The organism is Longimicrobium sp. (genome assembly GCA_036377595.1).
Classification (GTDB): Bacteria; Gemmatimonadota; Gemmatimonadetes; order Longimicrobiales; family Longimicrobiaceae; genus Longimicrobium.
In genome coordinates this window covers 57672-173014 of sequence record DASUYB010000108.1, presented here as the reverse complement: position 1 = coordinate 173014, position 115343 = coordinate 57672, and the positions used below count along the sequence as shown (strand labels likewise).

Annotated in this window: 70 protein-coding genes (2 of these 70 cut by a window edge); 22 read left to right on the top strand and 48 right to left on the bottom strand. The window is 71.5% G+C overall.

The window, feature by feature from the left end; translation table 11 throughout:
* The 4 genes from VF092_19580 to VF092_19565 form a co-directional block, all read right to left on the bottom strand.
* Positions 1 to 694, bottom strand: the 5' portion of a protein-coding gene (locus tag VF092_19580) for an isocitrate/isopropylmalate family dehydrogenase (GenBank protein HEX6749507.1). The gene continues 323 nt to the left of window position 1, outside the view; the window shows 694 of its 1017 coding nt (coding positions 1-694); its start codon is at positions 692 to 694; its stop codon lies beyond the left edge, outside the window.
* Positions 695 to 1069: 375 nt separating this feature from the next.
* The gene (locus VF092_19575) at positions 1070 to 1726 is read right to left on the bottom strand and encodes a hypothetical protein (protein ID HEX6749506.1); all 657 of its coding nucleotides are present in this window, start codon (positions 1724 to 1726) and stop codon (positions 1070 to 1072) included.
* A 372-nt stretch (positions 1727 to 2098) separates the two neighbouring features.
* Complete coding sequence (locus VF092_19570; GenBank protein HEX6749505.1) at positions 2099 to 3019, bottom strand: 3-oxoacyl-ACP reductase family protein; 921 nt, start codon at positions 3017 to 3019, stop codon at positions 2099 to 2101.
* A 211-nt stretch (positions 3020 to 3230) separates the two neighbouring features.
* Positions 3231 to 5102, bottom strand: coding sequence for a DUF4209 domain-containing protein (locus tag VF092_19565; GenBank protein HEX6749504.1), 1872 nt, complete (start codon positions 5100 to 5102; stop codon positions 3231 to 3233).
* Positions 5103 to 5401: 299 nt separating this feature from the next.
* Here VF092_19565 and VF092_19560 point away from each other — a divergent pair, with 299 nt between their 5' ends.
* Both VF092_19560 and VF092_19555 read left to right on the top strand, forming a co-directional pair.
* On the top strand, positions 5402 to 6493 hold the full coding sequence (locus VF092_19560) for a sialidase family protein (protein HEX6749503.1): 1092 nt from the start codon (positions 5402 to 5404) through the stop codon (positions 6491 to 6493).
* A gap of 272 nt (positions 6494 to 6765) precedes the next feature.
* On the top strand, positions 6766 to 7638 hold the full coding sequence (locus tag VF092_19555; GenBank protein ID HEX6749502.1) for a murein L,D-transpeptidase catalytic domain family protein: 873 nt from the start codon (positions 6766 to 6768) through the stop codon (positions 7636 to 7638).
* A gap of 219 nt (positions 7639 to 7857) precedes the next feature.
* Here VF092_19555 and phoU read toward each other — a convergent pair whose 3' ends face one another.
* From phoU to pstS, 6 genes are all read right to left on the bottom strand, one after another.
* Positions 7858 to 8541 (bottom strand): phosphate signaling complex protein PhoU, encoded by a 684-nt coding sequence (gene phoU, locus VF092_19550; GenBank protein HEX6749501.1) that lies wholly within the window; start codon positions 8539 to 8541, stop codon positions 7858 to 7860.
* Positions 8538 to 9425: a phosphate ABC transporter ATP-binding protein PstB gene (gene pstB / locus VF092_19545; GenBank protein HEX6749500.1), complete on the bottom strand. Its 888-nt coding sequence runs from the start codon at positions 9423 to 9425 to the stop codon at positions 8538 to 8540. The genes phoU and pstB overlap by 4 nt, the downstream gene beginning before the upstream one ends.
* Before the next feature lie 8 nt (positions 9426 to 9433).
* Positions 9434 to 10288 carry a phosphate ABC transporter permease PstA gene (gene pstA / locus VF092_19540; GenBank protein HEX6749499.1) on the bottom strand — a complete coding sequence of 285 codons (855 nt, stop codon included), beginning with the start codon at positions 10286 to 10288 and terminating at the stop codon, positions 9434 to 9436.
* Positions 10289 to 10571: 283 nt separating this feature from the next.
* Positions 10572 to 11576, bottom strand: coding sequence for a phosphate ABC transporter permease subunit PstC (gene pstC / locus VF092_19535; protein ID HEX6749498.1), 1005 nt, complete (start codon positions 11574 to 11576; stop codon positions 10572 to 10574).
* 159 nt (positions 11577 to 11735) lie between these two features.
* Positions 11736 to 12938, bottom strand: coding sequence for a porin (locus VF092_19530; GenBank protein HEX6749497.1), 1203 nt, complete (start codon positions 12936 to 12938; stop codon positions 11736 to 11738).
* Positions 12939 to 13462: 524 nt separating this feature from the next.
* Positions 13463 to 14563 carry a phosphate ABC transporter substrate-binding protein PstS gene (gene pstS, locus VF092_19525; protein ID HEX6749496.1) on the bottom strand — a complete coding sequence of 367 codons (1101 nt, stop codon included), beginning with the start codon at positions 14561 to 14563 and terminating at the stop codon, positions 13463 to 13465.
* A 292-nt stretch (positions 14564 to 14855) separates the two neighbouring features.
* Here pstS and VF092_19520 point away from each other — a divergent pair, with 292 nt between their 5' ends.
* Entirely contained in the window at positions 14856 to 15467 is a 612-nt protein-coding gene (locus VF092_19520) for a DUF47 family protein (protein ID HEX6749495.1), read from the top strand.
* A gap of 9 nt (positions 15468 to 15476) precedes the next feature.
* On the top strand, positions 15477 to 16511 hold the full coding sequence (locus VF092_19515) for an inorganic phosphate transporter (protein HEX6749494.1): 1035 nt from the start codon (positions 15477 to 15479) through the stop codon (positions 16509 to 16511).
* A gap of 281 nt (positions 16512 to 16792) precedes the next feature.
* Here VF092_19515 and VF092_19510 read toward each other — a convergent pair whose 3' ends face one another.
* The 4 genes from VF092_19510 to VF092_19495 all read right to left on the bottom strand — a co-directional run bounded on the left by VF092_19510 (position 16793) and on the right by VF092_19495 (position 22723).
* Positions 16793 to 17158, bottom strand: a complete 366-nt coding sequence (locus VF092_19510) for a hypothetical protein (protein ID HEX6749493.1) — start codon at positions 17156 to 17158, stop codon at positions 16793 to 16795.
* 160 nt (positions 17159 to 17318) lie between these two features.
* On the bottom strand, positions 17319 to 17939 hold the full coding sequence (locus tag VF092_19505) for a hypothetical protein (protein HEX6749492.1): 621 nt from the start codon (positions 17937 to 17939) through the stop codon (positions 17319 to 17321).
* Between the two features lie 99 nt (positions 17940 to 18038).
* The gene (locus tag VF092_19500) at positions 18039 to 19703 is read right to left on the bottom strand and encodes a fibronectin type III domain-containing protein (protein HEX6749491.1); all 1665 of its coding nucleotides are present in this window, start codon (positions 19701 to 19703) and stop codon (positions 18039 to 18041) included.
* A gap of 248 nt (positions 19704 to 19951) precedes the next feature.
* Entirely contained in the window at positions 19952 to 22723 is a 2772-nt protein-coding gene (locus VF092_19495; protein ID HEX6749490.1) for a TonB-dependent receptor, read from the bottom strand.
* A 127-nt stretch (positions 22724 to 22850) separates the two neighbouring features.
* On the opposite strand from VF092_19495, the gene VF092_19490 reads away from it, so the two are divergent.
* Both VF092_19490 and VF092_19485 read left to right on the top strand, forming a co-directional pair.
* Entirely contained in the window at positions 22851 to 23156 is a 306-nt protein-coding gene (locus VF092_19490) for an ATP-binding protein (protein ID HEX6749489.1), read from the top strand.
* A 95-nt stretch (positions 23157 to 23251) separates the two neighbouring features.
* Positions 23252 to 23731 (top strand): hypothetical protein, encoded by a 480-nt coding sequence (locus tag VF092_19485; GenBank protein HEX6749488.1) that lies wholly within the window; start codon positions 23252 to 23254, stop codon positions 23729 to 23731.
* Between the two features lie 151 nt (positions 23732 to 23882).
* Here VF092_19485 and VF092_19480 read toward each other — a convergent pair whose 3' ends face one another.
* The 8 genes from VF092_19480 to VF092_19445 all read right to left on the bottom strand — a co-directional run bounded on the left by VF092_19480 (position 23883) and on the right by VF092_19445 (position 28914).
* A complete protein-coding gene (locus tag VF092_19480; protein HEX6749487.1) occupies positions 23883 to 24551 on the bottom strand; it encodes a tetratricopeptide repeat protein in 669 nt (222 codons plus the stop codon).
* An 81-nt stretch (positions 24552 to 24632) separates the two neighbouring features.
* Positions 24633 to 24932, bottom strand: coding sequence for a divalent-cation tolerance protein CutA (cutA, locus tag VF092_19475; GenBank protein ID HEX6749486.1), 300 nt, complete (start codon positions 24930 to 24932; stop codon positions 24633 to 24635).
* Between the two features lie 29 nt (positions 24933 to 24961).
* Positions 24962 to 25438: a tetratricopeptide repeat protein gene (locus VF092_19470; protein HEX6749485.1), complete on the bottom strand. Its 477-nt coding sequence runs from the start codon at positions 25436 to 25438 to the stop codon at positions 24962 to 24964.
* A 147-nt stretch (positions 25439 to 25585) separates the two neighbouring features.
* Positions 25586 to 26260, bottom strand: a complete 675-nt coding sequence (locus VF092_19465; protein HEX6749484.1) for a Trm112 family protein — start codon at positions 26258 to 26260, stop codon at positions 25586 to 25588.
* Positions 26261 to 26367: 107 nt separating this feature from the next.
* Complete coding sequence (gene queD / locus VF092_19460; protein HEX6749483.1) at positions 26368 to 26748, bottom strand: 6-carboxytetrahydropterin synthase QueD; 381 nt, start codon at positions 26746 to 26748, stop codon at positions 26368 to 26370.
* An 11-nt stretch (positions 26749 to 26759) separates the two neighbouring features.
* Entirely contained in the window at positions 26760 to 27539 is a 780-nt protein-coding gene (locus tag VF092_19455; protein HEX6749482.1) for an SDR family oxidoreductase, read from the bottom strand.
* 333 nt (positions 27540 to 27872) lie between these two features.
* On the bottom strand, positions 27873 to 28502 hold the full coding sequence (folE, locus tag VF092_19450; GenBank protein HEX6749481.1) for a GTP cyclohydrolase I FolE: 630 nt from the start codon (positions 28500 to 28502) through the stop codon (positions 27873 to 27875).
* Between the two features lies 1 nt (position 28503).
* Positions 28504 to 28914, bottom strand: a complete 411-nt coding sequence (locus VF092_19445) for a 6-carboxytetrahydropterin synthase (GenBank protein ID HEX6749480.1) — start codon at positions 28912 to 28914, stop codon at positions 28504 to 28506.
* A gap of 411 nt (positions 28915 to 29325) precedes the next feature.
* On the opposite strand from VF092_19445, the gene VF092_19440 reads away from it, so the two are divergent.
* A complete protein-coding gene (locus tag VF092_19440) occupies positions 29326 to 29742 on the top strand; it encodes a Fur family transcriptional regulator (protein ID HEX6749479.1) in 417 nt (138 codons plus the stop codon).
* A gap of 34 nt (positions 29743 to 29776) precedes the next feature.
* Here the strand turns inward: VF092_19440 and VF092_19435 are convergent, their stop codons facing one another.
* Positions 29777 to 30586 (bottom strand): energy transducer TonB, encoded by an 810-nt coding sequence (locus VF092_19435; GenBank protein HEX6749478.1) that lies wholly within the window; start codon positions 30584 to 30586, stop codon positions 29777 to 29779.
* 529 nt (positions 30587 to 31115) lie between these two features.
* Here VF092_19435 and VF092_19430 point away from each other — a divergent pair.
* The 3 genes from VF092_19430 to VF092_19420 are packed head-to-tail and all read left to right on the top strand — an operon-like array spanning position 31116 to position 34080.
* A complete protein-coding gene (locus VF092_19430) occupies positions 31116 to 31712 on the top strand; it encodes a hypothetical protein (protein HEX6749477.1) in 597 nt (198 codons plus the stop codon).
* Positions 31713 to 31726: 14 nt separating this feature from the next.
* Entirely contained in the window at positions 31727 to 33052 is a 1326-nt protein-coding gene (locus VF092_19425) for a hypothetical protein (protein ID HEX6749476.1), read from the top strand.
* Positions 33053 to 33066: 14 nt separating this feature from the next.
* A complete protein-coding gene (locus VF092_19420; protein HEX6749475.1) occupies positions 33067 to 34080 on the top strand; it encodes a hypothetical protein in 1014 nt (337 codons plus the stop codon).
* 374 nt (positions 34081 to 34454) lie between these two features.
* Here the strand turns inward: VF092_19420 and VF092_19415 are convergent, their stop codons facing one another.
* The 17 genes from VF092_19415 to mprF form a co-directional block, all read right to left on the bottom strand.
* On the bottom strand, positions 34455 to 34919 hold the full coding sequence (locus VF092_19415; GenBank protein ID HEX6749474.1) for a hypothetical protein: 465 nt from the start codon (positions 34917 to 34919) through the stop codon (positions 34455 to 34457).
* A gap of 66 nt (positions 34920 to 34985) precedes the next feature.
* The gene (locus tag VF092_19410; GenBank protein HEX6749473.1) at positions 34986 to 35813 is read right to left on the bottom strand and encodes a metal ABC transporter permease; all 828 of its coding nucleotides are present in this window, start codon (positions 35811 to 35813) and stop codon (positions 34986 to 34988) included.
* Positions 35806 to 36579, bottom strand: coding sequence for a metal ABC transporter ATP-binding protein (locus VF092_19405; protein HEX6749472.1), 774 nt, complete (start codon positions 36577 to 36579; stop codon positions 35806 to 35808). Before VF092_19405 ends, VF092_19410 begins: the two co-directional genes overlap by 8 nt.
* A complete protein-coding gene (locus VF092_19400) occupies positions 36576 to 37493 on the bottom strand; it encodes a metal ABC transporter substrate-binding protein (GenBank protein ID HEX6749471.1) in 918 nt (305 codons plus the stop codon). Before VF092_19400 ends, VF092_19405 begins: the two co-directional genes overlap by 4 nt.
* Positions 37494 to 37564: 71 nt before the next feature.
* Positions 37565 to 38842 (bottom strand): hypothetical protein, encoded by a 1278-nt coding sequence (locus VF092_19395; GenBank protein ID HEX6749470.1) that lies wholly within the window; start codon positions 38840 to 38842, stop codon positions 37565 to 37567.
* Between the two features lie 136 nt (positions 38843 to 38978).
* Entirely contained in the window at positions 38979 to 39329 is a 351-nt protein-coding gene (locus VF092_19390; GenBank protein HEX6749469.1) for a hypothetical protein, read from the bottom strand.
* A 584-nt stretch (positions 39330 to 39913) separates the two neighbouring features.
* The gene (locus tag VF092_19385; protein HEX6749468.1) at positions 39914 to 40564 is read right to left on the bottom strand and encodes a hypothetical protein; all 651 of its coding nucleotides are present in this window, start codon (positions 40562 to 40564) and stop codon (positions 39914 to 39916) included.
* Between the two features lie 72 nt (positions 40565 to 40636).
* Complete coding sequence (locus VF092_19380; GenBank protein ID HEX6749467.1) at positions 40637 to 42376, bottom strand: zinc dependent phospholipase C family protein; 1740 nt, start codon at positions 42374 to 42376, stop codon at positions 40637 to 40639.
* Positions 42377 to 43526: 1150 nt separating this feature from the next.
* Entirely contained in the window at positions 43527 to 44267 is a 741-nt protein-coding gene (locus VF092_19375; protein ID HEX6749466.1) for a phosphotransferase, read from the bottom strand.
* 32 nt (positions 44268 to 44299) lie between these two features.
* Positions 44300 to 44737: a VOC family protein gene (locus VF092_19370; protein ID HEX6749465.1), complete on the bottom strand. Its 438-nt coding sequence runs from the start codon at positions 44735 to 44737 to the stop codon at positions 44300 to 44302.
* Positions 44738 to 44919: 182 nt separating this feature from the next.
* Entirely contained in the window at positions 44920 to 45459 is a 540-nt protein-coding gene (locus tag VF092_19365; protein ID HEX6749464.1) for a DinB family protein, read from the bottom strand.
* 20 nt (positions 45460 to 45479) lie between these two features.
* Positions 45480 to 46928 carry an amidohydrolase family protein gene (locus VF092_19360; protein HEX6749463.1) on the bottom strand — a complete coding sequence of 483 codons (1449 nt, stop codon included), beginning with the start codon at positions 46926 to 46928 and terminating at the stop codon, positions 45480 to 45482.
* 43 nt (positions 46929 to 46971) lie between these two features.
* Positions 46972 to 47382 (bottom strand): VOC family protein, encoded by a 411-nt coding sequence (locus VF092_19355; GenBank protein ID HEX6749462.1) that lies wholly within the window; start codon positions 47380 to 47382, stop codon positions 46972 to 46974.
* A 275-nt stretch (positions 47383 to 47657) separates the two neighbouring features.
* Positions 47658 to 48851, bottom strand: coding sequence for a serine hydrolase domain-containing protein (locus tag VF092_19350; GenBank protein ID HEX6749461.1), 1194 nt, complete (start codon positions 48849 to 48851; stop codon positions 47658 to 47660).
* A gap of 1307 nt (positions 48852 to 50158) precedes the next feature.
* On the bottom strand, positions 50159 to 50632 hold the full coding sequence (locus VF092_19345) for a hypothetical protein (protein HEX6749460.1): 474 nt from the start codon (positions 50630 to 50632) through the stop codon (positions 50159 to 50161).
* Between the two features lie 349 nt (positions 50633 to 50981).
* Complete coding sequence (locus VF092_19340; protein ID HEX6749459.1) at positions 50982 to 51362, bottom strand: VOC family protein; 381 nt, start codon at positions 51360 to 51362, stop codon at positions 50982 to 50984.
* 160 nt (positions 51363 to 51522) lie between these two features.
* On the bottom strand, positions 51523 to 54072 hold the full coding sequence (mprF, locus tag VF092_19335) for a bifunctional lysylphosphatidylglycerol flippase/synthetase MprF (protein ID HEX6749458.1): 2550 nt from the start codon (positions 54070 to 54072) through the stop codon (positions 51523 to 51525).
* 465 nt (positions 54073 to 54537) lie between these two features.
* On the opposite strand from mprF, the gene aceK reads away from it, so the two are divergent.
* The gene (aceK, locus tag VF092_19330; GenBank protein ID HEX6749457.1) at positions 54538 to 56274 is read left to right on the top strand and encodes a bifunctional isocitrate dehydrogenase kinase/phosphatase; all 1737 of its coding nucleotides are present in this window, start codon (positions 54538 to 54540) and stop codon (positions 56272 to 56274) included.
* A gap of 110 nt (positions 56275 to 56384) precedes the next feature.
* Here aceK and VF092_19325 read toward each other — a convergent pair whose 3' ends face one another.
* Both VF092_19325 and VF092_19320 read right to left on the bottom strand, forming a co-directional pair.
* Complete coding sequence (locus VF092_19325; GenBank protein ID HEX6749456.1) at positions 56385 to 56849, bottom strand: redoxin family protein; 465 nt, start codon at positions 56847 to 56849, stop codon at positions 56385 to 56387.
* Positions 56846 to 57907, bottom strand: a complete 1062-nt coding sequence (locus VF092_19320) for an ArsO family NAD(P)H-dependent flavin-containing monooxygenase (protein ID HEX6749455.1) — start codon at positions 57905 to 57907, stop codon at positions 56846 to 56848. The genes VF092_19325 and VF092_19320 overlap by 4 nt, the downstream gene beginning before the upstream one ends.
* A gap of 267 nt (positions 57908 to 58174) precedes the next feature.
* Here VF092_19320 and VF092_19315 point away from each other — a divergent pair, with 267 nt between their 5' ends.
* The gene (locus VF092_19315) at positions 58175 to 58534 is read left to right on the top strand and encodes a CARDB domain-containing protein (GenBank protein HEX6749454.1); all 360 of its coding nucleotides are present in this window, start codon (positions 58175 to 58177) and stop codon (positions 58532 to 58534) included.
* A gap of 113 nt (positions 58535 to 58647) precedes the next feature.
* Positions 58648 to 59502, top strand: coding sequence for a CoA transferase (locus VF092_19310; protein HEX6749453.1), 855 nt, complete (start codon positions 58648 to 58650; stop codon positions 59500 to 59502).
* A gap of 75 nt (positions 59503 to 59577) precedes the next feature.
* On the opposite strand, the gene VF092_19305 is transcribed toward VF092_19310, so the two are convergent.
* Positions 59578 to 60828: a serine hydrolase gene (locus VF092_19305; protein ID HEX6749452.1), complete on the bottom strand. Its 1251-nt coding sequence runs from the start codon at positions 60826 to 60828 to the stop codon at positions 59578 to 59580.
* A gap of 480 nt (positions 60829 to 61308) precedes the next feature.
* Here VF092_19305 and VF092_19300 point away from each other — a divergent pair, with 480 nt between their 5' ends.
* Positions 61309 to 62262: a cobalamin-dependent protein gene (locus tag VF092_19300; GenBank protein ID HEX6749451.1), complete on the top strand. Its 954-nt coding sequence runs from the start codon at positions 61309 to 61311 to the stop codon at positions 62260 to 62262.
* A 95-nt stretch (positions 62263 to 62357) separates the two neighbouring features.
* Positions 62358 to 62723, top strand: a complete 366-nt coding sequence (locus VF092_19295; protein HEX6749450.1) for a hypothetical protein — start codon at positions 62358 to 62360, stop codon at positions 62721 to 62723.
* 90 nt (positions 62724 to 62813) lie between these two features.
* Here VF092_19295 and VF092_19290 read toward each other — a convergent pair whose 3' ends face one another.
* From VF092_19290 to VF092_19270, 5 genes are all read right to left on the bottom strand, one after another.
* Entirely contained in the window at positions 62814 to 63311 is a 498-nt protein-coding gene (locus VF092_19290) for a hypothetical protein (protein ID HEX6749449.1), read from the bottom strand.
* 47 nt (positions 63312 to 63358) lie between these two features.
* Positions 63359 to 63850: a hypothetical protein gene (locus VF092_19285; protein HEX6749448.1), complete on the bottom strand. Its 492-nt coding sequence runs from the start codon at positions 63848 to 63850 to the stop codon at positions 63359 to 63361.
* Positions 63851 to 64013: 163 nt separating this feature from the next.
* Positions 64014 to 64526 carry a hypothetical protein gene (locus VF092_19280; GenBank protein ID HEX6749447.1) on the bottom strand — a complete coding sequence of 171 codons (513 nt, stop codon included), beginning with the start codon at positions 64524 to 64526 and terminating at the stop codon, positions 64014 to 64016.
* Entirely contained in the window at positions 64511 to 65215 is a 705-nt protein-coding gene (locus VF092_19275) for a hypothetical protein (GenBank protein ID HEX6749446.1), read from the bottom strand. Before VF092_19275 ends, VF092_19280 begins: the two co-directional genes overlap by 16 nt.
* A 947-nt stretch (positions 65216 to 66162) precedes the next feature.
* Positions 66163 to 67971 carry an ABC transporter ATP-binding protein gene (locus VF092_19270; GenBank protein ID HEX6749445.1) on the bottom strand — a complete coding sequence of 603 codons (1809 nt, stop codon included), beginning with the start codon at positions 67969 to 67971 and terminating at the stop codon, positions 66163 to 66165.
* Between the two features lie 619 nt (positions 67972 to 68590).
* Between VF092_19270 and VF092_19265 the strand changes: the two genes are divergently transcribed.
* The 7 genes from VF092_19265 to VF092_19235 form a co-directional block, all read left to right on the top strand.
* Positions 68591 to 70606: a non-ribosomal peptide synthetase gene (locus VF092_19265; protein ID HEX6749444.1), complete on the top strand. Its 2016-nt coding sequence runs from the start codon at positions 68591 to 68593 to the stop codon at positions 70604 to 70606.
* Positions 70607 to 70619: 13 nt separating this feature from the next.
* On the top strand, positions 70620 to 77291 hold the full coding sequence (locus VF092_19260; protein ID HEX6749443.1) for an amino acid adenylation domain-containing protein: 6672 nt from the start codon (positions 70620 to 70622) through the stop codon (positions 77289 to 77291).
* Between the two features lie 299 nt (positions 77292 to 77590).
* The gene (locus VF092_19255; GenBank protein ID HEX6749442.1) at positions 77591 to 87478 is read left to right on the top strand and encodes an amino acid adenylation domain-containing protein; all 9888 of its coding nucleotides are present in this window, start codon (positions 77591 to 77593) and stop codon (positions 87476 to 87478) included.
* Between the two features lie 496 nt (positions 87479 to 87974).
* Positions 87975 to 92444: a beta-ketoacyl synthase N-terminal-like domain-containing protein gene (locus VF092_19250; GenBank protein ID HEX6749441.1), complete on the top strand. Its 4470-nt coding sequence runs from the start codon at positions 87975 to 87977 to the stop codon at positions 92442 to 92444.
* Between the two features lie 87 nt (positions 92445 to 92531).
* Entirely contained in the window at positions 92532 to 97268 is a 4737-nt protein-coding gene (locus VF092_19245; protein HEX6749440.1) for an amino acid adenylation domain-containing protein, read from the top strand.
* 5 nt (positions 97269 to 97273) lie between these two features.
* Positions 97274 to 100675: an amino acid adenylation domain-containing protein gene (locus VF092_19240; GenBank protein ID HEX6749439.1), complete on the top strand. Its 3402-nt coding sequence runs from the start codon at positions 97274 to 97276 to the stop codon at positions 100673 to 100675.
* Positions 100676 to 100832: 157 nt separating this feature from the next.
* Positions 100833 to 115343, top strand: the 5' portion of a protein-coding gene (locus tag VF092_19235) for a non-ribosomal peptide synthase/polyketide synthase (protein HEX6749438.1). The gene runs 12615 nt beyond the window's last position; 14511 of the gene's 27126 nt are visible here — the first part of the coding sequence; the start codon lies at positions 100833 to 100835; its stop codon lies beyond the right edge, outside the window.

Below are 115343 nucleotides of genomic sequence, written 5' to 3'. Positions count from 1 at the left end.
CGAACATGTTCTCGCAGACGATCACGTCGAAGCGGTAGGGGTCCATCACCAGCAGCATCGCCGTCGCGTCGATGATGCGGTCCTCGAACTCCACCTTCCCCTCGTACTCCTTCGCGATCTCCCGGCCCATGTCCAGGAAGAGGCCCTGCGTGTACTTGAGGATGTTGGCCTTGTGCGCGAGCGTCACCTTCTTCCGCCCCATCCGCACCGCGTATTCGAAGGCGTAGCGCAGGATGCGGTTGACGCCGAAGCGGGTGACCAGCATCACGCTCTCGGCGGCGGCGCGCGGGTCGCTGCCGATGCCGATGTAGTGCTCCACGCCGCTGTACAGCCCCTCGGTGTTCTCGCGGATCAGCACCAGGTCGATGTCCTCGTAGCGCCCGCCGGCCACCAGCGTGCGCGCGGGGCGGACGTTGGCGTACAGCTCGAACTCCTGGCGCAGCGCCACGTTGATGGAGCGGAAGCCGGTGCCGCTGGGCGTGGTCAGCGGGCCTTTCAGGGCGACGCAGTGCTTCTTGATGGAGTCGATGGTGGCCTTGGGAAGCGGGTCGCCGGCCTGCTTGAGCGCGGTCTCGCCGGCGATCTGCTCGTCCCACTGGAGCTCCGCGCCCGCGGCCTCGAGGATGCGCACCACCGACTCGGTGATCTCGGGGCCGATCCCGTCACCGGGGATGAGGGTGACTGTCTGCGCCATTCCGGTTCTCTAGTCGAAGCGCACCGCCGGGTCGCGGGCGGTGCTGGTCGTGTTCAGGGCGATGCAAACACCGCGCGAGGGGGAGTTGCGGGGCGAATGAATTCGCGGCAACAACGGCCCGAAGTCCGCCTTCGCGGACTCCCGCGGCCGCATCCACGCGGATGACACGCATCCGCTCGGCATCGGTGGGTTCGCGCGGGGCGCAACATACGCGGATGCGGAGAGAATGCAAAATCCCTCGCGCCGAAGCCGGGCGAGGGATTTGTTGCTGTTCTCCCCTCCCCCATCCCTCCCCACCTGTGGGGGAGGGGCCGGGGGTGGGGGGGGAACGCGCGCAGCGCCCCGCCGTCGAGATCGCCAGCGCCCGCGCCGGCGTCAGTTCGACGCCGCCACCAGCATCCGTCCGGCGAGCGCGGCGGCGGCGCCGGGGAGGGCGCTGGCATCGGCGGTGGGGCGCTGCGGGCCGTCGGCCTCGCCGTACCAGACGACGTTGCCGGTGCGGGTGTCGATCATCACCGCGGCCATGCGCACGTTGCCGCTGCCGTCGCCCGCCGCGGCGGGGAGCCAGGTGGCGCTCTGCGGGATCATCACCAGGCGCGCGTCCATCAGCGCGGAGTAGCGGCGCAGCAGGCCTCCCAGCGGCTCCACCACGTAGCGCTCGCGATGGTGGCGGAACGCGTCGGAGGGGAGGACGTCGGGGTCGTCCGCGTATCCCGGCGAGCGGCGGAGCGCGGAGCGGAGCTGGTCCGGCTCGATCCAGCGCACCCGCGCGTTGCGCTCGCCGAGCGCGAACAGCAGCTCGCGAGTGGCATCGGCGCGCGTCTGCGGCACGCCGGCGACCGTCTGCACCGGCAGCACCAGCACGCGCTGCCCGGCGATGTCCATCGGGCCGACGGTCTCGGCGAGCTTCGGCGTGGGTGCGGGGCCGCCCGGCGGCGTCCCACGGCCGCCGCACGCGGGCGCAATCGCGGCGAGCGCGAGGATCAGCGCGCGGATGGCGACGCGACGGCGCGACGGACGGAGATCGGACATCGGGTGATGGCGGTGCGGGTGCGGCACAGGCATTCGGGTGTGGCGTGTGGCTCGGGTGTGGGCGCCGTCGCTGAGTTCTCCCCCGCCCCTGCGAAGCGGGGGAAAGGGGTCGGGGGGAGGGGGCCGCCCGCGGCCGCGGAGACGCCCGCTGCCCGCCCCTCGAATCGCCCCCGCGCGTGAGGGATGCGCGCCCGGAGGGCCGGGACGGCGCCGCGCGTGCTCCGTCGCCCGGCGTCCGCGGGGATGGCCGGCGCGGCGGCGGCCCGGCGCCGTTGGCCACAGTAGTATCGTGGCCTACGGCGCGCGCAGCCCGCTTTGGCGTCTCAGCGCCAAACACGCCCAAAGCCCGCTCTTCATCAGCAGATGCCAGGATCAGAGCAGGTGGCCGCCGTCGACCGGGATCACGGCGCCGGTGATGTGGCGCGCGTACTCGCTGCAGAGGAACACCACCACGTTGGCCACGTCCTGCGGATCGCCCAGCCGCCCCAGCACGGCCCGCTCGCGCGCGCTGTCCAGGATCTCGGCCGGCACGCCGCTGGTGAGGCGCGTGGTGCGGATGTATCCCGGCGCCACCGCGTTCACGTTCACGTTGCTGGGGCCCAGCTCCAGCGCCGCCGACCGCGTGAGCCCGAGGAGCCCCGCCTTGCTGGCGCTGTAGTTGGCCAGCCCGAACTCGCTGCGGATCCCGTGCACGCTGCTGACGTTGACCACCTTGCCGTCGTGCTGCTTGCGGAAGATGGGGCTGACCGCGCGGATCATGTGGAAGGCGCCGGTCAGGTTGGTGTCGAGCACCGAGCGCCACTGCTCGTCGGTCAGCCGCCAGAGCGCCCGGTCGCGCGCGATGCCGGCGTTGTTCACCAGGATGTTGACGCCGCCCAGCTGCTCCACCGCCTCGGCCACGAAGCGGTCGACCGCGCGCGGGTCGCGCACGTCGCACTCGGCGTGGTGGACGCGCACCTCCATGTGCGTGATCTCGCGCGCCGTCTGCTGGGCCTCGTCGCGGATCTCGCCGCGCTGGTCGTACTGGTACCAGTTGAACGCCACGTGCACCCCGTGCCGCGCGAACTCCAGCGCGATGGCCTTGCCGATCCCCGTGGCCCCGCCCGTGACGATGGCGATGCGGCCGCGCATGTTGCTGCCGTAGGCCAGCGAGCGCGGCTCCGTCTCCTCGACCACCTCCTCGAGGAGCTGCTGCACGGGGTCGGCCACGTGCAGCCCCTCGAGCGGGAGGGGCTGATAGGCGGCCTCAGGGTGTCGGGAGTCGGGGTCGCGTCCGGGCTCGGATGAGGGCATCAGCGACCTGGTCGGGGTCCGTCAGGGACTGGGGGATCGGCCTGCATTGTAACTCGCCGCCGCGGCCCGCTGCAAGCAAGCGGTAGCCGGGCGGCGGTTTACGTCGCCCGCGAGAAAGGCAAGTTGCGGGCCGGGGGTAAGGATCGGGCGCAAACACAGCACGCAGGACGAAGTCAACGCAAATGGACACCCGTTCCCGTATCGTGGCCTATTAGCTTTCCTCCCGACCTGTGTCTCTGGTCTCCTCCACCTCCACTGAAGCTTCTGGGGATTCGTTGGAAGCTTCCACCTTTCCGCGAGTAATTGCATTCAAGGCAGGGATACAGACTAGTCGAAAACTTAGCCACCAGAGATATAAGGCAACGTAGCTGAAGTACTCTTCGTATGAAATCAACCCATGCGCAACGTCGTTGCGGATATTAGAGCCGAACTTTTCTACGAGAAGCCCCTGAAGAGCGAAGACTATGTCCTCTCCCAGCAACTCCTTGAGCTTGGGTTGAAAGAGTAGCCAATTCAGGCCACGCTCCGACTGGATACCTTCGTTGTCAATCGCAGTAACGATCACGCCAGCGCCAACAAGTAGTTCACGAATGGAATTCTCCAGCTGGAAGACGAGCAGCGGGATCGCTTTCGTCATGTCGCCGGCAAATCCAGCGTAGAACGCTTCGGCGAATAACATTTCTCGCCCTTGGGGAACCAGCGGGTTGTTGGACACGATCCAGAAGAAATCCTCGATTCGGAGACCATGCTCTTCCATGATGCGTCGCCGGGCTGGGTCAATCACCGCGCGACCAGAAACCTGATAATGGAGCGTCGCTGTTTGGAGCATGTCCTTGCGAAGCACGGCTTCGCGTTGCTCGGGATCAGAGACATGAAGTGGGCCCTGTCGATCAATCACTTTCCCTTCGCGGTTCAACTGTACGGATGGGAAAAACGATTTGAACAGATACCGCCTTGAACTCTCATCAGCATCTTCCAAAAGGTTGGAATATTTAGGAATATCTGCAAGCAAGGCAAACGAGAGAAGAGCTTCCTGAAGCGATTTATCCGTCACAGCTTCTTCAGCCTCAGCGACTACTCTTGTTATGTCGATCGAGGATGATACCGGCACCAACGATTCAGGGATCTTCCGTTGATACTCCATCATCTCAACATGGAGTTCATCCACTCGCTCGGAGAAACCACCCTCGCGACGAAGTGCTTCGATCGCATGCTCCAGGTATGTTGCTGCAGTGACATTCCCAATGTGGGGCTGTTTAGCGGCCTCGTGTGCCCGTCCGACGTAGCACTCCGCGAGTCGGCGAAAAGCTTCTCGTCGCTTTTCCTGTTCTCCCCGAGCGAGTTCAGTTGCCACTTGCCAGTACTGTTCAGCCTTGTGCCAACCACTTTGAGTTTCGGCTCGCGAAGCAATCATCACTGCAATGTCGTACAGCTCAGACGCATCACCAATACGGTGTTTGGCTGCCAAGGAAAGCAACTGCTTTGATAGGAAGCCGGTCTCTGTACCAACGCGCGCTCTTAACAAGTTTAGGATGAAAGTCGAGACGGTCTGATAGGGTTCACTATTTCTACTAAGCTGAAGCGCGATTTGTAATCCACGTTCCAGGTAGCGAATAGGTCCCGGCCAACTCGGATCTGTATCTTCTAACGGTTTGGCGAGTTCAAGGTACGCAGCTACAGCGATCTGAGCGGTCGGGTACCCACGACCGCGAACCCAGACGAAGTCGGCGATCCGCGCACGCAACGCAGCATCACTCACAAGAGGGGCAAGTTCACGCAGTACCTCAACGTGATCTTGGCTGATGGAATCAGGCGACGCGGAGCGGACGGTATCGGTCCAGAGCCAAGGACGGAATGGATTTTCGTAACTCTCCAACTCTAGTTTAAACGAACATAGATCGGCCAGTAGCCGAAAGGCAGCTTCCGAACGCGCATCACCGCGCGTAAACGCATCATTTGCACGGTCGTAGTACGGGTTCGCGTAATCGAGGACCCGCTCATCCTCATCAGTAGAAGGCACGTCTTGCCACTCCAGTCGGTCAAAGTCTTCTTTGGAAAGCGTAATTGGCTGTTCCACAGGCATCTTGTTTCCTCGCGCAGTCGGGATTTGTTAACAACGAGAAGGAAGACGACCCGCTCGCCGAAGCTGGCCCTGCTGGGCCGCCGCGGTCAAAGACGGGCGGAGGTGCACGATGGCCGACACGTAGACGAACCCCGCCCGCCACCTTCCAGATCCAAAAGCAGCGCAAGAGCCGGTACTGGGAGGTGCGCGACCCCAAAGGCGAGCTAGTGTGTCTGACTGTGTACCGGAAGGCCACGCCGAGCGCGGTTGACCCCCGGCGGCCTCCTGCTTAGGCTGGATGGAGCGACCGGGAGGTACCGATGCGAACGCTGCGCCTGACGTGGTTGGCCGCGATTCTCCTCCTCCTGCTGCCGGCGTGCCGCCGCCATCCCTCCGGCCCCGGCGGCGGCGGCAACAGCGGCGCGCAGTTCCAGCCCACCGAGCCCCGCCTCCTTTCCACCGGCAGCCCCACGAAGGACGAGGACCCGAGCGTCGTCCGCGCGCGCGACGGGCGGATGGTGGTGGCGTGGTTCTCGGACCGCGGCGGCAACGCGGACATCTACGTCGCGAGCACGCGCGACGGCACGACGTGGAGCGCGCCGGCGCGCGTCACCACCAGCCCCGACGGCGACTTCAACCCCAGCCTCATCCAGGACGATCAGGGGACGTTCCACCTGGTCTGGTTCCGCTGGAACGCGCTTTTCCGCGGCAACATCTGGTACAACAGCTCGCCCGACGGCGTGACGTGGAGCCCGGCCGCCGAGGTCCCGGTGACCACCGGGGCCGACGTGGACGACTGGGTGCCGACCCTGGCGCAGGCGCCGGACGGCACGCTCGTGGTCGTTTTCGTCAGCGACAAGCGCGACGCGAACCCGGCGAACGAGCTCTACCTCTCCACGCGGCGGCCGGGGCAGGCCGCCTGGGATCCGCCGGTGGCGCTCGTGGCGGTCAACAGTGCCGCCGAGCACGACCACCTCCCCTTCGCCGCCCGCACCGGCGACCACGTGACGCTGGTGTGGGTGCGGCACGACACGCGGCAGATCCTCCCCTGGCTGAACCCCAAGTCGGACCTCTTCTACTCGACCTCGTCCGACGGGCGCGCGTGGTCGCCCGCCGCGCGGCTGACGAGCGAGAGCGGCGACGTCGTCAACCTGTTCCCCGCGCTGTTCGAGAGCCACGCGGGCGAGTGGTCGTTCCTCTGGCTCTCGACGCGGCACGGAACGCCCCGCGCGTTCGAGGACCCGGTCGCGAACGCCGCCAAGTACCCGTCGGGGGTGACGGAAAGCACGCTCCCGCCCTCGGGGTATTCGTACAAGGTGGCGGCGACGCCCACGGCCGGCGTCTACCTGGGCGTGTGGGTCCAGGGGCCGGAAGGGTCGCAGGACATCTACTACCGCTTCTACAGGAGATAGATGACCTGTCGGCCGCCGCGCGGAAGAGACGAGCCCGAAGTGCATCCTCATCCCCCCGCATTGCCGCGATTTTTTAATGAAAATCGTGTTTGACACGGCGCTCTTCCGCCACTACAATCCGGTGACACACAACCACAGCCGTGGATTGCGCTTGACCCGTCGGCCATAGCAGGCCGATCCCCCCGGGGCCGCGCAACGAGATTCCAAACCAATCCAGCCCACCGGGCGCGGGCGGCCATGCCGTGCGTCCGAGCATGCCGAGAGTAGCAGCGATGCGAGCTCCCACACTGCTTGCGTTCGTCGCCGCGGCCATGGTGTTCGGCGGGGGCCGGACCGCGGCCGCCGCCACGCCCGCGCCGTCCGTCCGCGCCACGCCGCCGCACGCCCACGCCGACACCGCGCCACGACGAAACCGCTCGTCCACCCGCGGCCGATCCGAGCATCCGCGCGCCGAGGCGGTGCTGCGCACGTCGCGCGCGGTGATCTCGGCGGCGCGGCCGGAGATGGGGCCGCAGGCGCTGCGCGTGCAGCGGGCGCTGGCGCGATTGGGAAGCCGCATCGAAACCAGCGACCGCGACGCACTGCGGATGGCGTTCCGCGCGTACTACGCGTACAGGGCCGCGCACCCCGAGAACGTGCGCAAGCCGTACCTGTACTTCGTGGACTACGGCCTCGACGCCGAGACGCCGCGCGGCTACGTGTTCGACATGCGCGAGCTGAAGATCGTGGAGGGGCCGTTCCGCGTGGCGCACGGGCGTGGGAGCCGGGCGCGCGGCGGGGTGCCGCGGATCTTCAGCAACCGCCGGGGGAGCGAGGCCACGTCGCTGGGGCTGTTCCTGGCCCAGGAGACGTACCGCTTCAGCGGCCGCAGCGGCGGGCGCCGCTACACTTCCACGGGGCTGCGGCTGCGCGGGCTGTCGGGCCGCTTCAACGCGCGGGCCCGGGAGCGCGGCGTGGTGGTGCACGGCGCACCGTACGTGAACGGCGACCGCGCGGGCCGCAGCGAGGGGTGCCCCGCCGTGTCGCCTACCCGTGCGCGCACGCTGATCCCGCGCATCAAGAACGGCGGACTGGTCTTCCTCTACTCGCCGCACGCCACCACGTGGAAGCGCGAGGACCCGTGGGCGAACCGGGGACGGGGATGAGGGGAGTGCGGAGTGAGGGCCCGCGGTGAGGAACCGCGGGCCCGTTTTCGTTGCGAATCGGAGGCTGTCGTGCGGACGCGGTGATAGATCCTTCGGCCTGCAAGCGCTTGCGTACACGTCGGTTACGGCCTCAGGATGACGTCGGATGGAACGCGACGGCGCGGAGAACCGCGATGAGTTCTCCGCGCCTCCGCGTCTCCGCGTGAGAATCGACCGGCCTCAGTTCAGCTCGATGCGGGGGCCGTGCTTGATGTTGCGGCCTTCGACCAGGAAGACGACGTCCTCGGCGATGTTCGTGGCGAGGTCGGCGATGCGCTCCAGGTTGCGCGAGACGAGGAACAGGCTGAGCGACGGGCCGATGCGCCGCGGGTCCTCCATCATGTGCGTCAGCAGGATGCGGTAGAGCGAGTCCTGCATCTGGTCCACGCGGTCGTCGCGCTGGATGACCTCGAGCGCGCCGGGGGCGTCGGCACGCACGAAGCAGTCGAGCGCGTCGGAGAGCATCTCCCTGGCCATCCGCGCCATCTCCTCGATCTCCGGGAGGTCGGTGAACGTCGGCGCGTTCACCAGGTGCGGCACCCCCTCGGCGATGTTGACCGCGTGGTCGCCCACGCGCTCCAGGTCGTTGCTGATCTTCATCGCCATGGTGATCAGCCGGAGGTCGCGCGCCATGGGCTGCTGCGTGGCCAGGAGCTGGATGCAGAGGTCGTCCATCTCCGTCTCCAGCGCGTCCAGCTCGCTGTCGCGGGCCACCACCTCCAGCGCCTTCTCCTCGTCGCGCTCCTGCAGCGCGTCGACGGCGGCGCCCACCAGGTCCTCGGCCAGCGCGCTCATGTCCAGCAGCCGCGTCTTCAGCCGCGCCAGCTCCTCGTGGAAGTGGCGGACGCCGGGCATGGGGCTCATCCGAACCTCCCGGTGACGTAGGCCTCTGTGCGCTCCTCGCGCGGGTTGGTGAAGATCTGCTCCGTCTTCCCCACCTCGATGAGCCGGCCAAGGTAGAAGAAGGCGGTGATGTCGGAGACGCGCGCCGCCTGCTGCATGTTGTGGGTCACGATGACGATCGTGTACTCGTCCTTCAGCTCGTAGATCAGCTCCTCGATCTTCTGCGTGGCGACGGGGTCGAGGGCGGAGGCCGGCTCGTCCATCAGCAGCACCTCGGGGCGCACCGCCAGCGCCCGGGCGATGCAGAGCCGCTGCTGCTGCCCGCCCGAGAGCCCAAGCGCGCTCTTCTGCAGCCGGTCGCGCACCTCGTCCCAGAGCGCGGCACGGCGGAGCGAGCTCTCCACGATGTCGTCGAGATCGCGGCGCCGGCGCGCCAGCCCGTTCACCCGCACGCCGTACGCGACGTTGTCGTAGATCGACTTGGGGAACGGGTTGGACTTCTGGAACACCATCCCCACGCGCTTGCGGAGATGGACGACGTCCTCGCCGCGGTCGTACACGCTGCGGCCGCCCAGGCGGATGTCGCCCGCGTGGCGCACGCCGGGGATCAGGTCGTTCATGCGGTTGATGGAGCGCAGGAAGGTGCTCTTGCCGCACCCCGACGGCCCGATCAGCGCCGTCACCCTGCGCGCGGGGATCTCCAGGTCGATGTTGTGCAGCGCCTGCGCGGCGCCGTACCAGAAGGAGAAGTCGCGCGCCTCCACCGCCGGCGCGGCGGGTCCGGCCGGCGTCTCCGCCGCCTCCGCCGCCGCGGCGTGCGCCACCACGGGTCGCGGTGCGTGCCCGGATTCCGGCGCGGCGGCCAGCGGCCTCGAGTGCGCGGGCGAAGCATCCATGGTCTTCATCGTCTCGTTCATGCGGTCTTTTGCGCGCGCCCCAGCACGAACCGCGCGCCCAGGCTCAGGCCCAGCACCAGGAGGATCAGCACCAGCGCGCCGGCCCAGGCCTGCCGGTGCCAGTCTTCGTAGGGGCTGATGGCATAGCTGAAGATCTGCAGCGGGAGCGCGGCCGTGGGGTGGCGCGGGTCGAGCTGCCAGAACTGGTTCCCCAGCGCGGTGAACAGCAGCGGCGCCGTCTCGCCCGCGATGCGGGCCACGCCCACCAGCGCGCCGGTCAGGATCCCCCCGCGCGCGGCAGGGAGGACGATCCCCAGCATGGTGCGCCAGCGGGGGAGGCCGAGCGCCAGCCCGCCCTCGGTGAGCTCGCGGGGGACCAGGCGCACCATCTCCTCCGTGGTCCGCGTCACCATCGGCACCAGCATGGTGGCCAGGGCCACGGAGCCCGCGAGCGCGCTGAATCCCCCCGTCGGCACCACGATCAGCAGGTAGACGAAGATGCCGACGGCGATGGAGGGCACGCCGTTCAGCACGTCGGCGGTGAAGCGGACCATGGTCGCCAGGCGGCTCGCGCGCGCCTCGGCCAGGTAGACGCCCGCGAGCACGGCCACGGGAAGGCCGATCACCGCGGCTTGGCCGACCATCGTCAGGGTGCCGACGATCGCGTTCGCCATCCCCCCGCCCACCTCGCCGGTGGGCCGCGGCGTGTGGGTGAAGAAGTCGAGGTCGAGCGACGACGCGCCCTCGCGGATCAGGTAGCCGAAGATCAGCACGAGGGGGACGACCGTCAGCACGGCCGCCACGCCGGTGAGCGCGAGCATCACCGCGTTGGTCGTGCGCCGCCGCCGGTCGCGGAAGGTGAGGGTGCTCACGCGGGCCTCCGGCGGTGGGGCCGGGAGATCACCACCCTACCAGTCCGGCTGGGACGGGCGAATGAATTCGCGGCAACAACCACACGAAGTCCGCCTTCGCGGACTACCGGCGGCGGCGCGGACGAATCTTCGGTGCGCGCGAAAGGCTTCCCCGGGTTGTGCGACGAAGCTGGCTCCGCGCCCCCCGGCCTCGTGCGCACGAAAGCCTGTAGTCCCCGCAGGGGGACTTCGTGTGGTTGTTGCAGCGAATTCATTCGCCCCCTCACCTCGACGACGCTCGCCATCACGCGGCCCTCCTCGCGTTCACGCGCCAGACGAGGAGCCGCGCCAGCGCGTTCACCACCAGCGTCACGCCGAGCAGGAGCAGGGCGACCAGCATCAGCGCGGAGCGATGGACATCTCCACTCGCCTCGGCGAACTCGTTAGCGAGCACGCTGGCCATGGTGTACGCGGGGGCGAACAGCGAGTGGGGGATCTGCGGCGTGTTGCCGATCACCATCGTCACCGCCATGGTCTCGCCGATGGCGCGGCCAAGCCCCAGCATCACCGCGCCGATCAGCCCCGCGCGCGCGGCGGGGAGCACCACCTGCCAGGTCGACTCCCATCTCGTCGCCCCCAGCGCCAGCGCGGCCTCGCGCTGCGAGCGCGGCACGGCGGCGATCACCTCGCGGCTGACCGCGGAGATGAAGGGGACGATCATGATGGCCAGGATCACCCCGCCGGCCAGCAGGCTGGGCCCGTACGCCGGCCCCTCGAACAGGCCGATGTGGTCGCCGAGCCGCGTGGAGAGCGGCGTCTCGATTCGGTCGCGCAGGAAGGGGACGAGCACGAACACCGCCCACAGGCCGTAGACCACCGACGGGATGGCCGCCAGCAGCTCGGTGGCGAAGGCGATGGGCGCGGCCAGCCAGCGCGGCGCCAGCTCGGTGAGGAAGAGCGCCAGGCCGATGGAGAGCGGCACGGCGATGAGAACGGCGATCAGCGACGAGCCGACGGTGCCGAAGATGAACGGCAGCCCGCCGAACCGGTCGCTCACCGGGTTCCACTCGCTGCTCCCCACGAACCCGCCGCCGAAGTGGGAGATGGCGGGCATGGCGCCGTGCGTCAGCAGCAGCGCGATCCCCAGCAGCAGCAGGGGGATGCTGAGACCGAAGGCCACCAGCATCCCGCGCCACACCAGGTCCGACGCGCTGCTGCGGTGCCAGGCGAAGGCGAAGCGCCCCCGCGCCGGGAGCGCGGCTTCGGCGATCAGGCCGCCGGGCGGGGGAAGGTCGGAGGTAGACTGCATTCGGTCGGTATCGCTCGATTTCTCAGGTTCCTGCGCCGGCCGCGGCATCCGCGCCCTCTCCCTGGCGCTTCGCGCCGGTCCCTCCCCCAAAACCGACTGGGGGAGGGACGGGGGCTCGCTGCGCTCGCGGCTGCTTCGATCGCGACGGGCCGGTCGCGGTCAGAAGAAGACGCGCAGCATCGACTTGAACGAGTGCACGGCCTCGCCCGCGCCGCGGCCCAGGTCCAGCCGGTCACCGGGCATCACCACGTCGTAGTTGAACATCACCCAGGCGTTGCGGCCGAAGTACAGGTTCAGGCCGGGGGTGACGAAGGTCGACGATACGTCGTTCCCCGTATCCGGCGTGGTATGGTCGAAGCGGAAGACGGGGCCGACGCCCGTCAGCGCGCCGGTGTTCGCCAGCGGCACGCGGTACTCGCCGACCAGGTGCACCGTGCGGAAGCGCGGCGAGAAGTCCGCGCCCGGCGCCACGTCCCGCAGCCCCGCGAGCGTGGAGGTGAAGGCGCCCGCCCGCCCCTCCTTGCCGAACGACGCGTCGGCGATCACGTGCAGGCCGTCGGCGTTCGCGCTCCCCCACTCGGCGTCGAGCCCGAACGCGGTCGAGCGACCCGCGCTGTCGGCGGCGATCACCTTGGTCGTCCCCGTCGGCGTGGTCACGGAGACGCTGATCGGGTCGTCGTGCGACACGAACGACGCGCCCAGCGAGAGGCGGCGCATCGGCGCGATCTGGAAGCGCGCGCCGAAGGTCTTGGCGTTGTTGACCTCGGGGTTGTCCTTCCCCTGCCCCGTCCACACCCCCACGCGCAGCGACGCGGGGACGAAGACGCTGTCCGGCGTGTGCACCTCCAGCGAGGTGCCGACATCGTGGGCGGTGAACCCGGCGGCGACCAGGAAGTTGTTCTCCGACACCAGGTTCTGGTTGCGCATCCCGGCGATCTGCGCGCCCCGCTCCACCGTGGGATACAGGCTGCTGGAGATGAGCTCCTGGCGCTCGACCGGCTTCTTCTCCTGCCCGGCGCGCCAGGTGAGCCAGCGCCCCAGGCCCACGTCGACCCAGGCGTCCTCGAGGTTCACGGCGCGGCGGGTGGCGTTCAGCTCCAGCTTCACGCGGACGTTCCGCGCGACGTAGCCGTCCGCCTCGACGTAGAAGCGGCGGAGGAAGAACTCGTTGGAGACGACGGTGTTCACCGCCGCGGGCGATCCGTCGGTGCTGGTCGACTCGATGTCGGAGGTGCGGAACTCCGCCTGGAGGCGGCCCTTGAACTTCACGTTGGGATACGTCGGCTGCTGCTGGGCCCGGCTCACTCCCGGAAGGCTGGCCAGCAGCACTGCCGCGGCCAGACCGGCTACGCGTCGGGTCACGTTCATCCTCGTTCATGTTCGTGTCGTGGAGCGACGTTTGACAGCCGCTCCCGGTAACGTGCGTGCACCGAAGTTTCCACGATCTCCGCCGCACCGAAATCACCGTTCCGTCACGAACGCGTAACGAGGCCCTGCCCCGCGATCGCCGCCGCGCTGATGCGCGGCGAAGCGGCGGAGGCCGCAGGGGTCTCCGCCGCATGGTCTGCCACATCCGGCGAGCGCGAGATTCGAATTCCAGCGCCGGCGCCGGCATCGGCGCCCTCTCCCTGGCGCTTCGCGCCTGTCCCTCCCCCAACCCCGACTGGGGGAGGGACGGGGGCTCGCTGCGCTCGCGGCTGGTTCGTCGAACCTGGGCCGCAGGCGGCGCGGCAGACCAAATCCCGCCCCTCTCCCGTTATCGGGAGAGGGCGAGCGCTCTAAGGCGCGAGTGAGGGCTGCCCGCTGCCGCGCCTAAAGTCGAAAACGGGGCGAGGGATCGCTCCCCGCCCCGCTCCACATCACCGTCGCGATGATGGCTCAGCCAATCACGCCGCGGGCTTGACCGCCTGGTTGTTCGCGCCGCAGGTGACGGTGCCGAGCTTCTGCATCACCCCCGTGCGCACCTGGTCGGGGAGCGGCGCGTAGTCCAGCTGCCGCGCCGCGTCGCCGCCCTGGTTGAGCGCCCAGGCCACCAGGTCCACGAACGCCTGCGCCTTGCCGCAGTCCTGCCAGTGCGGGGGGACGAGCAGGTACGTCCAGGTGGAGATGGGATACGTCGTCGCCCCCGGTGCGTTCACCAGCGACACGCGGTAGTCGCCGCTGGCGACGCGATCCGCCACGCCCGCCGCGGCGGCGGCCGTCGCGTCCACCGAGGGGGCGACGAACTGGCCGGCCTGGTTCTTCAGCGACGCCATCGCCAGCTGGTTCTGCATCGCGTACGCGAGCTCGACGTAGCCGATGGAGCCGGCCGTCTGCTTCACCGCGCCGGCCACGCCCTCGTTCCCCTTGGCCCCCAGCCCCGTGGGCCAGTTCACCGACTTCCCGTTCCCCACCTGCGACTTCCACTCGGGGCTCACCTGCGCCAGGTAGTCGGTGAAGACGAAGGTCGTGCCGCTGCCGTCCGAGCGGTGGACGACGGCGATGTTCGTGGCCGGCAGCGCCACGCCGGGATTGTCGGCGGCGATGGCGGCGTCGTTCCACTTCGTCACCTTGCCCAGGAAGATCCCCGCCAGCACCGGGCCGGAGAGCTTGAGCGGCGCGGTGACCCCGGGGACGTTGTAGGTCACCGTCACCGCGCCCAGGACGGTGGGGAGCTGCAGGATGCCGGGGACCTTCCCTGCCTCGTCGGCCGTCATCGGCGCGTCGCTGGCGCCGAAGTCGACGGTGCCCGCGGTGACCTGCTGGATGCCGCCGCCGGAGCCGATGGACTGGTAGTTCACCTGCACCGGGTGCGCCTGGCCGTAGTCGCTGAACCACTTGCTGTAGATGGGGGCCGGGAAGGTGGCCCCGGCGCCGGTCAGCGTCACCTTGCCGCCGCCATTGCCCTGCTGCTGCGCCGTCTGCGCGTTCGGGGGCGGGTTGTCGCCGCCGCCGCACGCCGCCAGCACCACGGAAAGCGCCAGCGTACCGGGCAGAAGTCTCTTCATCGGTTCGTCTCGTCGGTTCGTCGTTCGGGTCGCGGTCTCGCTTCGGGACGACCTGAAGCTGCCGGCCCGCGGTCACGCACGAATCCGCGGCGTGTCACGGTTGCGTAACGAACCCTCGAAATCCGCGTCACCGGCCAAGGCGTGCTCTTTCCGGCGACACGCATCGAACGTAGGTTTGGCGCGCTTTGAAAGCGGCAACACGCTGTTACACGGCCCGGCGGATGCTTCGCGTGGCGCGGAGGCACCGGCGCGGCGCCGTTACAATGATGCACTCCACACGGAGGATGGGACCGTGCGCCTGATCCCGCGCGACGAGCAGTTCTTCCCCATGTTCGGGGAGCTCGCGCAGAAGCTCGCCTCGGCGACGGAGCTGCTCGAGCAGCTCTTCGCCGACCCGGGGCGTCTCCAGGAGATGGTCCAGAAGATCAAGGACCTGGAGCACGAGGCCGACGTGCTGACGCACGACCTGATCGTGCGCATCGACAAGAGCTTCGTCACGCCGATCGACCGCGAAGACATCCACCTGCTGGCCAGCCGCCTCGACGACGTGATCGACGTGGTCGACGGCGTGGCGCGGCGCGCGCAGATGTTCCGCCTGCGCGAGTTCCGCCCGCAGGCCGCGCAGCTGGCCAACGTGCTGCGCCGCGGCGCGCAGACCCTGGCCGACTCGGTGCAGAACCTCAAGAAGCCCAAGCTCATCCTGCAGCGCACCGGCGAGCTGAAGAAGCTCGAGGAGGAGGGCGACTCCATCTACCACGCCGCGGTGGGCTCGCTCTTCGACGACGGGGCCGACGCGCTGGAAGTGATCAAGTGGAAGGAGCTGTTCGACAAGCTCGAGGACGCGGTGGACCTGTGCGACGACGTGTGGAACGTGGTCGAGTCCATCGCGCTCAAGAACTCCTAGGGCCTGCCCGTGGTCACCTACATCGTCGTCATCATCGTGGTGGCGTTCCTGTTCGACTTCGTGAACGGGTTCCACGATTCGGCCAACTCCATCGCCACCGTCGTCGGCACGCGCGTGCTGTCGCCGTTCAAGGCGGTGCTGTGGGCGGCCACCTTCAACTTCGCCGCGCTGTTCGTGGTGGGCACCGCCGTCGCCAAGACGGTGGGCAAGGGGATGATCGACGTGGACGTCGTCACCCCCAGCGTGATCCTGGGCGGGCTGCTGGGCGCCATCGCCTGGAACCTGATCACCTGGTGGTTCGGGCTCCCCAGCAGCTCCTCGCACGCGCTGCTGGGCGGCTACGCGGGCGCGGCCGTGGCCAAGGCGGGGTGGGCCTCGATCCTGTGGAGCGGGTGGACGAAGACGATCCTCTTCATCTTCCTCTCCCCCATCATCGGGATGATCCTGGGGTTCTCGCTGATGGTGGCGGTGTACTGGATCTTCCAGCGCACCTCGCCGTCGCGCGTTGACCGCGTGTTCCGCGTGGCGCAGCTGGCCAGCTCGGCGCTCTTCTCGCTGTCGCACGGCGGCAACGACGCGCAGAAGACGATGGGGATCATCGTGGGCCTGCTGGTGGCCAGCCAGGAGGTGTTCAAGGCGCAGACGGGATGGCTGTCGCACCTCTACCTTCCCAACGCCGACCACGTGCCGCTGTGGGTGGAGCTGATCGCCTACACCATGATCGCGCTGGGCACGCTGTTCGGGGGATGGCGGATCGTGCACACCATGGGCAGCCGCATCACGCGCCTGCGCCCCGTGGGCGGCTTCTGCGCGGAGACGGGCGGCGCGCTGTCGATCCTGCTGGCCACGAAGTTCGGCATCCCCGTGTCGACGACGCACACCATCACCGGCTCGATCGTGGGCGTCGGCGCGACGCGGCGCTGGTCGGCGGTGCGCTGGGGCGTGGCCGGGCGGATCGTGTGGGCGTGGATCCTCACCATCCCCGCGGCGTTCGTGATGGCGTCGCTCTTCTACTTCGTGCTGGGGAATCTCGTGGCGCCGTAGACCGAAGTGCTGAGTGCGGAAAGACAGCCGCCGCGACCGATCCGGGCGCGGCGGCTTCGTTGTCGATCATCCCCCCTCGCCCCGGGTTGAAACCCGGGGCTGGAACTTCGAGAAGTCCGCCTTCGCGGACTGCATCACCGCCGACGAAGCATCCGCTCTTCACGCCATGACCCCGCCGACGTCATCCTGAGGCCGGCCAGACCGTAATCAGCGTCTGCGCAACAGCTTGCAGGCCGAAGGATCTATAGCCTCGTCCACACGATATTCCGCGAAGCGCACCCTCACCTCGGGCTCGGCGAGAAGCCCAGCTCGTCGCGGTCGGGGCAGGTGAAGATGGATTCGGGGCCCTGCGCCTCGTCGGCGAAGTAGGCGGCGAGCGCGTGGCGGGCCCAGCGGCGGCGCAGCGCGGCGGACGCGTGGGCGATGCGCACCTCGACGCCGGCGTCGCGCTTGGCGCGGAGGAGCGAGGCCAGCAGCGGCGCCGCGGTGGGATGGATCTCCCGCGCGCGCGACGCGTCGAGCACCAGCGGCCGCGTGCCGCCGGCCAGCATCCCCGCCAGCACCACCGCCGGCGTGTCCACCACCTCCGGCAGCGGCACCGCCGGGATCTCGTCGTCGTCCACCAGCATGTCGATCAGGTCGAGCATCGAGGCCTCCTCTCGTTCGTCGTAGATCATCCGACCGAAAGCTCGCCCCGCCGCTTCACGCCCAAACGCCGACCCTGTAACGGTTTAGTATCTCCCCTGCCGTTCGTGCTCCCCCTTCTCCCGCAGTTTGGGAGAAGGGGGTCGGGGGGATGAGGGGCCGTCAGTACTCGTTCTTGTACGACACGAACTTGAACCGGCCGTCGCGCTCGATGATGGTGCTGAACAGGCGCTCCGTCTTCGCCCCGTCCACGGTCCGCAGGGTGACGCGGCAGCGGTCCCACAGGCGGTTGCGGCCCTCGACGCGCGGGCGCGGATAGCAGCGCGAGGAGACGTAGCCCAGCCGCGTGCCGCCGCGCCGCTCGAACAGCCGCCCGATCCCCTTCTCGCTCTCCTGCATCGTCAGGAACCAGAGCAGGTCGGGCGACATCCGCCGCGGGAGACGGTCGTAGCCGGCCGACGGGTAGTACAGGTACGCGAACTCGGCGCGCGACAGGATCATCCGCCGCACCGCCGCCGTGTCCGCCCGCTCCACCGCGCGGACGAACGCGCGCACCAGCGCCTCGCGCGAGCGTTCGCCGCCCTCCAGCGCCGCTGGCTCGGGCAGGCCCTCGCGGAAGCGCCGCATCTCCTCCTCCGGCGGCAGGATGCTGTCCACGTGCGTCCCCGGCACCGGCGCGGCGGCGACGGGCGGCGTGGCGGCGTGCGCTTCACCATCATTCCCCCGGCATCCGACGAGCGGAAGGATGAGGAGAAGTGCTGGAATCACGGATCGTCTCGACATCGTCATCCCTGTTTTTCTCACGCAGAGCAGCAGAGGGAGCAGAGAACCAACCGCAGTTCCTCTGCTACCTCTGCTGCTCTGCGTGAGACCTTTCTGTTGTCAGTTGCGAGCGTAGGTCGTCCAGCCCTGCCACCACTTGGCGCCGGCAGGATCGACCGCGCCGCGGAAGGCAGTGCCCATCACCACCGTGCCCGCCTTCGTGGCGAGGCCGCCGGTGAACGTCGCGAGGCCGCCGGTGAGCGCCGGTGAGCCCGCGGCCGGCGTCCAGTCGAACGAGGCCACCGTGTGCGCCGCGGTCGGGGCCGGCAACGCGGTGAACAGGCTCGACGTCGTCGCCGCCGAGGTCTCGATGCCGTTGGCCGCCTGGTCCACCGAGTAGCGGTCGGCGCCGGCCTCGAAGAGCGTGGCGTTCTCGACGGAGAGGATGTTCTTCAGCTGCAGGTCGCCCGCGGTGAGGTGATCGTTCGTCGCCGCGTCGCGGATGGAGATGGCCACCGGCCAGCGGGCGACGATCCCGTTCACGTAGTAGCCGCCGGTGCCGCGCCGCAGCACCATCCCGCGCCCGCCCGCCGCCGGGATGCTGACCGGCGTGTTGCGCAGCCCCACCAGGGTGAAGTTGGCGAAGATCGGCACCGTGTACGGCTGCGAGGCGAAGCCGTTGACGCAGTTGGCGCCGTTGCAGCCGTCGTTCTCGATCCCCTGCGGGTCGCTCGACGTGTTCCCCGCCCCGTTGCGCGGTGGGATGATGGTGTCCTGGTAGGCGATCAGGAACTGGTTGCGCCCCGAGAAGCCCTCGCTCGCGTCGAAGTGGTCGTCGCCGCTCTCGTACGAGACGAGGTACTTCGCGTCGACCGCGCCGCCGAACCACTCGTAGCTGTCGTCCAGCCCGGCCATCGACTGCAGGAAGCTGAGCCGCGTCCCCGAACCGACCGCCGCGAAGGTGAACGAGTTCAGCTCCTGGTCGGGCGCCGGGCCAAAGCCCGCGAACTCCACGCGCACGTAGCGCAGCTCGCCGCTGTCATCAGCGTTGTTGCCGCCGCCCGAGTAGGTTACGGCGTAGTTGGTGCCGCCGGTGTTGGAGCCCTCGAGCAGGATGGGGTCGGCGCGGTTGATGACGCCGTTGCCCACGATGATCAGCCCGCCCCAGTCGCCCGGCTGGCGCTGGCCGGCGGGGCGGTTGGAGGTGAAGACGATCGGCTTCTGCGCGGTGCCGATGGCCAGGATCTTGGCCCCGCGGAGGATGAAGAGCGCCGAGTTGGGCAGCCCCTCGATGCGCGTCCCCTCCTCGATGGTGAGCGTCGCCCCGTTCGCGACGTGGACGAAGGCGCCCAGGACGTACACGCTGTCGCTGTCGAAGCGGCGGTTGCTGGTGATGTCGGTGGAGATGGTCACCACCGGGCGGTTCAGCAGCGTCACCTGCTGCGCGGCGGTGAAGTCGCTCTTCTCGCCCCCGCGGACGGCCGCGACGCGATAGCTGTAGGTGGACGACGGCTCCAGCCCGGTGTCGCTGAAGGGCGAGGTGGTTACGGTGCCAACGGTGGTGAAGTCGGTGGAGGTGCCGGCGGCGCGCTGCACCTCGTAGCCGGTGGCGCCGGGGACGGCGTTGAAGGTCACGGTGACGGAGGTCGAGCTGCTGGCGGTCACGGCCAGCCCGGTGGGCGCGAACAGGTCGTCGCTGCTGCCGGTGCCCGAGTCGCAGGCAGACAGGGCGGCGGCCGCCAGGGCCATGCACGCGCCGAACATCCTGCGGGAAAGCTGGATCATCGCTTCACCTGGAACAGGTTGGGAGATGGAGAAAACGGCGGCGCTCCGTGCGCCGCCGTATTCTCGTCCCTCCCTGTATCCGCGCCGCCCGATCCGTGTCGCGATTCGGTCACGTCTCTCCCATCCCTCCGTCACCTTCGCGGATACCGGCGATCCTGATTTCTCACGCAGAGGGCGCAGAGGACGCAGAGAACTGAATCGTGGTCCTCTGCGTCCTCTGCGCCCTCTGCGTGAGACCTTCAGTTACATCACTGGCGGACGGCGATGCCGAGGCCGAGCGAGCGGCCGGTGGTGTAGCGCTCGCGGACCACGCCGCCCTGGCGGATCTCGAAGGGCGAGTCCAGCAGGTTCTCGGCGTCCACCTTCAGGTCCATCGCGCGGCGCAGCGGCAGGCGCAGCGAGAAGTCCAGCACGCTCCGCGGCTGCTCGTAGCTGTCCGGCAGCGGGCGCTCGGCGGCGCTCACGATGCGGCGGCCGGCCACGTTGTACAGCAGCGTGGCGCTCGTCCCCCGGTCGCCGCCCGTCCACGTCAGCCCGGCGTTGACGACGTAAGGCGACTGGCCCACCATCGGCCGGCGCGAGTTGGTCTGGCTGGAGATGTCGGTGCCGATGTCGATCCGGCTCTTCATCACCGTCGCATTCGTGAAGAAGGTCATCCGCTCCAGCCACGGGGCGACGAAGCCCAGCTCGCGCCGCGCCTCCATCTCCACCCCGTAGTTCCTCGCACCGCGCGCGTTCACGAAAGTCACGATCGGCGTCCCCGAAGTGGCCAGGTACACGCGCTCGATCGGGTCGGTGAAGCGCTTGGCGAAGAGCGCCACCGACAGCACCTCGCCGCTCCCCGGGTACAGCTCCCAGCGCAGGTCGAAGTTGTCGATCAGCGTCCGCCGCAGCTCCTCGTTCCCGCGCACCTCCTCGTCGCCCAGCACGTTGCGGTACAGGATCGGCGCGATCTCGCGGTACTCGGGGCGGCTCAGCGTCCGCGAGTAGCTGAGGCGCAGGTTCGCCTCGTCCGTCAGCGCCCAGTTCAGGGCGACGGACGGGAGCACGTCGGTGTACCTCGGCTCCGAGCGCACCGGGTCGCCGAAGGTCGGCGTGGCGTTCACCGTCACCTCGCTTCGCTCCACCCGCGCCCCACCGACCAGGCGGACGGAGGGGGTGAGGAAGAGCTCCAGCATCCCGTAGCCCGCGCTCAGCCGGTCGCGCGCGTCGTACGAGCCGCCGGCGGAGAGCGAGGTGATGTTGAGGATCGACTGGCCCGGCGCCGTGAGGTGCCCGTCGAAGATCTCCTCCGGCGTTCCCTCGCGCGCCTCGCGCCCCAGCGTCCCCGGCGCGGAGATGCTGAAGCTGCGGTTGTCGGCGTCGCGGTCCGTCGCGCGGTACAGCCCGCCGAGCTTGATGCGGTGCGGGCGCGCGCCGCGGCCCAGCATCCACTGCCAGTCGCCCGACCACTCCCACGCCTTCTCGTGCAACTCGCCGAAGGTGCGCACGGCGGCCTCGTTGCTCCCGCCGTACCACGCCGGCGCCAGCTGCTCTCCCGTGGCCGGGTCGTCCTCGGCCGAGTAGACGATCTCCGAGCGGTCCGGCTCCACCCGGTCCACCGCGCTGTTGGAGACCGACCAGGAGAAGGTGCCGCGGCCGAAGAGGAGGTGCTCGCCGCGCAGCTGGTTGGAGCGCACCGCCCGCTCCACGAAGCGCAGCCGGTCGATCAGCAGGGGGATGCGCGCCAGGTTCTCGGTGCTCCCCACCTCGCTGCGCCCCTCGTTGTCGGCGCTGCGGTTGTACGAGTTGCTCAGGTCGATGCGCGAGCCGTTACCGAGGCGATACGTCAGGTTCGCGATCCCGCCCCAGAGCACGCTGGTCTGCGCGCTGCGCCCGGTGAAGCGCGACGCCTCCACCGCGTTCCCGTCCGCGTCGGGCTGCGCGGTCGCCCGCACCTCGCCCAGGTGCGCCTCGTACACGTGCGAGTAGGTGCCCGAGGCCACCAAGCCCAGCTCGCGCCCGAACACGTCGGTCGATCCGCCGAAGGAGAGCGACGCCGAGCCGTTCGGCTTCCCCGCCTCGTTCGTGGGGCTCCACGCGTTGCGCATCGACGAGATCAGGCGGTTCTTGTCGTCCGCCGTCAATCTCCCGCCCAGGTCCGTGTACTGGAGGATGGCGGGGAGACGGCGATCGGCGCCCGCGTACCCCAGCCACTCCTGCCCCACCGTCGGCGCGAACGGCAGCCGCTTCCCCGTCACCGCGCTGGAGAAGCCGGTGCTCAGCGACAGCGTGGCGAACGGGCGCTGCGGCGCCTCGCGGGTGCGGATGTTCACCTGCGCGCCGCTGAAGTCGCCCGGCTGGTCGGGGGTGAAGGTCTTGCTGGTGGTGATGGCGGAAAGGAGGCCGGAGGGGAACAGGTCCAGCGGCACCACCTTCCGCTCCGGCTCGGGGCTGGGGATGCGCGCGCCGTTCAGCGAGGTGGTGGTGTAGCGCTCGCCCAGGCCGCGGACGAACACGTACCGGCCGTCCTGCACCGTCACGCCGCTCACGCGCTGCACCGCCTGCGCCGCGTCGCCGTCGGGCGAGCGCGCGATCTGCTCGGCGGTGACGGAGTTCACCACGCCGGTGGCGGTCCGCTGCTCGTCGAGCGCGCGGTTCACGCTCCCGCGCTCGCGCGTGGCCGTGGCGGTGATCCCGCCCAGCCGGATCCCCTGCGCGGAGAGGGTGACGTCCACGCCGGCCGCGCCGCCGGCGGCGACGCGCACGCCGGTGACCGTCTTGGGCGCGTAGCCCAGCAGCGTCACCACGAGCGCCTGCTCGCCGGCGGGAACGCCGCGCAGCAGGTAGCGCCCGTCCACGCCGGTGGAGGCGGCCGCCTGCGTGCCCTGCACCGCCACGCGCGCGGCGGGAAGCGCGCGGCCGGTCTGTGCATCGAGAACCCGCCCGGCTACCTGCCCGGTGCCCTGGGCGGCCGCGGCGAGCGGGGTGAGCGCGAGGAGCAGCGCCGCGAGGGCGGACCTCCACGTTCGGGATGGCATCTTCGTCTGTACCTCGTCGGGGGTCGATATCGTCCATCGGACGCCCTGAGGTTAGACGGCCTTCGCATCGGCCGGGAAAAGGCGCCGTCACCGTCGCGTCACGAATCCCCCATCATCCCGAAACCGCTTGGCGGCGATCGCCGTCACCGTCGTGGAGGCCGGCGCTCCTGAGTCTCACGCAGAGTCAGCAGGGTCAGCAGTAAAACCGCAGTTCAAACTGCTGACTCTGGACGCCTTCCAGCAGGTGGAGCAGGCGCCCACGCGGCGGGTGGGCGGCACCGGGCTGGGGCTCTCCGTCACCCGCAACCTGGCCCGGCTGCTGGGCGGCGACGTGGAGGTGGCGAGCCGCTTCCCCGGCGGCAGCACCTTCACCGTGCGCATCCCGCCGCGCACCCGCCTTTCCGCCGCCGCCGACCTGCCGCGGGAGGGGTGACGAACGGGGGAGGACGACGCGTCACGATCCCCGCCGCTGAAACGTTTGACGCACGACCCCCGTCATCCCCACGTCTGATCCCCACCGAACACACGATGAAGACCCGCATCCTCGCCCTCGCCGCCGCCGTGCTGGCGCTGGCCGCCTGCGAGCAGAGCCTGACCGTGAGCGAGCAGGCGCTGCAGGGCACCTGGCGCGCCGACGAGCACTTCCACGACCCGGGCACGGGCCCGCAGGACGCCTGGGCGGAGCTCACCTTCGGCCCCGGCAGCCGCTACCAGGCCGACTACTACTCCTACGGCGGCTACGGGCGCGCGGCCGACGTGCTGACGTACCACTACCGCGCCGAGGGCGAGTACCGGCTGCGCGGCGACAGCCTGGACGTGCGTCTCTTCCGCGAGCTCAGCCAGGACGTACAGTTCCCCGAAACCAACTTCGTCCACACCCTGGACGGCGACTGGCAGCGCAACGGCACGGTGGCCGTCGACGGCGACCGGCTGACGCGCCGCTACCTCACCGCCCCCGCCGACGCCCCCGAGCTCACGATCGCCACCTACACGCGCGTGCAGGACTGATTATGAAACAGAATGTCTCACGCAGAGTCAGCAGAGTCAGCAGAGAACTGCAGTTCAACTGCTGACTCTGCTGACTCTGCGTGAGAAAACAAGATCGCCCGTCCCCGCGAGAATGCAGGGGACGGGCGATGATTTTCGGGGATGGGATAGATCAGCGGCTCGCGACCTCGCGGCTCAGCCGGTACATCTCGGCGGCGCGGTCGAAGTTGCCCTTGCGGTCGTAGGCGATGCCCATGGCGTAGTAGGCCTTGCTGCTCTCGGGCTGGATGCGCACCGCCGCCTCCAGCACCTCGATGGCCGCGTCGCTCTCGGCCATCTGGTTCAGCGCGTCGCCCAGCAGCAGGTAGGCCTGCCCGCCGTCGGGGTCCAGCTCCACCGCACGGCGGAGGGAAGCCGCGGCCGCGGGGTAGTTGCCGCGCTTGAGCAGCGCCGAGCCCAGCTGCAGGTGCACGGCCGCGTCGTCGGGCGCCAGCTTCTCGGCGCGCCGCAGCTCCTTCTCCGCCGCCTCGTACTTCCCCTGCGCGGCCAGCGCGGTGCCCGCCCCCAGCAGCGCGCGCACGCTGTCGGGACGCAGCGCCACCACCGCGGCGAACGCCTCGGCGGCGTCGGCGTGCATCCCGCTCTCGGCCAGCGCCTCGGCGCGCTCCAGCCGCTCGGCGACCGCCGGGTCGGCGCCCGCGTCGGCCGCGGCGGCGGCGCGCGTGCGCCGGGGCGCGCGCGCGGGCTTGCCGTTGCCGGCGTCGGGCGAGGACGCGTCGGCCGCCTGTGGGGCGGCGGCCTGCGCTTCGGGGTTCTCCGGCTCCTGCGTCTTGCGGGCCATCACACGCTCGGGTTTCGCGGGGGGGTCACGTCACGCCGTCCTGCCACCACCATCCATCCGACTCCAAAGCGGCGCCGCGGGTCACGCGCCGTCCGTCTCCTCCGCCACCCAGCGGCAGTACGCCGCGAGCCCGTCGTCCACCGGCAGCGCCAGCAGCTCGGGCACTTCGTAGGGGTGCAGCGCGGCCGCGCGCGCCAGCAGCCGCGGCACCAGCGCCGCACGCGTCTTCATCACCACCAGCACCTCGCCCGCCTCCTCCACCCGCCCTTCCCAGCGGTAGATCGACGTCACCCCGGGAACGAGGTTGGCGCAGGCGATGAGCCGCTCGTCCACCAGCGCGCGGGCCAGGGTCCGCGCGGCGGCCGCGTCCGGCGCGGTCATCAGCACCACGCGGACCGCGTCGATCTCGCTCAGAGGTCCAGCCGCAGGTCGGGCGACGAGGGGGCGGGCTCGTCGGCCTCGGCCTCGCCCTCGCCGGTGAGCTCCGCCAGCGTCTTGCGCGCGTGCGTCACGTGGCGCTGGGCGCCGGCGTGCTGCGGCGGGCGGGCCAGGAAGGTGCGCAGGTGCGCCACCGCCTCGTCGGTGTTCCCCTGCTGCAGCATCAGGAAGGCCAGCCCGTAGTGGGCGCCGCTGGCGTGCGGCTTCAGCTCCAGCACCCGGCGGTAGGTGCGCGTGGCCTCGTCGGTCATCCCGATGCGCGTGTACGTCACCGCGATCTGCTGCAGCACGTCGGTGTCGTTCGGGCTCTCGCGCAGCGCCAGCCGGAAGGAGGTCAGCGCCTCGTGGTACTTCTCCTCGCGGAGAAGGATGGTCCCTTCCTCATAGTAATCCGGGTCCTTCGCCGCTGGCCCGGAGCGGCCGTTGATCAGCTTGGTGAACCAGGACATTCGTCGCGTGTGCGAAATGCCGATGCGGACCGTCTCGGGAGTGCCGCCTGGGGAGCGCGCGGAAGGGCCCAACCTGGGGCCGGCCGGGCACGGCCCGTGGGATCCAACTTACCCGAATCCCCCCGCGTTACGCAACCGAAACAGTGGTCAGCGAAGGGCGTTCAGCCGCAACTGCACCGGCTCGCCCACGGCGCGCGCCACGACGGTGCCTTCCTGGTCCAGGATGACCTGCGCGCCCAGCGCCTCCAGCCGCTCCGCCGTCCCCTCCGCGGCGTGCTCCACGACCACGCGGGCGCCCGGCTGCAGCACCCGCAGCGCCTCCGCCAGCCGCGCCTCGTCCCCGCCGCCGGTGAGGGCCACGCCACGCAGCGTGCGGTCGCGGAAGGGAAACCGTCCCCCGCCCACGATCCGGCTCACCCCCGTGCGTTCCTCTCCATCGACAGGGAGATCGGGCGTGAAGGCGACGACCTCCACCTCCTCCACCAGCGCGGAGACGGCGTCGGCCAGCGCGGCGCCCGGCCCGGCGATCAGCACCGTCCCCCGCGCGTCGGCCAGGCCGAGGAGCGCCGCCAGCCGCACCGCCGCGGCCTCGTCGTCCCCCACCGCGTTTTCGGGAGATGGGGATTCCGCGCCGGCGGCCGCGTCCATCGACGTACGTACGTCCAGCACGCCGTGATGGATGGGATACTGCTCGCGGCAGTTCGGGCAGCCGAGCCGTCCCTCCATCACCCGCCGCTCGGCGATGCGGTCGGCCAGCAGCACCAGCCCGAACTCCGGCCCGCAGCGTGGGCACGCGAGGATGTCCGTCAGCAGGAGATACATCCGTCCATCTCCAGGTCTCCAATGATCTCACGCGGAGACGCGGAGTCGCGGAGAACTCAGTGCCGCCTTCGGTTCTCCGCGTCTCCGCGTCTCCGCGTGAGGCCCGATCACCAGGTCGGCTTGAGCGAATACTGGGCGTACTGGTTCGGCGTCTCCCACACGCGGACGTAGACGAGGTGTTCCGCGTGAGACCCGAGGAGCTCGCGCAGCTGCTCGAAGATCCAGCGCGCCTGGTTCTCGGCGCTCGGCTCGATCTCGGTGAACGGCGGCAGGTCGTTGATGTTCTCGTGGTCCAGGCGGTCGGCGACGGCGCGCAGGTGGCGCTTGGCCTCGCCGAAGTCGTAGGCCATGCCGCCCTCGCCCACGTCGTCGAACGCCAGCCCGGCCTCCACCTCGTAGCGGTGGCCGTGCAGCTTCTCGCACTTGCCGTGGTAGTTGCGCAGGAAGTGCGCGGCGTCGTAGTGCGCCCTCACGTTCAGCAGGAACATCCGGCCTGTATCTACCCCGCGGACTCGACCGCGATGGTGGGAATCTGCACGTGCCGCGGCTGCCCCGCGGCGAACAGCACCACGCGCGCCACGTCTTCGGCGCGCAGCATCGACTCGCGCGGCGGCAGCCCGGGCTTCGCCTGCATGTCGATGGCGTCCCACAGCGCCGTGTCCGTCGCCGCGGGCTCCACCAGGGTGGCGCGGACGCCGGTGCCGCGGATCTCCTGCAGCAGCACCTCGTGCATCCCGCGCAGCCCGAACTTCGACGCGGCGTACGCCCCGTTCTCGGGGAAGGCCACACGTCCGGCCACCGAGCCCAGGTGGATCAGGTGCCCCGAGCGGCGGCGCAGCATCAGCGGGAGGAAGGCGCGGATGAGCAGGAAGGGCCCGCGCAGGTTCACCGCGACCTGCCGCTCGAAGTCGGCCGGATCGGTCTCCGCCAGCGGGGCCAGCGAGAAGGCGCCCGCGCAGCTCACCAGCACGTCGGGCGCGTCGCCCAGCAGCTCGGTGACGTAGGTGGCCACGGCGTGGACGCCCGCCGGTTCGCCCACGTCGCCGGGGATGGCGTGGCCGCCGGCCTCGGCCGCCGCGCGCAGGAGCGTGTCGTGCCCCCGCGCCACCATCCCCACCCAGGCGCCGGCGCGCACCATCCCGCGCGCCACCTCCAGCCCGATCCCGCGCGAGGCGCCGGTGACCACCACCGTCTTCCCGGCCAGCTCGCCCGCCTGCGCCGCGGGGCCGCCCCCGTTCGGCGCGGGCTCGCCGCCGATCATCTCCTCGTGATCCGTCATCGCCCACCCCTGAACCGGACCGTCCGACCGCACCGCCATCTCCCGGCGGGGGCGCAAAAGATAGTCGCGCCGCACGGACGGCGCGACTGCGGGCCCCCTCCCCCGGCTCGCTGCGCTCGCCACCCCTTCCCCCAAAACCGACTGGGGGAGGGGGAACTGCGCACAGGCGCGGGGAGCCTCCCCGACGAATCACCCTCCCCCCAGTCGGTTTTGGGGGGAGGGTCGCGCGCAGCGCGGGGTGGGGGGCCTCCGCGCCGGCGGCCGCGCTGATGCCGGGCGACTACATCGATGGCGTCCCCGCCGTCTGTCCCCTATCCCCTGTCCCCTGTCCCCTCAGATTGCCACGCCGCCGGCATGGACCAGGCGCAGGAACTCGTCGCGGGTGCGCATGTCCTCCAGGAACACGCCCTTCATGGCGCTGGTGATGGTCTTGGAGTTCTGCTTCTCCACCCCGCGCATCATCATGCACAGGTGCACCGCCTCCACCACCACGCCCACGCCCGCGGGCTCCAGCACCTCCTGGATGGCGTGCGCGATCTGCTCGGTCATCCGCTCCTGCACCTGCAGCCGCCGCGCGAACACCTCCACCACCCGCGGCAGCTTGCTCAGCCCCACGATGTGGCCGTTGGGGATGTAGGCGATGTGGACCTTGCCGAAGAAGGGGAGGAGGTGGTGCTCGCACAGCGAGTACATCTCGATGTCCTTGACGATGACCATGTTGTGGTGGTTCTCGTCGAAGACGGCGCCGCGGATCACGTCGTCGACCGACATGTCGTAGCCGCGGGTGAGCCAGCGCATGGCCTTCTCCACCCGCTCGGGCGTGCGGCGCAGCCCGTCGCGGTCGGGGTCCTCGCCCAGCGCCAGCAGCTGGCGGCGCACCAGCTCGCGGTACTCGCGCGCGGCCTCGTCCTCGTCGTCGTAGTCGAGGCCGGCCAGCCGGTCGCGCAGCTTCAGCTCGCTCATCTCACTCTCCCTCGTACTCCGCCCAGTTGCGGGGCGTCTCGTACAGCACCAGCCGCGCCAGCCGCCCGCGCGGGATCCGCGGCGCCAGCTGCTGCCACAGCGCCACCACCAGGTTCTCGGTCGACGGGATGACGCCCTCGAGCCAGGGGACGTCGAGGTTCAGGTTCCGGTGATCGACATCGCGCAGCACCTCTTCCGCCACGTCGCGCACCTGTCCGAGGTCGACGAGATACCCCGTGCGCGGGTCGGGCTCGCCCTCGACGGTGATGTCGAGCTCGTAGTTGTGCCCGTGCCAGTTGGGGTGGTTGCACGGCCCGTAGATGCGGCGGTTCTCCTCGTCGCTCAGCGCAGGGTTGTGCAGGCGGTGCGCGGCGTTGAAGTGCATGCGCCGGGTCACGCGTACGGTCGGCAAGCGGCCCTCCGGTCATTCGTGAGAAAAGGCCGGCCCCGGTCTGAGCGGGGCCGGCCTGGCGCGGAAACGACGGGGAGGATTTTTGAAGCCTCGTGCGAACACGGGTGGGTGGCCCCTCCCCGGCTTCCGCCTTCCCGTGCAGGGCGTGGCGTGGGCCGAGAATGAAAGCCCCCGGCTTCAAAGGCGTTGGCTCAAAAATGGAGCTCCCCGCCCTTTCCGACGGCGACGAATCTACCCGGCGCTCCCGAAGCGGTCAAGCAACGCTCCCACCGCCCCGTTGATGCCACCGCAGTTGATGAACAGGGTAGACGTACGGCGAATCGCAATTATATTGTCTCTCTGTTGCCGTGCGTCGCTCGCCGTCTTGATCGCACCGCCCGAGTTGGGACCCTCCGCCACCGACTATTCCTCATGCGTTCGCTGAACGAGATCCTCGAGTGCATCGCCCGCCGCGGGCACCGCCTGACGCGCCCGCGCCGCGCCGTGATCGAATCGCTGGTAGCGGCCGAGGGGCCCGCCTGCGTGCGCGAGCTGCACGCCGCCGCGGGGGCGGTGGACCTCGTCACCGTCTACCGCGCCATGCACTGGCTTGTGGATCTGGGCCTCGCCCGGCAGGTGGACGGCGGCCCCGGCGGCGAGCGCTACGAGTTGCTGGACGGCGCGCACACCCATCACCTGCACTGCGACGCGTGCGGCCGGATGTTCACCGTCCCCGTCTGCGGCGTCCCCTCGTCGGTGTTCACGATCCTGGAACGACGGTACGGTTTCGTCGTCGCCGACCACCGCCTGGTCTTCCACGGCAGCTGCGTGGAATGTCGGCAAACGTGATCCGCACCTCTGGTCCGACCGTCGCGCGACGCGCTCAGCGGGCGCCTGGGAGCAGCCACACCAGCGGCAGGCTCACGCGCACCCGCACGCGCCGTCCGTCGAGCTCCGCGGGGCGGAAGCGCATCCGCCGCAGCCCGCGCATGGCCGCGGGGATGAAGTCGCGGTGGCTGGCGGAGAGCACCTGCACATGGTTCATCTCCGCGCGGCCGTCGACCCCGATGATGAACGCCACCACCACCTGCCCCTCGACCCCACGGTCCATCAGCCAGCCGGGATAGTCCTCGCCCATCACCCGGGCGACCGTGTTGCGGTTGACGATCTGCGGCGGGTTCGCGAGCACCTCGCTGTTCACCAGCGGCGCCCCGCCGCCATCGTCCTCCGACGCGAACCCGCCGGCCACCGCCTCCCCCGCCATCTCCTTCGCTCCCACCTCGCCCAGCCCGCGCAGCAGCGAGGCATCGAGCTCCGGCCCGGGCGGCGGGAGCGCGTCCACGGTCACGCTGGGCGCGGGGAGCGCGCGTTCCAGGCGTTGCACGAGGCGCTCGGCCATCTCCCGCGCCGCGTCCGCCGGCTGCTGCGGCGCGTCCCGACGCCCGCGCGGCCGCGGCGTGGCGGTGCGTCTGGCCCCGTTCGCCGACGCGATCGGGGGGACCGGGAGGGTGACGGGCGCCTGCAGGAGGAGGTACGTGGCCGTCTCCACCGTCTGCTCCGCCGCCGGCGCCGCGAGGGAGAGGGTGGTGATGCCGAGCGCGCACGCCGCGTGCGCGGCCACCGCCGCCGAAAACCCGTGCAGCCTGAGGAACGCGCGCCGATCGGCGCGCTGTTGCGTGACCTTCTCGAACATGACCCACCCCCGCGCGCTGCGAGACGTCTGTTTCCGGGACAGCCCGGCGCGCGGATGCCGTGCTCGCGCACCCTGGTTGTCCTGCCCGTGTGACCCGGTCCGTACTGCTGGCCGCCGCGGACCTGCCGATCCGTCCGGCCGGAAACGAAGCGTCAATCCGATCCCATCCCTCCACGCGCGGGGTTCCGTTCCGGTTGTGTCTCTCCAGGCTCGAGTCCGGGTCCGGAGGGCGGTCCATCCCTCCTCTCATCACGCTGTGCCCGGCCGAGCCTCGCCCGCCGGGCATCCCACTCGATCCTCCACGCATCACGCTTGCCACCGCACGAGCGGGTGCGACGCAGCGAGGCCCTGATCCATGCCGGACCGGGGCCTCGCTTCGTCTTCATCGTTCCGAGAGCCGCCCCACGCGCCGCGGCGCTCGCCGGCAGGGGCAAGGCCGTCCAAGCCCGCCCCGGATCGCCCGGTACCTTCTTGTCCCACGGCGCGCGGGTCCGGCGCGCGCGATCCCGTCCACCCGGGGGAAACCGGCATGTCCGCGACCGCAACGCACGAGCTGCCCGCCACCGCATCGCACGAAGACTGGACGCATCCCGCCGCCATGGCCATCCCCAGGGACGGGTATTTCCCCGACCAGGTGGAGCGGGGGCGCTTCGGTCCGATCTTCCCGAAGACACCCGCCTGCCACGGGTTCACGATCATCGCCCCGATCGTCCCGGGACGCGAGGACGTCATCCGCGGATACGGCAAGACGATCGAAGAGGCGGTGGCCGCCGACCCCGACGCGCTCGAGGTGCTCGAGCTCCACTATCTCCGCTGGGTGCTCTTCGACCTCGACGGCAGGACCTACTTCATGTACCAGGGGATCTTCGACACGGATTTCGACAAGTACACCGAGGACGCCGTGGCGCTGTTCACGAAGTACGGCGTGGACACCGTGTTCGAGAACCTCCAGGACTTCCCGGCCGACTGGAAGACCAACCCGGCCTCCTTCGTGGAGTTCGTCCGCCGGCACCAGCGCCCGAGCTTCCTGGAATACGGCGAGTACCCGTACGTGAGCGCCCGCGAGATCAAGGAGGCGCTGCGGGTGAAGGCAGCCTTCTCCACCATGCTCGACCAGATGCAGTAGGAGCCCGGCGCCGCATGCTCGAGCTCGACGACATCCAGCACATCCTGCTGACGCGCGTCCCCGCGCTCACCGGGCGCTACGAGTTCCTGACCTTCCGCGACCCGGCCGGCGCCCGGGCCTGGCTGTCGACCATCCTCGACCGGGTGCAGTCCGCGCGCGAGGCGGTGGAGGCGATGGAGGGGGAGGCGCGGTGGGTGACCGTGGCCTTCACCTGGAACGGGCTCCGCGCGATGGGCGTGGACGAAGCGGCGCTGGCGTCGTTCCCCGCGGAGTTCCGGGAGGGGATGGCGGCGCGCAGCGAGGTGCTGGGCGACACCGGCGCGAACCACCCCGACCACTGGGTGGGCGGCCTGGCCGGGCCCGGCCTTCACGCCATCGCCATTCTCTTCGCCCGCGACGACGCCGAGCGCGAGCGCTGCCGGGGCGAGCACGCGGCCCTGCTCGCGCGCTGCCCCGGGGTGGAGCTGCTTTCGGCGCTGGACCTGGAGGCCACGCCGCCGTTCGACCAGGCGCGCGACCACTTCGGCTACCGCGACCGCATCACCCAGCCCTGCATCGAGGGCTCGGGCCAGGCGCCCACGCCCGGCTCGGGCCCCGCGCTGAAGGCGGGCGAGTTCATCCTGGGATACGCGGACGAGGACGGCCCGCCGGCCGGCCTGCCGCGGCCGGAGATCCTGTCGCGCAACGGCAGCTACATGGCCTACCGGCGGCTGCAGGAGCACGTGGGCGCCTTCCGCGAGTTCCTCCGCTCGCGGGGCGAGACGCGCGACGAGCAGGAGCTGGCGGCTGCCAAGCTCATGGGCCGCTGGAGGAGCGGCGCGCCCCTGGCGCTCTGCCCCGACCGCGACGACGCCGCGCTGGGCGGCGACATGCAGCGGAACAACGACTTCAACTTCAAGGAGATGGACCCGCACGGCTACGCGGTGCCGCTCGGCTCGCACATCCGGCGCATGAACCCGCGCGACACCGGGGTGAACCTGAACCGCCGGCGGATGATCCGCCGCGGGGCCACCTACGGCCCGCCGCTGGCCGAGGACGCGCCGGACGACGGCCGGGAGCGCGGGATCGCCGCGTTCGTGCTCTGCGCCAGCCTGGTCCGCCAGTTCGAGTTCGCGCAGAACGTGTGGGTGAACGACCGGAGCTTCCAGGGGCTGGAGAACGAGCGCGACCCGATCATCGGCACGCAGGACGGCACGCTCGACTTCACCATCCCCAGGCGGCCGATCCGGCAGAAGGTGACCGGGCTGCCGGCGTTCACCACCGTCCGCGGCGGTGCGTACTTCTTCCTCCCCGGCCTCGGGGCGCTGCGCTGGCTGGCGTCGCCCGGGCCCGCGCGCTGAAGACGAGGACACCGATGAGCGCTGTGACGGCCCGCACCTACAACCAGCTCCACCTCCCGCGCAGGTACACGCCCGGGCGGCGGCGCGTGAGCATCTACTGGACGTGGAGCTATCCGTGGGAGGCCAACCGCGACCCGGCGGCGATGGAGAACCGCTTCTCGACGATGACCGAGGTGCGCAACGTCTCGTGGCCCGAATACGAGACGGAAGAGTACGCCGCGGCCCGGTTCCTCCAGGGGATCGCGGGAACGCTGGAGCTCTTCCACCGCTCCACGCTCGCCTTCCAGCACCTGGTAGGCGAGGCCACCGGCCAGCCCGTGGCCGTGTACCAGCGCATCGACCAGGCCGGATTCCCCTGCCCCATCGACGAGCGCGTGCTGGCCGACACCGACACGCTGATGGTGTTCGGCCTCGACCACCTGCTGGCCGAGCAGGAGGCGGCCCAGGGGGAGCTCGAGGCGATTCGCGAATGGCTGCGGCGCGAGGGGACCTGCCTGATCCTGGGCCCCCACCACGACGTGGGCTTCACCGAAGACATGGAGCAGCGCCAGGTCGAGTATCGCCACCACGGCGACCCGCTGGTCCCCCGGCAGCAGCGGTTCAGCCAGTACACGCGCTCGCTGATGCGCGGGCTCGGGGTGCCGGTCCAGAACCAGTACGGCCTCCGCCCGGCGGTGGTGGGCGGCACCAGCGAGATCGCGCCGCTCACGGCGTTCCCCGACCTCGACGCCAGGGGGCTGCTCACCAACGTCACCACCTTCAACTTCCACCCGCACCTCCCCCACTACGCGCTGGTGGGCGACGGCGGCTCCGCCGTGCAGGTGCTGGCGCGCCAGCGCATCGACCCGTCGCGCCCGCACCCGTTCACCGCGGCCGGAAACAGCGAGTTCAACTGCCTGCTCTGGCTTCCGCCCGGCGAACGGCGCGCCGGCGACATCCTGCTGCTGGACTCGACCAACTTCACCACCCTCTTCGGCGGCACCGAGAGCCTGCAGAACCTCTGGCGCAACGTGGCGCTGATGAAGTGACGCCATCTCCCAGAAGAAATGACTCATACCAAGTCCGGGTGAAGTATTGGTGCGTCCACCCGAATCTCGTGCTGCCGCGATGATAGATCCTTCGGCCTGCAAACGCTTGCGCAGACGCTGATTACAGTCTGGCCGGCCTCAGGATGACGTCAGTGTGGGATCACTTCGGGTGCATCAACCAAATTCCCGGATTTCGTATCACACGGAGGAAACGGAGGTAACGGAGGAACTCCGATCCGCGTTCAGTTCCTCCGTTACCTCCGTTCCCTCCGTGTGAGATTCCTTCAGTTCAGGAACATGGGAATACACGGTAAATCGGCCCCGATCCGCGCCGCGGATCGGGGCCTCGCTTCGTTCTCGGGTGGAGAGCCGCCTCACGTCACGGTGACGTTCACGGCGGGCGATTCGTACTCGGTGAAGCCGGCCTGGATGTACTGCAACCGCAGCGTCGTGGCCCCCGCGCTGCCGCCGGTGAGGGTGCCGTGGATCACGCCCCCCTGCTGGCTGTCGACGTGGAAGCTGGCGACCACGGTGTTCGTCAGGTTGATGCGGATCTCGTCGCCGGGGCCGATGCCGACGGCGGTGTTGGTGGAGGTCAGCAGGCGCAGGACGAGATGCTTCTGCGTCCCCGCCGCCAGCGTGATGCCGCCCTGCACCGAGCCGTCGGCGAACACCTGCGCGTACGCCAGGCCGGTGGCCTCGTCGGTGATCAGCACCTGGTACTGCCCGCGCTGGTGCGGCTCGCCGGTGCCCAGGTCCTCGCACCCCGCGGCGGCCACGACGCACAGCGCCACCGCGGCCAGCGTGCGGGTGAAGATGGAGATTCGGGTCCTCGTCATCGGTTCAACGTCTCGTTGCGATCTCGGGTGGTCGGGGGATGAATCTCGCGTCGTCTCCGGTCCCGATCAACCGCGCCGGAGCGCCCGCAGCGCCCACGCCAGCAGCGCGAGGATGCCCGAGACGCAGATGATGGCCGGGCCCGTCGGCAGGTCGTACGGCACCGACAGGGTGAATCCGATCACCGCCGCGAGCACGGCGGACGCCACCGACCACGCGAACACCCCCGCCATCCCCCGCGCCAGCAGCAGCCCCGTCACCGCCGGGAGGACGAGGAAGTTGAACACCAGCATCACCCCCGCGAACTGCATGGCGAAGGCGATCACCAGCCCCAGCGTGCCGTACAGCAGCAGGTTCCACCCGCCCACGCGGTAGCCCAGCGTGCGCGCCGTCTCGCGGTCGAACGAGACGAACAGGAACTCCTTGTAGAAGAGGAGATGGACCAGCAGCACGGGGATGGACACCGCCAGCAGCACCAGCGTGTCGCTGCGCGTGATGCTGAGGATGTTGCCCTGCAGGAAGATGTCGTGCGCCTCGCCCGTCACCGCCTTGGCCACGAGGAGGATCCCCGCCGCGGCGGCCACGGCGTAGGCCACGCCGATGGTCGCGTCGGGCGGCACCGGGCCGCGGCCGCCGCCCTCCACGCCGAAGAAGAGCGCGCCGGCCAGCGTCACCAGCAGCGCCATCGGCACGGGATGGCTGGTGAGCGAGGCGGCCACCCCGATCCCCGACAGGAAGAGCGAGAGCGCGATCCCCGCCGAGGAGAGCTGCGCCAGCGCGGCACCGACGAAGACGATGCGCCGCAGCACCACGTACACGCCCAGCACCGAGCAGGCCAGCGCGATCACCAGCGCGCCGTAGAGCGCCTCGCGGAAGAGGAGGACGGCGTCAAGCACGGCGCGCCTCCTGCCCCGGGGCGAAGCGCCGCGCCAGCACGATGCGGTGCCCCTCGTGCGAGTCGACCTCCACGGGGATGCCGTACATCTCGCTCAGCACCGGCTCGGTCATGATCTCGTCCACCGTGCCGATGCGGAACCCCCCGCCCACCACCAGCGCGATGCGGTCGACGTAGTTGGCCACCTCGTTCAGCGCGTGGCTCACCATGATCACCGTCAGCCCGTCGCGCTCGTGCAGCTCGCGCACGAGGCCGAGGATCTGCGTGGTCGAGACCAGGTCCATCCCGTTGGTCGGCTCGTCGAGCACCAGCACGTTGGGCTCGCCCACCAGCGCCCGGGCGATGAGCGTGCGCTGCTTCTGCCCGCCGGAGAGGTCCTTCAGCGGGCGACTGGCGAGATCGGCGATCCCCACGTGCTCGAGCGCGGCCATGGCCCGCGCGCGGTCGTCGCGGCCGGGGCGGCGGCCCAGGCCGATGCGGTCGTAGCGCCCCATCAGCACCACGTCCAGCACCCGCAGGGGGAAGTTGTAGTCCACCTGGTCGCGCTGCGGCACGTAGCCGAAGCGCAGCGAGTCCGATCGCGTCAGCGTTCCCGACTGCGGCGCCAGCGTGCCGAGGATGGCCCGCAGCACGGTGGTCTTCCCCGCCCCGTTGGGCCCCACGAGACCGAGGAAGTCGCCCTCGTGGACGGCGAAGCTCAGGCCGGAGAGGATGGTGCGGCGCCCGTAGCCCAGCGCCACGCCGTCGAAGCGCACCAGGTCGGTCATCGCACCGCCGCGGCCAGCTGGTTCACGTCGTACTGCATCAGCTGGATGTAGTCGGTGATCGAGCGGACGCCGCCCACCGACGGCGGCAGCACCAGCACCCGCGCGCCCGTCCGCTGCGCCACGAAGTCGGCCGTGCGCCGGTCGTAGTACGGCTCCATCACGATCACCTTGGCCCCCGTGCGCCGCATGGTGGCGATCAGCCCGGCGAGGTGCGAGGGCGACGGCGGGACGCCGGGCTTGGGCTCCATGAAGCCCACGATGTTCATCCCGTTGTACTCCGCGAAGTAGCGCCAGCTGGTGTGCCAGGCCACCACGGGCTTGCCGCGGATCTGCGCGATCTGCGGCTGCCAGGCGCGCTCGGCCGCGTTCAGCCGCGCCTCGAACGCCGCGTAGTTGCCGGCGAAGGTCTGCGCGTCGCCGGGCGCGAGCTGGCTGAACTTGTCGCGGAACATCCGCGCGATGCGGCGGCCGTTCTCGGGGTCCAGCCAGTAGTGCGGATTCCCCGCCGGGTGCACGTCGCCCTGGCTGCGGTCCACGTTCCCGGTGGGGCGGTCGAGCACGCGGATCACCCGCGAGGCGTCGACGTAGCCGCTGCCGCCCTGCTGGATCCTGGGGTTGCGCGCGCCCTGCACCAGCAGCGGCATCCACCCGATCTCCAGGTCCAGCCCCACGAACGCGAACACGTCGGCGTTGCGCAGCTGCAGGATGAAGCTGGGCTTGGCCTCCACGAAGTGGGGATCCTGGTAGCCCTCGCTGATGTGCACCACCTGGCAGCGGTTGCCGCACACCTCGCTGGCCAGGTCGGCGAGATCGGTGGTGCTCGTCACCACCTTCAGCTGCCGCTGCGCCGCGGCGGGCCCGGCCAGCAGCGCCAGCCCGGCGACGATCGCGGCGGTCTTCCTCGTCATCGTCATCTATCCCTCTCTCCTCTCGTGAGATCCTTATCGTTCAGCACCAGTCACTGGGCACTGGGCACTGGGCACTCTCAGAACGGATGCGGCTTGTGCGGGCCGAGCGCGAAGGTAGCCTGCAGCAGGATTCGGTTCACCGCGTCGCCAATCGGTGGCGTCAGGCGCTCGTACGCCGCGCTCAGCTTGCTGAACTCGCTGGGGAAGAACTCCAGGTAGCCCGATCCCGCCGTCAGCTCGTCGCCGTCGCTCGCCGGGTCCTGCACCCAGTCGAAGCGCGCGCCCAGGAAGGTGCGCTGCAGGATCTGGTATCTCCCGAACACGTAGGCGCCGGTGAAGCTGCGCCGGGGCCCCAGGAACGCCACGGTCGTGCCGTCGGGGAGCCGAACGTCGGCGCCGGGGTCGTGGTTGATCTGGTGCATCACCTCGCCCTGCAGGATCAGCGAGCGGTAGAGCCCCTGCTGCAGCGGCCGCCAGCGGTAGGTCAGGTCGGCCGCGATAGTCGTCTGCCGCGTGGCGACGGCGTTCACCTCGGCGGATTCGGGGACGTCGACCGGACGCGCCAGCTTCCCTGTCATCGCGCTGAAGCTCAGCTCGAAGTTCGACGCCTGGGAGAGGTCGACGTAGTTGCGCAGCCGCGCGGAGTAGCCCAGTCCCCCCAGCGTCTTGTTGACGGGCTCGGAGGTCGCCAGCCCCTCCACCGGCTCGCCCAGCCCGTCCACCGCCGTCACCTGCAGCTCCTGGTAGAAGCCGAAGGGGGCGAAGACCTTGCTCCCGTACACGCCCGTCCCCTTCAGCCCCTCGGCGCCCAGGAAGGTCTGGATCACCCAGGGATACTCGATGGTGTGGAGATCGTGGCGATGCGTGGTGTTCTGCTTGCCGAAGGGCATCAGGAAGCGCCCGAGCCGCGCCTCCAGCCCCCAGGGGAGGCTGGTCGTGGTCAGGTACGCCTGCTCGATGGAGACGCCCTCCTCGTCGCTGAACCCCAGGAACACGTCGCCGCGGAAGTAGGGATCGACGGCGGCCTGCGCGGCGACCTCGACCTCGCGCACGCCGAGGCGGCGGCCGCCCTCCTGGGTGCTTCCCTCGGGCGACAGGTCGCCCACGAAGTCACCGACCACGGAGATGTCGGGGAGGAGCCGCTGGGGCGCACCTCCGCCGGCCTGCTGCCCCTGCGGCGTGGTGTCGGGCGCGGCCGCGTTCATCCCCTCCAGCTCACGGACGATGGCGGCCGAGTCGGCGGCGGCGCTGTCGGCCGCGGTGGTGTCGCGGCGCACGGGAATGGTGTCGCGCTGCGCGGCCGCGCTCCCCGCGGCGCCCAGCAGGAACACGGAAAGGCAGATGATTCTGCGCATGTAGCTCTCGGGTACGATGTCTCGTTCGGGGCACCGCCGGCCGGTCCGGCGGCGCATGCACTCGTCCGCCCCGCGTCGGTAATTGCGACGCGGAGGCTGGATGCCGCGGCCCGTACCACGGCCGCGAATCTTTTTGTCAGACGAGGGAGACGGGCGGGGCGCGCGCCTGGACGCGGATGCGCGCCGGCGCGGGGTGGAGGGAGGGCGCGGAGGTGGACGGCCCGACGGACTGCGCGTCGGCGAACGGCGTGAGCGCGGCGGGCTCCGTCAGCGCGCGGCCTTCCGACGCCTGGCAGATCACGCACGCCAGCTCGTCGTGCGCCGGGAGAGTGGCCTCCTGCCGCTGTGCCGACCAGCCGGGAAGGTGCGGGTCCGCGCGCAGCCACCCGTGCAGCGCCGGCCCGGCGGCAATGCCGAGCAGGTGCAGCGCCGCCACTAGCAGCAGCGCCGCGCGGCGAATGCGGGTGTGGGCTCCGGACGGGCTCATGGTGCGCCGCGTACCCCCTGTAGCTGTGTCAGGTTCCGGGTACAGAATACACGCACGGCGCGGGCCCGGACAGGGCTGGTTCTCACGCGTGAGGATTCGTCACCCTTCGCGCCCCGATCGGCTCCAGGGAGAAACGTCAGGCCCGGACATGGCTGAGGATCTCGTCCACGACGCTGACCAGCGGCTGGGTTGCATCCAGTACGATGCCACTGCCGGGGATGTCTTCTTTCGTGGCGTGTAGACGGAGGATGAGCTCCCGCTCGCGCTTGCTCTTACCCCAATCGTCATCACGGCTGTCGAGCCGCTCATTGAGTGTTTCCGCGTCGGCTCTCGGAAGGCAGCCGCGTAAGCCTCCGCTAGCCCGTTGAACGCAACGTCGACTTCAGATCCCGGCAGGGGAAGGGTACGGTGGAGCTCGCGTCCGTGAGCCTGAGCCAGGCGCCGAGCCCCGCGACGAATGCCGCGCCGAGGCCACGCCCACTAACCAGATGCCGATATGCAGGTGTGCGGAGGCAATGGGCTATAAATGGCCTCCGACGGGCTGTGTGAGCGTCGCCGCCAACATTGCAAAACAAAGAAGGTCCTCAAGCGGCAGTGAAACTCCGGTGCGCAAGATGACGATCATTTGTGACGTACAGCTTGTATCCAGTGTCCAAATATGGGTCGAACACGTCAAAAGCGCGCACTATGACATCTCCATTCACGGCGCCATCATGACCTTTCGGGATCCACTTTGGTGATCGGATCTCCACGGATGAATCATCCATGATGCTGCCGCCACGCGTAATGAGGCCGGGAGAGAACGTATAGACGTGAATCGATCCTTCTGTTCTCGTCCATTCGAGGTAATCAACGCAAAGGCCAACTGCAGGTGCGTTTCCCTGATTCTCGATACGCACCACGATGGTGTATTCCCCACCGATTTGTGGATGCTGTACACGTTCCCCCCCCTCACCCGAAGGGGAATACATCTCAAAAAACACACTCGGAGAATCAGGGCCTAGCACTGGAGTCTGCGTAGTTGGCCGGTCGCCCTTGTCGTGAAAGGAGGCCGGCACGACAAGATAGGGTCGGTACGGGCAAATCCCATCACAATCGCTTTGGCCAGGTTTCTCGGCGACAGTCGATTGAACGGCGCTGGCGGCTGTTGCGTCCGCTGTCGAGTAGCCGTCGAACCCGGAGGTACCCACGCGCTCTTCTAAAAGATAAGCTACGCCGGCCGCCACGGATGTCATGACAAAGGTCCGCCGCGAAATCCGCGGTACTCGCCTCTCGTCAGAATGCCCATTCATGCCTCACCTCCTCTTTCAGAGGAATCGTTCGTTAACGAGATCGCCTGTGCCGATGCCACCGTCGCATCGCCACTGCTTGTAGGCATAGCCGCGATCCGAATCGAGATTAATGTTATCAAACATGGATGGCATATGGATGTACATGAGTGAGAATTCTATCGCATTGCCAAATCCAGCTACCTGCGGGTCGCTAGCCTTTGGCACGACTCGCGGTAGCTTACTTAGGTCAGTGGGAGTCGAGACACTCGTCCACTGGCTGACGTATGAGTGATCAGGCTGAAGTTCAGAGATAAAGTAGTCAGGCGTCACACCCTGGCGGTACGGAGACGGTTCGACGATTGGTCTTTCGAGTTCGCCCGTTGGATAGTGAAGGTAGTCTAAGTCAGTTGCTTCGAACTCCAGGAGGCGTCCAACAGCCTGGAACCGAGCACGCCAGCTCCGGACTGCGTGAGGGACGCGGGGATAATCGTCGCCGCCGCTGGGGTGCCGACAAGTGATAAATTGACGACCGATTGACGAGTTGATTTCATCACGCAAAGGAAAGGCAACTCCCGAGACGACAAGAAACCAGCGTGTTATCCTGTACGACCGATAGAGAATGCTCTGCAAGAGGTAAAGTGCCGCTTCGAGCGGATAGAGGACAACACCCGCCGCCAAATCCGCGAAAAACCGAGCAATGTCGACGAGCAGAGCTGGCAAACTGACCAGTAGTGCAAGAAGCAACTTGAGCCAATCAGTAAGCGAGCGTGGCGAGCCGCTTGGTGGGAACAACCCCCCGATTGCATTGGTTATGCTGCCGTACTGTCCCGGCAAAGGCGGTATGGCTATTGAAGGTGCGATCGGTGGTGGCACGATGCTTTGCTCGGTCACCAGTCGGAAAAGACTGTTCATGTTTTCAACGGCGTCTCGAATCTGGTTCTGAGTTGGCGTGGGTGGGAGTGAGTATCCATGCGTAGATGCAAATGGTGCGAGTGCAGCTAACTCTGCAGACAGCATCTGGCACAGGTTGTCCAATTGTGTGGTGTGTAGAAGCGGTTCGGTTCGGCGATGCAGCTTCGAGGTGTTAATGTCTTGGCCGCGGTCGGAAAATACCTTCGCATCCATGAACTTCTCTGCAACGGTGTGACGCATGAGGTAGCCTCGTGCGGGCCCCCCAACGCACTGATTGACATACGGATGGCCGGTGAAGTCTGTCGCTAGATGGGTGACGTAGCCGGTAGCAAACGCGATCCACGCACTATTGCCGCTATTCCGCGCACGATTACCGATAGATCGTGCAAGAACGCCACTGACCCGATCATGCACCAAGTCTCCCCACTTCCATTTCGTCTCGGGCTCGTTTTCTTGGATTGCTGAGTGGCCCATAATGTAGTGGCCTGTCACCAGATCATTGATATTGATGACCGCTGCTTCAAGCCGTGCCTCGAGGTTAGCAATCTTTAGCTTTGCAGTTTCTCCGAGTTGTTTCAGGAGATTCGCAGCGTTGGGAAATCCGATCTTCCCCGAAAGGTCTGCTGCCGAATCCAGGATTCCTCCGACTTGGTTCAGCACGTCGAAAACGTCAGCAATTGATGCGACAATCCCGGCGGGGGAATCCATATAGTAGAACACATCTGGTCCGATAGCCCCTAAAGAGGCCATCGCTGGGTTGGCCTCCATGTGATTTGCTAACGCGCGTTCCATTGGGTCGCTGCTGTGTCGTAGACGAGTGACGAACTCGTCCAACACCAGATAATGGATCCCGAGAGACGGCATCGTTGACCCTCCTGTCAATGCATTTGTGAGAGTTAACGGTCTTGAGGTTGTTCAGAATGGTCGCGGTGGCGAAGAGGACAAGAACAAGATGCCCGGCCAACCCTACCGCGGTACGATCCGATGGATTTGAGATCGCTTTCGGTCTAGAGCGAAGCCGCTATCCAGTTATCGCATTATAAATGGGGTTCGAGAGCGTGCAAGCTTCTCGGCGGTTGGATACTTAAGATGGGTGCAGCCCTGCCACCGACCCGCTCAACCGGGGTGACGAACACGCTCCCCACCCCCGTTTACCGTCTCCCCGGACGCTACGAAACCTTCCGGCGGGGCACCGACAAGACGCCAGCAGCTGACAGATCGCGACTTCACCCCTCCGCGTCCCCACCGGCCGACGGGCACGCCCGCCCCAAGAGAACGACGGACCGGGGCCAATCGTCCGTCACTCCCAGCCAAGTACTGCACATGCCCACGCCGCCGCCCCCCCGCATTCAAGGCAGCAACTCTCGCGTCAGCGGCCGACGACATCGAGCCGAACACCTACATTCTCTACCGCGTGCGTGTTAGCCGCAGAGACGCCGATCGGGACGGGTCTGTCCAGGCAGGCGAAGCGCTGGAGCTCGCGATGCGGACCACGGGGTACGGCGGCCTCCTGACGGAGTTGAGGCGCCGGCCGAGCGATCCCGAACAGGCGGTCCACATCACCGCGATCATGACGGTCGCGCAGACTGTCGAGATACAGCTCCTCGTTTCTTGGTCAGCGAGTTGCCGCGGAAGCCGAGATCCCATCGAGAGCGCCCAGCCGCCGGCTGCCACTGGTGGTATGACGCGCTCGGAAATCGCTCGAGCGGTTATTGGAAGATCCGACGTCCGGCGAAACGCGGTCGAGGCGCGGTCGGAGCGCCAGTCGCTGAGCAGTCGGGTGGGATAGGTTTCTGGGATAGGTGTACCGCGGAAACGTGGCATTCAGCGCAGAAAGTCCGGTAGGCCCTTCCGGAACATCAAGGATTTACAAGGGTTTCCGGCACACGCGCCGATTCCTTCGCTGACTCCGCGTCACCGGAGCTCCATCGCTGTAGGTCGACGTGAAGTCCGTGGCAGACATCCTGGATCGAGCCGTTGCGACTGCGCGTGGTGACCGTGCGGCCCAGTTTGCTCAGACCGCTCGGACTTCGGCGAGCCGCTTGACCGAGTGCTCGTCGTCCCAGCAGACGGCGGCTTCCCATGCGGCCCACGCCTGCGCGGCGATGTCGTACGCGTCGTCGTCGAGACCGGCGGCGTTGTAGGGCATCACCAGGTCGAGGTCGGGGACGTCGACGTGCGCCTCGTCCCAGTCGATCAGCGCGACCCGGTCCGCGGTCATGCGGATGTTGCGCGGGTTGGGGTCGCCGTGGACGACGCAGGTCTCACGTCCCACGAGCCGCGCCCACGCTGCCCGGCACCGGGCAACGCCCTCGGGCGGCATCGCGCCGAGGTCGACCTTCGTCCCGGTCTCGGCGTGCAGGAGGTCGGTCGACGATCGCCACCCCGGGCGCTGCGGCCACCCCGGCGTCAACCGGTGCAGTTGGCGGAGCGTGTCGGCCACGCGACGCCAGTCGGCCTCCGTCTCGGGCGGCCCGCCCTCGACCCAGGTCATCACCACCACACCGTCGGCGAACAGCCGGCCGGCCGTCGTCGCGATCGGCACCGGCACGGTCAGGCCTTCACGGTCGAGGTGCTGGAGGAGCCCGGTTTCCCATGCCAGATCGGCGTCGCTCCTGGCCCCGAGACGGCCCACCGCGAGGTGCCCGTTGACGCGCACGCTCCACACGTCGTTGGCCACTCCGCCGGCGAGCGGTTCGATGAGAGCGACGTCGTCGCCCCACTGCTCGAGTGCCTCCCATCCCCTTGGCCACATCATCCCCTCCACACGTAGCCGGGACGGAAGGCTCAGCGGAGTTCCTGGGCGAGCCCGATGAGAATTCCTTCGGGCCCCCGGATGTAGCATAGCCGATACGCATTTTCATACTGGACCACCTGGCCCACGAGCTCGGCGCCGCGCTTGCGAAGCCGGGCGAGGGTATCGTCGATGTCCTCCACGGCGAACATGACGCGCAGGTAACCGAGCGCGTTCACCGGGGCCTTGCGGTGATCGGCGACCACGGGAGGCGCGAGGAACCGGGACATCTCCAGCCGGCTGTGACCGTCCGGTGTGCGCATCATGGCGATCTCGACGCGCATGTCGTGGAGTCCGGTGACGCCATCCGCCCACTCCCCTTCGACCTGGGCGCGCCCTTCGAGCTCCAGACCAAGCTCGGTGAAAAACTCGATGGCGGCATCGAGGTCTTCCACCACGATGCCGACGTTGTCCATGCGCTTGACCGTCATCGACCTTGCATCCTGAGGGTGTGAGCGATCGTGACTCAGCCGGAGTCCACGAGGGCCGCGGGGCGAGCGTCCAGGCACCTGACGGACAGGGTCGGCGGTGCGGGGCCAGCGCGCAAGCCTGTCGTCCGCGAAGGCATGGACGGCCCCCGCATCCCCTGCAGCCGATGGTCAGCCGGCGGGCACTACCGACCTGGCTGCCGGTCCTGGGGCGCGGCATCGTCCGAGGCGAGGATCGCCTCGATCTGTGCGAAGTGGTTGAGGTCGTGGCCGGCGTAGTAGGTGGCGATGTCGCGGATCGACTCCACCCCCCGCTCGGCGTGCACCCCGGCGCGCTCCCACTCGGCCGGAGAGAGCCGGTGCCAGAGCGCGAGGTTCGCCTCCCGCAGCGCCCGGAACAGCGCGAGCGCCTGCCACGGGTCCGTGTCCGCATAGCGCCCGGTTTCGGCCCAGCGGTCCTGGTCGAACGCCTGGATCGCCGTGCCGGGGGCGGCGAGTATCAGCCGGATGCGGTAGGCGCCCACGAGCTCGTCGTCGGCGAGATGGGCGACGATCTCCTGGATGGACCATTTCCCCGGCGCCGGGCGGCGGGCGAAGAGCGCTGGCGGTGTGGCCGCGAGCAGCGCGGCGAGCGTGGCGGGAGCGGCCGCGAGGAGCGCGAGCGGCTCGCGGCCGGCCACGTGGCGGAGGATGCGGGCCTTGTACTGCGCTTGCGTCTCGGGCATGGCCTCGGGTTCGCGGCGGGTCACCGAACGCCCACAAACCCACGAGCATCCGCGATGAGTCGGGCCGAGTCGTAGCCGATCCCATTCTTGAACACCATCTCGACATTCCGGATGTCTTTGATGTTCTGAACCGGATTGCCGTTCACGACCACGAGGTCGGCGCGTTTCCCGCGCTCGATCGTGCCGACCCGATCACCGATGCCCAGGAACTGCGCGCCGTTGCTGGTCGCGATGCGTATGGCGTCCACCACCGAGAACCCGCCTTCGACCATTGCTTCGATCTGCCGCTGGTTCGCGAAGCCCGCAACGACGCAGCCATTCGCGGTTGGATCCGATCCAGCCAGCAATAATCCGCCCGCCGCGTGAAAGCTTCGCTCGAACTCGACCTCGCGATCGTAAATGGCGCGCGCGGTGTTGCTGCTTCGGGTGAGCTGTTCGCGCTGACGCAGACAGCTCTCGCGCGACGTCGGTGCCATGGCATCCAGCACTCGCTGTTGCGGCGCCGGGCTGTCGTTCACGTACTCCTGAAACGCTGCGAGTGTCGAAGTGAGCGGAACCCTCCGGCGAACCAGTAGCGCAATGAGGTTTTTCACCTGTGGCGAGTCCGCGCTCACCCGCAGCACCGCGGTCACCCAGTTGCGCGGGCACTCATCCGGCCGCTTCTCGCTCAGGAACCCGCTGTTGGTGATGAAGCCGTGCTCGAGATTGTCAATGCCGAGATCGACTGCTTCCTCGAACGACGTCGCACACAGATGGCCGGTGACCCTGCCGCCGCGTGCGTGTGCCTCCTCGATGATGGCACGCGTTTCCGCGCGTGTGGCCTGCTGGTAGATCTTGAACCAGCGGACACCCAGACTGGACCAGTACCGCACTGCGGCGCGCAGCTGCTCGGGACCGGCGATATCGGGAAACGTGAGCGGACCGCCCTGCCTGAACATCGGGCCTGTGACGTAGATGTCAGGACCGGGCTCAACCCCCGCGTCGATCGCGTTTTTCAGATTCAGGTCGGAATACACATTCTTGGCGCCGGCCGTGCGTATCGTCGTAACGCCGGCGGCAAGGTAGAGGCGCGGAAAACTGTAGCGCATGTCCTGATGCGTCGGAACGCCGTTCTCGTCGAGGTACACGCTGAAGTACAGATGTTCGTGCATGCCGACGATGCCGGGAATGATGGTGCGCCCGCGCAGATCGAGCACCTGTGCATCGCGGGGGATGGCGACGCGCGCGGCCGGCCCGACGTTCTGAATCGCGGTACCGGCGATGATGATGGTCTGGTTGTCGAGCGGAGGACGACCGGTGCCGTCGATGACACGAACGTTGGTGAGCGCGACAACGGGTCGATCGACGGTGACGTAGCGCCGCACCGCATCCGATAACACCGGGCGCTGTCCTGCCTGCGCCTGGAGCGTCGTCGGCACTCCGCACAGTGCAATCACCAATTTCCAATGCAGACGCAGCACCCTGGCCATCCTCGTAGTTGAGAATTCCCCAATGCCGACGCGAGCGGGGCGGCTAGTCTCGTGCCATGAACATCCAGCGATGTCCTTCCAGATCCTCAACCCGATATCGTCGCGCTGGCGGCCCATCTTCCGGTTCAGACAAGATAACCGCTCCCGCGGCCTTGGCCCGAGCATAGTGCTCATCGACGTCGTCAACATAGACGAGAACACCATCAATGATCCATGGCAGAGCGGACCATGAGGCGGCAATCTCGCAGTGGTCGCGATGTCGCTTGGGGCCTTCATACTCCGGCGACGGACTGGCCAACATGATCAGTCCATCCCCAACCGACATTTCTCCGTGAGACAGCCTCCCATCGGAAGACGTGAAGCGAGCTGTCTCCGTGAATCCGAACACCTCGGCCAACCATTCCAGGGCGGCAATGCCGTCCTCATAGGTCACGAACGGAATCACGTCTGGCATCCTGTTCTCCATTCGCCGGTTTCGAGACACCAAACACGCACGACGGCACTGCCGAGCCGGCTGTGCCGCCTAACGCCCCAAGGGTCAGGGGTGCGGGGCCGGCGCGCAAGACTTTCGGCCAGCCCAAATCATGGACGGCCCCGCATCCCCTGCAGCCGATTGTCAGGGGGCGGCCGGGGTACGAGTTTGCCGTGCCTACGCGAGTTCCGCGAGACGGATAGGTCTTACGGTTGTCGCACCCCTACGCCGCGCTCTCAGACGCTCTGCGGCTCATGTCATTGGAAGGTCGAAAACAGGTCGTGCGTTGGAAATGAGGTGACGCCCGCAAACGCATTCCGGAGCGCGGCATCGACTTCGACTTCGAGATTGGCTGTCAGGGAGCGAGTGTTGAACAGACCGACCCACGAGAAGTTGTCATACGTGCGCACGAGTATGCTCGTCGTGCCGGGCAACGTTCCCGTGTGCCACCAGGTCGCGTCGCCCTGGGTTGGGCGAACCCACCATCCAAATGCGTAATAGCACGCCCCACCGGCACATTGGTCAGGGCCGCTGCCGGTCATCTCCGCGACCAGGTCAGCCCTGAGGATGTCCGGACGATCGGCGCGGCCATCGACGCCGCCCAGGAATCGCAGGAGATCGACGGTCGACGATACCCAGGCGCCGCTTGCATCACCCGCTTCGAGGTAGAAGCCGCCATAGTTGAGCGGCACGAGGCCTTCGCCCGGAAAAACGGAAGGCACCAGCGGCGCGTTCGCGCCGAAGCCGGGGAAATAGTACTTCACCTCGTCCGCGAGCGCGTCGGCCATGCGCGACTTGCCCTGCTGCGTGCGATTGGCGCCCACGGGCTGCAGCACGCGGCTGCGCACGTACTGCTCGTACGGCATGCCGCTCAGACGCTCGATCACGCGGCCGAGGATGATATAACCAAAATTCGAGTAGGCGAACTTTTCGCCCGGATTGAAGTCGAGCGGCATTCCCTTCATGTAGCGGATCAACGTTTCACTCGACGCCGGCGCGGGCGCGTTGACCGCGGCCGCAGCGATCGCCGGCCGATCGATCGGGTCGAATCCACCATTCGGCTTGTTACGGTCCCAGCCCCCCGTGTGGTTGAGCAGGTGCCGAATGGTGATCTGCTCCCACCGCGAATCGACGGTCGCCCCCGGCGCAGGGGTGAGGTGCGCAATGAGTGGCGCCACGCGATCGTCGAGCTTGAGCTTGCCCTCCTCGACGAGCTTCATGATGGCGGCGCTGGTGAGCGTCTTGGACACGCTGGCGATCCGGAACAGCGCGTCCGGCTGCACCGGCGTCTTGTTCTCGACGTCCGCGTAACCGAAGCCGCGCGCGTAGATCAGCCTGCCGTCGCGCATCACGGCAACCGCGCCACCGGGAATGTTGTACTTCCGCATGAAATCGGGAATGACCTGATCGTACGACGTCATTCCCGGCACCGCGGCACCGGTGATCGGCATCTCCTGCTGCGCAGGAGGCGTAACCGGAAGAGAGGCCGGCGGCGTAGTCGGCTCTCCGCCGCATGAAAGGAGAACGGCGAGACAAGCGATAGCCCCGGCGCCGCGGGACAGGCCAAGCCATTCACGACGTGAGATCATGCGGTTTCGCCTTGTGGTGCGATCGTGGTCAATCGGTTTCGCCGTGGTTCCACTCCATGAACGCGTCAGGCACGACAAGTACTACACGTCGCAGCCGCTGGGCTGCGTCTGCGCGACATCATGGGGTTCCGCGCGAGGCGGCGTCGAGCGCGGCGGCTGACGTAGTGCGTCTCTCCGCGATGTGGTTTGCCCTGGACGCGGTGATCAGCGTCGAGGGCAGACCGCGACCACGAGGGCCGGTTTATCAGGTCCGACAACATCGGGCGCTCGCCCGTCCACGGCTTCGGGCAGAGCGCCAGACGACCGTCGAACCAGGTCACGGCCAGACACGCAGGGAGGTGAGTGGCCACGCGGGGGAGAGGTCAGGATCTCACTCGCAGCGGATGGTAGGCCGATACACCTGCATGGGGGTGGTGCCGCGAAGCCCGGCTACACCGTCGTCAAGCGGACGAAGAGCCGCTGGTGGGAGGTCCGCGATCCCGACGATGAGCTGGTGTGCCTCACCGTCTATGGGAAGGGCGCGCGAGAGGCCTCGCCGCCGAACCGGCTGGGGGTGAAACACACGGCAGCCGCGGGGAGGGTCACCTGCGGCTGCCGCGATGCTTGCCCAGCGGCCGAACGCCCCAACGGTTAGGGGTGCGGGACCGGCGCGCAAGACTTTGGTCGGCTGAGAAGCATGGACGGCCCCGCATCCCTGCAGCCGATTGTTAGGTGGAGCTTCGGCGCGAGGGACTCTCTAGTAACTGCACTGCCCTTGTGAGATGTGAGCTAGGAAATGGCCGGGCGATCTTCGCAGACGAAGCTCCCCACTTCAAGTCCTCAACCGCTTCGACCGCACTGTCGAACTTGGGCCACGCACTCGAATTTGCCGCGAGAGTGAGCATCAGAAGAACAATGATACGATCAACACCCTCAATCACTTCTGTGGGCGAGAGCGCCGATCGACGACGTCCACCATGTACGACTGCACTGCGTAGGTCGTAGAACGCTTTCACGCCCTTGCTTATCCGTCGCCGCGTAATCGCCGAGTCTGAGAGGAGAAAGGCAGCACGTTCAGACAGAGGACCTCGAAGACTCTCGGAGTCGTTCGCAATGAGAAGCGACTCCAATGCAATTGCGGATTTGACCACCGCCGCGGTTGCGGATGGCTCCAATCGGGATTCGAACAGCTAGGTAACTCCCTGCCAGAGGCGCTTCGCCAGTTCACCGTCGGTTCTCAACACAGCGAGAAGCGATGGAAAGCCGCAACGGACAAATCGGCGGACAAAGCTCGTAGTGACGGGTATGCCCCTCGGTTGAGCATCACGTCGCGACGACGAGCGCAAATATTCAAAACCTGGAGAGATCGCGAGATCAAACCCATACCGGCGATGCGCGCTGATAGCTAGCAGTTGATGAGTCCTCAGGCGGCGCAGACCAAGTGTCGAGGACACGATAGCAAGTCGCTCGAGAATCTCTGCGGTCCGCCGCGCCTTGGGGAGCACGTCGTCAAGATTTCCCTCCACGAACACTTCAACAACGGTCGCACCGTTCAGTTGCCCGATACGCTCTATGTAGAAAGAATTCTCCCACGAGTGGCGGGCGAAAACGTTTCGCTTGCGCGCAAGTTCAGTCATCTGCGCACTTTCGCTGGCCGACACCATTCGGATTGACACGCGTTGGTTCGGCAGTTCGAGACGCTCAGGTGCAGAGAGAAGCCAAGTGGTTCGAATGAACCTGGAGAGAGTAGACGTAAGGGTACCTTTCCTTGATAGGTGAGGGCGCCACCTAACTTGTTGTTCACTGGACGGCATTCCGACCAACACGCAAACCGCCTGCTGCGCTTTCCGGGGCAGGAGAACACGTTGCCGTACCGATCCTGCCGCACGAATCGCCGAATCCGCCCGTATAAGGAAACGCCCCAAGGGTCAGGGGTCCGGGGCCGGCGCGCAAGACTCTCATCCGCGAATCATGGACGGCCCCGCATCCCCTGCTGCCGGTTGTCAGGCGGCGTTAGCTGGTGGCGGGCGTCGGCTCGCCGAAGGTGAGCCGGTGGCCGTCCGGCGTGCGCAGGCTGAACTCGCGCAGCCCCCACGGTTTCGTGGCCAGCGGCGACAGGATCTCGGCGCCACGCGCCGCCACCTCGGCGTGGAACGCGTCGACGCCCTCGACAGTCACATACGCGTACCACGAGTGGTCGCCCAGCTCCCCGGCGGGGGTCGTGGCGGGGCACTCACCCAGCATCACGCGGAAGGCACCGCGGGACAGAAAGCTCCAGCCGTCGGAGCCATCGCCGAAATCTCGCGTGAGCCCCAGGACGTCCGTGTAGAACCGCGTCGACGCGGCGAGGTCGCGCACGGCCAGCACATGGCGGGAGTTGACGAGCTGCGGCATGGATGCGAGAGGGTGTGTGTGGTAGCCAGCACAAGGCCGTGCATCGCCGAATCCACCCGTATCGAGATAGCGGCGGGATCACCCGGACGTCAAGCGACGAATAGACGCACGCGTTCACCTGGTTGCGATGTGAGGACCAGCGCTTCATCACCCGGAACGCTCACGTCTCCCGCGCCGCCTTCTCCCGCTCGCGCCGCCTGCTTCGCCGCACCTTGTCGCCATCCCCATCGTTCCCCGCGATCAGCTCGGCCACGTCGGCGAGGATGCGGGGGAGCGCGAGGCCGCCGGGCGCGGCGAGGTACTTGAGTCTCCACTCGGCGCCGAACTTCTCCTTGTAGCGCCGCAGGCCGTGCAGGTCGCGGAAGTGCTCGCCGTGGCGGAAGAGGACCGCGGCCAGCTCGCGCTTCTGCAGCCCGGGAAGGGGCGCCATCCCCAGGTTGAACTCGCGCCAGCCGCGCTCGCATCCCCACCGCATCAACTCCACGAACAGGAACTCCATCACGCTGGGCGGCGCCAAGCGCGACCAGCGCACCAGGTCCACCGTCATCTCCGTCCCCTCCGCCGCCAGCCAGACGGTGGCGAACGCGATCACCCGCCCGTGCAGCCGCGCCACCGCGTGCGGGAAGTGCGCGAGGTACGCGGGATCGAAGCGCCCCATCGAGAACCCCTTCTCCCGCGTCCGCTTGCGCGCCAGCCACTCGTCGGAGACGGCGCGCAGCTCCGGCAGCAGCGCGGGGACGTCCTCCGCCGGCACCAGCTCGAACGTCACCCCGTGGCGCCGAACGGACTTCCAGGTGCGCCGGAGCGCGCGCCGCTCGTCGCCCTCGAGCGTGAACTCGTCGAGCTTCACGACGGCCTCCTCCCCCACCTTCATCACCGTCAATCCCATGTCGGTATAGATCGGGAGGCACTCGGGATCGACCTGGTAGAAGACGGGCGACGCGGCGCGGCGATCGGCCTCCTCGCGGAAGCGCCAGGCCAGCTCCTCGCGCTCCTCCGGCGGCCCCACGGGATCGCCCAGCGCCACCCAGCTACGCGCGGTGGTGCCGTACATCACGAACGAGCGCTGCGACGGGCTGAAGATCAGCGGCTTGTCGCCCAGCAGCGCCAGGTGCGCTTCCGCCCGCGGCGACGCGGCGATGACCGCCCGCGCCCGCGCCAGCTCGTCCCCCGTCGGGAGATGCGGCGGGGCGTGGCGGCGGCGCAGGAGGAGGTGCGCGGCGAAGAAGGCCGCGAGCACGACGGCGATGGCCGCGCAGGAGCGGAGGAAGCGCGACGCGTCGGCGTCCGGCGCGAAGCGCAGCCAGAGCTCCGCGCCGTAGCGGACGTGCTTGTAGGCGAAGAAGCCGAGCCACGCCGTGGCCGTAAGCACCACGCCGATGGCCGCCAGCCACGCCGCGGTGAACGGCTCGTCGAGCACCGGCGCGCGGCGGTGGAAGCGGCTGCGGCTGGCCAGGTGGGGAACGAGGAGGGCGGTCAGCACCCCTGCCTCCTCGTAGTCGAGCCCCTTCGCCAGGGAGAGGAGGATCCCCGCCGCCAGCAGGAGCGCGGCCCAGCGCCAGGCGCGGTGGAGGCGCATCTGCACCCCGCGCGCGAGCAGGAGCAGCATCACCCCGGCCACACTGGCCAGCAGGTGCGCCAGCTCGCTCACCGGCAGGGGGATGACGGCGTGGAGCGCGCCCAGCCGCGAGCGCTCGATGGGCGTCGCCCCGGAGAAGAGGAGGATCGTCCCGCCGAAGAAGGTCGTCACCGCCAGCAGCTGCGGCGCCATGGCCGAGAACGACGCCGCCATCGGCTCGGGGCCGCGCATCCGCGTGTGCAGCCGGCGCAGCTCGTGCCCCGCGAGCGTCACCACCGCCAGCGCCAGCGGGAGGAGGTAGTAGATCGCGCGCCACGCCAGCAGCGCGCCGACCACGACCGGCGCGGGGACGCGCGGGGTGAGGAAGAAGAGCATCACCGACTCGAACACGCCCAGCCCGCCGGGAACGTGGCTGGCGTGGCCGAGGATCTGCCCGGCCAGGAAGATCCCGAAGAACGCCGGGAACGACGGCGCCGACGACGGGAGGAGGACGTACAGCACCGCCGCGGCCAGCACCCAGTCGAGCGACGACGAGAGCACCTGGGCGATGGCCATCCACAGCGACGGCAGCTCGATGCGGTAGCCGCGGACGGTGATGCGCGCGCCCAGCGCCGACAGCGCGAGGTAGGCCACCAGCGCCACCAGCAGCAGCGCGCCGATGGGCCGCAGCCACGCGTGGTCGACGGGGAAGTCGGGCGGGAGGCGCGGGGGATCGAGGAGGAACGACAGCCCGCCGACGGACAGCACGCCGAGCCAGAAGGTGGTGCTGTAGAAGCCGATGATGCGCGCGATCTCGCCCGCGGACAGCCCCCAGCGCGAGTACATCCGGTAGCGCAGCGGCGCGCCGGTGAGGAGCGGGAAGCCCAGCGTCATGCTGATCCCGTAGCCCACCAGCGACGCCATGGCGATGCGCCCGTACGACAGCCGGCGCCGCACGTAGCGCACGCCGAGCGCGTCGTACAGCGTCATCACCGCGTAGGACACGAGCGTGAGCGCCACCCCCCAGAACAGCCGCGCGCGCGGGATGTTGCGGAGCTCGCGCGCCAGGTCGGCGTAGTGGTAGTTGCGCAGCTCGCGGTGCAGCAGCCACAGCGCGAACGCGAACAGCGCGATCCCGAACAGCGGGGTCAGCGCGTGCAGGCGGTGCAGGCCGGATTTCGGCTGGTTTCTGCTCAGGTCGGGTCCGCCGGTAAAGGTCCAGTGCGGGAGCGAGGAAAAATCCGCGCCGGAACGACGTAGCGCCAGCGGTCAGCGTCTCGGAACCCGGGAACCGCGTCCCGGCGCGGAGCGCCCTCTCCCTGCCGCTGCGCGGCGGTCCCTCCCCCAAAACCGACTGGGGGAGGGACGAAGGCTCGCTTCGCTCGCGACGTGGGGGAGACTGCCGCCGCGATCGCAGGCTCCTGATGCAGGAATGCCGGTGACACGCGCGCGAGCTCCCCGCGCACGAAGCAGCAGCGAGCGCAGCGAGCCCAGGTCCCTCCCCCGTGCTGTTCGGGGGAGGGACAGCCGCGTAGCGGCAGGGAGAGGGCGTCCTCGCACGCCCCCTGCATTGAAGATCGTCGCTCAGAAGATGATGAACGACGATCAGGAGACTGGATGCCGTCGCAAACGGCCCCATCGCCCCACGCGACTCGTCTCGCGAACGATGATTCCTCCGCCGGCGCCGCTGAGATGGTGCTCGAGGCCTACGAGCGCTGGCTCGAGCGCTTCCGCGGGGTCACGCGGCGGTCGCGGCCGCGCTTCCTGAACCGCGAGTGGCGGGGATGGCAGGAGGACGCGGCCGAGCGGCTGGACCTCTATCCCACCGCCGTTGCAGACGTCGTCGAGCGGCTGCGCGGCGCGCGCATCGATGGCGAGAGGGCGCGCGACCGTTTCGCGGCGATGACGGGCGGGCGCGGAGACGCGGAGATCGCGGAGACCTTCTACAGCTCGGTGATGCGCCGCGTCCTCCCCATCGCCGGCGTGGACCCGGCAGCCGAGTTCACCGCCGCGGCCGACGGCGCGCCGCACGTGGCCGAAACGGAGCCGGCGCATCGCGCGTGTGGCGCGATCGACCTGTCCGCCGAGACGTTCGCGGAACTCTTCCGCGCGACGGAGGTGGCGGACCGCTTCGCCGACCTGGCGGGCGACGCGGCGGCGTGCGCGCGGGCGGCGCGCGAGCAGCTGGGGGCAGACGCGGAGCGCGTCGCGGGCGCGGACGCGCTGCCGTTCCTCTTCTACCGCAACAAGGCGGCGTACCTCGTCGCGCGGCTGCGGCTGCATGGCGGCGAGGTGCGGCCGCTGGTCGTCCCCCTGCTGAACGGCGAGGGCGGCGTACGCCCCGACGCGGTGCTCACCACGCCCGACGAGGTGCACGTCGTCTTCTCCTTCGCCCGCTCGTACTTCCACGCCGACACCGACCGCCCCGCCGCCGCGATCGAGTTCCTGCGCTCGCTGATGCCGGCCAAGCCGCTGCACGAGCTCTACACCTCGCTCGGCCACAACAAGCACGGCAAGACGGAGCTCTACCGCGAGCTGGTGCGCCAGCTCTCGCGCGGCGACGTGCGCTTCGAGCCCGCCGAGGGGATCCGCGGGCTGGTGATGTGCGTGTTCACCCTCCCCGAGCACAACGTCGTCTTCAAGGTCATCCGCGACGAGTTCGGCGCCAGCAAGACGGTGACGCACGACTCGGTGCGGGAAAAGTATCGGCTGGTGTTCCGGATGGACCGCGTCGGCCGGCTGGTGGACGCGCAGGAGTTCGAGGACCTCACCTTCCCGCGCGACCGTTTCGCCCCCGCGGTGCTCGAAGAGTTGCGCGCCGATGCGGCCGGCGCCATCCGCGACAACGGACGCCACGTCGTCGTGCGCCACCTCTACACCGAGCGCAAGCTGCGCCCGCTGGACCTGTTCTGCCGCGAGTCCGAGCCGGACGTGGCCGCGGCGGCGATCGTGGACTACGGGAACGCGATCAAGGACCTGGCGTGCGCCAACATCTTCCCCGGCGACCTGCTGATGAAGAACTTCGGCGTGTCGCGCCACGGCCGGGTGATCTTCTACGACTACGACGAGCTTTCGCTGCTCACCGCCGTCCGCTTCCGCGCGCTCCCCACGGCGCGCCACGAGGACGACGAGATGGCGGCCGAGCCCTGGTTCTCGGTGAGCGAGGGCGACGTGTTCCCCGAGGAGTTCGTCCCCTTCCTCGTCCCCGCCGGCCCGTTGCGCGACGTGTTCATGGACGCGCACGGAGACCTGTTCACCCCGAGCTTCTGGCAGGAGATGCAGGAGCGCCAGAAGGCCGGCGAGGTCCCCGACTTCTACCCCTATCCTGCGGCGCGAAGGCTCGGCCTCAGGTGATCGAAAAAGCAAAAGATGGCCTCACGCAGAGTTAGCAGAGTCAGCAGTAAAACTGCAGTTCTCTGCTGACTCTGCTAACTCTGCGTGAGACTTTCTTTTAGGGGATTCTCCTACAGCGCCTCGCCCTGACATTCGGGGCACTGGATGGCGAGGTACTTCACCCACTCCACGATTTCCCTGGCGTCGGGGAGATCATGGCCCTCGCCCGCCTCCGCCACGTGCGCGACCTCGCCCCACTGGTCGGCGATGACGACGACGGCAGCGCCCGCGACCCCCGTCCGCGCCGCGAAGGCTCTCTGCGCATCAACGACGACGGGGAACGGGAGATCGCGATCGAAACCTGCCGCGTCTCGGGCGACGACGATCACGTGCGCATCCCACTCTCGAAGGTCGGACGCAACCGTAGCCAGGTCATGGAGATACGCACGGCACGGCTCGCATCCGCCGCCGTGCAGCGCGACGACGACCGGGTTCAGGCGCCCGCCGGGTCTGAGCGGCACCGTGCTTTCGCCTTGCGCGGACGGTAGCGCCAGGTCCGGGAGACGGCCGCCGGGGGCGAGCTTCGTTTGCGTCACGTCGTCACCTCCCGCGCGGGCGCGAGCGCGGCCTCGATCTGCCGCACGGTGTCGCGTGCGGTGCGGCCCACGCCGATCATCGTCGCGCTGGCGAAGCCGGTCCAGTTGCCGTAGCCCACCAGCCACAGCCCCGGCTCGGCGGCAGAGCGCGTCCCGTGCGTCCGAATGCGCCCGTCCGGCCCGATCACCCCGAGCGGGCGCAGGTGCTCCAGTGAGGGACGAAATCCCGTGCACCAGACGACCGCATCGATCCGCTCCTCCACCCCATCCGGCCACACCACGCCCGTCCCGGTGAAGCGCGAGAACGGCGGCACCGCCGTCAGCACGCCGCGCTCGCGCGCCTCCAGCACCGGGGCCACCATCACGATGTCGCCCAGGTCGGCGGGAGGCGGCGTGCGGCCCTGCTGCTTCGCGCGGTAGATCGCCGTCTCCTGCTCGAACAGGTAGCGCCCGTCGACCTCATCGGCCAGGAACGTCGGCGGATACAGCGCAACCCATGTCGTATCCGCCACCTGCGACAGCTCCGCCAGGATCTGCGCGCCCGAGTTGCCGCCGCCCACCACCAGCACTCGTCTCCCCGCAAACGGCTCGGGAGATTCGTAGTCCGCGGAATGGACCTGCATCCCGCGGAAGAGCTCACGGCCGGGGTAGACGGGGATAAACGGCGCGTCCCACGTTCCCGTCGCGCTCACCACCGCCCGCGCGGTGAAGCTGCCCGCGTCCGTCGCGACACGGAAGCCGTCCCTTTCGCGCGTGACGGCGGTGACGCGAACCGGGCGCTGCACGGGGAGCGCGTACCGCTGCTCGTACTGCATGAGATACTCGATCGCCTCGTCGCGTGTCGGGTACGCGTCGCCGCCGGGGAACATCCACCCCGGCAGCGAGCTGTAGCGCGCGGGCGAGAAGAGCCGCAGCGAGCGCCAGGTGTGCAGCCACGCGCCGCCGGGCGCCTCCTGCGCGTCCAGGATCGTCCAGCGCAGCGAGGTCCGGCGCAGGTAGTATCCCATCGCCAGCCCCGCCTGCCCTCCCCCGATCACCACCACGTCGAAGTCGCGCACCCGTGTCCCCGATCTCCCGTGTCGTCCATGCGATGGCCCAATCTTCCGCCGCCGCGAACCCGCGCGCCAGCGGCCGCATCGGGACGGCGCTGCCCCGGCCGGCGGGGCGCGGACGCCCCAGTCCGTCCACGGCTCGTGGTGCCGATCTCCGCCAACATCCTGGCATGCAACGGCTTACCACGGAAGATGAAGATGGTCCGGCCGTTGCCATGCCCCGCGAGCGCAGAAGACTCCCGCCGGAACCGATCTTTCCTGGAGATCCGAATCATGAAAGCCCGCCTCGCGATCCTTGCCGCGCTGCCGTTCCTGGCCGCCGCGGACCGGTACGCGCTTCCCGACCTCGTCCCGGCCGCGGTGGTCGGTTCGGGCACGCAGGTGACCGTTCGTGTGCGCAACCAGGGCGCCGGCCCCGCGCCCGCCGGGTTCGTGCGTGTCCTCGTCGGCGCGCCGATCAACCTCGCCAAGAACGTCCCCGAGCCGGCGCTGGCGCCCGGCCAGATGAACTCGGTGATCATCCCCATCGGCAAGCCGCTGGCGGGCGTGTCGATCATGGTGCGCGTGGATGGCACGGGGATCATCGCCGAGACGAACGAGAACAACAACATCGGCAGCGCGACCGGCACCTGATCGCCACCGCCGACGCAACGCGCCGCACGGGTGATCGCCCGTGCGGCGCTTTCGTTCGATTAGATTCACGGCCGGTCGGGAGATTGGCGATCCATCACGAGCCCGCGGGATCGATGACGAGCGACGAGCAGTTGCGGCCACTGGAGGGCGTGCGCGTGGTGACGCTGGCGGTGAACCTCCCCGGCCCGCTGGCTTGCGCGCGCCTCCACGCCCTTGGGGCAGCGGTGATGAAGGTGGAGCCGCCGTCCGGAGATCCGCTCGCGGCCGTGGCGCCGGAGTGGTACGACGAGCTGTCCGCCGGCCAGCAAATCGTCACACACGACCTGAAGGAGCGCGCCGGACGCGATGCGTTGGAGACGCGGCTGGCCGATGCCGACCTGCTGGTGACCGCGACGCGGCCGGCCGCATTGGAGCGGCTCGGGCTCGGCTGGACGGAGCTGCACGCGCGGCACCCGCGGCTGTGCCACCTCGCCATCACCGGCTACGCGCGGCCGGACGAGGACCGGCCCGGGCACGACCTGACCTACGTGGCCGCCGCCGGGCTCGTCACACCGCCGGACCTGCCGCGCACGCTGCTGGCCGACCTGGCCGCGGCGGAGCGCGCCGACAGCGCCGCGCTGGCGCTCCTGCTCGCGCGCGCCCGCGACGATGTCGGGCGGCATGCAAGCGTCGCCCTCGCCGATGTCGCGGAGGAGTTCGCCGCGCCGCTGCGGCACGGGCTCACCGTCTCGGACGGCGCGCTGGGCGGCGGATCACCGCTGTACGGCCTGTACCGCGCGAAGGAGGGTTGGATCGCCGTGGCGGCATTGGAGCCGCGATTCGCGCAGCGGCTGGCGGCGGAGCTGTACGTCGCGCTCGACCGCCCGTCGCTCGAAGCCGCGTTCGCGCGCCGCACGGCCGCCGAGTGGGAGACGTGGGCCCGCGAGCACGACCTGCCGATCGCAGCTGTCGCGATGATGCACGGGTGACCCAGCCCACCCGGTGTCGTCCCCAAGCGCGCGGGGGAGCGTCCGCCGACGCAAACCGCGCATCCGGTGGCGCCGTCAGCGCGCGTCGGTGAGTGACGCCAGCACGCGCTGCACGAAGCCGTCGAGCTGGTCGTTCTCGATCCAGCGCACCACCACCACCAGGTCGTGCTCGGGGTCGACGTAGATGGCGTTGGTGCCGTTCCCCAGGTGCACGAACGCGCTCTCGGGGGCGCTGGGCAGGCGTTTGCGACCGGTGTTCAGGAACCAGTTCATGAACCCGTAGTCCGTCTGCGCGGGGGTGGGCGTCAGCGCGCGCCGCACCCACTCCTCGCTCAGGATCTGACGCTCGCCCCAGCGGCCGCGGCGGAGCGTGAGCAGGCCAAATCGCGCCATGTCGCGCGCGCTGATGAACATCCCCCCGCCCCAGTGGCCGCCGCCGCTCACCGACTGCACGGCCTGCCCGTCGATCTCCACCCAGCTCGTCTCGTAGCCGATCCAGCGCCAGGTGTTGCTCGCCCCGATCGGGTCCATCACGTACTCGCGCAGCACCTGCGGGAGCGGGCGGCGCCAGACCTGGAGCGCCGCCAGCGCCAGCGCGTTCACCCGCACGTCGTTGTACTCGTACGCGCTCCCGGGGTCGCGCCGCGCGCGCGTGGCCCAGGTCGCGGGGTCGCCGCTGGGGCGGTCGGCCCACTCCGGCTTCCCCCAGAGCGTCCCCTCCCAATCGCTCACCTGGCGCAGCATGTGGTCCCAGGTGAGACGCCGGTTGTGCGGCGTCTCGAACGGCTCCAGCACGTCCGCGCGGCCGAGGCGATCCGACGCGGGGCGTGCCGCCGCGCCGGGATCGAGCGGCACCACCGGCGCCATGTACGCGGCCACGGGGTCGTCCAGGCTGCGGATCATCCGCCGGTCGTACGCCAGCCCCACGACGGTGGAGAGAAAGGACTTGGTGACGCTGAAGGTCATGTCCACCCGCCGCGGATCACCCCACTCGGCCACGAGGTAGCCGTGGCGGAGGACGACGCCCGACGGGTCTCCCCGCGGCCGGAAGGGGCCGACGGGGTCGCCGAGCGGCTCGCGGCCGAAGGTCTGGAAGTGCGCCTGCAGCAGGTCGCGCGGCGCCTTCGACTCGTGCTCGCGGTGGAAGGCGAGGGCCGCCTGCAGCCGCGCGGAATCCATCCCCACCTGCGCGGGCGAGCGGCGCTGCCAGTCGTCGCCCGCGCCGGGGACGTACGCGCCCGCGCGCGAGCGCTGCGCGGCGGCGGGTTGGACGGCGGCCAGCAGGACGAGGACGGCGGCGGCGCGGCGGGCCGCAAGTGCGCGCATCGGCATCTCCATTCGTGTGGACATCGGCAGTGAGGAGGACGACAGATTAGCGTGCGGAGCGGATGCGCACATCCCCGCACCCACCGTGGCGCATCGGCGCCGAGAGGCGGGTGAAGCCGCGGCAACAACGACACGAAGTCCACCTGCGTGGACTGCCGGCATCGGTGCGAACGAGAGGACGGTGCTCGCAACGGGCTCTCGCGCGCCGTCACGATCCGTTCGCACGCTGGCCCGAGACGATCCCGGGCGCGCGAAGGGCGGGAGCGGCATGACGCCTCCCCCGCCCTTCGCATGCCTGCCGGTCCGTCCGTCAGCCGCCCGACACCAGGATCATCCCACCCTTGGCGCAGTGCATCTGCCAACCTCCGGTTCCAGTGCCCGTCTCCGGTGACGCATCGCCCCCCGCAGGTTGCGGGCCTGTCCATCCGCGGTCCGGCAGAAGCATTGACAAAGATTGTACACGCAGGGATCTTTCGCCGCATGCCGAGCGAGGAGACCAGCCGCGAGCCGCGGCACCCCATCCGTGTGGTGAGCGAGCGCACCGGCCTGAGCCCCGACGTGCTGCGCGCGTGGGAAAAGCGCTACGGCGCGGTGGCTCCGCCTCGGCGCGAGGGGGGCGGCGGGCAGCGGCTGTACTCCGACGCCGACGTCGCGCGCCTTCGGCTCCTTCGGCGCGCCACCGCGGCTGGGCGAAGCATCGGCCAGGTGGCGGCGCTCGCCGACGCGGAGCTGGAGCGGCTGGTGCGTGAGGACGAGGCGCAGCGCACCGCCGCGTCCGTGCCGCGGCGCGATGGGAACGCCGCGTCCGCGCACGTGCGCCACGCACTTGCGGCCACCGACGCGCTCGATGCGCCGGCGCTCGAGGCCGCGCTGCGCCGGGCGGTGGTGATGCTGGGCGCCGACGCGTTCGTCGACGACGTGGCGTCGCCCTTCCTGCGCGCGGTGGGCGACGGGTGGGCGGCGGGAACGCTGAGCGTGGCGCACGAGCACCTGGCGTCGGCGGTGCTGCGGCGCGTGCTGGGGATCGTGGCCGATGCGGGGCCGGCCGCGGGCGCAGAGCACACGGTGGTCGTGGCCACGCCCGCCGGCCAGGTGCACGAGCTGGGGGCGATGCTGGCCGCAGCATCGGCGATGTCGGCGGGATGGCGCGTGGTCTATCTCGGCGCCGACCTCCCCACGGACGACGTCGCCCGCGCGGCACGCGACACCGGCGCGCGGGTGGTGGCGCTCAGCCTCGTCTCCCCCGCCGACCCGCGCGCCGACGCCGCGGAGCTGCGCCGCCTCCGCCGCACGCTGCCGCCGCACGTAGCGATCGTCGCCGGCGGCGAGGGGACGCGGGAGATCGCGGACATCTTCGGCGACGAGATCCGCTTTCTCCCCGACTTCGCGCAGTTTCGCCGTGTGCTCGCGGCGATGGAGCGAGACGGCTCGTAGGCGCTGCGAGCGAGGATCTTTTGCGTCACGGCGCGGCGGAATGACGCGTTCTCCGTGCGGAATCTGGCCCACCCTCCCCGCACGATGCCGCCACGATGAAACGCCTCCTGCTCGCCGCCGCGCTGCTCCCGCTCGCCGCCTGCACCTCGCCGCTCCTCGACACCGTCTGCCCGGACTGGATTCCGCCAGCCGTGCAGGTGACGGTGCAGGACTCGCTCTCCGGCGCCGTCATCACCCCGGGCGCCACCGTCGTCATCCGCGACGGCGCCTACGCCGATTCGCTCACGGTGCCGCCGCCGGTCGAGACGATCGGCCTCGGCAGCGGCCGTGTGGGCACCTATGAGGTCACCGTCCGCAAGTCCGGCTACCGGAACTGGGTGAAGGCCGGCGTGCAGGCAAAGGATGGGACCTGTGGCGTGCAGACGGTCAACCTTGTCGCCCGTCTGGTCCCGTCGAGTTGAATCCGGAGAAGCGGTTGAAGCCAAACACGAACACCCGCCGGTGATTGCATCACCGGCGGGCGCCTGTCGCGTGTAGATCATCCGATCGGCTTACGGCCGCGGCCTGCCGGGTCCCATCCCCGGTCGAACCCAATACGTGCGGGTCGCGCCGTGCACCACCACACGGTCGAATCCCCAATTCCCACCCGGCGAAGGGTTCACCAGATGGTAGTCCTCCCTGTACGTCTCCTCGTCTTTACGCACGGTCAGGTATACCATTGCGGCCGAATCACCGACGGTGACCGAATCCACAAGCACCCGGACCTCGCGGTTGCGATCGACCGCCGATGCGGCAGCCGCGCAGGGATCGGTCGTCCGGTTCAGCGCCACGTGGAAAGCATCCCTGAGCCCGGACGGAAAGTTTGCGGGCCTGCCAATACTGCGATACACGCTGCACGCGTCGAACTTCGTGGAATCACTCACCCAGTTCAGGCGGAAGTCGATGACGGTGTTGACCGCTCCCATCTCGGGCGTGGCGGGCGCTCGCTGCGCCTTCAGCGGCGCGGCCGCGAGCATCGCGAGGACGACGCCCGCGACCGTGTAAGTCAATTGTCGACAGGTGAGTCGGACGGTTCCCGCTGCTGGGCGGGATACAGTCATCGCGGATCCCTAGCGGCGGGTGAGGACTGCATCGAACCCCAGAGCCGGACTTCGCGAATCGCCCAGGTGCCCGGCACCCGGTGATACACCAGGTTGAACGTTTCGCGATGCGTGTACTCGCCGCGGCGAACCACCACCACCACCTGCGCCGCCGAGTCCGACGCCACGGCCGAGTCCACGACCACGAGGTGCCGCGCACTCTGGGCCACGGGCGAGAGACGGCCTCTCACGCATCCCTCACCGGCGGCTCCGAGCAGCACCCGATCGGGGTTCTGCACCCCCTGCGCGATGCTCGTCCACTCGGCCACGCTGCAGGCATCGAAGCGGGTGGTGTCCGCCATCCACGCCCTCCGGTAGCGGATCACCGCGTCGACCGCGCGCGCGGGAACGGGGGCGCGCCGCTGCGCCGCGACGCTCACGCCCGCGCCCGCCAGGGCAATCCCGAGAAAGCACAGCGCGACGGTTCGCCTCATTTCCAGTTCAGGCATGAATTGCCTCGGGATCTGAAGAGTGAGCGGCGGGACCTTCTGGTCCCCGACTTCGCCAAATCAACCGTGAGAACGCGGGACATCGGGAGAGCGATACACCAGACGAACGCCCGCCGGGGTCACTCCGCCGGCGGGCGTTGTCATTGGAGATGTAGGAATCGGCTTACGGCCGCGGCCTGCCGGGTCCCATCCCCGGGCGCACGAAGTACGTACGGGTGGCGCGGTGAACCTTCACGTCGTTCAATCCCCAGCTCGTTCCGCCGGTCGTGCTCACCAGGTGGTACTCTTCCACGTACGTCAGCTCGCCCTTGCGGACGGTCAGGTTGACCGTCGCGGCGGTTTCGCCCACGGAAACCGAATCCACGCGGACCCGCACCGTGTTGCGGGGATCCGCCGCCGACGCGTTCTCGACGCAGGGCTGCCCGGTACGGTCCAGGGCCACGCGGAACGCGGGAAGGAGCCCCTCGGGAAAGCTCGCGGGCCTGCGCACGCTCCGATAGACGCTGCACGCGTCGAACTTCGTCGAATCACCCACCCAGTTCAGCCGGAAGTCCATCACCGTGTTGAGCGCCGCCACCTGCGGCGTCGCGGACGCAGCCTGCGCCGGAAGGGTGGACGCCGCGAGAACGGTCGCGGCTGCGGCGGCGAGCAGTGCGCGCGTCAGTACTTGATACATGAATTCGGCCCCGGACTGAGCAGGTTGAAGTAGGGATCGGTGTAGAGGTCGTGGCCCGCGCTGTCGAGCGTGAACCCGTTGGGATGGCTGAATCCGAGCACGTGCGCCGCCTCGTGCAGCGCGGTGTTGGCCACGTCGCGCAGGAACGCGGTGTTGCCGCTCGCCGCGCCGTTCAGCAGCCACGGATCCATGTGGATCCGGCTGACGTAGGTCATCCCGTAGTGCGCGGTCGAGTCCTGCGAATCGCTCGCGCCGCGGAACACCGTGCCGTTGGCGAACGACGTCTCGAACTGCCTGCGCATCTCGCCGCAGCGCCGCCGCGCGGTCGTGTCCGCGATCTCGCTCTCGGGCCGCAGGTAATCGTGCAGCGACTTCTGGATCGTCGCCGAATCCGTCTTCGTCAGCGGCAGCTCGCACTTGGGATCGGTGCTGGGGTCGCAGGTCGGCGTGGGCTCCGAGCCCGTGGTGCTGCCGGTGGTTCCGCCGCTGCCGCCGCCCGGCGCGCCGCCGTTGGGCTGCGCCGTGGTGGTGCCCCCCGACGAAGGCGCGGACTGGCAGTTCGGATACGTGCCCCCGTACTGGCAGCTCGTCACCTCCAGCGTCTCCAGCTGGAACGAATCCAGGTAGTCCGGGCCCGTCGGGAGCAGCCCCCCGCCTCCCGCGCCGCCGTCCGAGCAGGCGGACAGCACCGCGAAACCGAAGATCGATACCGCCTGGACCGCAACCGAAACGCCGCTCGCGCAACGCCTGAGCTTTAGATGGCTCATAATGTATCCTGGTAGGGGCAGAAAGATCCATAGGTGCAGAAAGAAGGTCCGCACCCGGCGAGATGCTGTCTGTTACGTCGTTGGCTGTTCACCCTCACTTTACCGCGGGGAAACAGCGGCATCAGAAGGGGATTCCGGTGATACAGAGTCATGAGCAGCGCGCCACTAACCGTCTTCATGTGCGCGGTGAGTGGCTAAAGTAGACGTAACTTCAGATCATGTCAACACGCTTCTACGGGGTCACGTAAGGAGCGATAGGAAGGACCTGGGAAAGTCCAAGGCAAACAGAACGGCCGCAGCACGAAATCCGTGCTGCGGCCGTCGTGGATGGTGGACCTGACTCCAGGTCACAGGTTTGCTATGGCCGAGAATGGATGGAAACTACGAAGCTGGATCCAGATCGGACATGCTCGGCATTTGGCCTGTGCCAGGAGGTCCGATGGCCCGCAGGCAACGAGAGCCGGATCCATGTTTTTACTGCGGTGCACTGGTGAGCGGGAGGGGAGCCGGAGAACACTTCCCGGTTCCGCGCCGGCACGGAGGGACGGAAACCGTGCCCTGCTGCACGTCGTGCCACGACATGAAACATCGCTTTCCACTGGACACGTGGCCCTCGGAATGGATCAGCACGGCCATGGACGATTTCCCGAAGCTGAACCGCGAGACACGGATCTTCCTCGCGAAAGCAATGGCGCTCTGTTCAGCGATGCGATCCACCGAGTAGGTGAACAGGGAGAGAAACAGAACCGGTGCAACCGACGAACGGCCTCATGAGATGTTGCTTCTTCCATAGCTTCCCGCATCTCGTCTCGCACCGTCGTGTACATATCGACGCGTTCCGCAAGCGGCGGCTGACTCGTCCTGCACCATCACGTCGGTTGCGGGACGGCGCGCAGGCGGCGCACGTCCTCTCCCCCGGCGCCGTGCAGCCGGCGGTACGTCTCGCTCGCGTCGATCAGCTCCGTGTGCGGGCCCACCGCCGCCACGCGCCCCGCCTCCACCACCACGATCTGGTCGGCCAGCGCGGCCGTCGACACGCGGTGGGTCACGAACACCACCGTCTTCCCCTCCATCCGCGCGAACAGGTCGCGCAGGATCTCGGTCTCGGTCTGCATGTCGACGTTCGAGGTGGCCTCGTCGAGCAGCAGCACCGGGGTGTCGCGGACGATCGCGCGCGCCAGCGCCACCCGCTGCCGCTGTCCGCCCGACAGGGTGGCGCCCCACTCGGCCACGTTCGTGTCGTAGCCGCGGGGAAGGTCGCGCACCAGCGCGTCCAGCCGGCACAGCCGCACGGCCTCGTCCACCCGCGTGCGCGAGGGATCGCCCACGCCCAGCGTCAGGTTGTCCCAGAGCGTGCCCTGCAGCAGCGTGACCTCCTGCCACACCGCCGCCACCTGGCGGCGCAGGTCGGCCAGGGTCAGGGCGGAGATCGGCGCGCCGTCCATCTCCACCTCGCCCGCGTCGGGCTCCTCCAGCCGCATGATCAGCCGCAGCAGCGAGCTCTTTCCCGCGCCGCTGGGGCCCACGATGGAGGTGACCATCCCGCGTGGGAAGCGCACGTCCACCCCGTGCAGCACCTCCTTCCCCGGCGCGTAGCCGAAGGACACGCCGCGCATGCGGATGTCGCCGGCGACCGCCGTCCGCACCGGCGGCGGAGGCGCGTACGCCTGCGCGGGGTCCTGCTCGGGCGCCATGTCCAGGTACTCGAACATGCGCCCCAGGCTCACCGCGCTCTGCTGGAAGTCGCTGAACAGGCTGGTGATCTGGGTGAGGGGCGTGGTCAGGTACCCCACGTAGGCCGCGAAGGCCACGTAGTCGCCCAGCGTCATCTCCTGCCGCAGGATGAGCATCCACGCGAACCCCGTGAACACCGCCGTGCCCAGCGCGGCCACCACGGCGTTCAGCGAGCCGAAGAGCTGCGAGTAGCCCGCGGCCCGGAGCTGCACCTGCAGGGCGCCCTGGATGGCGCCGCTGGCCCGGGTGTAGACGTGGTGCTCGGCCGCCAGCGTCTTGATCGTGCGGATGTGGCTGAGCGCCTCCACCTGCAGCGCCGAGAGGTCGGCGTACGCCTCCGCGCTCTTCTTCCAGTACTTGCGCAGCAGCCGCCCGCTGGCCGCGGTGACGGCCACGGTCACCGGGATGCTGATCAGGCTGACCACCGCCAGCTTCCACTGCAGCAGGAACATGAACGGGGGCACCAGCAGCAGGTAGGCGCCGTTCACGAACACCGTCTCGAACGACCTGGCCACCATGTTCAGCAGCCCGCGCACGTCGCCGAAGCGGCTGGCGATCTCGCCCACGCGGTGCTCGTCGAAGAAGCGCACGCGCAGGTGCTGCAGGTGGTTGAAGAAGAGGAGCGAGGTGGCGTTGGCCAGGTGCGCGGTGACGTAGGTGGTGAAGTAGAAGCGGATGGCGGCCAGCACCGCCGACCCCGCGCTCACCCCCAGGATCCCCAGCACCAGCAGCCGCATCAGCGACAGGTTGCCGCTGGGATACACCTCGTCGATCAGCAGCTTGCCGAGGTAGGGCACGGCCAGCCCCAGCGCGCTCAGCACCATCGACAGCGCCAGCCCCTTCCCCAGCGCGCCCCAGTAGCGGCGGGTGAGCCGCAGCAGCCGCCCGAACTGCCGGAAGGCGTCGCGGAGCGCCGGCGTCTCTGTGGGGGGCTTGGGCGGCATCGATTCGTGGACGTGAGGGCCCGCGCGAGGGCCCCTGCGAGAGTTCGGTTCGGGAACGACGGCCGCCGCCCCACGCGCGGTCTCCGCGGGCGGGGGGGGCGCCGGCCGACCGGCGAACGAGGCCCGGAGGGGGAACGCAGTCCCCCCGGGCTCGCCGCGGCTGCCCGCGAGTCCGATTCGAGCATCGGAAACACGTTCCGTTTTCGGCCAGCTTGCGGCGGGGGAAAAGATAACGGCACATGGCTTTGGGCGCACCCTCCGGGGGGTGCGGGGGATGGAGCAGAGTCGGTTGTACACAAAGAACTACTACAAAACATGCCGATAACCTGTTAGATTCGCCCCCGGCGGATACGACCGCGAAATACCGGCATGGAGGCGGGAGCCCGGACCAAAGGGGCTCCCGTCCCGGACGTGTTTTCCCCGGAAATCGTGCTCCGCGTGTGCTTTTGCACCCCTCCGCCATCCTCCGGGCCGTGGCCCGGCGTGTTCCCAGCAACCCGGCGCACGTGGTGATCCCACATTCCCGCACCGCACCGAACCGCCACCCCGAGCACAGGCATGCACTGGGACGGCGTGGCCGGTATAGCGCGCTCCTCTGTTCCCGCGAGACGACCCGCTGATGCACACTGCGTCCGCCGTACCGCTCCTACAGCGCCACCGCGAGGACATCCTGCCCCACGCGGCCCCGTACGCGCGCGAAGCGTCGCTCCCCGCCCTCTTCGGCGAGGTGGCGGGCGCGCATCCCCACCTGCCGGCGCTGGAGTGGGGAGACGACACGGTGTCGTACGGCGAGCTCGACGCGCGCGCCAACCGGCTCGCGCGCCGGCTCCAGGCCGTGGGGGTGCGCCCCGGCGGCCGGGTGGGGGTGTCGCTGGAGCGCTCGCCCGCGCTGGTGACTGCGATGCTGGCGGTGCTCAAGGCCGGCGCGTCGTACGTTCCCCTCGACCTGGCCTATCCCGCCGAGCGGCGCGCCTTCATGCGGCGCGATTCGCGGCTGGCGGCGCTCGTCGTCGAGCGCGCGGCCGACGCGGGGCTGGAGCCGGGCGAGCGGGTGGCCATCGTGGCGCTGGACGAGGGCGACGCCGCCACGCGCGATCGCGGCGAGGCCGGCGCGGCGGCGTTCGGCGAGAGCGAGGCGTACGTGGTGTACACCTCGGGCTCCACCGGCACGCCCAAGGGGATCGCGATCACCCACCGCGGGGTGGCGCGGCTGGCGCGCGGGGCCGACTACCTGCGCCTGGGCCCGGGCGACCGCGTGTCGCAGCTCTCCAACACCTCCTTCGACGCGGCCACCTTCGAGATCTGGAGCACGCTGCTGAGCGGCGCCACCCTGGTCTGGCTGCCGCGCGAGGTGGCGCTGCACCCCGCGGCGCTGGCCGCGGCGGTGCGCGAGCGGGGGCTGACCACGGTGTTCCTGACCACCGCGCTGTTCAACGCGGTGGCGCGCGCGGAGCCCGCGGCCTTCGCGCCGGTGACGAACCTGTTGTTCGGCGGCGAGGCGGCGGACCCCGAGGCGGTGCGGCGGGTGCTGGCCGCGGGCGCGCCCCGGCGCCTGCTGCACATGTACGGCCCCGCCGAGTGCACCACCTTCGCCACCTGGCACCGGGTGCGCGAGGTGCCCGCCGGCGCCGACACGGTGCCGATCGGCCGCGCGGTGGCGCAGACCAGCGCCCACGTGCTGGACGCGGCGATGGATCCCGCCGGCGACGGCGAGCTGTACGTGGGCGGCGACGGCCTGGCGCACGGCTACGTGGGCCGCCCCGCGCTCACCGCCGAGCGCTTCATCCCCGACCCCTTCTCCGCCGAGCCCGGCGCGCGCCTCTACCGCACGGGCGACCGGGTGCGGTGGACGGACGGTGCGGACGGGCGCGAGTGCGGAAGTGCGCCGGAGACTCGCGAGCCCGAACGCACTCGCGCACTCGCGCACTCACGCACTTCGGTCCTGGAGTTCGTCGGCCGGCTGGACGGGCAGATCAAGCTGCGCGGCTGGCGGGTGGAGCCGGGCGAGATCGAGACGGCGCTGCGCGGCCACCCCGACGTGGCCGACGCGGTGGTGCTGGTGCGCGAGGACGAGCCGGGGCACCGCCGGCTGGTGGGGTACGCCGTTCCCTTCCCCGGCGCGTCGTTCGGCGCGGGGGCGGGCGCGGCGCTGCGGGAGTGGGTGGGCGAGCGGCTGCCGGAGTACCTGGTGCCCTCGGCCGTGGTGACGCTCCCCGTCTTCCCCCTGACACCGAATGGCAAGGTGGACCGTGCCGCGCTTCCCCCGCCCGCCGCCGGGCGCGCGGGAGGGACGGCGCCGCGGACGGAGACGGAGGTGGAGCTGGCCGCCGTCTGGGCCGAGGTGCTGCGGGTGGAGCACGTGTACGCCGACGACGACTTCTACGACCTGGGCGGGCACTCGCTGCTGGCCGCGCAGGTGGCGGCGCGGGTGCGCGACCGGCTGGGCGTGGAGCTGTCGCTGCGGCAGGTGTTCGACGCGCCCACGCTGGCCTCCCTGGCCGCCGCCGTCGACGCGGCGCTGCAGGCGGAGCACGACGCCGAGCTCCTGCGCCTGCTGGAGCACGTGGACGGGCTCTCCGACGAGGAGGTGGCGGCGCTGCTGTCCGAGCCGGCGGCGGGGTTCCCGGAGCCGTGACGAGGTCGCGCGAATGACGGAGCTGCAGACGCGGCTCGAAGGGCTCTCGCCCGAGCGGCGCAAGCTGCTGGAGCGGCTGCGCGGCGCCGCGCCCCGTGCCGACGTCCCCGCCCTGCGCGCGCGGCCCCGCCCCGGCGCCGCCGCGCCGCTCTCGCACGCGCAGCGCCAGCTGTGGGTGATCGAGCGGATGCACCCCGGCGGCGCGGCCTACGCCGTCGCGCGGGCGCTGCGCATCCGCGGGCCGCTGGACGTGGCCGCGCTGGAGCGGGCGCTCGGCGCGCTGCGGGCGCGGCACGAGACGCTGCGCACCACCTTCGCCGAGCGCGAGGGTGGGCCGGTACAGGTCGTCCATCCCCCCATCTCCATCCCCCTTCCCGTCGAAGACCTCTCCGCCCTCGGCGAAGACGCGCGCGAGGCCGAGGCGCGGCGCCGGGTGGACGCGGACGCGAACACGGGGTTCGACCTGGAGAGCGGGCCTGTCTTCCGCGCGCGGCTGCTGCGGCTGGCGGAGGACGAGCACGTGCTCCTCCTCGCCATGCACCACGTGGCCACCGACGGGTGGAGCACGGGGGTGATGCAGCGCGAGCTGGGCGAGCTGTACGCCGCGTTCGCGGAGGGGCGGCCCGATCCCCTGGTCCCCCTCGCCCTGCAGTACGCGGACTACGCGCTCTGGCAGGACGAGTGGCTGCGCGGCGAGCGGCTGGAGCGGCACCTGGCCTTCTGGCGCCGCGCGCTGGAGGGCGCGCCGCCCGCGCTGGAGCTCCCCACCGACCGCCCCCGCCCCGCCGTGGAAAGCCACCGCGGCGAGCGGGCGCGCTGGGCCGTCCCCGCCGCGCTGGCGGAGCAGCTGCGCGAGGTGGGGCGGGCGGAGGGCGGCACGCTCTTCCACGTGCTGCTGGCGGCGCTGCGGCTGGTGCTGTCCCGCCACGCGGGGCAGGACGAGGTGGTGATCGGCACCCCGTTCGCCAACCGCGGGCGCACCGAGGTGGAGCCGCTGGTCGGCTTCTTCGTCAACCTCCTCCCCCTGCTGACCGCCGTCCCCGGAGACCCGGCGTTCCGCGCGCTGGTGGCGGCGGAGCGCGACGCGGCGCTGGCGGCGTTCGGCCACCAGGAGCTGCCGTTCGACCGGCTGGTGGAGGAGCTGCGGCTGCCGCGCGACCCCGGGCGCAACCCCGTGTTCCAGGCGGTGATGACGCTGCAGAACGCGCGGATGGAGCTTCCGGACTTCCCCGGGTGCGCGGTGGAGGCGCTGGACGCGCGGATCGAGACGGCGCAGTTCGACCTGACCTTCGACACCTACGAGGAGGCGGACGGCGGGCTGCGGCTGGAGGTGAGCTGGGCCACCGACCTCTTCGACGCGACCACCGTCCGCCGCATCGTCCGCCACTACCTGGGGCTGCTGGAGAACGCCGCCGCGGCGCCAGACACGCCGCGCTCGCGGCTGGAGATGGCGGACGCGGTGGAGCGGGCGTTCGTCGTCGAGGCGTGCAACCGCACGCGCACGGACTACGAGCGCGACACCACCGTCCACGCCCTGGTCGCACGCCAGGCGGCGCGCACGCCGGATGCGATCGCGGTCGAGTCGGGCGACGTGCGCCTGACCTTCGCGGAGCTGGACGCGCGCGCCGGACGCCTGGCCCGCCGCCTCGCCGCCGCGGGCGCGGGGCCGGAGGCGCGGGTCGGGGTGGCGATGGAGCGCTCGGCGGAGTTGGTCGTGGCGCTGCTGGCCGTGTTCAAGGCGGGCGCGGCGTACGTGCCGCTCGACGTGGAGTACCCGCCCGAGCGGCTGGCCTTCATGGTGGCCGATTCCGGCATCTCCGTGCTGGTGGTGGGGGACGAGGTGCCGTCGGCGCTGGCGGGATACTCCGGCGCCGTGGTCCGCGCCGGCGCGGGCGTCGAATCTCCCGATCTTCAGGATGGGGATGGAGATACGGTCGCCGTCCCCACCTTCGACGTCGGGCCCGAGGACCTGGCCTACGTCACCTACACCTCGGGATCGACGGGAACGCCCAAGGCGGTGATGGTGCCGCACCGCGGGGTCGTGCGCCTGGTGCGGGGGACGGACTACGCCGAGTTGGGCGCGGGCGAGACCTTCCTGCTGCTGGCCGCGCTGGCGTTCGACCCGTCGCTGATGGAGATCTGGGCGCCGCTGGTGAACGGCGGGCGGCTCGTCGTCGCCCCGCCGCGGCAGCCCAGCTTGCGGGAGATCGGCGCGCTGATCGAGGAGAAGGGCGTCACCACGCTCTGGCTGACCTCCGGCCTCTTCCACCGCATGGTCGACGAGGAGATCGAGTCGCTCGGGCATCTCCGCCAGCTCCTGGCCGGCGGCGACGTGCTCTCCGTGGCGCACGTGGAGCGGGTGCTGGAGGCACACCCCCGGCTGCGGGTGATCAACGGCTACGGGCCCACGGAGAACACCACCTACTCCTGCTGCCACACCGTCGTCCCCGACGACACCGCGGGACCGTCGGTCGACACGGGGCGGCCGGTGGCGCGGTCGCGTGTCTCCATCCCCATCGGCCGTCCGATCGCCAACTCCACCGCCTACGTGCTGGATCGCCACGGCCGTCCTTGCCCGCTCGGCGTCCCCGGCGAGCTGTACGCAGGCGGCGACGGGGTGGCGCGCGGCTACCTGGGGCGGCCGGGGCTGACGGCGGAGCGCTTCGTCCCCGATCCCTTCTCCGACCGCCCCGGCGCGCGCCTGTACCGCACGGGCGACCGGGTGCGGCGGCGCGAGGACGGGACGCTGGAGTTCCTGGGGCGCATCGACCAGCAGGTGAAGGTGCGCGGCTTCCGGGTGGAGCCGGGGGAGATCGAGGCCGCGCTGAAGCAGCACCCCGCCGTGGGCGACGCGCTGGTGATCGCGCGCGCGGACGGCGGCGCGGACAAGCGGCTGGTGGCCTACGTCGTCCCCCGCAACGGCTCGGCGCCGGGCGCGGCCGAGCTGCGGACGCTGCTGGCGGCGCGGCTTCCCGCGCACCTCGTCCCCTCGGCGTACGTGGTGCTGGACGCGATCCCCCTGACGCCCAACGGCAAGCCCGACCGCCGCGCGCTTCCCGCGCCCGAGGCCGAGGCCGACGCCTACGTTCCCCCGCGCACCCCGGCGGAGGAGATGCTGGCGGGGATCTTCGCCGCGCTGCTGGGCGTGGAGCGGGTGGGCGCCGAGGACGATTTCTTCCGCCTGGGCGGGCACTCGCTGCTGGCCACGCAGATGGCGTCGCGCATCCGCCGGGCGTTCGGCGTGGACCTGCCGCTGTGGGCGGTGTTCGAGGCGGGCACCCCGCGCGCCCTTGCCGCCCACGTCGAGGCGGCCGCCGCCGGCGCGCCCGAGCCGCTGCCGCCGATGGAGCCGATCGCGCGCGGCGGGGCGCTGCCGCTCTCCTTCGCGCAGGAGCGGCTCTGGTTCCTGGAGCGCCTCCTCCCCGGCCGCGGCCTGTACAACATGCCCGTGCGCCATCGTCTGGAGGGGACGGTCGACGCCGATGCGCTCCGCCGCGCGCTCACCGCCGTGGTCGCGCGGCACGAGGCGCTGCGGGCGCGCTACCGCGAGGCGGACGGCGCGCCGGTGCAGGAGATCGCCGCGCCGTGGGAGATCGATCTCCCCGTGGTCCCCGTCGCCGGTGACGACGACGAGGAGGCGTGGCTGGCGGCGGAGGCGTTCCGCCCGTTCGACCTGGAGCGCGGGCCGCTGCTGCGCGCCGCCCTCCTGCGCCGCGGCGAGCGCGAGCACGTGCTCGCGCTGAACGTCCACCACAGCGTGGGCGACGGGTGGAGCTGGGGGCTGCTCCTGCGCGACCTGTCCGACGCCTACGCGGCCGCCCTGCGCGGGGACGATCCCCATCTCCCGCCGCTGGAGCTGCAGTACGCGGACTTCGCGGCGTGGCAGCGGGGATGGCTGGCGGGGGACCGGCTCGAGTCGCAGCTGGCGTACTGGCGCGCCGCGCTGGAGGGCGCCCCCGCGCTGCTGGAGCTGCCGACGGACCGGCCGCGCCCCGCGCTCCCCGCCAACCGCGGCGCGCTCCTCCCCTTCTCGCTGACGCCGGGGCTCACGCGCCGGGTGCACGCGCTGGCCGCGCACGAGGGCGCCACCCTGTTCATGACGCTGCTGGCGGCCTTCCAGGCGGTGCTGGCGCGGTGGTCGGGGCAGCGCGACGTGGTGGTCGGCTCGCCCATCGCCGGGCGCCACCACGGCGAGGCGGAGGAGATCGCCGGCTTCTTCGTCAACACGCTCCCGCTGCGCGCGCGGCTGGAGGACGATCCTTCGTTCCGCGCGCTGCTGGCGCGGGTGCGAGGCGCGACGCTGGACGCGTACGCGCACCAGGACCTGCCGTTCGAGCGGATGGTGGAGGAGCTGCGGGTGGAGCGCAGCCTGAGCCACGGCCCGGTGTTCCAGGTGCTGTTCGGGCTGCAGAACCTGCCGCCCGCGGCGCTGCGGCTCGACGGGGTGCGCGCGGAGGAGATGGAGGTGAGCCCACGCGCCGCCAAGTTCGACCTCTCCTTCGAGCTGCGCGAGGCGGACGGCCGGGTCGCCGGGGCGATCGAGTACGACGCGGACCTCTTCGACGCGGCCACGGTGGAGCGGCTGGCCGCGCACTTCCGCCACCTGCTCGACGTGGTCTGCGCGGACCCGGATGCGCACCCGCTGCGCGTGGACCTGCTGACCGACGCGGACCGCGAGCGGCTGGAGGCGTGGAGCCGCGGCCCGGCGCACGCCGGCGGCTTCGTCCCCCTCCCCCGCGCCTTCGCGGCGCGCGCGGCGGCGCAGCCGGACGCGCCGGCCATCCGCTTCCGTGGCGAGACCATCACCTACGGCGCGTTGGACGCGCGGGCGAACGGCATCGCGCGGAGGCTGCGGGCGCTGGGCGCGGGCCCCGACGCGCGGGTGGGCGTCTGCCTCCCCCGCACGCCGGACGCGATCGCCGCGATGCTGGGGGTGATGAAGGGGGGCGCGGCGTACATCCCCCTCGACCCGGCGTACCCGTCCGCGCGGCTCGCGACCGTGCTCGCCGATGCGGACGCGGTGGCGGTCATCACCACCGGCGAGATCGCGGGGCGCCTTCCCGACCATCTCCCCGCGCTGGTGCTGGATGAGGAGACGGATGCCGGGACGGCGGAAGATCCCAACGTCTCCATCGACCCCTCGTCCCTGGCCTACGTCCTCTTCACCTCCGGCTCCACGGGCACGCCGAAGGGGGTGATGGTGGAGCACGGCGCCGTGGCCCACCTGCTGGAGTGGACGCACGCGACGCTGGCGGGCGAGGAGCGGGCGGCGGTGCTGGCCTCCACCTCGTTCTCCTTCGACGTCTCCGTGGCCGAGGTGTTCGGCACCCTCTGCCGCGGCGGCACGCTGGTGCTGGTGGAGAACGCGCTGGACGTGGCGGGAGACGAGGTGCGGTCGGCGTACATGGTGCCCACCGCCGCGGCCGAGCTGCTGCGCCTGGGCGCGCTCCCCGCCGGGCTGACGACGCTGAACCTGGGCGGCGAGGCGCTCCCCGGCGCGCTGGTGGACCAGCTGCTGGCGACGGAAACGGTGCGCACCGTCCGCAACCTGTACGGCCCCACCGAGGTCACCGTCTACGCCGCCTGGGCCGAGGTGGAGCAGGGAGATGCGCGTCCGGCGATCGGGCGGCCGGTGGCCGACACGCGCGCCTACGTGCTGGACGAGTGGATGCGCCCGGTGCCGGCGGGCCTTCCCGGCGAGCTGTACCTGGGCGGCGCGGGCGTGGCGCGGGGATACGCGAACCGTCCGGCGCTGACGGCCGAGCGCTTCGCACCCGACCCGTTCTCGGTGGAGCCGGGCGCGCGGATGTACCGCACCGGTGATCGTGCGCGGTGGAGGGAAACCGAAGTGCGTGAGTGCAGGAGTGCGGAAGTGCGTGATGCCGGCGCGGCATCCGCATCCGCGCGGGACCAGCGCACTCGTGCACTCACGCACTCGCGCACCGGGGTTCTCGAGTACCTCGGCCGCCTCGACCAGCAGGTGAAGCTGCGCGGCTTCCGCATCGAGCCGGGCGAGGTGGAGAGCGCGCTGCTGGCGCATCCCGGCGTGGCCGAGGCCGTTGCCATCGTGCGCCACGACGGCGGCGACGCGCGGCTGGTGGCCTACGTCGTCGCCGCGGCGGGCGGCGCGGCGCCGGAGCCGGCGGAGCTGCGCGCGCACCTGCGCGAGCGGCTGCCGGACTACATGGTGCCCGGCGCGTTCGTGGCGCTGGACGCCTTCCCGCTCACCGGCAGCGGCAAGGTGGACCGCCGCGCGCTTCCCGCCCCCGCCGCGGCCGCCGGCGCCGCGCGCCCGTGGACGGACACCGAGCGGGCGCTGGCGGCGGTGTGGCGCGAGCTGCTGGACGTGCCGCACGTGTCCCCCGGCGACTCGTTCTTCGCGCTGGGCGGCCACTCCCTCGCCGGGATGCGGTTGGTTGCGGCGATGCAAGACCGGCTCGACGTGACGCTCCCCCTGCGCGACGTCTTCGACTTCCCGCGGCTGGCCGACCTGGCCGCCCGCGTGGATCGCCTCCGCGCCCGCTCGCTCGACGCGCTGCTGGAGGGATTGGGGATGTCGGAGGAGGAGGCGAGGGCGGCGCTGAACGGGCGGCTGTCGGACGCGGAAGTGCCGAGTGCCGAGCACGCTGGGCATCATGCGTCCACGGAGGATGAATGGACGTCCGCCTGCGCGAGCGGTGATTGACGACCGAGCCGAACAGCCTCGCGCGGTTTGCGGGGCTTCCCGTGGTTGTTGCTGCGGCGTCAGCCGCCGGTTTGTGGCCGTGATGCACCGGATCTCTGCACGAAGAGCGTGAGAGATCCCGCTGGACCCGAACGCCAGGGCTCGGGCAGCCCATTCAGGAACCGGGACTGAAAGCCCGGCACGCAGGTGCAGGACGACACGCCAGTGCGCGCGACGCGGAGCCGGTCGCACCCGGCACTGAGCACCAGCACTCACCAACAAGGTCCCAAGCGTTCTCACCGACGCCGGGGAACATCCACATGTCGGACGTGATGACGAGGCTGGCCGAGCTTCCGCCGGAACAGCGGAGGCTGCTGGAATTGCGGTTGAAGGAGGCGCAGGCGCGCAAGGCGCGGGCGCTCGGCCCGCGCGCGCGCACCGGCCAGCCCATCCCCCTCTCCTTCTCGCAGCGGCGGCTCTGGTTCCTCGAGCGCCTGAACCCCGGCACGGCGGACTACAACCTCCCCGCGCCCATCCGCCTGCGCGGGCCGCTGGACGTCCGCGCGCTCGAGCGCGCGCTGAACGCGCTGCGCGCGCGGCACGAGGCGCTGCGCACCACCTTCGCCGAGCGCGACGGCGAGCCGGTGCAGGTGATCCACCCCTTCGCCCCCGCCGCGCTCGCCGTCGACGACCTGTCGCAGCTGCCGGCGGACGCGCGCGAGGCCGAGGCGCGGCGGATCGCCAGCGACGACGCGCACGCGGGCTTCAACCTGGCGCGCGGGCCGCTCTTCCGCGCGCGGGTGGTGCGGCTGGGGGATGAGGAGCATCTCCTCCTCCTCACCCTCCATCACGCCATCGGCGACGCGTGGAGCCTGGGCGTGCTGACGCGCGAGATGGAGCGGCTGTACGACGCGTTCGCGCAGGGGCGGCCCGATCCCCTCGATCCCCCCGCCCTGCAGTTCGCCGACTTCGCGGCGTGGCAGCACGAGCACCTCGACGCCGCCACCGTCCAGCGCCACCTGGCGTTCTGGCGGCGCGTGCTGGAGGGCGCTCCGCCCGTCCTCGAGCTCCCCGAATACCATCCCGCCCCGTCCGGCCACGCCCGCCGCGGCGAGATGCTGGAGCGGCGCATCGCCCCCGCGCTGGCGGAACGGGTGCGCGCCGTGGCCGCCGCCGAGGACGCGACGCCGTTCGCCGTCCTCATCGCGGCGTTCCGGCTCGCGCTGGCGCGCCACGCCGGGCACGGCGACGTGGTGCTGGGCACCGCCGCCGCCGGGCGCGAGCGCCGCGAGCTGGCGGGCGTGGTCGGCTTCGTCGCGAACACGCTGGCGCTGCGCACGGACCTGGGCGGCGACCCCGAGTTCCGCGCCCTCGTCCGCCGCGAGCGCGACACCCTGCTCGACGCCTTCGAGCACCAGGCGCTCCCCTTCGAGCGGGTGGTGGAGGAGCTGAAGCTCTCGCCGGACCCGGGGCGCAACCCGGTGTTCCAGGCCATGATCACCTACCAGGGGATGGCCGACTTCCAGGGCGGCGGCACCGAGGCGCTGCGCCTGGGCGAGGCGCGCGGCCGCTGGGAGGCGGTCGACTTCCACCCCGCCCGCTTCGACCTGGCCGCGGCCGTCGTCCAGGACGGCGACGAGCTGTGGGTGCAGCTGGAGTGGGACGCCGCCCTGCTCGACCGCCCGTCCGCCGAGCGCATCGCCGCGCACTTCCTGCGGCTGCTGGAGCACGGCGCCGAGGACCCCGGCCGCCGCCTGCCGCAGCTCGACGTCATGGACGCGGAGGAGCGCGCGCTGGTGCTGGGCCCGTGGACGCGCGGCGCCGATCTCCCCCCGGCCGAAGCCGCGGCGCACCGGCTGTTCGAGGCGCACGTCGCGGCGACTCCCGACGCCCCGGCCCTGGTCGACGACGGCGGGACGGTGTCGTACGCGGAGCTGGACGCGCGCGCCACCGCCATCGCGCGGCGGCTGCGGGCGCTGGGGGTGGGGATGGAGACGCGGGTGGGTGTGGCGATGGAGCGCTCGCCCGGGCTGGTGGCGGCGCTGCTGGGCGTGCTGAAGGCGGGCGGCGTCTACGTCCCCCTCGATCCCGGTCTCCCCGGCGAGCGGCTGGCGTGGATGGCAGGGGATGCGGGGATCGTCGCGCTGGTCGCCGGCGGCGCGCTCGCCTCGGAGCTCGCGGCCCTCGGCATCCCCACGATCGACGTCGATGGGGATGAGGATGCGGACGAATCTTCCCTCTCCCTGCCCGACGTGCCGGCGGAGGCGGCGGCGTACGTCATCTACACCTCCGGCTCCACCGGGCGGCCGAAGGGCGTCGCCGTGCAGCACGGCGAGCTGGCGCGGCACTGCCGCGGCGCCGCGCTCGCCTTCGGGCTGAGCGCGGACGACCGGCTGCTGCAGTTCATGGCGCCGGGCTTCGACGTGTCGATCGAGCAGATGCTGGCGCCGCTGGCGGCCGGCGCCTGCATCGTGCAGCGCGGCGAGCTGCCGTCCACCGCGGAGCTGGCGGCGCTGGTGCGCGAGCGCGGCGTCACCGTGGTCAATCCCCCCACGTCGTACTGGCACCAGCTGGCCGACGACGCCCCCGCGCGCGACGCGGTGAAGGCCGCCGCGCGGCTGGTGATGGCCGGCGGCGAGGCCATGCGCGCCGACGCGGCCCGCGCCTGGGCGGCCGCGCCCGGCGGCGCGCGGCTGCTGAACATGTACGGCCCCACCGAGGCGGTGGTCAGCTGCACCGCGTTCGAGGTCGGCCCCGGCTTCGCGGCGGGGAACGAGCCGCGCGTGCCGCTGGGGACGCCCATCCCCGGCCGCCGCGCGTACGTCCTCGACGCCGCGCTGAATCCCTGCGGCGTCGGCATTCCCGGCGAGCTGTGCGTGGGCGGCGTGCTGGCGCGCGGCTACCCGGGGCGGCCCGGCGCGACGGCGGCGGCCTTCGTCCCCGACCCGTTCTCCCCCGAGCCCGGCGCGCGCCTGTACCGCACGGGCGACCGTGTGCGCTGGACGGAAAGTGCGGCAGTGCGTGAGTGCGGAAGTGCGCTGGATTCGAGCGAGAGCCAACGCACTCCCGCACTTCCGCACTCCCGCACTCTGGTTCTGGACTTCCTGGGCCGCGCCGACCAGCAGGTGAAGGTGCGCGGCTTCCGCATCGAGCCCGGCGAGGTGGAGGCGGCGCTGCGCGCGCTGGATTTCGTGGCCGACGCGGTGGTGGCACCGCGGCCGGGCCCCGGCGGCGCGGACCGGCTGGTGGCGTGGGTCGTCTCCGCCGACGGCGCGCTGGACGACGAGGAGCTGCGCGACGGACTGCGGCGCGTGCTGCCGCACTACCTCGTCCCCGCCGCCTTCGTCGCCATCGACGCGGTGCCGCTGACCGCGAACGGCAAGGTGGATCGAAGCGCCCTGCCCGACCCCGCGGCGGAGCGCGGCGACGAGTTCGTGGCGCCGCGGACGGAGACGGAGCGCGTGCTCGCCGAGCTGTGGGCGCCGCTGCTGGGCGTGGAGCGCGCCGGCGCGGGCGACGACTTCTTCGCGCAGGGCGGGCACTCGCTGCTGGCCGTGCGCCTGGTGTCGCGCATCCGCGACGTGCTGGGGGTGGAGCTGCCGCTGCGGGTGATCTTCGAAGCGCCGACGCTGTCCGCGCTGGCGGCGCGCATCGACGCCGCGCGCGGCGAGGATGCCGCATCCCCCGCCGCCGCGCCGATCCCGCGCGCCGACCGCTCGGCGCCGCTCCCGCTCTCGTTCGCGCAGGAGCGGCTCTGGTTCCTCGATCAGCTGGAGCCCGGCTCGTCGCACTACAACGTGCCAATGGCGCTGGAGATCTCCGGCCCCGTCGACGCCGCGGCGCTGGAGCGCGCCCTGGGCGAGATCGTCCGCCGGCACGAGGCGCTGCGCACGGCGTTCGTCCCCGGCGCGGACGGGCCGGTGCAGCGCATCCTCCCGCCGGACGCCTTCCGCGCCAGCTTCGTCGAACTCTCCTCATCTCCCGATCCCACCGGAGATGCGGAGCGGTGGATGGGCGAGGAGGCGCGGCGGCCGTTCGATCTCGCGGCGGGGCCGCTGATTCGGGCGACGCTCCTGCGGCTGGGGGCTGAGACGCACACGCTGCTGACCGTCTTCCATCACGCGGCGAGCGACGCGTGGTCGGCGGGCGTGTTCCTGCGCGAGCTGTCGGCGCTCTACGCCGCCTTCCGCGACGGGCGCGAGTCTCCGCTCCCCGAGCCGCCCCTGCAGTACGCGGACTTTTCGGCGTGGCAGCGCGGATGGCTGGTGGGCGACGAGCTGGAGCGGCAGCTGGCCTTCTGGCGCGAGCGGCTGCGCGGCGCGCCGGCCACGCTCGATCTCCCGACCGACCGCCCGCGCCCGGCCGTGCAGGACCTGGCCGGCGCCGCGTACCGCTTCGAGCTCTCCGCCGAGGCGGGCGATGCGGTGCGGACGCTCGCCGCGCGGGCGGGCGAGGGGGCGACGCCGTTCATGGTGCTGCTGGCCGCCTTCGCCGCCGTGCTGCACCGCTGGTCGGGGCAGGACGACGTGGTGGTGGGCACGCCGGTGGCCAGCCGCGGGCGCGCGGAGCTGGAGGAGCTGATCGGCTTCTTCGGCAACACGCTCCCCCTGCGCGCCGACCTCGCGGGCGACCCGCCGTTCGGCGAGCTGCTGGCGCGGGTGCGAGCGACGACGGTGGACGCCTTCGCCCACCAGGACGTGCCGTTCGAGAAGCTGGTGGACGCGCTGGGGGTGGAGCGCTCGCTGAGCCACTCGCCGCTCTTCCAGGTGATGCTGACGCTGCAGAACGCCGCCGAGGGCGACGTCGAGCTGGCGGGCGCGGAGGTGCGCCTGACCGCGCCCGACCTGGCGACGTCGCGCTTCGACCTCACCGTCGGCCTGTGGGAGACGGAGGACGGCTTCGGGGGATGGGCGGAGTACGCGACGGCGCTGTGGGACGAAGACACGATCGCGCGGCTGGCCGGGCACCTGGACGCGCTCCTCCGCGCGGCGGCGACGTCTCCCGGCGCGCCCGTCTCCGCGCTCCCGATCATCTCCGCGGACGAGCGGGCGCAGGTCGTCTCCGCCTTCAACGCCACCGACCGCCCGGAATTCATCTCCACGAGCGTGGTGGAGATGGTGGCGGCGCGGGCGGCGCGCGCGCCGGACGTCGCCGCGCTGGAGTTCGGCGGAGAGACGCTGACGTACGCGGAGACGGAGTCGCGCGCGAACCGCCTCGCGCACCGGCTGATCGGCCTCGGCGTGAGGGCGGACGCGCGGGTGGCGATCTGCCTGGAGCGGTCGCTGGAGATGCCGATCGCCGTCCTCGCGGTGCTGAAGGCGGGCGGGGCGTACGTCGCGGTCGATCCCAACTATCCCGCCGACCGCGTGGCGTACATGCTGGAAGACAGCCGCGCCTCCGTCGTCATCACCACCTCGGACGTGGCCGCGCGGCTGCCGTCGGTGGCGGGGACGACCGTCGTGCGGCTGGACGCGGAGGCGGACGCCATCTCCCGCGAATCGTCCGCATCTCCCTCCATCTCCATCGACCCCGGGCAGCTGGGCTACGTGCTCTACACCTCGGGGTCGACGGGGAAGCCGAAGGGTGCCGCGCTGCCGCACCGCGCGCTGGCGAACATGGTGCGCTGGCAGATCGACCGGTGGGGGGATGACGCGCCCGCGCGCACGCTGCAATTCGCGTCCCTCTCCTTCGACGTCTCGTTCCAGGAGATCTTCAGCACCTGGGCGGCGGGCGGCACGCTCGTGCTGATCGATGACGAGACCCGGCGCGACGCCGAGCGCCTCATCGCCCATCTCCGCGACGAGCGGATCGAGCGGCTCTTCCTCCCCTTCGCGGCGCTCCAGAATCTCGCGGAAACGGCGGGAGATTCGGCACATCTCCCCCACCTGCGCGAGGTGATCACCGCGGGCGAGGCGCTGCGATCGACGCCGCAGCTGCGCGCCTTCTTCCGCGCGAACCCGCAGGCCGCGCTGGAGAACCAGTACGGCCCGTCGGAGACGCACGTCGTCTCCGCCCACGTGGTGGCGGGGGATGCGGGAGATTGGCCCGCGCTGCCGCCGATCGGCGCGCCCATCGCCAATACGCGGCTGTACGTGCTGGACGCGCGGATGGAGCCCGTGCCGCTCGGCGTCCCCGGCGAGCTGTTCGCGGGCGGCGACTGCCTGGCGCGCGGCTACCTCGGCCGCCCCGCGCTCACCGCGGAGAAGTTCGTCCCCGACCCGTTCTCCGCTCTCCCCGGCGCGCGACTGTACCGCACGGGCGACCGGGTGAGATGGATGTGCGAAAGTGCGAGAGTGCGAGAGTGCGAAAGCGACTCATCGCGCGACGAAACCACTTTCGCACCTTCGCACTCTCGCACTTTCGCACTCGAGTACGTCGGCCGCACCGACTTCCAGGTGAAGATCCGCGGCTTCCGCGTGGAGCCGGGCGAGGTGGAGGCCGTGCTCGGTACGCATTCGTCCGTCAAGCAGGCCGCCGTGGCCGCGCGCGGCGAGGGTGCCGAGCGGCGGCTGGTCGGCTACGTGGTCCCCGTCGACGGCGCGGCGCCGACGCACGCGGAGCTGCGGACGCACGTGGCGGCGCATCTCCCCGAGTACATGGTGCCGGCCGCGTGGGTGGTGCTGGAGCGGATGCCGCTCACGCCCAGCGGCAAGGTGGACCGCCGCTCGCTCCCCGAGCCCGATCCGGCCGCGCTGGCCGCCGGCAAGGTGCCGCCGCGCACCCCGGCCGAGGAGGTCATCGCCGCGGTGTGGGAGCGCGTGCTCGGCGTCTACGCCGGGGTGCACGACGATTTCTTCGCGCTGGGCGGGCACTCGCTGCGCGCCACGCAGGTCATCGCCCGCATCCGCGAGGCGTTCGGCATCGACCTGCCGCTGCGCGCGCTGTTCGAGGCGCCCACCGTCGCGGGGCTGGCGGAGCGCGCCGTGGCCGCCCGCGCGGGCGAGGAGCACCGCGTGCCGCCGCTCGTCCCCGCCGGCCGCGGGCGCACCATCCCGCTCTCGTTCGCGCAGCAGCGCTTCTGGTTCCTGGAGACGCTGGGCGCCGCGCCGGCCGCGTACAACGTCCCCGTCGTCCTGCGCCTGCGCGGCGAGCTGGACGCGGACGCGCTCCGCCGCGCGCTCGACGGCGTGGTTGCGCGGCACGAGGCGCTGCGCACCGTCTTCCCCACGGGCGACGGCGGGCCGGTGCAGGAGATCCTCCCTGCGCTCTCCATCCCCCTCCCCGTCGTCGATCTCTCCTCGTTCGACGAGGTGGAGCGCGAGGCGCGGGCGAAGGCCATCTCCGACGACGAGTCGCGCGCGCCGTTCGACCTGGCGGCGGGGCCGCTCCTGCGCGCGCGGCTGCTGCGGCTGGCCGGCGACGAGCACCTGCTCCTGCTCACCCTGCATCACGTCGTGGTCGATGCGTGGTCGCTCGGCGTCCTCTACCGCGAGCTCTCCGCGCTCTACGCGGGGGAGATCGAGGGGCGCGACGCGGGGCTACCGCCGCTCCCCGTGCAGTACGCCGACTACGCCGTCTGGCAGCGCGAGCGGCTGGACGGGCCGGCGCTGGAGCGGGAGATGGCGTACTGGCGCGGCGCGCTGGACGGCGCGGCGACGCTCGCGCTGCCGACCGACCGGCCGCACCCGGCGGTGCAGAGCTTCCGCGGCGCCACGCACGCCTTCTCCCTCCCGCGCGCGACGTGGGAGGCGGCCACCGCGCTGGCGCGCCGGAGCGGCGCCACGCCGTTCATGGTGCTGCTCGCGGCCTTCGACGCCGTCCTCCACCGCTGGTCGGGGACGGACGACGTCGTCGTCGGCTCGCCCGTCGCCGGGCGCACGCCCGAGCAGACCGAACCGCTGATCGGCGTCTTCCTCAACACGCTGGCGCTGCGGGCCGACCTGTCCGGCGACCCGACCTTCGCGCAGATGCTGGGGCGCGTGCGCGAGACCACGCTCGACGCCTACGCGCACCAGGAGGTGCCGTTCGAGCGGCTGGTGGAGGAGCTGAAGATCGAGCGCAGCCTCACCCGGCACCCGCTCTTCCAGGTGATCTTCTCGATGCACGCCCAGTCGTCCGGCGCACCGGTGCTGCCGGGGCTGCAGGTGGAGGCGGGAGAGGGAGATACGGGAACGACGAAGGTCGATCTCGTCCTCGCCGTGGCCGAGCACGAGGGGAGCCTGCACGGCGTCTTCCAGTACGCGTCGGACCTGTGGGACGCGGATTCGATCGAGCGGATGGCGGCGCACTTCGGCATCCTGCTCGCCGCCGCCGCCGGCGACCCCGAGCAGCGCATCTCCGAGCTGCCGCTGATGCCGCCGGAGGAAGAGGCGCTCGTCACCGTCGCATGGAACCGCACGGAGGCCGACTACCCGCGCGGCATCACCATCCCCCACCTGTTCGAAGGCGCCGTAGACGCGACGCCGGATGCGATCGCCGTCTCCCATGCGGACGGGGCGCTCACCTACCGCGCGCTGGACGAGCGCGCGAACCGGCTGGCGCACCGCCTGGTGCGGCTGGGGATCGGGCCGGAAGCACGCGTCGCCGTCTGCATGGAGCGCACGCCGGAGCTGGTCGTCGCGCTGCTGGCCGTGCTGAAGGCGGGCGGCGGCTACGTCCCCGTCGACCCCGCATACCCGGCCGAGCGCATCGCCTGGATGCTGGAGGACTCGGGGGCGCCCGTGCTGCTCACGCACGCGCGCCTGGCGGAGCGCCTTCCCGCCATCTCCGGGACAGTGATCCGGGTGGATGCGGACTGGGCGGAGATCGAATCCGCGGAGCCGGGCGACCGGCCGCGCGTCGCCGTCCATCCCGAGAACACGGCGTACACCATCTACACCTCCGGATCGACGGGGCGGCCGAAGGGGGTGCAGATCGAGCACCGCAGCACCGTCACCCTGCTGCACTGGCTGAAGGAGCACGTGTCGGACGAGGAGCGGCGCGCGGTGCTGGGCTCCACCTCCGTCTCCTTCGACGTCTCCATCGCCGAGATCTTCGGCACGCTGTGCTGGGGCGGGCGCCTGATCCTCGTCCGCAACGCGCTGGCGGTGGACGGGATCCCGCCGGGCGAGGCGCCGGTGCTGGCCAGCATGGCCCCCAGCGCCGCCGCCGAGCTGCTTCGCACCGGCGCCATCCCCCCCTCCGTGCGCGTCCTCAACCTGGGCGGCGAGGCGCTCCCCAACGCGCTGGCGCAGGGGCTCCTCGACACGGGGACGGTCGAGCGCGTGGTCAACCTCTACGGACCGACGGAGGACACGACGTATTCGACGTACTCCGTCGTCGAGCGCGACGGCGAGCGGGTGTGGATCGGGCGGCCGGTCGCCAACACGCGGGCGTGGGTGGTGGACGCGGCGCTGCGCACGGTGCCGGTGGGCGTCCCCGGCGAGCTGTACCTGTCGGGCGAGGGGCTGTCGCGCGGCTACCACCGGCGTCCGGCGCTGACGGCCGAGCGCTTCGTCCCCTGCCCCTTCGGCCCGCCGGGATCGCGGATGTACCGCGTGGGCGACCGGGTGCGCTGGCGCGCCGACGGCAACCTGGACTACCTCGGCCGCCTCGACCACCAGGTGAAGATCCGCGGCCACCGCGTGGAGACGGGGGAGATCGAGGCCGTGCTGGCCGAGCACCCCGCGCTGCAGGAAGCCGCCGTCGTCGTGCGCGGCGAGGGCGCGGACGTGCGGCTGGCGGCGTTCGTGGTCAGCGCGGCCGGGGAGGTGGCGCCGGGGGCGGCCGAGCTGCGCGCGTTCCTGAAGGAGCGGCTGCCGGACTACATGGTGCCCGCCGCCTTCACCGCGCTGGAGCGGCTCCCGCTCTCGCCCAACGGAAAGGTGGACCGCTTGAGCCTGGCCGAGCACGAGCCCGCCGAGGCCGCGCGCGAGGAGCGCGCCGAGCCCGCGACCGTGTCCGAGCGCGCCATCGCGCGGGTGTGGGAGGAGGTGCTGGAGATCTCGGGCGTGGGGATGGACGACAACTTCTTCGAGATCGGCGGCCACTCGCTGGTGGTGGGGCGGATGATCGAGCGGCTGCGGGCGGCACTGGGCGTGGAGGTGACGCCGGTGGAGCTGTTCCTCTACCCCACCGTGCGCTCGCTCGCCGCGCACCTCGCGTCCGCCGCCGCGACCACGGCCGCGGGCGAGACGAAGCCGGACGCGAAGGCCGAGGCGAAGGCGGGTGAGAGCGCCGAGCGTGGGTCGGGACGGCGGGAGATGATGGGAAGGTTGAGGCGGAGATAGGGCCTAGGGCCCAGTGCCCAGTGCTGAGTGCCCAGTGCTGAGTGCCCAGTGCCCAGTGCCCAGTGCCCAGTGCTGAGTGTGGAGCAGGGCGCGGCATCGCGCCCTCTCCGGCTCGCTTAGGCTCGCCACCTCTCCCGTCCCGGGAGAGGTAGGGGGGAGGACATCTGCGCTGGTGGCGTGGGTTTGTGTGGCCGCGGGATGGCCCCCTCCCCCGGCCCCTCCCCCGCTGCGCAGGGGAGGGGAGAACTCAGCGCGGCGGTGGCGGTGGCGTGGAGAGCGGGACCTGCCGCCACGATCGCGTCGCACCGGACTTTCTGAGTGTGCCGTGGGCTGCGGCGGCGCGCTCGAAGTTACCCCCTCCCGTTATCGGGAGGGGGTACGCGGCCCCAGCCGCGGGGGGAGGGTCTCCGGGGAGGGTCAAGCGGAGGGGGAGAGTCTCGCGGGGATGGTAGTCACCGAACGACACGACTGACTCTTGGATAACGAGAACAGCGCGATGAGCGAGGCGGAATACGGGATGGAGCACGAGCGCAGCCGCGACTTCGACGTGGCCGTGATCGGGATGGCGGGGCGCTTTCCGGGCGCGAGCGACCTGGAGGCGTTCTGGCGCAACCTGCGCGAGGGAGTGGAGTCCATCACCCACTTCAGCGCGGACGAGCTGCGCGCGGCCGGCATCCCCGAGAGCGAGCTGGCCGACCCCGGCTACGTGCGCTCCATCGGGCGCCTGCGCGACGTGCAGCACTTCGACGCCGGCTTCTTCGGCTACAGCCCGCGCGAGGCCGAGATGCTGGAGCCGGGGCACCGCCTCTTCCTGGAGTGCGCCTGGGAGGCACTCGAAGACGCCGGCCACGTCCCCGGCAGCGGCGGGCGCGTGGGCGTGTACGCCGGCGCCGGCCAGAGCGGCTACGCCGAGCGCCACGTGATGGGCAACCCCGCGCTGCTGGCGTCCGTCGGCGCGTTCGGGGCGCACCTGGCCAGCGGCAAGGATTTCCTGGCCACCCGCGCCTCGTACAAGCTCGACCTGCGCGGCCCCAGTCTGAACGTGCAGACGGCCTGCTCCACCGCCCTTGTCGCCGTCCACCTGGCCGTGCAGAGCCTGCTCTCCGGCGAGTGCGAGGTGGCGCTGGCGGGCGGCGCCACCGTGCTGGTGCCGCAGGACACCGGCTACCTGCACGCCCCCGGCAGCATCACCTCGCCCGACGGGCACTGCCGCGCCTTCGACGCCCGGTCCGCGGGGACGCTCTCGGGGAGCGGCGTGGGCGTCGTCGTCCTCAAGCGCCTGGCCGACGCGCTGCGCGACGGCGACCCCATCCGCGCGGTGATCCGCGGCAGCGCGGTGAACAACGACGGCGCGGCGAAAGTGGCCTATACCGCGCCCGGCGTCGAAGGCCAGGCCGCCGTCATCGGCGAGGCGCTGGCCGCCGCGGACGTGGACGCGGACACCGTCACCTACGTCGAGGCGCACGGGAGCGGCACCGACCTGGGCGACACGCTGGAGATCGCCGCGCTGACGCGTGCCTTCCGCGCCCACACCGACCGCGCCGGCTACTGCGCGGTGGGCGCGGTGAAGACCAACGTCGGCCACCTCGACACGGCGGCGGGGATCGCGGGCTTCATCAAGACCGTGCTGGCGCTGGAGCACCGGGAGATCCCGCCCACCGTGCACTTCGAATCTCCCAACCCGGCGATCGCCTTCGCCGGCTCGCCCTTCTTCGTCGCCGCGGGCGAGGCGCGGGCATGGGAGACGGTGGACGGGGCGCCGCGGCGCGCCGGGGTGAGCTCGTTCGGCATCGGCGGGACGAACGCGCACGTGGTGCTGGAAGAGGCGCCCGCGCGCGCGCCGTCCGGCCCGTCGCGCCCGTGGCAGCTGCTGACGCTCTCCGCGCGCTCGCGCGAGGCGGTGGACGCGGCGGCCGCGCGGCTGGCGGACCATCTCCGAGAACATCCCGATCTCCCGCTGGCGGACGTCGCGTTCACGCTGCGCGAGGGGCGGAAGGCGTTCGCCCACCGCCGGGCCGTCGTCCTCCGCCAGGGCGAGGATCCGACGACGGTCATGGCCGCGCCCGACCGCACGATCAGCGGTGTCGTCGAGGGGGAGAGCCGCACCGTCGCCTTCCTCTTCCCCGGGCTGGGCGACCAGTACCCGGGGATGGCGCACGGGCTGTACGCGGCCGAGCCCGTCTTCCGCGCCGAGGTCGACCGCTGCGCCGAGATCCTGCGCCCGCTGATGGGGATGGACATCCGCGAGGTGATGTTCCCCGGCGACGCGCCGTCCGACGCGGTGCCCGCCGCCGGCTTCGACATGCGGCGCATGCTGGGGCGCGACACCGCCGTCGACCCGGCGGCCGAGCGGCTGAACCACACCGAGATCGCGCAGCCCGCCGTCTTCGTCATCGACTACGCGCTGGCGAAGCTGTGGATGAGCTGGGGGATCGTCCCCGCCGCCGTGATCGGCCACTCGCTGGGCGAGTACGCGGCGGCCTGCATCGCCAGGATCCTGCCGCTGGAGGACGCGCTGGCGCTGGTGGCCGACCGCGCCCGCATCATCCAGGCGCTCCCCGGCGGCGTGATGCTCTCCGTCTCCGCCGCGCCCGGCGAGCTCCGTCCCCACCTCCCCGCCGGCGTCGCCATCGCGACGATCAACGCGCCGGGGCTGTGCGTGGCGGCCGGGCCGGAGGAGGGCGTCTCCATCCTCGAACGGCGCTTGGGAGAGAGGGGGATCGTGGCGCGGCGGCTGGCCACCACGCACGCCTTCCACTCGCCGATGATGGCGCCCGCGGCGGAGCAGCTGGCCGCGCGGATCGCGCAGACGCGCCTGCGCCCGCCCTCCATCCCCCTGCTGTCGAACGTGACGGGGACGTGGATCTCCGACGCGGAGGCCACCGACCCGGCGTACTGGACGCGCCACATGCTGGGGACGGTGCGCTTCGCGGACGGCATCTCCGAGCTGCTGAAGGAGCCGGGGCGCATCCTCCTCGAAGTCGGCCCGGGGCAGACGCTCTCCACCTTCGTCCGCCAGCGCCAGGGCGACGCCGAGCCGCCCGCGGCAGTGATCCCCTCGCTGCGCTACGCGTACGACCGCAAGCCCGACGCGCCGTTCCTGCTCGAGGCGCTGGGCCGGCTCTGGGCCTCCGGCGCCTCGCCCGACTGGACGGCGCTCCGGGGAGATGAATCGCGCCTGCGCGTGCGCCTGCCGACGTACCCGTGGGAGCGGCAGCGCTACTGGATCGAGGCGCCGTCCGCGGACGCCGTCGCCACGCCCGTCTCCGTCGGACGGCGCGCCGACCCGGCGGAGTGGACGTACGTCCCCGCATGGACGCGCACGCCCCCGCCGCCCGCGTCGCCGGAGCCGAAGCGCGTGCTCGTCCTCTCCGCCGGCCCGTTCGGCGAGCGGGTGGCGTCGGCGCTGCGCGAGGCCGGGCACGAGCTGATTCTCGCCCGCGCCGGCGACCACTTCGCCAGCGACGGGCACCTGCGCGTCCTGCGCCCCCGCGAGCGCGGCGACCATCGCGCGCTGGTCGATTCGCTCGCCGCCGACGAGCTGCAGCCGGACGTGGTGGTCGACGCACGCCCGGTGGACAGCGATCCGGGCGAGGCGTTCGGCTCGCTCCTCCTCCTGGCCGACGCGCTGGGTGAGGCGAAGCTGGTCGTCGTCACCGCCGCGGCGCACGAGGTGGTGGGCGATGAGGAGATCGATCCGCGCGCGGCCGCCATCCACGGCGCCTGCGCCGTGCTCCCGCGCGAGTACCCGTCGCTGTCGTGCCGCGTGGTGGACGTCGTCCGTCCCGCGGCCGAGAGCGGCGAGCTGGCCGCGATGCTGGCGGCCGACGTGGTGGGCGGGTCGGACGATCCCGTGACGGCGTACCGCGGACGCCACCGCTGGGTGCGCACCTTCAAGCCCTTCCCCGCCCCGCGCGCGGCCGCGCTCCGCGAAGGCGGCGCCTACCTGCTGATCGGCGACGCGGCGGGCCGCAACGCGCGCATCGCCGAGGTGATGGCCGCCACGCCCGGCGTGCGCATCGCCCTGGCCGCGCCGTCCATCCCCCCCGATCTCCCGCGCGCGCTGGAAGCCGCCGGAGCGGTGACGCTGGCAATCGCCACCGATCCCGCCGACGCGCAGTCGCTGGCGCGGGCCGTGGCCGAGACGGAGGCGCGGTTCGGCCGCATCGACGGCGTGGTCTACTCGCCGGAGCTGGGCGACGCCGCCGGCCTGGCGCTGGTCTCCGAGGCTGAGCCGGCAACGTGGGCCGCGCAGGTCGCGGAGGTGGAGCAGACACTGGCCGCGCTCGACGAGGCGCTGGCGAGGCGGACGCCGGGCTTCTGCCTGGTGGAGTCGTCGCTGGCGGGAGTGCTGGGCGTCGTCGGCCGGGTGCGCCACGCCGCCGCCAACGCGCTGACCGACGCCTTCTCGACGCATCGACGGGAGAAAGGCCGCCGCGGCTGGACCAGCGTCGCGTGGGATCGGTGGATCGGGGACGAGGAATCAGCCGACGACGGACTCCGCGCATCTGAGATCGCCGCGGCGCTGGAGCGGGTGCTGGCGCTGGCGTCCGAGCCGGTGGTGCTGGTCTCCACCGCCGACCTGGACGAGCGCGTGCGCGCGGCCGCCGCGCCGCAGCCCGCCGCGGCCGCGGACGCCGGGACGCTGTACGCGCGGCCCGCGGACGCCGGGAGCTACGCCGCGCCGACCAACGAGGTGGAAGAGAAGCTCGCCGCCCTCTGGCAGGAGCTGCTGGGGATCGAGCGGGTGGGGATCCACGACGACTTCTTCGGGCTGGGCGGGCACTCGCTGCTGGCCACGCAGATCGTGTCGCGGGTGCGCGTGATGTTCCGCGTGGACCTGCGCCTGGCCGCCATCTTCGAGGCCCCGACGGTGGCCCGGATGTCCGAACTGATCGAAGACGCCATCATCGCCGAGCTCGAAGCGCTCAGCGACGAAGAGGTGGCGGCGCTGGTAGCGAGGTAGGAAGTGCCCAGTGCCCAGTGCTAAGTGTGTGAGCACTCAGCACTTAGGACTTAGGACTTAGGACTCAGGACTAAAGGACCTGATCGAATGGATATCACTACCCGCCGCGCGGGGCTGTCGCCGGAGCGACGCGCGCTGCTGCAGCAGCGGCTGTCCGGCCGGGGCGAGGCCGCGGCGCCCGCGCTCGAGACCATCACCCGCTGCGCCGGCCCGGGGCCCGAGCACCCCGCGTCGTTCATGCAGGAGCAGATGTGGCTGGTCACCCAGCTCGACCCCGAGCACGCCGTCTACAACGTGCCCGTGGCCGTGCTGGTGCGCGCCGACGCCGACATCCCCGCGCTGGAGCGCGCCTTCTCGGAGGTGGTGCGGCGCCACGAGGGGCTGCGCACCGTCTTCCGCGTGGTCGACGGACAGCTGCGCCAGGTCGTCCTCCCCCCCTTCCCCGTGCGGGCCGAGGTGCGCGACGTCCGCGACCGGGTAGGCGACGACTTCGAGCGCGACGTGCGCCGGCTCGTCACCGAGGAAGGCGCGCGCCTCCTCGACGTGGAACGCGGGCCGCTGGTGCGCATGACGCTCCTGCGCGTGAACGACGAGCGGTACGCACTCGTCATCACCGTGCACCACATCGTCACCGACGGGTGGGCGTATCCCCTTCTCCTGCACGAGCTGTGGACGCTCTACGCCGCCGACCGCCGCGGCGAGCGCGCCGACCTCCCCGCGCCGGGGCTGCGCTACGCCGACTACGCCGTCTGGCAGCGCGAGCACCTGACCGGCGCCACGCTCCAGCGCCACGTCGACTACTGGCGGAACCTGCTGGCCGGCGCGCCCGAGACCGAGCTGGTGGGCGACCGGCCGCGCCCGGCGCGTCCGTCGTATCGCGGCGCCTTCCACCACTTCGTCGTTCCCGAGGCCACCACCGCCGCGCTGCGCGCCCTCTGCCTGCGCGAGAAGGTGACGCTGAACATGGTGCTCACCGCCGGCTTCGCGGCCACGCTGGCGCGCTACTCGGGGAACGCCGACGTGGTGCTGGGCGCGCTGTTCGGCAACCGCAACCGCCCCGAGCTGCACGACGTGGTGGGGTGCTTCGTCAACTCCGCCGCGCTCCGGCTCGACCTGACGGACGATCCGGGCCTGGCCGCGGCGTCGCGGCGGGCGCGCATGCTGATCCTGGAGGCCGAGGCGCACCAGGAGCTGCCCTTCGAGAAGGTGGTGGAGCACCTGCACGTGGAGCGCGACCCCAGCCGCAACCCGCTGTTCCAGGTGATGTACTTCCATCACACCTTCATCGCCGCGCACACCAGCGCGGTCGACGACGGGCTGGACGCGCGCCCCGTGTACGAGGACAACCGCGCCGCGCTGGTCGACACGGGGATGTCGAAGCTCGACCTGACCATGGCCACGCTGGAAGACGGCCCGAAGCTGTCCGGCGTGGTCGAGTACGCCACCGACCTCTTCGACGCGGAGACCGTCGACCGCTTCTGCCGCCACTTCTGCACCCTGCTCACGCGCGCGGCCGCCGAGCCGGAGCGCCCGCTCTCGCAGCTCTCCCTCCTCGACGCAGGCGAGCGCCGCGAGGTGCTGGAGGGGTGGAGCCGCGGCCCCGCGACCGCGGTGGAGCCGGCGCCCTTCCACCGCCTGTGGGAGGCGCAGGCCGCGCGCACGCCCGACGCCGAGGCGGTGCGCCACGCCGGCGAGGCGGTCTCCTTCGCGGAGCTGAACGCGCGCGCCAACCGGCTCGCGCGGCGGCTGCGCGCGGCCGGCGTGGGGCCGGAGACGGTGGTCGCGCTCTGCCTGGAGCGCTCGCCGCGGGTGATCCAGTCGATGCTCGCCGTGTCGAAGGCGGGCGGCGCCTTCCTCCCCGTCGACCCCGCGTATCCGCCCGAGCGGCGGCGGTACATGCTGGAGGATTCGGGCGCGCGCGTGGTGATCGCCGAGCGCGGCGACGACGCCATCCCCGCCGGCATCCCCGTGATCCACCCCGACGTGATGGAGGGGGATGACGGAAACCTGGAGGGCGCGGACGAGGTGGAGAACGCGGCGTACGTGATCTACACCTCGGGCTCCACCGGGCTGCCCAAGGGCGTGGTGCTGACGCACCGGGGGATCGCGTCGCTGGCGGCGATGGAGGCCGAGGTGCTGGGCGCGCACCCTGGCGCGCGCGTCCTCCAGTTCGCCTCGTTCTCGTTCGACGCGTCGCTGTGGGACGTGTTCACCATCCTCTCCGGCGCCACGCTGGTCATCGCCCCGCGCGACGAGGCGGCGGCCGGCGAGCTGCTGGCGGAGTTCCTGGAGCGCGAGCGGGTGAACGTCGTCACCCTGGGCCCCTCCGTCCTGGCCACGCTCCCGCCCGACGGGCTCCCCGACCTGCGCACCGTCGTCTCCACCGGCGAGGCGGTGGGGCCGGAGGTGGTGCGCCGCTGGGGGACCGGCCGCCGCTTCGTGAACGGCTACGGGCCGACGGAGACCACGGTCGGCGCGACCCTGTCGATCAATCCGGCCGCCGAGGGGCGCATCTCCATCGGCCGCCCCTGGCCCGGTCTCCAGACGTACGTGCTCGACCCCGCGCTGCGCCCGCTCCCCGCCGGCATTCCCGGCGAGGTGTGCGTGGGCGGCATCGGCGTCGCCCGCGGCTACCTGGGCCGCCCGGCGCTCACTGCCGAGAAGTTCGTCCCCGACCCGTTCGGCGGCGTCCCCGGCGCGCGCCTGTACCGCACGGGCGACGTGGCGCGCTGGACGTGCGAAAGTGCGAAGGTGCGAAAGTGCGAAAGTGAGGCGGAGCCAGGCGAAACCACTCTCGCACTCTCGCACTCTCGCACTTTCGCACTCGAGTTCATCGGCCGCGCCGACCGCCAGGTGAAGATCCGCGGCTTCCGCATCGAGCTGGGCGAGGTGGAGACGGCCCTCCTCGCGCTCCCCGGCGTGCGCGAGGCGGCGGCGATCGTCCACGAGCCCGCGCCGGGATCGCGGCGGCTGGTCGCGTACGTCGCGGCGGACGACGGCGTCACCGCGGATGGGCTGCGGGCGGCGCTGCGCAGCGGGATGCCGGAGTACATGGTGCCCTCGGCGCTGGTGCTCCTCCCCGCCCTGCCGCGCACGCCCAACGGCAAGCTGGACCGCCGCGCCCTCCCCGCGCCCGAGATCGCCGAGGCGGCGGGCGACCAGACGGCGCCGCGCACCCGCGCCGAGGAGGTGCTGGCGCGCGTCTGGGCGCAGGTGCTCGGGCGTGAGTCCGTCGGCGTGCACGACAACTTCTTCGAGCTGGGGGGAGATTCGATCCTCTCCATCCAGGTGATCGTGCGCGCGGCGCGCGAGGGCGTGCGCATCGCCCTGCGGCAGGTGTTCCAGCACCAGACCATCGCCGAGCTGGCCGCCGCGGCCGAGACGGCGACGCCCATCGATGCCGAGCAAGGCCCCGTCACCGGCGACGCGCCGCTCACCCCCACGCAGCGCTGGATCCTGGAGCGCGGCATCCCCCGTCCCGAGCACTGGAACATGGGGATGGCGCTGGAGGCGCGCGGGCGGCTCGATCCCCATCTCCTCCAGCGCGCCGCGGACGCCGTCGCCGCGCACCACGACGCGCTGCGCACTCGCTTCGTCCGCGGGGACGGGGGATGGACGGCATCGACCGCCGTCCCGGAGCCGGCCGCCTTCGACCGCTTCGACCTATCCTCCATCCCCCAGGAGCAGTTGGAGATGGAGATGGAGGCGCGCGCGGCGGCGGTGCAGACGGGGATGGACCTGGCCGCGGGCCCGCTCTTCCGCGTCGCGCTCTTCGACCTCGGGCCCGATCGCCCGCAGCGGATCCTCGTCGCGGCGCACCACCTGGTGGTGGATGCCGTCTCGCTCCCGGTGCTGGCGGAGGACCTGGAGGCGGCGTACCGGCAGCTCGCCGGCGGCGGCGAGGTGCGGCTGCCGCCGAAGACGACGGCGTTCCGCGAGTGGGCGCGCCGCCTGGACGAGCGCGCCCGCGCCCCGGAGACGCTGGCGCAGCTCCCGTTCTGGCTGGGCGCCCTCCCCGCCGCCGCCGATCCCCTCCCCGCGGACGTCCCCGGCGCGCCGGACGACGAGGCGGGGACCGCCGTCGCCGTCGCGGAGCTCACGGTGGCGGAGACGCGCGCGCTGCTGGAGGAGGTGCCCGCCGCCTTCGGCACGCAGGTGAACGACGCGCTCCTCGCCGCGCTGGCCGAGGCCTTCCGCGCCTGGAGCGGCCGCGAATCGCTCCTCGTCGACGTCGAGGGGCACGGGCGCGAGGACCTGTTCGACGACGTGGACGTCTCGCGTACGGTGGGCTGGTTCACCTCCGTCTTCCCCATCCACCTGCAGGCCACGGGAGATGCCGCCGCGACGCTGAACGGGGTGAAGGAGGCGCTGCGGGCGGTCCCCGAGCGCGGCATGGGCCACGGCCTGCTGCGCTGGCTCGCGGGTGACGCGGCGGCGGAGCTGGCGGCGCGTCCCGCGGCGGAGGTCAGCTTCAACTACATGGGCCAGGCCGGCGCCGCCGCACCCGATTCCAGCGCGCTCCTCGTCCCCGCCGCGGGGCCGATCGGCCCCACGCGCGACCCGTCGCAGCCGCGCACGCACCGCATCTCCGTGGAGGGCTCCGTCGCCGACGGCGTGCTGCGGATGGGCATCTTCTACGGCGCCCGCGTCTTCCGCGCGGAGACGATGGAGCGGCTCGCCGAGGCTTACGGCGCCGCCCTGCGCGCGCTGGTCGAGCGGGCCCGCGCGCCGCGGGAGGGGGGCTACACCGTCGACGACTTCCCCGCGGCGCGGATGGACCAGGAGGAGCTGGACGACCTCCTGGCGCAGCTCGAGGAGATCTGACGGCGATGACGGACGCGCGGCGGGCCGGGCTCTCGCCCGGGCGGCTGGAGCTGCTGCGGCGGCGCCTGGGCGGCGACGCCTCGGCCGCGCGCGCGCAGGAGCCCATCCCGCGCTGCGCGGGGGCGGGGCCCGCGTTCCCGGCGTCGTTCGCGCAGGAGCGGATGTGGTTCGTGGCGCAGTACGACCCCGGCAACCCCATGTACAACGTGGCCGGGGCCGAGCTGGTGCGCGCGGAGGCCGGCGTCGCCGCGCTGGAGCGCGCGCTGACGCTGGCCGTCCGCCGCCACGAGGCGCTGCGCACCGTCTTCCGCGTGGAGGGCGGCGAGCTGCGCCAGGTGGTGCTCGATCCCTTCCCCGTGCGGGTGGACGCGCGCGACGTCCGCGACCGCACCGCGCCCGGCGGCGTGCCGCTGGTCGACCGGATGCTGGCGGTGGTGCGCGAGGAGGCCGCGCGGCCGTTCGACCTGGCCGCGGGGCCGCTCCTGCGCGTGGCGCTGCTGCGGGTGTCGGACGAGCGCTGCGCGCTGGTGACCACCGTCCACCACATCGCCGCCGACGGGTGGAGCTACCAGGCGCTGGGGCGCGAGATCGACGAGCTGTACGGCCACTTCGCGGCCGGGCGCGAGCCGGCGCTCCCCGATCTCCCGCTCCGCTACGCCGACTACGCCGTCTGGCAGCGCGGCTGGCTCGCGGGCGCAGAGCTGGAGCGGCAGGTGGCCTACTGGCGCGGGGCGCTGGCGGACGCGCCCGTCCTCGATCTCCCGACCGACCGGCCGCGCCCGCCGCAGCAGAGCTTCCGCGGGCGGCTGCACGGCTTCGCGCTCACCCCCGCGCTGGCGGCGGCGTTGCGGCGCGTGGGGCGGGCGGAGGCGGCATCGCTGAACATGGTGATCCTGGCCGGCTTCGCGGCGCTGCTGGCGCGGTGGGCGGGGCAGAACGACCTGGTGGTGGGCACCATCCTGGCCAACCGCAACCGCGCGGAGCTGGAGCAGGTGCTTGGGTTCTTTGCCAACACCGCGGCGCTGCGGCTGCGGCTGGAGGGCGCGCCGACCTTCCGCCAGGCGATCCGCACGGCCCGTCAGGCGGTGCTCGACGCCGACGCGCACCAGGAGCTGCCGTTCGAGAAGCTGGTGGAGGAGCTGGGCGTGGAGCGCGACCCCAGCCGGCACCCGCTCTTCCAGGCGCTCTACTTCCACCACGCCACGGTGGCGGCGCACGAGAGCACGGCGGGGGGGATGGAGAAGCTGCTCGGCTCGCGGCCCCTCTCGGAGGAGAGCCCGCTGGCGGCCATCGACACCGGGGCGGCCAAGTGGGACCTGATGATGGCCACGCTGGAGATGGACGACGGTGGCGTCAGCGGAGTGCTGGAGTACGCCACCGACCTCTTCGACGCGGCCACGATGGAGCGCTTCGCCCGGCAGCTGGCCACGCTGCTGGAAGCCGCCGCCGCCGCGCCCGACCGCCCGCTCGCCGACCTGCCGCTGATGGACGCGGAGGAGCGGCGCCGCGTGGTGCACGGGTGGAACGCCGAGTCGCGGCGCGACCACCCCTTTGTCTCCCTCCCCGCGCGCTGGGAGATGCGCGTCGCGGCGGACCGGGACGCGCCGGCGATCCGCTTCGCCGGGCGGGTGGTGACGCGCGGGGAGCTGAACGCGCGCGCCAACCGCATCGCCCGGCGGCTGGCGGCGCTCGGCGCACGGCCGGGCGCGACGGTGGGCGTGTGCCTGGAGCGCACGCCGGACCTCGTCGCCGCGGTGCTGGGGGTGATGAAGGCTGGCGCGGCGTACGTCCCCCTCGACCCCGCGTATCCCCCCGCGCGGCTGGCGGCGATCGTGGGCGATGCCCGGGCGGCCGCGGTGGTGACCGTCTCCGCGCTGGCCGATGTCATCCCCTCCGGCATCCCCCTGATCTCCCTCGACCTGCAGGCGGCGGAGATCGAGGCAGAATCGGCGGAGGATCTGGGGATGGAGATCGACCCCGCGTCGCTCGCCTACGTCCTCTACACCTCGGGATCGACGGGCACGCCGAAGGGGGTAATGGTGGAGCACCAGGGCCTCTCCACCCTGCTGTCGTGGCTAGACGAGGTGATGCCGGACGAGGAGCGGGCGGCGGTGCTGGGCTCGACCTCCTTCTCCTTCGACGTCTCCGTGGCCGAGGTGTTCGGCACCCTCTGCGCCGGCGGCGCGCTGGTGCTGGTGGAGAACGCGCTGGAGTTGGTGGACGCCGAGGCGGTGCGGTCGGCGTTCATGGCGCCCGCCGCCGCGGCCGAGCTGCTGCGCCGCGGCGCGCTTCCGCCGACGCTGCGCGCGCTGAACCTGGGCGGCGAGGCGCTCCCCGGCGACCTGGTGGACGCGCTGCTAGCGACGGGAACGGTGCGCACCGTCCGCAACCTGTACGGCCCCACCGAGGCTACCGTCTACGCCACCTGCGAGGACGTGTGCCGCGGCGACCCGCGCCCGCCCATCGGCCGCCCGGTGGCCGACATGCGGGCCTACGTGCTCGACGCGCGGCTGCGTCCGGCGCCAGTGGGCATCCCCGGTGAGCTGTACCTGGGCGGCCCCGGCGTGGCGCGGGGATACGCGAACCGTCCGGCGCTCACCGCCGAGCGCTTCATCACCGACCCCTTCGCGGGCCGGCCGGGCGCGCGGATGTATCGCACCGGCGACCGGGTTCGGTGGAAGTGCGAAAGTGCGAAGGTGCGAAAGTGCGAAAGTGACGGAAATTCGCGCGAGGACGAAACCACTTTCGCACTCTCGCACTCTCGCACTTTCGCACTCGAATACCTCGGCCGCCTCGACACGCAGGTGAAGCTGCGCGGCTTCCGCATCGAGCCGGGCGAGGTGGAGAGCGTGCTCCGCCGCCACCCCGCCGTCGCCGACGCGGTGGCCGTGGTGCGCGGCGAGGGTGACGCGCGGCGGCTGGTGGCGTACGTCACGCCGTCGTCGGCCGACGCGGCGGCGCTGCGGGCGCACGCGGCGGAGCGGCTCCCAGATTACATGGTGCCCGCCGTGGTGGTGGGGCTGGACGCGTTCCCGCTCACCACCAGCGGCAAGGTGGACCGCCGCGCGCTCCCCGAGCCCGACCCGGACGCGGCCGCCGAGGCGGAGGCGTACCTCGCGCCCGAGACGCCCACCGAGCAGACGCTCGCGGCGCTCTGGGAGGAACTGCTGGGGATCAGGGGCGTGGGTGCCGGGCACTCGTTCTTCGCCCTGGGCGCGCACTCGCTGATGGCGATGCGGATGACGACCGGCGTGCTGGAGCGGCTGGACGTGGAGCTGCCGCTGCGCGCCGTGTTCGAGACGCCGCGCCTCCGCGACCTCGCCACCCGCATCGACCAGTTGCGCGAGGAGGCGCTGGCCGCGCTGCTCGAGGAGCTCGGCGGCGACCTGTCGGCGCTGGGATCGTAAAAGAAGTCCCAAGTCCCAAGTCCTAAGTCCCAAGTGGTCAATGGCACCGTGCCATCTGTCGTGACGTTCAGCACTTAGGACTTAGGACTCAGGACTTAGGACTAGTTACCTGGATTCAAATCCGGCGCCCCCTACCGGGCCGCCGTACACGTGATCGATGAATCGCAAGAACGTAGAGGACCTGTATCCGCTCACTCCCCTCCAGCAGGGGATGCTCTTCCACGCCCTGCACTCGCCCGCGGCGGACGCGGACGCGTACGCGGAGCAGGTGGTGCTCACGCTGGAGGGCGACGTCCACCCGGACGCGTTCGCGCGCGCGTGGCAGGCGGTGGTGGACCGCCACCCCATCCTGCGCACCGGTTTCGTGTGGGAGGGGGTGAAGCAGCCCATGCAGATCGTCTTCCGCGAGGCCGCCGTGCCGGTGCGCGTGGAAGACTGGAGCGACCTGCCGCCCGCCGAGCGTGACGCGCGCTGGGCCGGGCTGCTCGACGACGACCGCGCCGAAGGATGGGAGCTGCGCCGCGCGCCGCTGGTGCGCCTGGCGCTGGCCCGCGTGGGCGCGCGCGAGTGGCGGTTCCTCATGTCGTCGCACCACCTGCTGCTGGACGGGTGGTCGATGGCGCTGGTCTTCGCCGACTTCACAGCCGCATACCAGGCCGCGCGCGAGGGACGCGACGCCGTGCTCCCGCGCCGCCCGCTCTTCCGCGACTACGTGACGTGGGTGACGGAGCGCGACGAGGCCGCGGCCGAGGCGTTCTGGCGCGAGCGGCTGGGCGGGCTCGACGGCCCCACCCCGCTGCCGCTCGACCGCGCCCCCGCGCGCGCCGGCCGCCCCGCCGAGGAGCACGGCCAGGAGACGCTCCCCATCTCCGCCGACCTGGCCGCCGCGCTGGCCGCGGCGGCGCGCCGGCATCGCGTCACCGCCAGCACGCTGGCGCAGGCGGCGTGGGCGGCGGTGCTGGCCCGCTACACCGGCCGCCGCGAGGTCGTCTTCGGCACCACCGTCTCCGGGCGGCCGCCCGAGGTGCCGGGGGTGGAGGAGATGGTGGGGCTGTTCATCAACACCGTCCCCGTGCGCGTCGCCGTCCCCGCGGACGCGTCCATCGGCGAGTGGCTGCGCGTGCAGCAGGACGAGCAGGCCCTCGCGCGCGACCACGAGCTGTCGCCGCTGGCGCGGGTGCGCGCCTGGAGCGGGCTGCCGGGCGAGGCGCCGCTCTTCGAGACCATCTTCGTCTACGAGAACTACCCGCTCGGCGGCGGGGGCGACGGCGCGGAGCCACCCTTCACCGTCACCGGCGCGCGCGCGGCGGAGCGCACCAACTACCCGCTGTCGCTCGTCGTCGCTCCGGCGGCGGGCGGGATGCGCGCCACCGCCACCTACGACGCGCGCCGGCTGGATCCCGAGCGCGTCCGCGCGCTGCTGGCCGGCTACCTCCGCGTGCTGGAGCAGATCGTCTCCGGCGACGCCGCCGCCACCCGCGCGCTGACGCCGCTGGACGCCGCCGAGCGCGCCGCGCTCACCGCCGCCGGCTCGGCCACGGCGTCGTTCCCCGTCGCGAAGACGCTCCCCGCGCTGTTCGCGGAGCAGGCGGCGCGCACGCCGGACGCCGTCGCGCTGACGTTCCGCGGCGAGTCCGTCACCTACGCGGAGTTGGACGCGCGCGCCAACCGCATCGCCCACCGGCTGGTGAAGCTGGGCGCGCGGCCGGACACGCTCGTCGGCCTCTCCGTCGAGCGATCCATCGAGACCGTCGTCGGCATCCTGGCCATCCTCAAGGCCGGCGCGGGCTATCTCCCGCTCGATCCCGCGTATCCCGAAGACCGCCTGGCGTACATGCTGGAGGATTCGGGGACGGAGATCGTGGTGACGACCTCCGAGCTGCGGAGCCATCTCCCCGCCGGAACGACCGTCGTCTGCCTGCAGTGCGATGCCGACGCGATCGCCGCGGAGCCGGCCGACGCGCCGGAGATCGCCATCTCCCCCGACTCGCTGGCGTACGTCATCTACACGTCCGGATCTACGGGGAAGCCGAAGGGAGTGCAGGTCACGCACGCCAACGTCGTGCGCCTCTTCAGCGCGACGGACGCGTGGTTCGGTTTCACCTCCGACGACGTGTGGACACTCTTCCACTCCTACGCGTTCGACTTCTCGGTCTGGGAGATCTGGGGCGCGTTGCTGTACGGCGCGCGCCTGGTCGTCGTCCCCTTCGACGTCTCGCGCCTCCCGGAGGAGTTCCACGCGCTGCTGGAGACGGAGCGCGTCACGGTGCTGAACCAGACGCCGAGCGCCTTCCGCCAGCTCATCCGCGCGGACGAGGAGAGGGCGAATGAATTCGCTGCAACAACTACACAAAGTCCGCCTTCGCGGACTGGGGCCTCGACTGGTCCTGCCGAGCCCGAGTCCACGCCGGCCCTCGGGGTTCAACCACCGGAGCTCCCCACCCGACGTCATCCTGAGGCCGGCCAGACCGTAGCCGCGTCCGCACAGTCGGTGGCAGGCCGAAGGATCTATAATCGAGGCCAAACGCCCGCCGGCACGTCGGACGAAAGCCCGCCCGCGGCGTCTGCCGGCCTGGCGCTGCGGTACGTGATCTTCGGGGGCGAGGCGCTCGATCCGGCCACGCTGCGCGGCTGGGTGGAGCGGCGGGGGGATGAATCGCCCCGGCTCGTCAACATGTACGGCATCACCGAGACCACCGTCCACGTCACCTATCGCGTGATCCGGGCGGAGGATACGGTCGATGGATCGTCGTCTCCCATCGGTATCCCCATCCCCGATCTCTCCGTTCATCTCCTGGATGAGGACGGGGAGATCGTCCCCACTGGAGTCGTCGGGGAGATGTACGTGGGCGGTGCCGGCGTGGCGCGGGGGTATCTCCACCGTCCCGAGCTGACGACACAGCGCTTCGTCGCCGATCCCTTCTCCGCGAATCCCGGCGCGCGGCTGTATCGCTCGGGCGATCTCGCGCGGTGGGTGGAGGTGCGAGAGTGCGAAAGTGCGAGAGTGCGAGAGTGCGAAAGCGACTCATCGCGTGACGAAACCACTTTCGCACCTTCGCACCCTCGCACTCTCGCACTCGAGTTCCTGGGCCGCGCGGACGACCAGGTGAAGATCCGCGGCTTCCGCATCGAGCTGGGGGAGATCGAGTCCGCGCTCCTGGCCCATCCCGCCGTCCGCGAGGCCGTGGTCCTCCCGCGTGGCGAGGGGGAGGAAAAGCGCCTCGTCGCCTGGATCGTCGCGGCGCACGGCGTAGACGCGGCGGAGCTGCGGGCGCACCTGCTGGAGCATCTCCCCGACTACATGGTGCCGGCGGCGTGGGCGTTCCTCGACGCGCTGCCGCTCACCCGCAACGGCAAGGTCGACCGCCGCGCGCTTCCCGAGCCCGGCGCCGCCGCGGCCGCCGACGACGCGTACGTGGCGCCGCGCACGCCCGTGGAGGCCACGCTGGCGCTCGTGTGGGAGGCGGTGCTGCGCGTGGAGCGCGTGGGCGTGCACGACGACTTCTTCGCGCTCGGCGGCGACTCGATCCTGTCGCTGCAGGTGATCTCGCGCGCGGCCAGGGAGGGCGTGCGCGTCACCCCGCGGCAGGTGTTCGAGCACCCCACCGTGGCCGAACTGGCGGCGGTGGCGGGCGGCGCCGCGGCCGCCGCCGAGCAGGGGCCGGTGACCGGGCCGGCGCCGCTGACGCCCGTGCAGCGCTGGTTCTTCGACCATCCGCTCGAAGACCCGTCGCACTTCAACCTGTCGATGGTGCTGGAGGCCGCGGGCGCGGTAGACCCCGTGCTGCTGGAGCGCGCGCTGCACCGCCTGGCCCTGCACCACGACGCGCTCCGCCTCCGCTTCACCCGCGATGGCGAGGGATGGACGCAGGCCGGCACCCCGGACGCGGCCGTGCCGGTGGAGACGGTGGACCTCGCCGCCGTCGCCGAATCCGAGCGATCGAGCGTGCGCGAGGAGGCCAAGGTGCGCGCCGAGCGCGGCCTGGACCTGGCGTCGGGGCCGCTCCTGCGCGCCGTGCTCCTGCGCGGCGACGGGCCCGACCGCGTGCTGCTGGCCGCGCACCACCTGGTGGTGGACGTGGTGTCGTGGCGCGTGCTGCTGGAAGACCTGGAGACGGCGTACGCGCAGCTCGCCGCCGGCCGGCCGGTGCGGCTGCCGCCGAAGACGACCTCGTTCCGCGCGTGGGCCGCGCAGCTGGAGCGCCACGCCGCCTCCGATGCCCTGCGCGCCGAAGCCGCGTGGTGGCTGGCGCAGGCCGCCGGCGCGCCGGGCGAGGAGGAGATCCCCGTCGATCGGGCGGATGGTGCCAACAACGCCGCCGAGCGCGACACGCTCGCCGTGACGCTGGACGCCGAGGAGACGCGCGCGCTGCTGCAGGACGTGGCCGCCGCGCACCGCACGCAGGTGAACGACGCGCTCCTCTCCGCGCTGGCCCGCGCGCTGGCGCCGTGGACAGGGCGCGGCGCGGTGTGGGTGGAGATGGAGGGCCACGGCCGCGAGGAGCTGTTCGAGGGCGTCGACCTGAGCCGCACGGTGGGATGGTTCACCACCCTCTTCCCCGTTCGCCTCCCGGTCGCCGCCGCGGACGGCGCGGTGACGGCGCTGGCCGCCGCGCGCGACGCCCTGCGCGCCATCCCCGGCCGCGGGATCGGCTTCGGCGTGCTGCGCTGGATGAGCCCCGACCCGGAGCTGCGCGCGTCACTGGCGGCGCTTCCCCGTCCCCGGATCAGCTTCAACTACCTCGGGAGATTCGACCAGGGCGAGGGGAACGAGGGCGACGCGTTCTGGTCCTTCGCCGCGGAGAATCCCGGCCCCGACCGCGCGCCGGGGAACGGCCGCGCGCACCTGCTGGACGTGAGCGCCTGGGTCAGCGGCGGCCGGCTGCACATCGGCTGGGCCTTCTCGCGCGCCGTGCACGACCGCGCGACGATCGAGCGGCTGGCGGACGCGTACCTGGCCGCGCTGCGCGCGCTGGTCGCCGCCTCGCGCGGGGACCAGCCATCGGCCGCGCGGGCCACGCCGGCCGACTTCCCGCTCGCCGGGCTGGACCAGGCGCGGCTGGACGCGCTGCTGGCGGCGTACGGCGGGGCGCGCGAGGTGGAGGACGTGTATCCCCTCACCCCGCTGCAGGAGGGGATGCTCTTCCACGCCCGCGCCGAGCCCGAGTCGGGGATGTACGTGGAGCAGGTGTCGGCCACCCTGCGCGGCATCGACGCCGACGCGTACGCCGCGGCGTGGCAGGCGGTGGTGGACCGCCACGAGATCCTGCGCACCGCGTTCGTGGTGGAGGAAGGCGGCCGGGCGCTGCAGGTGGTGCTGCGCCGGGCCGCCGTGCCGGTCGAGCGGCTGGACTGGAGCGCGCTCTCCGCGGCCGAGCGCGCCGCCCGGCTCGCCGCGCGCGCGGAGGACGACCTGCGGCGCGGCTTCGACCCCGCGCGCGCGCCGCTCCTGCGCCTGGCGCTGATCCGCACCGGCGCCGACGAGCTGCGCACCGTCCTCACCTTCCACCACCTGCTGCTGGACGGGTGGTCGCTCCCCCGCGTGTACGCCGAGGTGGGCGCGCTGTACGAGGCGGCGCTCGGCGGCCCGCCGGCCCGCCTCCCCAGCCGCCGCCCCTTCCGCGACTACGTGGCGTGGCTGCAGGGGCGCGACCCCGCCGCGGCCGAGGCGTTCTGGCGCGCGGCGCTCGCCGGCTTCGAGCCGCCGGCGCCGCTGGGCTCCGGCCCGTCCGGCCGCGCCATCACCGCGTTCGGCGAGCTGGACCAGGTGATGGAGCGCGACGAGGCCGCCGCGCTGCAGGCCTTCGCGCGGCGGAGCGGAATCACCCTGAACACCGTCTTCGCGGGCGCGTGGGGCGTCCTCCTCTCGCGCTACACCGGCGCGGACGACGTGGTGTTCGGCAGCGTGGTCTCCGGGCGCCCGGCCGAGCTGGAGGGGGTGGAGGAGATGGTGGGGATGTTCATCAACACCGTCCCCGTCCGTCTCCAGGTCTCGCCCGGCGATGCCATCGTCCCCTGGCTGCGCGCGCTGCAGGCGTGGCAGACGGGGGCGCGGGCCCACGAGCACGCGCCGCTGGCCGAGGTGCAGCGCTGGAGCGGCCTTCCCGCCGACCGGCCGCTATTCGAGACGCTCTACGCCTTCGAGAACTTCCCGCTGGAGACGGCGGCCGAAGAGGGCGGCGGCGAGGCCGCCGAGGTGGTGGAGCGCGGCAACTATCCCCTCTCCCTGGCGGTGCTCCCCGGCGAGGCGCCGGTGCTGCGGCTGTCGTACGACGCCGGCCGCTTCTCCGCCGACGAGGCCGCGCGGATGCTCGGGCACCTGCGCACCCTTCTGGCGGCGATGGCGGCGCGCGCGGGCGACCTTCCGCTGGGCGCGCTCCCCATGCTGGCGGCGGACGAGGAGCGCGCGCTCCTGGCGCTCGGCGCCGGCCCCGCGCTGGACGACGACGGCGAGGTGGCGGCGCACCGGCTCTTCGAGGCGTGGGTGAAGGCGGCGCCGGATGCGCTCGCCGTGGTCGCGGACGGCGGCGTGCGGTGGACGTACGCGGAGCTCGACGCGCGGGCCGATCGCATCGCGCGCCGCCTGCGCGGGCTGGGCGTGGGGCCCACGACGCGGGTGGGGGTGACGCTCGAGCGCTCGCCCGCCCTGGCGGCGGCGCTGCTGGGCATTTTCAAGACGGGCGGCGTCTACGTCTCCCTGGACCCCGCCGTCCCCGGCGAGCGGCTGCGGTGGATGGCGGAAGACGCGGACGTCGCCGCGCTGGTGACGGACGGCGAGGTGCATCCGGCGCTCGCCTCGCTCGCGCTCCCCGTCGTCCCGGTGGAGGGCGACGGAGACGGGGACGAGCCGGCCGGCTCCCTCCCGGAGGAGATCCTGGGAGAGGCACTGGCGTACGTCGTCTACACCTCCGGCTCCACGGGGCGGCCCAAGGGTGTGGGCGTGCAGCACGCGGAGCTGGCGCGCCACTGCCGGGCCGCGGCCCGGGCGTACGGCCTGACCGCCGCCGACCGGATGCTCTTCTTCGCCGCGCCGGGCTTCGACGTCCTCTTCGAGGACGTGCTGGTGCCGCTGACGTCCGGAGCGTGCATGGTGGTGCGCGGCGCCGACCTCCCCTCGCCCGCCGAGCTGGCGGCGCTGGTCCGCGAGCACCGCGTCACCACCCTCAATCTCCCCACGGAGTACTGGCACCAGCTCGTCGGCGATCCCCTCGCGCGCGACGCGGTGAAGAGCGCCGCGCGCATCGTCGTCCCCGGCGGCGAGGCCATGCGCGCCGACGCGGCCCGCGCGTGGGCGGCGGCGCCGGGACGCGCGCGGCTGCTGAACAGCTACGGCCCCACCGAGGCGGTGATCACCTGCACCGCCTTCGAGGTGGACGACGCCTTCGCGGCCGACGTGGTGCCGATCGGGCGCGCGTTCGCCGGGCGGAGCGTGTACGTGCTGGACGCGGCGCTCCGGCTCGTCCCCGCCGGCGTGGGCGGCGAGCTGTACGTGGGCGGCCTGCTGGCGCGCGGCTACCTGGGCCGCCCCGGCGTCACCGCCGCGGCCTTCGTCCCCGACCCCTTCTCCCCCGTCCCCGGCGCGCGACTGTACCGCACCGGCGACCTCGCGCGCTGGAAGGAAGTGCGAGAGTGCGAAAGTGCGAAAGTGCGAGAGTTGAACCACCCGGTGGAGAGCTCGCCCGGCGCTGAGTCGACTTTCGCACCCTCGCACCCTCGCACTTTCGCACTCGAGTGGCTGGGCCGCGCCGACCAGCAGGTGAAGGTGCGCGGCTTCCGCATCGAGCCGGGCGAGATCGAGGCGGCACTGTGCACGCACCCCGGGGTGCGCGCCGCGGTGGTGGAGGCGCGCGGCGCGGGCGAGGCCCGGCGGCTGACGGCGTGGATCGTGGCGGCGGAGGGCGTCACCTCGGCGGAGCTGAAGGCGCTGCTCGGCGGCCGCCTCCCCTCGTACATGGTGCCTTCCGTCTTCGTCTTCCTGGACGCGCTCCCGCTCACCTCCAACGGCAAGGTGGACCGCCGCGCGCTCCCCGCGCCGGCCGCCGAGGCCGGGGCCGGGGCCGCGGCGGCGGCACTCACCCCCACCGAGGAGGTGCTGGGCGCGATCTGGGCCGAGGTGCTGGGGGTGAAGCGGGTGGGGCCGGACGATTCCTTCTTCACGCTGGGCGGGCACTCGCTGCTGGCCATGCGCATGGTGGCGCGCGTGCGGGCGCTGCTGGGCGTGGAGCTGCCGCAGCGCGCCGTGTTCGAGGCGTCCACCCTGCGCGAGCTGGCCGCGCGCGTCGACCTCCTCCTCGCCGGCGACGCGGCCGCCGCCGCGCCGCCGCTGGAGCCCGCGCCGCGCGACGCCGATCTCCCGCTCTCCTACGGCCAGGAGCGGCTCTGGCTGATGGAGACGCTCTCGCCCGGCGCGCTGGCGTACGGCGTGGCCGTCCCGCTGGCGTTCGAGGCGGATGCCGACGCGGAGGTGCTGGCGCGCGCGCTGGCCGAGGTGGTGCGCCGCCACGAGGCGCTGCGCACCGTCTTCCGCGCGGGCGAGCACGGCGCCGTGCAGGAGGTCCGGCCGCCCTTCGCGGTCGATCTCGCCGTGGACGAGCTGCGCGATCGCTCTCCCGGCCAGCAGGCGCGTGCCGTGATCGACGCGGCCCAGCGCGCGGCGGCCGGGCACTTCGACCTGGAGCGCGGGCCGCTGCTGCGCGCGCGCCTGCTGCGGCTGGGCGATGCCTCGGTGCTGCTGGTGACGGTGCACCACATCGCCTTCGACGGGTGGTCGGCGCGCGTGCTGGAGCGCGAGCTGCGCGCGCTGTACGGCGCCTTCCTGCGCGGCGAGCCGTCGCCGCTTCCCGAGCTGCCGGTGCAGTACGCCGACTTCGCGGCGTGGCAGCGGCGCTGGCTGGAGAGCGGCGTGCTGGACGCACAGGTGGAGTTCTGGCGGCGCGCGCTGGACGGCGCCCCCGCCGTGCTCGACCTCCCGGCCGACCGTCCACGCCCCGCCGCGCGCACCCACGCCGGCGCCCGCCGCTGGTTCCATCTCCCTGCCTGCGTGGTGGAGTCCGCCCGCGAGCTGGCGCGGCGCGAGGGCGCCACGCTGTTCATGGTGCTGCTGGCCGCCTTCGACGTGCTGATGGCGCGCCTGTCGGGCCAGGACGACGTGGTGGTGGGCACGCAGGTGGCCGGCCGCACGCGCGAGGAGACCGAGGGGCTGATCGGCATCTTCGTCAACGGCCTGGCGCTGCGCGCCGACCTCTCCGGCGACCCCAGCTTCCGCGAGGCGGTGGCGCGGGTGCGGCGCGCCTCGCTCGACGCGTACGCGCACCAGGACGTGCCCTTCCAGCGGCTGGTGGACGCGCTGGGGGTGGAGCGCACGCTCAGCCATCCCCCCGTCTTCAACGTCACCTTCCTCCTGCAGGGCGACGGGAGCGCCCCCGCCGCCGCGGAAAGGGAGGGCGAGGATGGCGAGGCCGTGCTTCCCGGCGAGCCGGTGCCGTACGCGGCCGAGTTCGAGCTGACCTTCGAGCTGGCCGAAGCCGCGTCGGGGATCGTGGGCGCGGCTTCGTACAGCACGGAGATCTTCGACCACGACACCGCCGCGCGCCTGGCCGACGGCTACGCGCGGATCCTCGGCGCGCTCCTGGCCGATCCCGACGCCGCCATCTCCGCCCCCGCGCCGGCCGATGCCGACGAGGCCGCGCTCGTCACCGGGGCGTGGAACCGGACGGACGCCGAGCTCCCCGCCGGGCCAGTCCACCGCTGGTTCGAGGCGCAGGCTGCCACCACGCCGGACGCGCTCGCCGTCGTGTCGCACGACGGGATGCGGTGGACGTACGCGGAGCTGAACGCGCGCGCCAACCGCCTGGCCCGCCGCCTCCGCGCGCTGGGCGTGGGGCCCGAGTCGCGCGTGGCGGTGCTGATGGAGCGCTCGGCCGCCATGGTGGCGGCGCTGTACGCGGTGATGAAGGCGGGCGGCGCCTACGTTCCCGTCGACCCCGGCTACCCCGCCGCGCGTGTGGCGCAGATGCTGGCCGGCGCGGGCGCCGCCGTCGTCCTGGCCGGCTCGGCCACCGCGCATCTCGCCTCCGGGACCGGCGCGCGCGTGGTGGACGTGGACGCCGAAGACGCGGGCGCGGAAGACGCGAGCGACCTGGAGATGGAGATCCATCCCGAGTCGCTCGTCTACGCGATCTTCACCTCGGGGTCGACGGGCGCGCCCAAGGCGGTGGGAGTTCCGCACCGCGCGCTGGCCAACCACATGGCGTGGATGCAGGACGCCTTCCCGCTGGACGCGGGCGACCGCGTGCTGCAGAAGACGCCGTTCTCGTTCGACGCGTCGGTATGGGAGTTCCACGCGCCGCTGCTGGCCGGCGCCACGCTGGTGATGGCCCACCCCGAGGCGCACCGCGATCCCGCGCTCCTGCTGGACACCGTGCGCGAGCACGGCGTCACCATCATCCAGGCCGTGCCCACGCTGCTGCGCGCCTGGCTCGAGGCGGGGGGACTGGACCGCTGCCGGACGCTGCGCCGCGTCTTCGCGGGCGGCGAGGCGCTCGACACGGCGCTGGCGCGCGACCTCCGCCGCACGCTTCCCGGGGCCGCGGTGATCAACCTCTACGGGCCGACGGAAACGTGCATCGACGCCACCGCGCAGGTGGCGTCGGGCGACGGGGATGCCGCCGCGGTGCCGATCGGCCGCCCGGTGCACAACACGCGGGCGTACGTGCTGGACGCGCGGATGCGCCCCGTTCCCGCCGGCGTCCCCGGCGAGCTGTACCTGGGCGGCGCGCAGGTGGGCCGCGGCTACCTGGGGAACGCCGCGCAGACCGCCGCCGCCTTCGTTCCCGACCCGTTCTCCACGGCACCCGGCGCGCGCCTGTACCGCACCGGCGACCGCGCGCGCTGGCTGCGTGCCGGCCGGCTCGAGTTCCTGGGCCGCGCCGACCGCCAGCTGAAGGTGCGCGGCTTCCGCGTGGAGCCGGGCGAGATCGAGGCCGCGCTCCGCGCGCACGCCGGCGTCCGCGACGCGGTCGTCCTGGCCCGGCGCGACGGCAGTGCGCCCGCGCGGCTGGTCGCCTGGATCGTTCCCGCCGGCGGCGCCGTCGACGCCGGCGCGCTGCGGGCGCACCTGGCCGGGCGGCTGCCGGCGTACCTGGTGCCGTCCGCCTTCGTCTCCCTCGCCGCCCTGCCGCTGACGCCGGGCGGCAAGGTCGACGCGCGCGCCCTCCCCGCGCCTGCGCCGGAGGCCGTCACCCCCGACGCCGGGGCGCGGCCGCGCACGCCGGCCGAGGAGGCGCTGGCGGCCGTGTGGGCGCAGGTGCTGGGCGTGGACGCGGTCGGGATCCACGACAACTTCTTCGCCCTGGGCGGCGACTCGATCCTCGCCATCCAGGTGGTCAGCCGCGCGGCGCGCGCGGGGTGGCGCCTGACCGCGCGGCAGCTCTTCCAGCACCAGACCGTGGCCGCGCTCGCCGCCGCCGCGGAGCCGCTGGCCGCGGCCGCCTCTCCGGCCGGCGAGGAGCGGCCGGCGGTGGGCCCGGCGCCGCTGACGCCCATCCAGCGCTGGTTCTTCGCGCAGGAGTTCGCGGACGAGCACCACTGGAACATGGCGGCCATGCTCGCCGCCGCCGCGCCGGTGGACGCGGCCGCGCTGGAGCGCGCCGTGGCCGCCGTCGTCGAGCACCACGACGCGCTCCGCCTCCGCTTTGCCCGCGGCGGCGACGGCGCGTGGACGCAGGCGTTCGCCGCGCCCGGCGGGACCGCGCCGTTCCAGGCGGCCGACTTCACCGCCTTTGCGGGCGACGCGCTCTCGCGCGTCATCGAGGCGCACGCGGCGGGCGTCCAGGCCACGCTGGACCCGGAGCACGGTCCCGTCACCCGCGTTGCCCTGTACCACGGGGGCGCGGGCGAGCCGGACCGCATCCTCTGGGTGATCCATCACCTCGCGGTCGACGGGGTCTCCTGGCGCGTGCTGCTGGAGGACCTCTCCACGGCCTACGCACAGGCCGCGCGCGGCGATGCGGTCCAGCTCCCGCCGCGCACCACCTCGCCGGGCCGCTGGGCGGCGCGGCTGGCGGAGTGGGCGAACGGAGACGAGGCGCGCGCCGAGGCCGGGTGGTGGCTGGCGCAGCGCTGGGCCGACGCGGCGCCGCTCCCCCGCGGCCGTGCGGCGGACGACCTCGAGGGCGACGCGCACACCGTCGAGACGGAGCTGGACGAAGAGGCAACGCGCGCGCTGCTGCAGGAGGTGCCGCCCGTCTACGGCACGCAGGTGAACGACGCGCTCCTCGCCGCGCTCGCCCGCGTGCTCGGCCGCTGGACGGGCGGGGAGAGGGTGGCCGTGGAGCTGGAGGGCCACGGGCGCGAGGAGCTGTTCGACGGCGTGGACCTGTCGCGCACGGTGGGATGGCTCACCAGCGCCTTCCCCGTGCTGCTCGACGCATCCGCCGGCGACGCGGGCGCGCTGCTGCGCGAAACGAAGGAGCGGCTGCGCGCCATCCCCCGGCGCGGCGTGGGCTTCGGCGCGCTGCGCTGGCTGTCCGACGACGCGCAGACGCGGGCGCGGCTGGCCGCCATCCCCTCTCCCGGGGTGATGTTCAACTACCTCGGCCAGCTAGGCGGCGAGGGGGGCGGCGCGTGGCTCGGCGGCGCGCGGGAAAGCGCCGGGCCGCACCGCTCGCCTCGCGCCCGGCGCACGGCCGCGGTGCAGGTCACGGCGTCGGTCGCCGGCGGGCGGCTGCACGTTTCCTGGCAGCTCCCCGGCGTCCGCTTCGACGCGGCCGACGGCCAGCGGCTGGCGGCGGAGTACCTCGACGCGCTGCGCGAGATCGTGGCGCACTGCCGCCTCTCGGCGGGCGGCTACACCCCGTCCGACTTCCCCCTGGCCGCGATCGCCCAGCCGGCGCTGGACCGCGTGCTGGCGGACGCCGGCGCGGGGGCGCGGGGAACGGTGGAGGACGTGTATCCCCTCACCCCGCTGCAGGAGGGGATGCTCTTCCACGCGCTGGCCGAGGAGAGCGCGGCGGGCGTCTACCTCGAGGACGCGCGCCTTCCGCTCCGCGGCGGCGTGGACGAGGACGCGCTCGCGCGCGCGTGGCAGGCGCTGGCGGAGCGCCACCCGGTGCTGCGCACCGCGTTCGCCTGGCGCGGGCTGGAGCGCCCGCTGCAGGTGGTGCTGCGCGGCCTCTCCCTCCCCGTCGAGCGGCTGGACTGGCGCGGACTGCCCCAGGACGAGCTCGAGCCGCGGATCGCGGCGTACCGCGCGGAGGACCGCGCGCGCGGCTTCGAGCTGGACCGCGCGCCGCTCACCCGCGTGGCGATCGTGCGCACGGCCGACGACGCGTGGGAGCTGCTGTGGAGCTCGCACCACCTCCTGTTCGACGGGTGGTCGGCGCCGCGGCTGCTGGAGGACCTGGACGCGCTCTACCGCGCCTTCGCCGCCGGCGAGGAGCCCCGTCTCGTCGCCCGGCGCCCCTTCCGCGACCACGTGGCGTGGCTGGAGGCGAAGGACCGCGGCGCGGCGGAAGCGTTCTGGCGCCGCGAGCTGGACGGCTTCGCCGGCGCGCCGCCGCTCTTCGGCCACGAGGCGGCGGCCCGGGCGCCGCGCGCGTTCGCCGAGGCGCGGGCGCTCCTTCCGCGCTCCGCGGCCGGGCGGCTGCGCGAGCGCGCGGGCCGCGCCGGGCTCACCCCCACCACGCTGTACCAGGGCGCGTGGGCCCTGCTCCTGGCGCGCTACACCGGCCAGGACGACGTCGCCTTCGGCAACACCGTCTCGGGCCGCGCGCCGGAGCTGGAGGGCGCGGAGGAGATGGTGGGGATGCTGATCAACACCCTGGCCGTGCGCGCCCGCGTGCCGGCGGATGCCCCCGCGGACGCGTGGCTGCGCGCGGTGCAGGCGCGCCAGGCCGAGGCGCGCCAGTACGACCACGCGCCGCTGGTGGAGGTGCGCCGCTGGGCGGGCGTCGACCCCGGCCGCGAGCTCTTCGACACGCTCTTCGTCTACGAGAACTACCCCGTCCCGCAGGCGCCCGGCGGGGCGCCGGAACCCGGTGCCGGGTCCGCGGACGGCGAGGTGGAGATCGAGCTCCACGCCGAGCCGCTGGAGCGCACGCACTATCCGCTGGTGCTCTCCGTCGCGCCGACGGCGGAGGGGACGCAGCTGCGGCTGACGTACGACGCCGAACGCTTCGGCGCGGGAACGGCGCGGCGCATGGCCGCGCACTACCTGCGGCTGCTGGAGGAGCTCGCCGGCGCGGGCGACCGGCCGCTGGGCGGACTCTCCCTCCTCTCCGCCGGGGAGCGCGCCGCACTGGTGGCCGCGGGCTCCGCGACAGCCTCGTTCGACGTCGCCCGCGCCCTCCCCGCGCTGTTCGCGGAGCAGGCGGCGCGCACGCCCGGCGCCGCCGCGCTGACGTTCGGCGGCGAGTCCATCTCGTACGCGGAGCTGGACGCGCGCGCTAACCGTCTCGCGCACCGGCTGGTGAAGCTGGGCGCGCGGCCGGACGCGCTCGTCGGCCTCTGCGTCGAGCGCTCGGTGGAAACGATCATCGGCATCCTGGGGATCCTGAAGTCGGGCGCGGCCTATCTCCCGCTCGATCCGGCGTATCCGGAAGATCGTCTGGCGTACATGCTGGAGGATTCGGGGACGGAGATCGCGGTAACGACGGCCGCGCTACGGGAT

Coding starts and splice junctions, on each gene's coding strand:
- VF092_19575 (HEX6749506.1), bottom strand. CDS start 1,726: ATGTCCGATCTCCGTCCGTCGCGCCGTCGCGTCGCCATCCGCGCGCTG.
- VF092_19570 (HEX6749505.1), bottom strand. CDS start 3,019: ATGCCCTCATCCGAGCCCGGACGCGACCCCGACTCCCGACACCCTGAG.
- VF092_19565 (HEX6749504.1), bottom strand. CDS start 5,102: ATGCCTGTGGAACAGCCAATTACGCTTTCCAAAGAAGACTTTGACCGA.
- VF092_19560 (HEX6749503.1), top strand. CDS start 5,402: ATGCGAACGCTGCGCCTGACGTGGTTGGCCGCGATTCTCCTCCTCCTG.
- VF092_19555 (HEX6749502.1), top strand. CDS start 6,766: ATGCGAGCTCCCACACTGCTTGCGTTCGTCGCCGCGGCCATGGTGTTC.
- phoU (HEX6749501.1), bottom strand. CDS start 8,541: ATGAGCCCCATGCCCGGCGTCCGCCACTTCCACGAGGAGCTGGCGCGG.
- pstB (HEX6749500.1), bottom strand. CDS start 9,425: ATGAAGACCATGGATGCTTCGCCCGCGCACTCGAGGCCGCTGGCCGCC.
- pstC (HEX6749498.1), bottom strand. CDS start 11,576: ATGCAGTCTACCTCCGACCTTCCCCCGCCCGGCGGCCTGATCGCCGAA.
- pstS (HEX6749496.1), bottom strand. CDS start 14,563: ATGAAGAGACTTCTGCCCGGTACGCTGGCGCTTTCCGTGGTGCTGGCG.
- VF092_19510 (HEX6749493.1), bottom strand. CDS start 17,158: ATGCTCGACCTGATCGACATGCTGGTGGACGACGACGAGATCCCGGCG.
- VF092_19505 (HEX6749492.1), bottom strand. CDS start 17,939: ATGTCGAGACGATCCGTGATTCCAGCACTTCTCCTCATCCTTCCGCTC.
- VF092_19500 (HEX6749491.1), bottom strand. CDS start 19,703: ATGATCCAGCTTTCCCGCAGGATGTTCGGCGCGTGCATGGCCCTGGCG.
- VF092_19495 (HEX6749490.1), bottom strand. CDS start 22,723: ATGCCATCCCGAACGTGGAGGTCCGCCCTCGCGGCGCTGCTCCTCGCG.
- VF092_19485 (HEX6749488.1), top strand. CDS start 23,252: ATGAAGACCCGCATCCTCGCCCTCGCCGCCGCCGTGCTGGCGCTGGCC.
- VF092_19480 (HEX6749487.1), bottom strand. CDS start 24,551: ATGGCCCGCAAGACGCAGGAGCCGGAGAACCCCGAAGCGCAGGCCGCC.
- cutA (HEX6749486.1), bottom strand. CDS start 24,932: ATGACCGCGCCGGACGCGGCCGCCGCGCGGACCCTGGCCCGCGCGCTG.
- VF092_19470 (HEX6749485.1), bottom strand. CDS start 25,438: ATGTCCTGGTTCACCAAGCTGATCAACGGCCGCTCCGGGCCAGCGGCG.
- VF092_19465 (HEX6749484.1), bottom strand. CDS start 26,260: ATGTATCTCCTGCTGACGGACATCCTCGCGTGCCCACGCTGCGGGCCG.
- queD (HEX6749483.1), bottom strand. CDS start 26,748: ATGTTCCTGCTGAACGTGAGGGCGCACTACGACGCCGCGCACTTCCTG.
- VF092_19455 (HEX6749482.1), bottom strand. CDS start 27,539: ATGACGGATCACGAGGAGATGATCGGCGGCGAGCCCGCGCCGAACGGG.
- folE (HEX6749481.1), bottom strand. CDS start 28,502: ATGAGCGAGCTGAAGCTGCGCGACCGGCTGGCCGGCCTCGACTACGAC.
- VF092_19440 (HEX6749479.1), top strand. CDS start 29,326: ATGCGTTCGCTGAACGAGATCCTCGAGTGCATCGCCCGCCGCGGGCAC.
- VF092_19435 (HEX6749478.1), bottom strand. CDS start 30,586: ATGTTCGAGAAGGTCACGCAACAGCGCGCCGATCGGCGCGCGTTCCTC.
- VF092_19430 (HEX6749477.1), top strand. CDS start 31,116: ATGTCCGCGACCGCAACGCACGAGCTGCCCGCCACCGCATCGCACGAA.
- VF092_19425 (HEX6749476.1), top strand. CDS start 31,727: ATGCTCGAGCTCGACGACATCCAGCACATCCTGCTGACGCGCGTCCCC.
- VF092_19420 (HEX6749475.1), top strand. CDS start 33,067: ATGAGCGCTGTGACGGCCCGCACCTACAACCAGCTCCACCTCCCGCGC.
- VF092_19415 (HEX6749474.1), bottom strand. CDS start 34,919: ATGACGAGGACCCGAATCTCCATCTTCACCCGCACGCTGGCCGCGGTG.
- VF092_19405 (HEX6749472.1), bottom strand. CDS start 36,579: ATGACCGACCTGGTGCGCTTCGACGGCGTGGCGCTGGGCTACGGGCGC.
- VF092_19400 (HEX6749471.1), bottom strand. CDS start 37,493: ATGACGATGACGAGGAAGACCGCCGCGATCGTCGCCGGGCTGGCGCTG.
- VF092_19395 (HEX6749470.1), bottom strand. CDS start 38,842: ATGCGCAGAATCATCTGCCTTTCCGTGTTCCTGCTGGGCGCCGCGGGG.
- VF092_19390 (HEX6749469.1), bottom strand. CDS start 39,329: ATGAGCCCGTCCGGAGCCCACACCCGCATTCGCCGCGCGGCGCTGCTG.
- VF092_19385 (HEX6749468.1), bottom strand. CDS start 40,564: ATGACATCCGTGGCGGCCGGCGTAGCTTATCTTTTAGAAGAGCGCGTG.
- VF092_19380 (HEX6749467.1), bottom strand. CDS start 42,376: ATGCCGTCTCTCGGGATCCATTATCTGGTGTTGGACGAGTTCGTCACT.
- VF092_19375 (HEX6749466.1), bottom strand. CDS start 44,267: ATGTGGCCAAGGGGATGGGAGGCACTCGAGCAGTGGGGCGACGACGTC.
- VF092_19370 (HEX6749465.1), bottom strand. CDS start 44,737: ATGACGGTCAAGCGCATGGACAACGTCGGCATCGTGGTGGAAGACCTC.
- VF092_19365 (HEX6749464.1), bottom strand. CDS start 45,459: ATGCCCGAGACGCAAGCGCAGTACAAGGCCCGCATCCTCCGCCACGTG.
- VF092_19360 (HEX6749463.1), bottom strand. CDS start 46,928: ATGGCCAGGGTGCTGCGTCTGCATTGGAAATTGGTGATTGCACTGTGC.
- VF092_19355 (HEX6749462.1), bottom strand. CDS start 47,382: ATGCCAGACGTGATTCCGTTCGTGACCTATGAGGACGGCATTGCCGCC.
- VF092_19350 (HEX6749461.1), bottom strand. CDS start 48,851: ATGCCGATCACCGGTGCCGCGGTGCCGGGAATGACGTCGTACGATCAG.
- VF092_19345 (HEX6749460.1), bottom strand. CDS start 50,632: ATGGTGTCGGCCAGCGAAAGTGCGCAGATGACTGAACTTGCGCGCAAG.
- VF092_19340 (HEX6749459.1), bottom strand. CDS start 51,362: ATGCCGCAGCTCGTCAACTCCCGCCATGTGCTGGCCGTGCGCGACCTC.
- aceK (HEX6749457.1), top strand. CDS start 54,538: ATGCCGTCGCAAACGGCCCCATCGCCCCACGCGACTCGTCTCGCGAAC.
- VF092_19315 (HEX6749454.1), top strand. CDS start 58,175: ATGAAAGCCCGCCTCGCGATCCTTGCCGCGCTGCCGTTCCTGGCCGCC.
- VF092_19310 (HEX6749453.1), top strand. CDS start 58,648: ATGACGAGCGACGAGCAGTTGCGGCCACTGGAGGGCGTGCGCGTGGTG.
- VF092_19305 (HEX6749452.1), bottom strand. CDS start 60,828: ATGCGCGCACTTGCGGCCCGCCGCGCCGCCGCCGTCCTCGTCCTGCTG.
- VF092_19300 (HEX6749451.1), top strand. CDS start 61,309: ATGCCGAGCGAGGAGACCAGCCGCGAGCCGCGGCACCCCATCCGTGTG.
- VF092_19295 (HEX6749450.1), top strand. CDS start 62,358: ATGAAACGCCTCCTGCTCGCCGCCGCGCTGCTCCCGCTCGCCGCCTGC.
- VF092_19285 (HEX6749448.1), bottom strand. CDS start 63,850: ATGCCTGAACTGGAAATGAGGCGAACCGTCGCGCTGTGCTTTCTCGGG.
- VF092_19280 (HEX6749447.1), bottom strand. CDS start 64,526: ATGTATCAAGTACTGACGCGCGCACTGCTCGCCGCCGCAGCCGCGACC.
- VF092_19270 (HEX6749445.1), bottom strand. CDS start 67,971: ATGCCGCCCAAGCCCCCCACAGAGACGCCGGCGCTCCGCGACGCCTTC.
- VF092_19265 (HEX6749444.1), top strand. CDS start 68,591: ATGCACACTGCGTCCGCCGTACCGCTCCTACAGCGCCACCGCGAGGAC.
- VF092_19260 (HEX6749443.1), top strand. CDS start 70,620: ATGACGGAGCTGCAGACGCGGCTCGAAGGGCTCTCGCCCGAGCGGCGC.
- VF092_19255 (HEX6749442.1), top strand. CDS start 77,591: ATGTCGGACGTGATGACGAGGCTGGCCGAGCTTCCGCCGGAACAGCGG.
- VF092_19250 (HEX6749441.1), top strand. CDS start 87,975: ATGAGCGAGGCGGAATACGGGATGGAGCACGAGCGCAGCCGCGACTTC.
- VF092_19245 (HEX6749440.1), top strand. CDS start 92,532: ATGGATATCACTACCCGCCGCGCGGGGCTGTCGCCGGAGCGACGCGCG.
- VF092_19240 (HEX6749439.1), top strand. CDS start 97,274: ATGACGGACGCGCGGCGGGCCGGGCTCTCGCCCGGGCGGCTGGAGCTG.